General features: G+C 39.4%; 84 protein-coding genes and 1 tRNA gene. 61 read left to right on the top strand and 24 right to left on the bottom strand.

The window, feature by feature from the left end; translation table 11 throughout:
- Positions 1-38: 38 nt before the first annotated feature.
- The 3 genes from CXF74_RS01470 to mutY all read right to left on the bottom strand — a co-directional run bounded on the left by CXF74_RS01470 (position 39) and on the right by mutY (position 1,836).
- Positions 39-114: transfer RNA gene (locus CXF74_RS01470), tRNA-Phe, on the bottom strand.
- A 220-nt stretch (positions 115-334) separates the two neighbouring features.
- Complete coding sequence (locus tag CXF74_RS01465; protein ID WP_101080625.1) at positions 335-604, bottom strand: oxidative damage protection protein; 270 nt, start codon at positions 602-604, stop codon at positions 335-337.
- 173 nt (positions 605-777) lie between these two features.
- Positions 778-1,836, bottom strand: a complete 1,059-nt coding sequence (gene mutY / locus CXF74_RS01460) for an A/G-specific adenine glycosylase (RefSeq protein ID WP_101080624.1) — start codon at positions 1,834-1,836, stop codon at positions 778-780.
- A gap of 176 nt (positions 1,837-2,012) precedes the next feature.
- On the opposite strand from mutY, the gene trmB reads away from it, so the two are divergent.
- The 4 genes from trmB to CXF74_RS01440 all read left to right on the top strand — a co-directional run bounded on the left by trmB (position 2,013) and on the right by CXF74_RS01440 (position 6,098).
- On the top strand, positions 2,013-2,756 hold the full coding sequence (trmB, locus tag CXF74_RS01455; protein ID WP_101080623.1) for a tRNA (guanosine(46)-N7)-methyltransferase TrmB: 744 nt from the start codon (positions 2,013-2,015) through the stop codon (positions 2,754-2,756).
- A gap of 123 nt (positions 2,757-2,879) precedes the next feature.
- On the top strand, positions 2,880-3,683 hold the full coding sequence (locus tag CXF74_RS01450; protein WP_101080622.1) for a phytanoyl-CoA dioxygenase family protein: 804 nt from the start codon (positions 2,880-2,882) through the stop codon (positions 3,681-3,683).
- A gap of 753 nt (positions 3,684-4,436) precedes the next feature.
- Positions 4,437-5,144 (top strand): hypothetical protein, encoded by a 708-nt coding sequence (locus CXF74_RS01445; RefSeq protein ID WP_101080621.1) that lies wholly within the window; start codon positions 4,437-4,439, stop codon positions 5,142-5,144.
- Positions 5,145-5,813: 669 nt separating this feature from the next.
- Positions 5,814-6,098, top strand: coding sequence for a hypothetical protein (locus CXF74_RS01440; protein WP_101080620.1), 285 nt, complete (start codon positions 5,814-5,816; stop codon positions 6,096-6,098).
- A 372-nt stretch (positions 6,099-6,470) separates the two neighbouring features.
- Here CXF74_RS01440 and CXF74_RS01435 read toward each other — a convergent pair whose 3' ends face one another.
- The 3 genes from CXF74_RS01435 to CXF74_RS01425 form a co-directional block, all read right to left on the bottom strand.
- Positions 6,471-7,130, bottom strand: coding sequence for a substrate-binding periplasmic protein (locus tag CXF74_RS01435; protein ID WP_232772405.1), 660 nt, complete (start codon positions 7,128-7,130; stop codon positions 6,471-6,473).
- 225 nt (positions 7,131-7,355) lie between these two features.
- Positions 7,356-8,114, bottom strand: a complete 759-nt coding sequence (locus CXF74_RS01430) for a substrate-binding periplasmic protein (RefSeq protein WP_101080618.1) — start codon at positions 8,112-8,114, stop codon at positions 7,356-7,358.
- A 191-nt stretch (positions 8,115-8,305) separates the two neighbouring features.
- A complete protein-coding gene (locus CXF74_RS01425; protein ID WP_101080617.1) occupies positions 8,306-8,683 on the bottom strand; it encodes a DUF3461 family protein in 378 nt (125 codons plus the stop codon).
- A gap of 423 nt (positions 8,684-9,106) precedes the next feature.
- Between CXF74_RS01425 and CXF74_RS01420 the strand changes: the two genes are divergently transcribed.
- Positions 9,107-9,715, top strand: coding sequence for a DUF5610 domain-containing protein (locus CXF74_RS01420; protein WP_101080616.1), 609 nt, complete (start codon positions 9,107-9,109; stop codon positions 9,713-9,715).
- A 3-nt stretch (positions 9,716-9,718) separates the two neighbouring features.
- On the opposite strand, the gene CXF74_RS01415 is transcribed toward CXF74_RS01420, so the two are convergent.
- Positions 9,719-10,378, bottom strand: a complete 660-nt coding sequence (locus tag CXF74_RS01415; RefSeq protein WP_101080615.1) for a hypothetical protein — start codon at positions 10,376-10,378, stop codon at positions 9,719-9,721.
- Positions 10,379-10,523: 145 nt separating this feature from the next.
- Between CXF74_RS01415 and CXF74_RS01410 the strand changes: the two genes are divergently transcribed.
- Positions 10,524-12,023, top strand: a complete 1,500-nt coding sequence (locus tag CXF74_RS01410; RefSeq protein WP_157822306.1) for an ABC transporter substrate-binding protein — start codon at positions 10,524-10,526, stop codon at positions 12,021-12,023.
- Between the two features lies 1 nt (position 12,024).
- Positions 12,025-13,617 (top strand): GGDEF domain-containing protein, encoded by a 1,593-nt coding sequence (locus CXF74_RS01405; RefSeq protein WP_101080613.1) that lies wholly within the window; start codon positions 12,025-12,027, stop codon positions 13,615-13,617.
- Positions 13,618-13,701: 84 nt separating this feature from the next.
- Here CXF74_RS01405 and CXF74_RS01400 read toward each other — a convergent pair whose 3' ends face one another.
- The gene (locus CXF74_RS01400) at positions 13,702-14,016 is read right to left on the bottom strand and encodes a hypothetical protein (protein WP_101080612.1); all 315 of its coding nucleotides are present in this window, start codon (positions 14,014-14,016) and stop codon (positions 13,702-13,704) included.
- 246 nt (positions 14,017-14,262) lie between these two features.
- On the bottom strand, positions 14,263-15,279 hold the full coding sequence (gene epmB / locus CXF74_RS01395) for an EF-P beta-lysylation protein EpmB (protein WP_101080611.1): 1,017 nt from the start codon (positions 15,277-15,279) through the stop codon (positions 14,263-14,265).
- A gap of 27 nt (positions 15,280-15,306) precedes the next feature.
- On the opposite strand from epmB, the gene efp reads away from it, so the two are divergent.
- From efp to CXF74_RS01360, 7 genes are all read left to right on the top strand, one after another.
- Complete coding sequence (gene efp / locus CXF74_RS01390) at positions 15,307-15,876, top strand: elongation factor P (protein ID WP_101080610.1); 570 nt, start codon at positions 15,307-15,309, stop codon at positions 15,874-15,876.
- Positions 15,877-16,206: 330 nt separating this feature from the next.
- On the top strand, positions 16,207-18,342 hold the full coding sequence (gene nosR, locus CXF74_RS01385; protein ID WP_101080609.1) for a transcriptional regulator NosR: 2,136 nt from the start codon (positions 16,207-16,209) through the stop codon (positions 18,340-18,342).
- Between the two features lie 245 nt (positions 18,343-18,587).
- Entirely contained in the window at positions 18,588-20,480 is a 1,893-nt protein-coding gene (gene nosZ, locus CXF74_RS01380) for a TAT-dependent nitrous-oxide reductase (protein ID WP_232772404.1), read from the top strand.
- 229 nt (positions 20,481-20,709) lie between these two features.
- Complete coding sequence (locus CXF74_RS01375) at positions 20,710-21,984, top strand: nitrous oxide reductase family maturation protein NosD (RefSeq protein WP_232772403.1); 1,275 nt, start codon at positions 20,710-20,712, stop codon at positions 21,982-21,984.
- Positions 21,981-22,886 carry an ABC transporter ATP-binding protein gene (locus tag CXF74_RS01370; RefSeq protein WP_101080606.1) on the top strand — a complete coding sequence of 302 codons (906 nt, stop codon included), beginning with the start codon at positions 21,981-21,983 and terminating at the stop codon, positions 22,884-22,886. Before CXF74_RS01375 ends, CXF74_RS01370 begins: the two co-directional genes overlap by 4 nt.
- Complete coding sequence (locus CXF74_RS01365) at positions 22,883-23,701, top strand: ABC transporter permease (RefSeq protein ID WP_101080605.1); 819 nt, start codon at positions 22,883-22,885, stop codon at positions 23,699-23,701. The genes CXF74_RS01370 and CXF74_RS01365 overlap by 4 nt, the downstream gene beginning before the upstream one ends.
- Before the next feature lie 9 nt (positions 23,702-23,710).
- The gene (locus tag CXF74_RS01360; RefSeq protein ID WP_101080604.1) at positions 23,711-24,199 is read left to right on the top strand and encodes a nitrous oxide reductase accessory protein NosL; all 489 of its coding nucleotides are present in this window, start codon (positions 23,711-23,713) and stop codon (positions 24,197-24,199) included.
- A gap of 162 nt (positions 24,200-24,361) precedes the next feature.
- On the opposite strand, the gene CXF74_RS01355 is transcribed toward CXF74_RS01360, so the two are convergent.
- The 5 genes from CXF74_RS01355 to frdA all read right to left on the bottom strand — a co-directional run bounded on the left by CXF74_RS01355 (position 24,362) and on the right by frdA (position 28,868).
- Entirely contained in the window at positions 24,362-25,138 is a 777-nt protein-coding gene (locus CXF74_RS01355; RefSeq protein WP_101080603.1) for a substrate-binding periplasmic protein, read from the bottom strand.
- Positions 25,139-25,390: 252 nt separating this feature from the next.
- The gene (frdD, locus tag CXF74_RS01350) at positions 25,391-25,768 is read right to left on the bottom strand and encodes a fumarate reductase subunit FrdD (protein WP_101080602.1); all 378 of its coding nucleotides are present in this window, start codon (positions 25,766-25,768) and stop codon (positions 25,391-25,393) included.
- 11 nt (positions 25,769-25,779) lie between these two features.
- A complete protein-coding gene (locus tag CXF74_RS01345; RefSeq protein WP_101080601.1) occupies positions 25,780-26,169 on the bottom strand; it encodes a fumarate reductase subunit C in 390 nt (129 codons plus the stop codon).
- A gap of 147 nt (positions 26,170-26,316) precedes the next feature.
- Entirely contained in the window at positions 26,317-27,069 is a 753-nt protein-coding gene (locus tag CXF74_RS01340) for a succinate dehydrogenase/fumarate reductase iron-sulfur subunit (protein WP_101080600.1), read from the bottom strand.
- The gene (frdA, locus tag CXF74_RS01335; protein WP_101080599.1) at positions 27,066-28,868 is read right to left on the bottom strand and encodes a fumarate reductase (quinol) flavoprotein subunit; all 1,803 of its coding nucleotides are present in this window, start codon (positions 28,866-28,868) and stop codon (positions 27,066-27,068) included. The genes CXF74_RS01340 and frdA overlap by 4 nt, the downstream gene beginning before the upstream one ends.
- Positions 28,869-29,033: 165 nt before the next feature.
- Here frdA and epmA point away from each other — a divergent pair, with 165 nt between their 5' ends.
- From epmA to CXF74_RS01320, 3 genes are read left to right on the top strand one after another with little or no spacing between them, the layout of a single operon-like run.
- Positions 29,034-30,014: an elongation factor P--(R)-beta-lysine ligase gene (gene epmA, locus CXF74_RS01330; protein ID WP_101080598.1), complete on the top strand. Its 981-nt coding sequence runs from the start codon at positions 29,034-29,036 to the stop codon at positions 30,012-30,014.
- Between the two features lies 1 nt (position 30,015).
- The gene (locus tag CXF74_RS01325; protein ID WP_101080597.1) at positions 30,016-30,240 is read left to right on the top strand and encodes a hypothetical protein; all 225 of its coding nucleotides are present in this window, start codon (positions 30,016-30,018) and stop codon (positions 30,238-30,240) included.
- 58 nt (positions 30,241-30,298) lie between these two features.
- On the top strand, positions 30,299-30,559 hold the full coding sequence (locus tag CXF74_RS01320) for a DUF4404 family protein (protein ID WP_101080596.1): 261 nt from the start codon (positions 30,299-30,301) through the stop codon (positions 30,557-30,559).
- 100 nt (positions 30,560-30,659) lie between these two features.
- On the opposite strand, the gene rpsT is transcribed toward CXF74_RS01320, so the two are convergent.
- A complete protein-coding gene (gene rpsT / locus CXF74_RS01315; RefSeq protein WP_101080595.1) occupies positions 30,660-30,920 on the bottom strand; it encodes a 30S ribosomal protein S20 in 261 nt (86 codons plus the stop codon).
- 280 nt (positions 30,921-31,200) lie between these two features.
- On the opposite strand from rpsT, the gene murJ reads away from it, so the two are divergent.
- The 12 genes from murJ (at position 31,201) to CXF74_RS01255 (ending at position 45,320) form a co-directional block, all read left to right on the top strand.
- Positions 31,201-32,757 carry a murein biosynthesis integral membrane protein MurJ gene (gene murJ, locus CXF74_RS01310; protein ID WP_101080594.1) on the top strand — a complete coding sequence of 519 codons (1,557 nt, stop codon included), beginning with the start codon at positions 31,201-31,203 and terminating at the stop codon, positions 32,755-32,757.
- Between the two features lie 162 nt (positions 32,758-32,919).
- Positions 32,920-33,855 carry a bifunctional riboflavin kinase/FAD synthetase gene (gene ribF / locus CXF74_RS01305; RefSeq protein WP_101080593.1) on the top strand — a complete coding sequence of 312 codons (936 nt, stop codon included), beginning with the start codon at positions 32,920-32,922 and terminating at the stop codon, positions 33,853-33,855.
- A 53-nt stretch (positions 33,856-33,908) separates the two neighbouring features.
- The gene (gene ileS / locus CXF74_RS01300) at positions 33,909-36,743 is read left to right on the top strand and encodes an isoleucine--tRNA ligase (RefSeq protein ID WP_101080592.1); all 2,835 of its coding nucleotides are present in this window, start codon (positions 33,909-33,911) and stop codon (positions 36,741-36,743) included.
- A 79-nt stretch (positions 36,744-36,822) separates the two neighbouring features.
- On the top strand, positions 36,823-37,371 hold the full coding sequence (lspA, locus tag CXF74_RS01295; protein WP_101080591.1) for a signal peptidase II: 549 nt from the start codon (positions 36,823-36,825) through the stop codon (positions 37,369-37,371).
- The gene (gene fkpB / locus CXF74_RS01290; protein WP_101080590.1) at positions 37,371-37,814 is read left to right on the top strand and encodes an FKBP-type peptidyl-prolyl cis-trans isomerase; all 444 of its coding nucleotides are present in this window, start codon (positions 37,371-37,373) and stop codon (positions 37,812-37,814) included. The genes lspA and fkpB overlap by 1 nt, the downstream gene beginning before the upstream one ends.
- Before the next feature lie 9 nt (positions 37,815-37,823).
- Complete coding sequence (gene ispH / locus CXF74_RS01285) at positions 37,824-38,768, top strand: 4-hydroxy-3-methylbut-2-enyl diphosphate reductase (protein WP_101080589.1); 945 nt, start codon at positions 37,824-37,826, stop codon at positions 38,766-38,768.
- A gap of 188 nt (positions 38,769-38,956) precedes the next feature.
- On the top strand, positions 38,957-39,571 hold the full coding sequence (pilV, locus tag CXF74_RS01280) for a type IV pilus modification protein PilV (protein ID WP_157822305.1): 615 nt from the start codon (positions 38,957-38,959) through the stop codon (positions 39,569-39,571).
- Positions 39,568-40,581, top strand: coding sequence for a PilW family protein (locus CXF74_RS01275; protein WP_101080587.1), 1,014 nt, complete (start codon positions 39,568-39,570; stop codon positions 40,579-40,581). The genes pilV and CXF74_RS01275 overlap by 4 nt, the downstream gene beginning before the upstream one ends.
- A complete protein-coding gene (locus CXF74_RS01270) occupies positions 40,574-41,017 on the top strand; it encodes a hypothetical protein (RefSeq protein WP_101080586.1) in 444 nt (147 codons plus the stop codon). The genes CXF74_RS01275 and CXF74_RS01270 overlap by 8 nt, the downstream gene beginning before the upstream one ends.
- 65 nt (positions 41,018-41,082) lie before the next feature.
- The gene (locus tag CXF74_RS01265; protein WP_101080585.1) at positions 41,083-44,502 is read left to right on the top strand and encodes a pilus assembly protein; all 3,420 of its coding nucleotides are present in this window, start codon (positions 41,083-41,085) and stop codon (positions 44,500-44,502) included.
- 91 nt (positions 44,503-44,593) lie between these two features.
- Complete coding sequence (locus CXF74_RS01260) at positions 44,594-45,007, top strand: type IV pilin protein (protein WP_101080584.1); 414 nt, start codon at positions 44,594-44,596, stop codon at positions 45,005-45,007.
- 10 nt (positions 45,008-45,017) lie between these two features.
- Positions 45,018-45,320: a TapY2 family type IVa secretion system protein gene (locus CXF74_RS01255; protein WP_101080583.1), complete on the top strand. Its 303-nt coding sequence runs from the start codon at positions 45,018-45,020 to the stop codon at positions 45,318-45,320.
- A gap of 148 nt (positions 45,321-45,468) precedes the next feature.
- Here the strand turns inward: CXF74_RS01255 and CXF74_RS01250 are convergent, their stop codons facing one another.
- Positions 45,469-45,969, bottom strand: coding sequence for a GspH/FimT family pseudopilin (locus CXF74_RS01250; protein WP_101080628.1), 501 nt, complete (start codon positions 45,967-45,969; stop codon positions 45,469-45,471).
- Positions 45,970-46,089: 120 nt separating this feature from the next.
- Between CXF74_RS01250 and glnB the strand changes: the two genes are divergently transcribed.
- Positions 46,090-46,428 (top strand): nitrogen regulatory protein P-II, encoded by a 339-nt coding sequence (glnB, locus tag CXF74_RS01245; RefSeq protein ID WP_022941662.1) that lies wholly within the window; start codon positions 46,090-46,092, stop codon positions 46,426-46,428.
- 82 nt (positions 46,429-46,510) lie between these two features.
- Here the strand turns inward: glnB and CXF74_RS01240 are convergent, their stop codons facing one another.
- Positions 46,511-47,302, bottom strand: coding sequence for an outer membrane protein assembly factor BamD (locus CXF74_RS01240; protein ID WP_101080582.1), 792 nt, complete (start codon positions 47,300-47,302; stop codon positions 46,511-46,513).
- Positions 47,303-47,505: 203 nt separating this feature from the next.
- Between CXF74_RS01240 and rluD the strand changes: the two genes are divergently transcribed.
- From rluD to CXF74_RS01215, 5 genes are all read left to right on the top strand, one after another.
- The gene (rluD, locus tag CXF74_RS01235) at positions 47,506-48,474 is read left to right on the top strand and encodes a 23S rRNA pseudouridine(1911/1915/1917) synthase RluD (protein ID WP_101080581.1); all 969 of its coding nucleotides are present in this window, start codon (positions 47,506-47,508) and stop codon (positions 48,472-48,474) included.
- Between the two features lie 94 nt (positions 48,475-48,568).
- Positions 48,569-49,324 (top strand): peptidoglycan editing factor PgeF, encoded by a 756-nt coding sequence (pgeF, locus tag CXF74_RS01230; RefSeq protein ID WP_101080580.1) that lies wholly within the window; start codon positions 48,569-48,571, stop codon positions 49,322-49,324.
- A 59-nt stretch (positions 49,325-49,383) separates the two neighbouring features.
- Complete coding sequence (clpB, locus tag CXF74_RS01225; protein WP_101080579.1) at positions 49,384-51,957, top strand: ATP-dependent chaperone ClpB; 2,574 nt, start codon at positions 49,384-49,386, stop codon at positions 51,955-51,957.
- Positions 51,947-53,158: a methyltransferase gene (locus CXF74_RS01220; RefSeq protein ID WP_157822304.1), complete on the top strand. Its 1,212-nt coding sequence runs from the start codon at positions 51,947-51,949 to the stop codon at positions 53,156-53,158. The genes clpB and CXF74_RS01220 overlap by 11 nt, the downstream gene beginning before the upstream one ends.
- A complete protein-coding gene (locus CXF74_RS01215; RefSeq protein WP_101080577.1) occupies positions 53,151-54,002 on the top strand; it encodes a hypothetical protein in 852 nt (283 codons plus the stop codon). The genes CXF74_RS01220 and CXF74_RS01215 overlap by 8 nt, the downstream gene beginning before the upstream one ends.
- A 165-nt stretch (positions 54,003-54,167) precedes the next feature.
- On the opposite strand, the gene CXF74_RS01210 is transcribed toward CXF74_RS01215, so the two are convergent.
- On the bottom strand, positions 54,168-55,763 hold the full coding sequence (locus tag CXF74_RS01210; RefSeq protein ID WP_101080576.1) for an ABC-F family ATPase: 1,596 nt from the start codon (positions 55,761-55,763) through the stop codon (positions 54,168-54,170).
- A gap of 160 nt (positions 55,764-55,923) precedes the next feature.
- On the opposite strand from CXF74_RS01210, the gene CXF74_RS01205 reads away from it, so the two are divergent.
- The 10 genes from CXF74_RS01205 (at position 55,924) to CXF74_RS01160 (ending at position 64,542) form a co-directional block, all read left to right on the top strand.
- Complete coding sequence (locus tag CXF74_RS01205; RefSeq protein WP_101080575.1) at positions 55,924-57,207, top strand: DEAD/DEAH box helicase; 1,284 nt, start codon at positions 55,924-55,926, stop codon at positions 57,205-57,207.
- A 136-nt stretch (positions 57,208-57,343) separates the two neighbouring features.
- Positions 57,344-57,817: an NYN domain-containing protein gene (locus tag CXF74_RS01200; RefSeq protein WP_101080574.1), complete on the top strand. Its 474-nt coding sequence runs from the start codon at positions 57,344-57,346 to the stop codon at positions 57,815-57,817.
- A gap of 39 nt (positions 57,818-57,856) precedes the next feature.
- Entirely contained in the window at positions 57,857-58,324 is a 468-nt protein-coding gene (locus tag CXF74_RS01195; RefSeq protein WP_198552743.1) for an FKBP-type peptidyl-prolyl cis-trans isomerase, read from the top strand.
- 457 nt (positions 58,325-58,781) lie between these two features.
- On the top strand, positions 58,782-59,570 hold the full coding sequence (locus CXF74_RS01190) for a hypothetical protein (protein ID WP_101080572.1): 789 nt from the start codon (positions 58,782-58,784) through the stop codon (positions 59,568-59,570).
- The gene (locus CXF74_RS01185; RefSeq protein ID WP_101080571.1) at positions 59,557-60,489 is read left to right on the top strand and encodes a DUF7305 domain-containing protein; all 933 of its coding nucleotides are present in this window, start codon (positions 59,557-59,559) and stop codon (positions 60,487-60,489) included. The genes CXF74_RS01190 and CXF74_RS01185 overlap by 14 nt, the downstream gene beginning before the upstream one ends.
- 449 nt (positions 60,490-60,938) lie before the next feature.
- Positions 60,939-61,343 (top strand): type IV pilin protein, encoded by a 405-nt coding sequence (locus tag CXF74_RS01180; protein WP_101080570.1) that lies wholly within the window; start codon positions 60,939-60,941, stop codon positions 61,341-61,343.
- Positions 61,344-61,390: 47 nt separating this feature from the next.
- A complete protein-coding gene (locus CXF74_RS01175) occupies positions 61,391-61,804 on the top strand; it encodes a GspH/FimT family pseudopilin (protein WP_101080569.1) in 414 nt (137 codons plus the stop codon).
- A complete protein-coding gene (locus CXF74_RS01170) occupies positions 61,801-62,226 on the top strand; it encodes a type IV pilus modification PilV family protein (protein WP_101080568.1) in 426 nt (141 codons plus the stop codon). The genes CXF74_RS01175 and CXF74_RS01170 overlap by 4 nt, the downstream gene beginning before the upstream one ends.
- Complete coding sequence (locus CXF74_RS01165; protein ID WP_101080567.1) at positions 62,223-62,822, top strand: PilW family protein; 600 nt, start codon at positions 62,223-62,225, stop codon at positions 62,820-62,822. The genes CXF74_RS01170 and CXF74_RS01165 overlap by 4 nt, the downstream gene beginning before the upstream one ends.
- Before the next feature lie 10 nt (positions 62,823-62,832).
- Entirely contained in the window at positions 62,833-64,542 is a 1,710-nt protein-coding gene (locus tag CXF74_RS01160; protein ID WP_101080566.1) for a pilus assembly PilX family protein, read from the top strand.
- A gap of 61 nt (positions 64,543-64,603) precedes the next feature.
- On the opposite strand, the gene CXF74_RS01155 is transcribed toward CXF74_RS01160, so the two are convergent.
- The 4 genes from CXF74_RS01155 to queG all read right to left on the bottom strand — a co-directional run bounded on the left by CXF74_RS01155 (position 64,604) and on the right by queG (position 67,891).
- On the bottom strand, positions 64,604-65,509 hold the full coding sequence (locus CXF74_RS01155) for a LysR family transcriptional regulator (protein ID WP_101080565.1): 906 nt from the start codon (positions 65,507-65,509) through the stop codon (positions 64,604-64,606).
- Between the two features lie 182 nt (positions 65,510-65,691).
- Positions 65,692-66,078, bottom strand: coding sequence for a DUF2750 domain-containing protein (locus tag CXF74_RS01150; RefSeq protein WP_101080564.1), 387 nt, complete (start codon positions 66,076-66,078; stop codon positions 65,692-65,694).
- 50 nt (positions 66,079-66,128) lie between these two features.
- A complete protein-coding gene (locus tag CXF74_RS01145) occupies positions 66,129-66,458 on the bottom strand; it encodes an antibiotic biosynthesis monooxygenase family protein (RefSeq protein ID WP_101080563.1) in 330 nt (109 codons plus the stop codon).
- Positions 66,459-66,724: 266 nt separating this feature from the next.
- Positions 66,725-67,891 (bottom strand): tRNA epoxyqueuosine(34) reductase QueG, encoded by a 1,167-nt coding sequence (gene queG, locus CXF74_RS01140; RefSeq protein WP_101080562.1) that lies wholly within the window; start codon positions 67,889-67,891, stop codon positions 66,725-66,727.
- Positions 67,892-67,969: 78 nt separating this feature from the next.
- On the opposite strand from queG, the gene CXF74_RS01135 reads away from it, so the two are divergent.
- From CXF74_RS01135 to CXF74_RS01070, 10 genes are all read left to right on the top strand, one after another.
- Positions 67,970-69,472 carry an NAD(P)H-hydrate dehydratase gene (locus CXF74_RS01135; RefSeq protein WP_101080561.1) on the top strand — a complete coding sequence of 501 codons (1,503 nt, stop codon included), beginning with the start codon at positions 67,970-67,972 and terminating at the stop codon, positions 69,470-69,472.
- Complete coding sequence (tsaE, locus tag CXF74_RS01130) at positions 69,472-69,942, top strand: tRNA (adenosine(37)-N6)-threonylcarbamoyltransferase complex ATPase subunit type 1 TsaE (protein WP_101080560.1); 471 nt, start codon at positions 69,472-69,474, stop codon at positions 69,940-69,942. Before CXF74_RS01135 ends, tsaE begins: the two co-directional genes overlap by 1 nt.
- Positions 69,939-72,578 (top strand): LysM peptidoglycan-binding domain-containing protein, encoded by a 2,640-nt coding sequence (locus CXF74_RS22965; RefSeq protein WP_332870261.1) that lies wholly within the window; start codon positions 69,939-69,941, stop codon positions 72,576-72,578. The genes tsaE and CXF74_RS22965 overlap by 4 nt, the downstream gene beginning before the upstream one ends.
- A gap of 20 nt (positions 72,579-72,598) precedes the next feature.
- The gene (gene mutL / locus CXF74_RS01100; protein ID WP_101080559.1) at positions 72,599-74,569 is read left to right on the top strand and encodes a DNA mismatch repair endonuclease MutL; all 1,971 of its coding nucleotides are present in this window, start codon (positions 72,599-72,601) and stop codon (positions 74,567-74,569) included.
- Entirely contained in the window at positions 74,562-75,485 is a 924-nt protein-coding gene (gene miaA, locus CXF74_RS01095; protein ID WP_101080558.1) for a tRNA (adenosine(37)-N6)-dimethylallyltransferase MiaA, read from the top strand. The genes mutL and miaA overlap by 8 nt, the downstream gene beginning before the upstream one ends.
- A 143-nt stretch (positions 75,486-75,628) precedes the next feature.
- Positions 75,629-75,859, top strand: coding sequence for an RNA chaperone Hfq (hfq, locus tag CXF74_RS01090; RefSeq protein WP_101080557.1), 231 nt, complete (start codon positions 75,629-75,631; stop codon positions 75,857-75,859).
- Between the two features lie 131 nt (positions 75,860-75,990).
- Positions 75,991-77,283: a ribosome rescue GTPase HflX gene (gene hflX / locus CXF74_RS01085; RefSeq protein WP_101080556.1), complete on the top strand. Its 1,293-nt coding sequence runs from the start codon at positions 75,991-75,993 to the stop codon at positions 77,281-77,283.
- Between the two features lie 99 nt (positions 77,284-77,382).
- On the top strand, positions 77,383-78,561 hold the full coding sequence (gene hflK, locus CXF74_RS01080; RefSeq protein ID WP_101080626.1) for an FtsH protease activity modulator HflK: 1,179 nt from the start codon (positions 77,383-77,385) through the stop codon (positions 78,559-78,561).
- A 2-nt stretch (positions 78,562-78,563) separates the two neighbouring features.
- Positions 78,564-79,430 (top strand): protease modulator HflC, encoded by an 867-nt coding sequence (hflC, locus tag CXF74_RS01075; RefSeq protein WP_101080555.1) that lies wholly within the window; start codon positions 78,564-78,566, stop codon positions 79,428-79,430.
- A gap of 150 nt (positions 79,431-79,580) precedes the next feature.
- Entirely contained in the window at positions 79,581-80,894 is a 1,314-nt protein-coding gene (locus tag CXF74_RS01070; protein WP_101080554.1) for an adenylosuccinate synthase, read from the top strand.
- A gap of 335 nt (positions 80,895-81,229) precedes the next feature.
- On the opposite strand, the gene ispB is transcribed toward CXF74_RS01070, so the two are convergent.
- Positions 81,230-82,201: an octaprenyl diphosphate synthase gene (gene ispB / locus CXF74_RS01065; RefSeq protein WP_101080553.1), complete on the bottom strand. Its 972-nt coding sequence runs from the start codon at positions 82,199-82,201 to the stop codon at positions 81,230-81,232.
- A 344-nt stretch (positions 82,202-82,545) separates the two neighbouring features.
- On the opposite strand from ispB, the gene rplU reads away from it, so the two are divergent.
- The 4 genes from rplU (at position 82,546) to CXF74_RS01045 (ending at position 85,639) form a co-directional block, all read left to right on the top strand.
- Entirely contained in the window at positions 82,546-82,857 is a 312-nt protein-coding gene (gene rplU, locus CXF74_RS01060; RefSeq protein ID WP_101080552.1) for a 50S ribosomal protein L21, read from the top strand.
- Between the two features lie 16 nt (positions 82,858-82,873).
- Positions 82,874-83,131, top strand: a complete 258-nt coding sequence (gene rpmA, locus CXF74_RS01055) for a 50S ribosomal protein L27 (RefSeq protein ID WP_101080551.1) — start codon at positions 82,874-82,876, stop codon at positions 83,129-83,131.
- Between the two features lie 155 nt (positions 83,132-83,286).
- The gene (gene cgtA, locus CXF74_RS01050; protein WP_101080550.1) at positions 83,287-84,462 is read left to right on the top strand and encodes an Obg family GTPase CgtA; all 1,176 of its coding nucleotides are present in this window, start codon (positions 83,287-83,289) and stop codon (positions 84,460-84,462) included.
- A gap of 82 nt (positions 84,463-84,544) precedes the next feature.
- A complete protein-coding gene (locus CXF74_RS01045; protein WP_101080549.1) occupies positions 84,545-85,639 on the top strand; it encodes a mechanosensitive ion channel family protein in 1,095 nt (364 codons plus the stop codon).
- On the opposite strand, the gene barA is transcribed toward CXF74_RS01045, so the two are convergent.
- Positions 85,636-88,413: a two-component sensor histidine kinase BarA gene (barA, locus tag CXF74_RS01040; protein WP_101080548.1), complete on the bottom strand. Its 2,778-nt coding sequence runs from the start codon at positions 88,411-88,413 to the stop codon at positions 85,636-85,638. The two genes, CXF74_RS01045 and barA, sit on opposite strands and share 4 nt — an antisense overlap.
- A 111-nt stretch (positions 88,414-88,524) precedes the next feature.
- On the opposite strand from barA, the gene rlmD reads away from it, so the two are divergent.
- Together rlmD and relA are read left to right on the top strand one after the other, a co-directional pair.
- Positions 88,525-89,859, top strand: coding sequence for a 23S rRNA (uracil(1939)-C(5))-methyltransferase RlmD (rlmD, locus tag CXF74_RS01035; protein ID WP_101080547.1), 1,335 nt, complete (start codon positions 88,525-88,527; stop codon positions 89,857-89,859).
- Positions 89,860-90,038: 179 nt separating this feature from the next.
- The gene (relA, locus tag CXF74_RS01030) at positions 90,039-92,252 is read left to right on the top strand and encodes a GTP diphosphokinase (RefSeq protein WP_101080546.1); all 2,214 of its coding nucleotides are present in this window, start codon (positions 90,039-90,041) and stop codon (positions 92,250-92,252) included.
- Positions 92,253-92,392: the final 140 nt, after the last annotated feature.

Below are 92,392 nucleotides of genomic sequence, written 5' to 3'. Positions count from 1 at the left end.
ACCTCACTTATCAAGATGTTTTTCAATAAGTTAAAATATGGTGCTTCGTCTCGGAATTGAACCAAGGACACGAGGATTTTCAATCCTCTGCTCTACCGACTGAGCTAACGAAGCATTTTTGTTTCTTTCAACTCTGTCTATTTTAAGCGACTGAGCTAATGAAGCAAACTGTTCTTAATAATATTAACATCTAATGTTTTGATGTTATGTTTGGGAACGAGGCGTATTAAATAGATTTTCGATTCCATCGTCAACCTATTTCTACGCTTTTATTCTGTTTTTATAGTGTTTGCTTGTGCAATGAACATTTGTTGCTTTATTTGTGAGCACAAGCCTACTTTTCTTTTGTGTAACCTTCTATTTCGATATCTTTATTTTCAAAAAGGTAACCGACCATTGCTTCTTGAATAAGCGTACGATCTTCTTCTTTCATTAAATTTAATTTCTTTTCATTGATATACATAGTCTGTTTTTTCTGCCATTCAGCCCATGCTTCTTGGCAGATGTTATCAAATATACGTTTGCCTATCTCACCAGGGATAAGTTGGAAAGCCAGACCGGGTGCTTCTTTTTTTAAATAACTACAAAATACTGTGCGTGACATATTTAATCCTTAAATAATTACTCAGTTCATCGCGATGTAAGCTTATTTTTTCGTTGAAAAATGCTCATTTAAACCACTAAACTGCGTTTTTTTGCCTTGAACTAAACCTACATCGCTTAGCTCTGAGCATTTATTGTTTAACGCTATTTTAGAATAAATAGCGCTAATTCGTTTTAATTTAATATTTTATTAACAGTGCTTAAAATCTTTTTAGTGGCAGCTGCCAACCCAATCTTTTGTGGATGTTGTAAGTTATACCAAAGCGCGCCAGAATCTTCCATCACTTGTGAAGCATCTTGCTGTTTAACTTCAATTAATATTGGGGTGATATCAAAGTGGTAATGGCTAAAAGTATGACGGAAAGTATTGAGTTCCGTTTTTTTATATTCACCTATATTCTGATTTTCTAAGTGCGATTCAGCGGCTTCAATATCTTCAAATTCAGGGAAACACCATAAGCCACCCCATATGCCTACAGGGGGGCGCTGTTTTAAGTGAATCGCTTTACCGTCTTCACAAAACACCAACATAACCGCGCTTTTAACGGGAATTTTTTTCTTCGCTTTAGGTGTTGGGTAGCTTGTCATGGTATTACTTTTCAAGCCTAAACAATCGTCGCTTACTGGGCATTCACCACACTTAGGTTTACTGCGCGTACAAAGCATCGCGCCCATATCCATCATGGCTTGATTGAATATATTGGCTTGTTTAGCAGGTGTTAAAGACTCGGCGAGTTCCCATAATTGGTTTTCAACACGTTTTTCACCTGTCCAACCTTCGATGGTTTGATGGCGAGTCAGTACACGTTTTACATTGCCGTCTAAAATGGCAAAGTTCTTACCCAGCGTGAGCGATAAAATAGCCCCTGCTGTTGAGCGTCCCACACCTGATAGTGCGATAACATCATCAAATTCTTCGGGAAACTTGCCATTAAATTGATCACGTATTGTTTGTGCCGCTTTATGTAAATTGCGTGCTCTTGCGTAATAACCTAATCCAGTCCAATGATGTAATACCTCATCAATGGGCGCATTTGCAAGGTAATCAAGCGTCGGAAATGAGCGCATGAACTTATTGAAATAGGGGATAACCGTGGCAACTTGTGTTTGTTGCAACATGACTTCACTGACCCATGTTCTATAAAGGGTTTTATCCATCTGCCATGGTAGGGTTTTACGCCCATGTATAGCGTGCCATTCGATGATGCGTTGGTTAAAGTTATTCTCTTGCACAAGATACTCTTTGGTTAAGTTTGATAGCGGCAGTCTAACAGAATTAGACTAAAAATTAGCATTACAAAAACTAGGTGGTTATCGTCTGGAAATCACTTTGTTTTGTATTTTGAAGTTACATGGTGATAAGGATATAATGCACGAATATTAAGTCAGAACCACTTTAAGGTAACAAAATGACAGACCAAGAAACACCACAAACAGACGAAAATGAAGTTGCTAATACAGAGCCAAAAGAAGAAAAAAGATATATGCGTAAAGTGCGCTCTTTTGTAAAACGTGAAGGGCGTATGACTAATCGTCAGCAAACTGCAACGGATACATTATGGGCAACTATGGGTATTACTTACAGCAATGAGATGATTGATTTTGCTGCCGTTTTTGGTAACGATAATCCAGTGGTTTTAGAAGTTGGTTTTGGCATGGGTAAGTCTCTGATTGAAATGGCACTTAACGCACCAGAGAAAAACTTTGTAGGTATCGAAGTGCATGGTCCAGGTGTTGGTGCTTGTTTAGCGGACGCTGGTGATGCGGGTGTGACAAATTTACGTGTGTTGAATCATGATGCTGTTGAAGTCTTAGAATTTATGATTCCTGAGAAAAGCCTGTCTACATTCCAACTATATTTCCCAGATCCTTGGCATAAAGCGCGTCATAACAAACGTCGCATTGTAAACGAAACGTTTATTGAAAATATGCGCCATAAATTAGTGATTGGTGGTTTAGTACATATGGCAACCGATTGGGAACCCTACGCAGTGCATATGTTAGAAGTGATGAATGATGCGACTAACTTTAAAAACACAGCTGAAACTGATTACGCGCCTCGTCCAGATTGGCGCCCACTGACTAAATTTGAAAACCGTGGTCAACGTTTAGGCCATGGCGTTTGGGATTTGTTGTTTACGCGCACTTGCTAAAGTCGCGTTAAAAACAAAATCTAACAAGTTCAAAGGCGAGCATTACAAACGTAATGCTCGCCTTTTGTTTTACTGCTCGTTAGTAATAAATAGCATTATGAAATATAGAGTTATAAAGAGGTCATCGTGGTTAACAGCAGTCAGTTAAAACAACGTTATGAGCAACAAGGTTACTTTGTTCTTAGAGATTATTTTAGTGCCGCTGAAATGGCTTCACTAAGAGAGGTAATACTTACTTTTCATGAGGCGTGGAAAAAAGATAATGCAGACTTCTATGAAAAAGAGGAAGCGTTTAACTCCTCATTAATCACGGGTAGCGAATATTTAGCCGCCGATGAACGCTTAACACTGTTTAACTTTTTAAGTTGCCCCGCAGTGATGGATATCGTTAATAGCGTTATTCCTACTTCTCCGACGTTTATGAACACTCAACTCTTTTTTAACCCCGTTGATGGACAGCAGAAAGATTTTTGGCATCGTGATTGCCAATATGACTTTGACTTAGAAGATCAGAAACGAATTATTCAAGAAACACAGGTTACTCATCTGCGCATTCCCATATTTGATGAATTAGGCATGGAGTTAATTCCTGGTACACATCAACGCTGGGACAACGAAGAAGAGCTTAATGTGCGTGAAGAACTGAATGGTAAAGAAGCGCACGATGAACTTGCTGGTACTGTAAAAATCCCCTTAGCTGCTGGTGATGTTTTAGTATTTTCTGCAGATATGATCCACCGTGGTTTATACGGCATGGATCGTTTAGCCTTAGATATGTTGGTCTTTGACCCATCAGGCGATTACGTAGATTATATTGACGATGATTGTTTACCTGATACTGCGATGTTGAAGGAAATCAAAGACCCAAGCATTTATTTAAACAGCATGCGCTTAAAAGCACAGGCTTTGGCTGACCGCTGCCTATAAACCTCAATCCTCGTCATTCCCGAGTTGTTTTATCGGGAATCTTATATCAGTTATCTTGAAAAATTTACAGTTCGTCTACGCTCGTTGTGATTGGTTTTGATATTAGTTGCAGAGGTTTCGTCTTTCGGCGAGTAGCGAATTAGTAACCTTCTTTGTATGGACAAAGAAACGGATGTAAAAGGTTGTTAAGCTTTATAGCTTGCTGTTCGTCTACGCTCATTGTGGTTATTTTTAATCTTACTTAGCAGTGGTTTCGACTTTCGTCGAGTAGAAAATGAGTAACCGAAACGCAGTTTTGCAGTACGAAGTAGCAAGCTTCTTTGTACGGATAAAGAAAACAGAACCAAAAGAAATCCGCCCATATCGTTTTCTAATCTTGTCCAATAAATCACTTCTGATCGCACCAGCTCAAACAGCACGTCCCTGTGCTGTCTTGAGCTTACAGCCGACGTCCTGTCGGTTGTTGCTGAAGTGATTAATTTCCCAAGGAAAACTCAAACGGGAATCTGTGCAGCCACCTTTTTCGCTCTGTAGGCGTGATCACCTGCCAAGGAAACCACTAACAGAATATGTGTAGCCTCAATGTTTTTCTTTAATAAAAAACAATAAATTCACTGTACTTTATTTGTCCAATCTTTCCTGTATCATGTTGATAAAAATAAAATAATCATTAACAAATATGCAGGGGCATTTATCAAGCAGGTACACGGATAAATTCAGCTTGTTTTTACTGTTATGTAACAGGAGGTAGTTATGAGTCAAGAAGGTTACGAAGCATTCAAAAAGATTCTAGATTCCAAAGGGATGGCATTTAAAAATCGTATTAAATCTCATAGTTTTACTCTAAATATATTTACAGGTAATGCGAGTGAACTTAATGAAGGTTTAGCGATAATTGAAAATCCTGATGTTGGCGTCAAGTTGATGTCGCAACAGCATAAACAAGAAGGCTTGCAAGCTCATCGCGAAATAAATCGACTATTTCATAATTATCTTGCCGCGGCTAAAACCTTGATCGATCATACGAGAGTTTTTATCGAAGATCATTATTCGGATTCAGTAGTTGAAAGTCGCTATAAAGATAAAATATTAAATGAGTTTGCACATGACTTTCTCGCTCGCTTTGTTCAAGATTTAAGAAATTTCATGTTACATAATGGCTTACCCCATAATGAGATGACAATTTCGTATGTGAAAGGGGTTCCATCAGTAGAAAGTTCTATAAATTTAGATACCGAAAAACTAAAAGAGTGGAGTCGTTGGACAAAACCAAGCAAAGAGTTTCTTAATCAACAAAGTAAAAAATTAAGCTTGAGTGACCTAATTGAACCGTATTCAGAGAAGGTTGTAGGTTTGCATAACTGGTTGCTCAACGAGTTGAACTCATACCATGAAAAAGACCTCAAAGAACTACATGAGCTTCAATTAGCTCTTGATCGCTTGGATAAAAACGTTACTTAATAAGCGCTCAAGAGGGATTTGAAGATCTGGACACAGAAACTTTTTTTGACTGAACTTTCAGGTGCCATGTTCGCTTGGAAGTGCACCGCATGAGTAAACCTTATGGGGGAAGGTTTGTCTTTTGCTATTTTAACTACTCAAAATGGCTGCACAGATTCCCGTTTAAGTTTTCCTTGGGAAAGCTATCACTTCAGCAACGCCTGACAGGACGTCAGGTGTAGACTCAAGACAGCACACGGATGTGCTGTTTGAGTCGGTGCGATCAGAAGTGATGGATTGCACGAGATTAGAAAACGTCACGGGCTGCTTTTCCTTTGGTTACTTTCCTTTGGCAGTTCAAAGGAAAGTAACTCGCTCAAAAGGCGAAAGCTGCACAAAGTAAGCTAAACCACTGACTCGATGAGCGTAGACGAACTAGTGACCATCAACTTAACCTATCCATCAACTTAACCTATCCATCAACTTAACCTATCCATCAACTTATTCTACCCATCAGCTTTTCCTTTAACACTGCAATTTCTAAAATTCATAAACAACTGATCCCTATCAACTTCCTTACTTAATGTTTTGATTTAAATATTAATATTTGAGATAGTTGTGACTCAACGGGAGTCAAGCAGGCCAAACTGGCTGAAATAGATTCCTCAATTAAAATAAAAGGAATTTGTAATGGCTAACTACCAATTTTTTAAGCATCAAGAGAATAAATCACTGGTTCATTTAGACGTTGATTCGGACTCTTTTTATAATGAAAAACAGCAGTTATTAACGCAAGGGTTTCATACCCATGGTGATACGATTCAAGCTGCAACAACCGAAGAAGCCTATTCAAGAGCAAGAAATATAATGATGGAATCAGTGGAACAATATGGCATGGCTCATACCGGTGGTGGTCTGTTTTATTTCTTACAAGGTATTTACGAGCTGATCACAGGCAAAAAGAAAAAGAGTTAATACCGACTTAACCAAGCCACGTTGTTCGGATAAACCTAGGCGAAATATAGACGAAACCTCTTTTCTAATCTGTTGTGGCTAATATGACTCAGTCACAACACACTTTAAAATTAAACCTGCTGTAAGCTGGCGAGTCTATCTTTAGAAGCTGTTTTTTAAATTTTTGGCTACAACTGAAGTAAACGTTAGAGTCGTAAATAATGATTTACCAATGAATCAAAGCAACAGAAGGTCGTTATGAATGTATTTTTGATTATGCACTTCAAGGTCAATATTTACGGATGATGTAGCTGGTGTTTAAGGCTGGATGGTGCATTTTTTATTATTTAATGTTCAGCACACTCATTGTTATGCCCTTTGAATGTTTTGGGGTTAAAAACCGTGTTTTTTCCAAATTGCTTCAATCTCACCTGATTTTTTCAGTTCCTGCAGTTTAAGATTAAAGGCTTTATTTAATTCAAAAAAATCGGCTGTTTTTTTAGACCATAAAATATGCAACGTCTGTTGTGAAATAACTAACGGCAGCATGGTGAGCAATGCTTTATCCTCTGAAAACTGCTCATTTAGCAAAGCCTGTCCAACGCGTTTATCGGCCGCTACATAATCGACTCGACGCGCGATTAATCGTTTGAAGCAGTGATCTAGAGTATTGGATTTAACTTTAGAAAATAAACGATTACCAGTAAATGCATCGCTGTAATAATACCCATTTATGATGCAAATGCGACTGCCCTCAAAAGCATTGAGATTGGCTGTTTGTTTATAACTATCTTGATGGCCAAATAAAATGGTTTCGCTGATGGTAATCGCATCTGAATACCAAAAATACAGGTCTCTTTCAGTGTTGCTATAAGCCCCTAAAATAGCATCATAATTCCCTTTTTTTGTATGTTCTAGGGCTCGATTCCAAGGGACAAATGATACATTTAGTTGATAATCTAATTGGTTCAATACCAGGCGAGTAATCTCAGTGATAGGCCCTTGATTTTGCATGCCTTGAGCATAATATGGCTTCCACTGATCAGTGGCCATATTAATCTCTTTATCAGCATTAGAATGGCTTAAGCTGGTGAAGAATAGAAAGGGGATAATATAAGTAAGCTTCATGGGTATTATCTCAATAACTTGGTTTTACTATAGTAGATTACTAATGTTTTTTGTAAAAAAGAAGAGTCTGAACAGATCAACAATGACTGTTTTCCCCTTATTCTATCTACACAGTATAGAGGGGAATACTCTAAAAAGAGTTTTCTGTTGTTAGTCTTTTAGGTATTTATCCATTATCTGAGCAATTATTTTATCTTGTTTAAGGTTTCTGAGTATTTGATCATAGTTATCCATCACTCTCTGCTTGTCCGGATGGTTTGATGCGATAGGAAAAACATTATAATAGCTTTTAGACTTTAAAGGTTTAACGAGATAGCTTAGTTTTTCTGTGTATCCCTGTTGTTTTGCTTCATATAACGCACTAGTAGTATTAAGGGGGGCTGCATCAATGCGTTTTGCTAATAATTTTTTCATCTGAAGATGGTTTTGTGAGACAAGATCAAAAGTAAGGTCTGCATTAAGGAACTCAGGAGGATAATAAATGCCTTTGGTTATTCCTATTTTCAAGCCTTTTAAATCTGCAAAATTCTCGTAATTTATAGTGCCTTCATTTTCTTTAAGAATAAAAAAATTCCAATTTATATCCACATAAGATTCATTCGGGTAAATAAGATATTCCATGCGTGATTTTTTCTTTGAAAAAAGCAATACCATGTCAGCTTTACCTGATTTGGCTTCCTGAATTATCCGCGCAGCTGATTTAATTAATTTGATTTTATACTTAATATTAAGGCGTTTCATCACCTGAGCGATAACATCGGCATCAATCCCTTTAATGACACCGTTATCAAGGTACTTGTGTGGTGCTTGCGGATTCGCAATAATAATAAATTCTCGTGCGCTTACGTTAAGGGGCTGTAGAAGCAATAGCATGAAAAAAACGAAACTTAATGGTGTTAAAGTCTTCATGGTTGTTCCTTCCTAAGTCTGTTAATGAAAATGGTTTATTTTATACTGCTAATCTAGCAATAATCCACTCTAAGGCATTAAATTATATGAAGTAAAGTAAAGTGATTTTATTTTTAACTAATAAAAAGAGAGGAGACTAAATTGTCTCCTCTCTTTTTTGTTGCAAATTATGGTGTTTTTTCGTGTGCCGATTAAAGTCGTGAAATTTTGGCTTCCATTTCTTTTATTTTATCGTTAACCACTCTTTCAAGGTGTTTTAAATCATCTAATAATTGCTCTTTGACTTCTTTCTCTGTGTTTTTACTAATTGCTAGCGCATCTAACTCTTTAATGATGTTACGCAGTGTCGGGTTTATTTCCGATAAATTAGTAAAACTATCACCTTGATAACCGCCGCTGACTCTTTTTTGCTGACGTTGGAATTTAAACTTAGTGCTACGTGCAAGCAACTCACGACCGGTCTTTTTAAAATAGATCTTTAAAATATCTCGTTCACCTTCCTGACGCAGACTATAGCGCTTTATATCTTCAACATTACGAATACCGATACTGTTTAAATGTGTTTGCATGAGCTCTCCTGTGGGCGGTCTTAATCAAAATTAAATTTATCTTAAATAGGTTTAGTTTCTTTTACTGCTAAATTCAATTTAAACATATTGTTAGACGTTAGAGTGTGTTGGTTGTAGTGTTTTTTAGGGGAAGTGTTAATTATTTCGTAAAGAATTTTTAGTTTTTATAGATTTATGATTGCCGTTAAATAACTATTTTTCTTTGGGTGATACAAAGGGGGGATGAGCTATTAAAAGTAGGGAAATCGCTTATTCTTGTGGCTAATCAATGCTCTGGCGTATGGCTTAAGCTTTTATTCTGATTCAATGTACAGCACTTTATAGGGCACCAACTATGCTTAGCCATGAAAGACTCTAAAACAGCTAAAGTGATAACACAATGTGCCGATAAATTGATATGAAGTTGTATTTAAGGAGACCGTTATGAACAGTAATATTTCATCTGCTAAACCTTTTAGCCAAGATGTACGTAAACTCGCGACTGAGAGTGATAAAAAAGAGTCTGCGCCGATGGGCGAGCAAGTCTCTGAACTTGCACACAATAAAAAAGCAAACAGCATACAAGCGCCGATTTCTGTTACTAATAAAAAATTATTAAACGCCTCTATTTTAGAGTCTGCTTTAAAATTTCAGGGAAGTGTTGCGAGTCAGCCACAAGCATTGTTATTAAAGACCGCGCTAGAAGGCATTAATGAGGCATTAAAAGTACTCGGTGTGGAAAAAACGGTTGAGCAAAGTAGCAAAGAGGGCATTGATGTCAGCCCTGAAGCAACGGCGGATCGTATTGTTTCTTTTAGCACCAACTTTTTCCCGCTTTATTTAAAACAACATCCTGAGATGGATGAGCAAGCTGCGTTAACTAAGTTTGTTGATGTAATTAGCGGTGGTATCAACCAAGGTTTTAGCGAAGCTAAAGAGGTACTCACTGGGTTAAATGTACTGGAAGGTGATATTGCTTCAAATATTGAAAAGACCTATGAGTTAGTACAGCAAGGTTTAAGCAATTTTATCGATAAATATAAACCCGCTTAAACGTTACTGAGTAAGTAATAACGTATTCAACTCTCTGCTTATTGCGCCAATTTTATCGGCATGTTTTTTGTGTAAATAGCTGTAGGCGCTTAATACTAAAAGGGGCTGTTGGTAGCACCTTTTTAATTTTGCCCCGGTAAGTTGCATTAACGAAGGTGCAATATCTTCAGGGAAAACGGTATAACTCAGTGGTGTTTTCATTAATGATTCGATAGCCCGGGTGACTGAGTCCTGCTCGATAAAACCGGCTAATGATGATGCGTATAAATCATCAAAATAGGCGATGCCTGTCACGCCAACCGGCGTATATTCTGTTAACGTCTGGAAATCAGGACACTCTTTTTTTTGTGGTACATAGACAAACAGTGCTGAGCTATTGAGTTTGATAGGGATCATTGATAAGTTATCGTATTGGCGCATGGTGTAGCTGTAGCGGTATAACTCACCATCTAACTGACCAAGATTACTTTTAGTTAACGTATTCGCAGTGTCGAATTCTACAAAGTTGACTTGGAAGCCTGCATTGGTAATGGCGACTTCTAATAAATGCTGATAATCAACATTGAGTAACTTTAAATTGTTGCTGGTGGCTATTTGTAATACGTTTGCCACAGAATAACTGGAGAATAAAAGTAGCAATAAAACTTTTAAAAAATAACGCATACCTTACTCCTCATGCGGGACTGTTTTAAAGATAGCTTAGTTTTATTGAACATATAAAATTTTATTCTGGAAAATAAAACGAAAAATAATGCTATGGACTACAATCAGTTAAGTCATTCGTTATTATTTATGGGAGCACTTTTTTTTGCCAATTTCTCTGTTAATTTCTCATCTTGTTATTGCTCTGTGGGTTATCTCTTTGGGGGCCATTTCGACGCCACTTATGGCACAAGACAATTCCGTGTTACGCCTTGCGATGACACTTGAACCACCTGTTTTAGATCCTACAATTAATGCATCCACTTCTATTCAAAAAATCACTTATCAAAATATATTTGAAGGATTAACACAAATAAATAACCTCAACCAAGTACAGCCGGGTTTGGCCAAGGCTTGGGAAATTGATGACACTGGGTTAATTTATACTTTTCATATACGTAAAAATGTGTTTTTCCATGATAGAACGTTACTGAAGGCGACAATTATAAAGTCTTCACTTGAGCGAATGATATCGCTTAATGGCGCTAATCCGATTAAAGAGAAATTTACCAATGTGCAGAGCATTACTGTGATTAGCCAGCATGTTTTACGTATTAAACTCAAATGGTCGGATGGTGATTTCTTATATAACTTAGGTCTCGGTAACGCCATTATTCAATCGCCTAAATCTTGGGATAATAATAGCCATCAGCCAATTGGTACGGGTCCTTATCGGTTTGTTGAATGGAAGCAGGGTGATTATATTAAGCTAGTGGCTAATCATCATTATTGGGGAGCGCTGGCGAAGATTAAAGAGATTAAAATTGTCTTTACGCAAACACGTTCACAGGTAGTGAGTTACTTAGCTGATGGTTTGTTAGATGGTTATTCTAGTATGACAGAGGTTGGTTTTTTAGATTCGTTATTTGCTATTCGCCAAGATTACGTCCTAAAAATGGGTAATACCAGCGGTGAAATCATTGTTGCAATGAATCACGCGAATGAAATGTTAGCCTCTAAAGAGTTTCGCCGAGGCATTACACTGGCTATCAATAAAAAAGTGATTGCCGCAACGCCCAATTTTATTACCGGTGCTGAAATCGGTAGTCACTACTCTCCCGGTGATAGTGATTATTTAGACTTAACTCAGGCTTACCCTTTTAACCTTGTTGATGCCAAGCAACTGATTCAAAAGTCGGGCGTCGCTATTAAGCCGCTTACTTTGTTAGCACCTCCTCCTGCCTATGCACAGTTCATTGGCCTACATGTCCAGGAGATGCTAAAAAAGGTCGGCTTAACCGTTAAAATTGAACAGGTAAGTTGGCAAGAGTGGTTAACACGTGTTTATCAAGATAAAGATTATGATTTAACGGTGATTGCACACACAGAGCCACATGATTTAGATATTTATGCGCGTGATAAATATTATTTTAATTATGAAAATGATGAGTTTAAAAAGATAATTAACCAATTAAACCGAACGCACGATCAAAGCCAGCGCAGTGTGTTATTAAAAGAAGCACAGCAAAAATTAAGTGATGACGCGGTGAATATTTATCTCTTCATGTTACCTAAGGTAGGCGTTTGGCATAAAGCGTTACGTGGTTACTGGCTAAATGAACCTATCCCTGCGATGATTTTTTCACAAATGTATTGGCAAGAATAAAATGAAAGCAAAGTTAAAAGACAGGTTAAGTGTCAAAGTGGTTTTATTAACACTGGTTATGGCAAGCATGACATTACTCTCTTCTGTGGTGGGTATTGCCTCGTTGGCGGAGTTTAAATATGAGTACCAACAAGTAAAGGATGATAACTTTGCTCAGTTATTAAAGATGACTGAATTAAAGGCGCAAACCTATGACATTATCCACTTGTCTACTGAGATGTTACTGTCTAAAAGTCTCAATGAATTACAGTGGGATAGATTGGAAGTTTCAGATAAAAAGCTCTGGATTGATAAACTTTTTAATCAATTAACAGGGCACACTAATGACCATCAAGAACTGTTGATTTTAAAGCTGCGTTTATATTCCCATCTGCAAGAAATCGCGACGGCGATGACTGAAAAATTCACCATTTCAGAACGTTTTTTTATGCTTTATGCTAAGGCCGAATCGTTAAAGGCACACAGTTTAAAACGCAACGACATTGAGTTCTACATTATATTAGACAGGGCTATTTCGCACTTTAATCCCATTGTTAATAAAGAATCCTTCCCTACTAAAGAAGTCAATCTTGATGACTTAGAAAACTATATTAGTAAAGTCTCAAAGAAAATTGATAAGGCCGAATTAAAACAGCTTAAAGAGGTGTTTTTAGGAGAACAATCTCTTTCTGTTAGTTACCAAAATTACATTTATCAAGCCACTCGTATTGAAGAATTACGTTTAAATAATGAAGAGTTCTCTAATATTTTTGTTTCATTTCTTGGCACTAATGTCTCTTATATTCAAGATCGCTTCATGGAAAAGTTAACACTATTAGAAAGTAAATTACTAAAGCGCAAACAACGTTTATATCTAGTCGTATTTAGCTGTTTGTTAGTGACGCTATTATTATTGCTTATTCAGCTTGATTTTATTCGTCGTATTGAACTCATTCGTAAGGTGATTACCGCCGGTGATAGTGACCGCCGATTAGGCTTTCCTATTAAAGGAAAAGATGAAATTAGTCGAATGGCATTGTCGGTAAAAGATTATATCGAGCGTCTGGTAGACAAAGAGAAGGAGGTGTTAGCCATTAATGCGCAATTAGAGTACCTTGCGACACGTGATAGTTTAACCGGTATTTATAACCGCCGTTATTTTGAAACTCATATGGAGCAAGAAAACGTACGTTACCTACGTTATAAAGTGTCTTATTGTGTGGCCATGATAGATTTGGATTTCTTTAAACAAGTAAACGATAACTATGGTCATGATGGAGGCGACAAAGTACTTGTTGAGTTTACTTGTCGTGTTTTAGAGATCATTCGTGAGAGTGATGTTTTTGCTCGTTTTGGAGGTGAAGAGTTCGTTTTGTTAATGCCTAATACGATTGAAAAAAATGCGTTGTTATTATTACAAAGAATTAAGTTTGCCGCTGAAGATACTGTTTATCTATATGCTGATCAAGCAATCTCTTTTACGGTGAGTATTGGACTTGCAGAAGTACAGTCTTCACAGGATGATGATGCTTTTAAACTTGTTGCTTTAGCGGATAAAGCGCTCTATGAAGCCAAAAAATCAGGGCGTAACAGAGTTTGTGTATATCGTGCTTAGTGTTGTTTTTTAGAGAGGGTGTTCAGGTTGGGGCATTCATGTTAGGAGGCTGTAAGTAATATTTTATTTACAGCCTTAAATTTTTTATTTTAAGTTTGTTTTCAGTGACGTTAACATCTTAAATAACAATTCAATTTTAACCACGATATTAGGCAGTAGTTTTTTGTAGTGGTCTTCATCATCGGTCTGAATTGCTTGTAAATCTGCCGCTAATTCTTCCACGTACGGTAAAAAAGTATCAGAATGATTTTTGAATGCGCTATCAGCTGCAAAAATCTGTGCAAAACTGGCTTTTTTCTGTTCGCGAAGCTCTGCAAGTTGCTTATCAGCATCCACCGCTTTATGGTAAATAATCTTAACGTTTTCCTGCAACTGTATTAATACGCTTTCTTTGCTCATGTTTTATCCTAATTATTTGTATTTTATTTGTAACTATTCAGGGCGTCGCTATTTAAGGTCTGTTCAAGGTAAAGCTTCAGTTATCTGACGATAACCGTGTTAAAAAATGCTCATTTAAACGACTAAACTGCGCTTTTTCGCCTTGAACTAAGCATAAATAGCTTAGTCCTGAGCAGTTACTGTTTATTTTAGTATGAAAAGTACACGTTTTAGCAGGGTGCTGAGTAGTTACTCTTATTTTATTTATTATAGTGAATTTATCAGTGTTTTACTCTTTTCACCCGCAATTTCTCGGCTTAATTTAGGCACTAAATAACCCGGTAATTCCGCGGTTATCTGCTTCATTAATAATTGCGCCTTTTCTGTCGCTAAATCAAAATGCTGAGCACCTTGTACTTTGTCTAATAAAAACAAGTAATAAGGTAAAATATTAACCTCTGAAAGCGACTCGCTGAGGGCAACTAATGCCTCGCTGGTATCATTGATGCCTTTTAATAATACGCTTTGGTTTAACAGCTGAATGCCCGCTTGATATAGTTTTTTGACTGCGTCAGAGAAAGCGTCATCAATCTCATTGGCATGGTTGATATGTAAAACAAAAATAACTTTTAAACGACTATTTTTTAATAGTTGGCATAACTCATCGGTAATGCGTTGGGGGATAACAACAGGCAAGCGTGTATGAATACGTAATCGTTTTAGTTGAGGTAATTGGTCAAGTTCAGTAACGATATATTGCAAAAACTCATCTTTACTCATCAATGGATCCCCACCGCTTAAAATGACTTCGTTCACTTCAGGGTGCAACTTTAGATAATTTAATACCTCAACAAATTGTTGTTTATTGAGGTTATTATCTTGGTAGGGAAAATGGCGACGAAAACAATAGCGACAATTAATCGCACAGCCGGTTTTTAAAATGAGTAAAACACGGCTTTTATATTTGTGTAATAAACCCTGAATACCATTTTGATGTTCCCCCAATGGATCAAGACTGAAACCATCAACAATACGTTCTTCATTTTCTATCGGTAAGACTTGTTGTAATAACGGATCATTAATATCCCCTTTTTTCATTTTTCTGACAAAGGGCAAGGGCACCAACATTGGGAAGCTTTTGCGTGCCTGGTCGCTTAAATCAGCACTTTCTGGTGCGATATCCAATAATTGCAAAAGTTGCAGCGGATTTTTTACTGCATTCGCCAGTTCTTTTTGCCAAGAGGGCGTCGCATCGGTATTATTCACGGTAATTATTTTTGTCATTTTAAATTATTTTATAAAGAGGTTGTTATGGCTACATATAGTACCAGTGAATTCAAAGGTGGACTAAAATTCATGCTCGATAAAGAGCCTTGTGCGATTATCGACAATGAATTAGTTAAACCAGGTAAAGGTCAGGCATTTAACCGCGTTAAATTCCGTAAGCTGTTATCAGGTAAAGTAGTAGAGAAAACATTTAAGTCAGGCGAGTCTGTTGAAGCGGCTGATGTAATGGATATCGAACTTTCTTACCTTTATAACGATGGTGAGTTTTTCCACTTTATGAATAACGACACATTTGAACAAGTCGCTGCCGATGAGAAAGCGGTTGGTGATATGAAGAAATGGTTAGTAGAACAAGATACTTGTACGATTACGTTATGGAATGAAAACCCAATCGTAGTAACGCCACCAAACTTCGTTGAAATCGAAGTAACAGATACTGATCCAGGTCTTAAAGGTGATACTGCTGGTACGGGTGGTAAACCTGCAACACTAGCAACAGGCGCGTTGATTCGTGTTCCACTATTTATCCAAATTGGTGAAGTAGTAAAAGTTGATACACGTAACGCTGAATATGTTGGCCGTGTAAAAAAATAACAATCTATTATTGTTATTGATGAGCCCAGTTTAGCTGGGTTTTTTTATGTCTGTTGTTATTTGATATTCCAATTTTAATCATTCCAAAGCACATATGAGTAATAACTAGCGATCGAGTACAACGCAGATATTATTTATTTTAACCTGCAAGATAGAACAGATAGTCATGAGGGTTTAGATAGTCCTTTATAGGTAATTATTAATTTCTCACCTCGCAGTTTAGCTGCATAAAAATAACAAAACAGTTTCAATTGATTTACATCAATTCGTATTCACATGGATAACCTACGCTTAAGGTCAACTATCATGGTTAAATAATGGAGCCGTGCGATGAGTTTATCCAGATTCAAAAAAGTAACTAATAGCACCTTACTATTATTTATTGCAATACTGTTTGGAATAACGTCATTTTCTAGTTATGCACTGTTTGTTAGTCCCCCAAAAGACCCTATTCCTTTTATCAAAAGCGCTTTTCCTGAGTTAACCCAAATATCAAAAAAAAAGGGTGACCCTTTACTGTGGACGATTTATAAACAGCAACAGGTCTTAGGTTATGCTTTTGAGACCAATGATCTTGCCAAGATCCCTGCATACTCCGGTGAGCCGGTTAATATGCTGGTGGTCATTGACCCACACGCAAATTATATTACAGCGAAGGTATTAGAGCACCATGAACCTATTATTCTGGCGGGTATTCCTGAGCAAAAGTTATTTGATTTTATTAACCAATATGCGGGTTTATCGATAAATGATCGCATTAAAGTAGGTGGTAGAAACAGCGAAGGTTATCTGCCTATTGATGGTTTATCAGGGGCGACAGTGACGGTCATGGTCATGAATGCGGGTATAACTAAAGCGGCTAATAAAGCGGCGCTTGCGCTAGGTTTAATCGAGAAAAAATCATTAGTTATTCAACCCATTTCTACCATTAAAACGTTAGCCTTTGAAAAAAGATCCTGGTCAGAGTTAACCGGTGATGGCTCAATACGTAAGCTGACTATTAGTAATGAAACCGTGCAAAAGACCTTTGAGGGAACTGAGGCTGAAAATGTGGATCGTGTTACTGACAGTCATGCGCATCAAATGTTTGCAGAGATCTATTACACCTTAGTTGATATCCCTAATATAGGTAAAAACCTGTTTAGTGAGTCTGATTATATTTGGTTAAATAAAGGCTTAAAAACGGGAGAACATCTTATTGCCCTATTTGGCAATGGTTACTCTTTTAAAGGTTCTGGCTATGTACGAGGTGGTATTTTTGATCGTATCCAGCTACGCCAAGGTACGAGTGAGATAACTTTTCGTGATTTAGAGCATAACCGTGTGATGGACCTTTTTATAGAGGGAGCACCGCGGTTTAAAGAGATGTCGGTGTTTAAAATATCCGATTTTCATCAATTCGATCCCGGTGCTGATTGGCAATTAGAATTGTTAGTACGCAGACAAACAGGGCCTGTTGATAGCTTGTTTAGCCGTTTTAAAGCCGATTATCACATGCCTGAAAAATATGTAGATACTCCCGCTGCTATTTATCCTGCCCCTGAGCTTAGTTTAACGGAGCAGGTCTGGTTAGAGCATCAAGTGAAAGTGGTGATATTAATTGCACTCATTTTACTGTTAATTCTTATTCTATTTTTCCAAGATATTTTAGTGCGTCACCCTGTTTTTATGCATAACTTACGTCATGGTTTTTTAGCGGTAACAGTGGTGCTCATTGGTTGGAGTTGGGGTGGACAGCTTTCTATTGTTAACGTATTTACCTTTTTACATGCATTAATGGCTGATTTTTCATGGGATCTGTTTTTATTAGATCCTATTATTTTTATTCTTTGGAGTGCGGCCGCTGTCACTATGCTGATGTGGGGCAGGGCTGTCTATTGTGGTTGGTTATGTCCCTTTGGTGCATTGCAGGAATTATTAAATCAATTTGCGCGTTATATAAAAATCCCTCAAGTAGAGTTGCCTTGGGCTGTACATGAACGTTTATGGGCGATTAAATATCTTATCTTGTTAGCACTGTTTGCACTCTCACTAGATTCTCTTGCAGTAGCAGAGCAGTTTGCTGAAATTGAGCCTTTTAAAACTACCTTCCTATTAAAGTTTGATCGCCAGTGGCCATTTGTCACTTGGGCGGTGTTGTTATTAGTGGTTAATTTGTTTAACCGTAAAACATTTTGTCGTTACCTTTGCCCGCTAGGTGCTGCGCTTTCTATCTCCAATAGCTTCCGATTATTTGATTGGTTAAAGCGTCGCCCTGAATGTGGAAGCCCTTGTAAAACCTGTGCTAAAGAGTGTGAAATCCAAGCGATTAATCCCGATGGCGTGATTAATATGCGTGAGTGTCACTACTGCCTTGATTGCCAAATTACTTATTACAACGAGGTGAAGTGCCCCCCTCTGAAAAAGCTAGCCTACAAAAAACGTAAAAAGGCCACTGAAGAGGGGATTGAATTCCGAGAACTATAGTTCTTTAGCTCGATTTTTATTATTAAATAATATCGAGTAAATGCTTAGGGCTAAGCCATTTATGCTTAATTCAAGGCGGAAAAGCGCAGCTTAAATACTGCGTACATTCTGTAATACGCCCTTCGGGCCATCCTACGGATGTTCAAATTCATTCAGATGAGTTTGTGAATATTTTCCAACGCTGAAGTAAGTTGAAATGGCAACGATCTAAGTAATTACATTTAAACAACAGGATGGAGATAAATATGAGTGATAAAAACACAGATTTAACACCAGAAAGTGAATTAGAAAATGCTGACCGACGTAAATTTTTTGGTAAAAGTGCAGCCATTGGTGTAGCCGCTGCAGCGGTGCCGATGACGGCCGCTATGTTTGCTACCATGGCCAAAGCACAGGCCTCTGAAATTGCAGAAAACAAAGCATTTGTTCATCCTGGTGAGTTAGATGAATATTATGGTTTCTGGAGTGGTGGACACTCGGGAGAAGTGCGTATTATGGGCATTCCATCGATGCGTGAATTGATGCGTATTCCCGTCTTTAATAGCGACTCGGCCACCGGTTGGGGATTTACCGATGAGAGTAAACGTATTAAAGGGGAGAGCGTTGATATTATGATGGGTGACTCTCATCATCCGCATATGAGTATGACTGATGGTCATTACAACGGTAAATATGTTTTTATTAATGATAAGGCTAATAGCCGTGTCGCCCGTATCCGCTGTGATGTCATGAAATGTGACAAGATGATCACCATCCCTAACGTGCAAGCGATTCATGGTTTACGTGTACAAAAAGTGCCGTTTACAAAATATGTTATCTGTAACGGTGAGTTCGAAGCGCCGATTGTGAATGATGGTTCGACCATGCGTGATGTCAGTACTTATCGCTCTCTGTTTAACGTTATTGATGCAGAGAAAATGGAAGTTGCTTTCCAAGTCATCGTTGATGGTAACTTAGATAATACCGATGCGGATTATGATGGTAAGTACTTTGCTTCAACCTGTTATAACTCTGAAATGGGCATGACGTTAGGTGAGATGATCTCTGCCGAGCGTGATCACGTAGTGGTATTTAATCTTGCGCGTTGTGAGGCCGCATTAAAAGCCGGTAATTTTAAAACCTATAACGGTAATAGTGTTCCTGTCTTAGATGGCTTAAAAGGGTCTGAACTGACGCGTTATATTCCTGTACCTAAATCACCCCATGGTTTAAATACCTCATCTGACGGTAAATACTTTGTTGCTAACGGTAAGTTATCTCCTACGGTTTCAATTATCGCTATCGACAAGTTAGACTCACTATTTGCCGATAAAATTAAAGGTCGCGATGCTATTGTTGCAGAGCCTGAGCTTGGTTTGGGCCCACTACATACTGCCTTTGATAACAAAGGTAACGCTTATACAACGCTGTTCTTAGATAGCCAAATTGCTAAGTGGAACGTGCAAGATGCGATTGATGCGCACAACGGTAAAAAAGTGAACTACATCCGTCAAAAATTAGATGTGCATTACCAACCTGGTCATAACCATACTTCACAGGGTGAAACACGTGATGCTGATGGTAAGTGGTTAGTCTCTTTGTGTAAATTCTCTAAAGACCGATTTTTACCCGTCGGCCCCTTACATCCAGAAAATGATCAGCTAATTGATATCTCGGGTGATGAGATGAAACTGGTACATGATGGGCCCGCATTTGCTGAACCGCATGATTGTATTATTGTACATCGTAGTCGAGTGAAACCAGACAAGCTATGGACGCGTGATGACTCTATCTTTGCTGAAACACTCGCAATAGCAAAAAAAGATGGCGTTGATACCATGATGGATAACAAAGTTATTCGAGATGGAAATAAAGTGCGTGTTTATATGACCTCGGTTGCGCCTATGTTTGGTACCTCTGAGTTTACGGTGAAGCTAGGTGATGAAGTTACTGTGATTGTGACTAACCTAGATATGGTTGAGGATGTAACGCATGGCTTCTGTATGACTAATCATGGTGTGCAGATGGAGATTGGTCCACAAGCGACAGCATCAATTACCTTTAAGGCCAACAAACCAGGCGTACATTGGTATTACTGTAACTGGTTCTGTCATGCCCTACATATGGAGATGCGTGGACGTATGTTTGTAGAGGCTTAGCTATAAGTATTTAGGTCGTCGCCATTGAAGCCTACTTCATCGTTGAATAATGCTCACAAATTCATCGGGAATGAATTTGAACATCCGTAGGATGGCCCGCAGGGCGTAGCACAGGATGTGCGCAGTATTTATTAAACTGCGCTTTTTCGCCTTGAATTAGGCCTAAATGGCTTAGCCCTAAACACTTGCGGTATTTTTATTTGAAAATTACAACAGGGGCTAAATACATTTGAAACAGATTTTACTGGTTAGTTTTTTACTCTTTTCCTCTTTTATTCATGCCACATTAATTGAAGTCACCAGCACAGATGATTTACAGCAAGCGCTTGATAGCACTATTAATGGTGATACGGTTTTACTCGATGCCGGGAGTTATCAAGGTAACTTTGTTATTAAAAATGCCATCACTTTAACGACTAAAGAAGGTGCCGTTATTGATGCGCTTGGTAAAGGTCATGCGCTACAAATCATGGCCTCGGATACCAGCATAAAAAACTTAACCATTATCAACTGGGGATCTGATCTCACTGAACAAGATTCAGGGATCTACTCTGAGTCACGTAATCAAAATATAACCATTGAGAATAACCGTTTAGAAGGGGATGGTTTTGGTATTTGGGTGCAACGTGCAAAGCATATTTTAATAAAGAATAACCATATCAAAGGCAACCTCACGCTACGCTCGGCGGATAGAGGTAATGGCATTCAGCTTTCCAGTGTACAAAATGCATTGGTGATTAATAACAGCGTGACGCAAACGCGAGATGGCTTGTATATCATTGCCAGTCAAGAGAGTGAGCTACGTGGTAACACCCTATATAATCTACGTTATGGCGTACATTATATGTATTCACATCATAATAAAGTACTTAATAACCGCGCTTATAATACCCGTGCAGGTTATGCATTAATGAGTTCTAAATATCTCACTGTAAAAGGCAATGAAAGCCGAGATAGTGAAGATTACGGCATGTTAATGAATTTTATTACCCACTCGACTATTAGCAATAACCGCATTAAAAATGTATGGACTAAACCTGAGAACAAAGTCCCTGGACGTGAAGGAAAAGGGCTGTTCATTTATAACTCAGGTTATAACACCATTAGTTATAACCGCATTGAGCAAGCTGAAATTGGCATTCATCTCACCGCGGGCTCTGAAAATGGCAATATTTTTGGCAATAGCTTTATTAATAATCCCGTGCAGGTGAAGTATGTTTCTAATCGTCGCCAAGAATGGAGCCAAGAGGGTATTGGTAACTACTGGAGTAACTATTTAGGTTGGGATCTTGATGGCAATGGTACGGGTGATACACCTTTTGAACCCAATGATGCGATTGATAAGTTGGTCTGGCAATACCCTGAAGCAAAAGTGTTATTAGATAGCCCCGCAATTTTATTGCTGCGCTGGGTACAAAATCAATTCCCACTATTAAAACCGGGAGGGGTGAAAGATAGCTTTCCATTAATTAAGCAACCCGACCTAGAAGGTGATCAAACATGAAAAATAAGATCCTCACGTTAACATCGGTTGCTAAACAATATGGGCAACTTGATGCATTAAAGGATATCAACTTAGTACTGGAAGAGGGAGAGGTGTTAGGGTTATTTGGTCATAATGGCGCGGGTAAAACCACCATGATGAAACTTATTTTAGGTATTCTTAAAGTAAATTCAGGATCTGTTTCTGTTTTTGGCTTAGATCCGAATCATAAAAAGGCTTGGGCAAGTCGTAAAAAGATAGGTTACTTACCAGAGAATGTTAGCTTTTATGATCAGTTAACCGGGCTACAAGTATTAACTTATTTTGCGCGCTTAAAATCGGTGCCTAAAAAACAGATTATAGAGCTACTTGAAACGGTGGGCTTAAGTGAGGCGCAACATCGTGCTGTAAAAACCTATTCCAAAGGCATGCGCCAACGTTTAGGGTTAGCACAAGCTTTTTTGGGTGAACCTAAGTTACTGTTATTAGATGAGCCCACGGTTGGGCTTGATCCGGTGGCAACCAAGGATTTTTATCATAGTGTGGATCAACTCAAAAGTAGCGGTGCGAGCATCATTTTATGTTCTCATGTATTGCCTGGTGTCGAGCAACATATTGATAATGCGATGATTTTAAATCAAGGTCAGATAGCTGCGTCGGGCAGTTTAAGACAACTTCGCGCGCAAGCAAAACTGTCTGTTTCAATTACTACGCAGGGTATTAATGGAACCTTAAAAGAGGTTAAATCGCTTGCTAGTTTTATGGTGGCGAGTAATCAATTACTGGTACCAGAGTCTGAAAAAGTAAATGTTATTAGGCAGTTAATGATGTTTGATAATATCAGTGATATTAGCGTTGAAAGTGCAAGTTTAGAGAAAATTTACCATCATTACCTGCATGACTCAAAAGGAGAATCATTATGAATCCGATTCAAGCGGTTGCTTTAAAAGAGTTTCAAGATGGGTTAAGAAATCGTTGGTTACTGTCAATCACTATTGTATTTTCTGTGCTTGCTATTGGCCTAAGTTATTACGGAAGCCTTGCATCAGGGCAACTTGGCAGCCCTTCTTTATCAACCACGATTGCCAGCTTGTCGAGTTTATCGGTATTTATCATCCCTTTGATTGCTCTATTACTATGTTACGACAGTTTTGTGGGCGAGCAAGAGTCAGGCACGCTGCTATTGCTATTAACCTATCCGATTAGCCGTGGGCAACTGTTGCTTGGCAAGTTTATTGGGCAAGGCTGCATTATCTCGTTAGCCACTTTATTAGGCTTTGGTAGCGCGGCAGTATTGATCGCTTTAAATGGCAATGTCGCTGAGGTGTTCTCTGCATTTTCGCTGTTTATTGTTAGCTCTTCACTGCTCGGTCTTAGTTTTATTGCACTTGCTTATATTATCAGTCTGGTTGCCAGTGAAAAATCCAAAGCAGCGGGCATTGCACTATTATTGTGGCTATTTTTTGTACTGCTATTTGATCTGGTATTGCTGGGTTTATTAGTGGGTATTGAAGACGGTTTAACGCAGCAAGGGCTAGTGCAAGTGATGATGTTTAATCCAGCCGATCTATTTCGTTTGATTAACCTTTCTGCTCTGCAGGCAAGTGATGTAAATGGCGTTTTATCGGTAGCGATTAATAGTGAGTTTAATTCATTGACGCTATTAATTATTATGCTCGCTTGGATAATTATACCACTGGGTATTGCGCAGTTAATTTTTAGTAAAAAATCAATTTAGGAATATAAAATGAATCATTTAAAACTATTTACTGTTGTCAGTTTTTTACTATTTACTATTGGTTGTAATGATACAAAGTCAGAACAACAAATGTTAAAACAAGCGGTTGCAATTGAAAGTAGCGATGAGTGCCACTTGTGCGGCATGCTGATCTCAAATTTTGCTGGCCCTAAGGGCGAAATTGCAGAAAAACGCAGTGAGCAGGTTAATAAATTCTGTTCAACACGTGATATGTTTGCTTATTACCTACAGCCTGAAAACAAGCGTAATGTAACCCAACTGTTTGTGCATGATATGAGTAAAATGCCTTGGGATGAACTCAACGATGGTCATTTTATTGATGCTAAAAGCGCTTGGTTTGTTACCGGATCAAGTAAAAAGGGGGCAATGGGGCTGACCTTGGCAAGTTTTGGGCAAAAAGAGCATGCTGATGCCTTTAAAAAAGAGTTTGGTGGTCAAGTGTATAGCTTTGGTGAGATAACGATAGATAGGCTTTAATTATTGCAGCTAAGGCTTTCGCTTTGATTTCTGCATACAACTTCAGTTTTTTTTGGGGGGGGAGATAATAAGAAAAGGCGCAAATAAAGCAAACAAGTATGTGCTGTACAAAAAAGTAATCATTTGAATTATGATGATATGGGCCCAGTTTATCTGGGCTTTTTAATGCGTGTGACTATGTAGTTGGATTATATTGTTAGTGATAGTTACCTGATGAGTGATTTTTAAGGCATCTATTTGTACTTTGTAATCAATCAAGAATTGATTAAATAATACAATAAGTTGGGGATGTTTCATCGAAGATAAACTTCTTCCTCCCATCACGTAGGGCTGTGTCTCATCAAATACTAACGAGCTGTTCTTTTGGTCTAAATGCGCGATTCGATGCTCACCAATGGCAATATTAAAATAAGCGCCATCCACTCTTTCTTCTTGCACTAACTCCAATAAACGCTGGTAATCTGTTGTATATACAAATTTTAGTTTGCCTTGTTGTTGCTTGATTGAATAAATTTGTAGTGGAGTGAAGCCTTTGATAATACTAATGCTTTTTAACTGTGAAAGAGGCTTTCCTTTATTTTCTTTTTTTACAATCAAACCATCTCGATATTCGACAACGGCGTGGCTATAATAAATTTTTTCATCTTTTTTTAACTTCGGTGCCCAGCTGGCGTTACCTGGATATTTAAAATCAAAGCTGCCAATTAAAAATTCTGAATATAAGCGTTTAATCGGGAGTGGTCTGTATTCAAATTTTATCCCCTGTGACGTGGCAAAGAAATCTAATAATTCACGATTAAAACCGCTGTAATAGTCATTTTTATATTCAGAATAGGGATAATACTCGGAAAAGTTTTGCACGCCGATAACATACGTTTTTTCTGCAAACGCATTGCTCGTTGTTATCAGGAAAAAGATAAAATAGATTAATTTAATCATCGGGTTAAATTTAGGTTCTCTCTGTGAGTAAATAAAATCGTCATCGATTCATTCACTCAAAAAATGATGAAGTGATAGAAGTTTTCTGCGTAAGGTATAACCTGAAAGAGATAATTGATGGTCGATGAGGCAAAGGAATTGCGATCATTATCTTAATGTAAATATCTTAATGTAAATATCGTAATGTAAATCTTGAAATGGGTAATGAAAATAAATACGCTAACTTTGCAAAATAAAGTTAGCGTATTGGGTTTACAGTATCTGCAGTAAGAGTGTAAAAACAAAGACACTGACAGCAAAGGCAAAACCATAGCTAAGTACCTGTTGCCAATCGCGTCCACGTTTTATCCCTAAATCATGTAAGGCGTGAAAAATGCGGTGCAAAGTATGCCACAGCGGTAATGCCACTAATACCAGTACGATTGACGCGCCATACCAAGTGGTGGCGAAACTGTGAATCGTTTGGTAATTAAAGTTACCTTTATCGATAATGCCTAAGGGAATTAACAAGCCAGTAATTAATATCATCACTGGGGTTAAAAAAGCAGTCAACATACCGCCGGCACCAAACAGGCCCCAAAAAACAGGTTCATGGGATCGAGTATAGGTTTTTTCTTTATTTTCTAGCATAACAATCCCCTCTATAAAATAATAACTAATAAACAAAAAAGAGTAATGCCTACAAAGCCTGCGTAGTGGCCAGAGACAATGATTTTGTCATCGAGGCGTTTTCCTTTTATCCACAGATCAACGGCTTTAGGTGCAAGTGAGAACCAAGTAATAGTATGGTAAAGCGCAAAGGCGAGAGCAATGCTATGCAAAAATATCGAAAAAGGATTTTGCAATGCTTGCATCCAGGCATTAAAAGCGACTTCACCTTGGCTTAGTCGTAATATTCCCCAGGCCAATATCAAGCTATAGAGTGTGATAAAAACACTGCTTCCTTCTCGAAGCATGTATTTAGTGTAAAAGAGCTGTTTCATCCACCAGTCATTGGGTAATTCACGAGTATAAGGTTTGCGTTTACTCATTTTCTTGTTCCTTTTTTCTATAATATTTTTCGTTAATGATTATTGTGCTAAGCCGTATTGGTTAAGTACAAGGAAAAAGCGCGCAATTTAAACTCTTAAATGAGCACTTTTGACGCCGTAATTGGTCTATACGGCGACGCATAATCATTATTCAGGTTTAAACATGCCTATGAGGTAATCTTTACTGCTTTCAACTTTTAATAGTTGAATCGCAGCTGCGGGATCAACGCCTTTAGGGCATACAACTGAGCAGTAACCAACAAAGGTACAGCCCCAAACACCTTCTTCTTGGCTGACTATTTTCATGCGTTCAGCGCTGCCTGCATCACGACTATCACGGTTATAACGTGCAATTAATGCCAGTGCCGCTGGACCTGTAAATTTAGTATCGAGGCCATATTGCGGGCAGGCTGCGTAACAAAGTCCACAGTTAATACACATTGAAAACTGTTTATATTTTTCCATCTGCTCTGGTGTTTGTTGGTAGGCACCATCAGATAAGCATTTTGTTTTACCCTCTTCATTTTTTACAGGGATGATATAGGGTTTTATCTCTTCTAATTTTTTAATGAAATCATCCATCACTACCACTAAATCTCGTTCAATCGGGAAGTTAGCGAGTGGCTCCAAGGTGATTTTTTTAGGATGATAGTCACGTAAGAAGGCTTTGCAGCCTAGTTTAGGTACGCCATTAACCATCAAGCCACAACTGCCACAAATCGCCATACGACAAGACCAACGAAAGCTAATCGTGCTGTCTAAATGATCCTTGATATATTGCAGCGCTTCTAAAATCGACATATCGGCGTTATAGGGGATCTCAAAGACCTGTGTAAAAGGTTCATCATCTAGCTCTGGTCGATAACGCAGAATATCTATCTCAATAATTTTCTGACTCATGACTTATCCTCCTGAACGGGCTCTTCTTTAACCGTTGCCTCTATGTCTCCGGCTGCACCATAAGCGCGAACTCCGGGCTGACTTTTGGTAATGGTGACATCGCTATAATCTATTTTTGGAGATTTATCGGCCTGATAATAGGCCAGTGAATGCTTCAGATAGTTTTCATCATCACGTAGTTCAAAACCATCAATACGTTGGTGTGAACCACGAGATTCTTTACGTGAAATCGCACTGTGTGCCATCGCTTCAGCAGTATCTAATAAATAACCTAGTTCGATGGCGTATAAGAACTCAGTATTAAATACGCTAGATTTATCTTCTATTTTAATGTCTTTATAACGAATTTTAAGCTCAGCTAATTTATCGATGGTTTTTTGCATAGATTCTTGAGTGCGGTAGATACCGACGCCTTCTTCCATGCTATCACCCATCTCTTGGCGAATGTCTGCCATCTTCTCTGTGCCCTGGCTATGCAAAAGCGTTTCGGTTCTTTTAATAATGGCTTCCGCTTGTTTTTTAAGAGGTGCTATTTTTTCATGTTTGATTGCTTTTGCATGTTCAGCTGCTTGCTGCCCAGCAAGTTGACCAAATACGGCTAATTCAGTTAATGAATTTGACCCTAAACGGTTAGCGCCATGTAAGCCGACTGATGCACATTCACCGATCGCATATAAACCGGCGAGAGAGGTCGCCGTTTTAGCATCGGTTTCGATGCCACCCATTGTATAATGTACCGTTGGGCGAACCGGGATGGGATCGTAGACAGGATCAACACCGACATAGGCTTTGGCTAATTCGCGGATGAAGGGCAGGCGCTCATTGATTTTTGCTTCGCCTAAATGGCGTAAGTCTAAATGGATATAATCGCCACGTTCACCTTCAAAGACATTACCTTTTTGCTGTTCTTGCCAGAAGCATTGGCTGATTTTGTCGCGTGGTCCTAGCTCCATATATTTGTTTTTGGTTTCTCCAACGGGCACTTCAGGTCCTAAACCGTAATCTTGTAAATAACGGTGACCATTTTTATTCACTAAAATACCGCCTTCGCCACGGCAACCTTCAGTCATTAAAATACCACTGCCAGGTAATCCTGTTGGATGATATTGCACAAATTCCATATCACGCAGGGCAACACCATGACGATAGGCGAGTGACATACCATCACCAGTGACAATGCCACCATTGGTGTTATAGCTATAAACACGGCCAGCACCACCGGTTGCCATGATCACTGACTTTGCTTGGATGAGTTTGGCTTCACCTTCGGCAATATCTAAAATAACCACACCCTGAATTTTATTTTCTTTAACAATTAAGTCTAAACAAAAATGTTCGTCAAAACGGGTGATTTTAGGGTGTTGAAGTGAGGTTTGGAAAAGGGTATGTAAAATATGAAAGCCACTTTTATCGGCAGCAAACCAAGTGCGTTCTATTTTCATGCCACCAAACGCGCGTACATTAATAGAGCCATCGGGTTTGCGGCTCCAAGGACATCCCCAATGTTCTAATTGAGTCAGTTGTTTAGCTGCATTTTCAACAAAATATTCAACAACATCCTGCTCACACAACCAATCTCCACCCGATACGGTGTCGTTAAAGTGGTTCTCTAATGAGTCATGATCTTGAGCAACACCAGCCGCGCCTCCTTCTGCCGCAACCGTATGGCTACGCATAGGATAAACTTTAGAGATAAGCGCGATATCAAGTTCGGGATGATTTTCTGCTATCTCTATTGCAGCCCGTAAACCAGAACCACCGGCGCCAATAATGGCCACATCTGTTTTGATTATTTGCACGCTTATTACCTCTTTTTAGTATTGATAAACATCGAGTGTAACAAGGCTTTTTTTAAAATCCGTGAGGATAGTAAGGTTTTTAATAATGAAGAATTTTATTCGAGTTTTCCTTACCCTCAATCAATAATTTGTTAAACTCTGGCGCATAAAAATAGAGGAAAAAGTATGAACTGGTTACCGAATGCTGATCTATCACTGTTAAAAAAACGGGCTGTGATCATACAGACAATAAGATCATTTTTTATCGAGCGGGAGTTATTAGAAGTTGAAACACCGAGCTTGAGCCAAGCAGGTGTAACAGACCAGCACCTATTCTGTTTTAAAACTCACTTTATTGGTCCTGAGATATCAGATGTAAAACCTGATGTTTTAGGTGTGCCGTTATACCTGCAGACTTCCCCTGAATTTCATATGAAACGGTTATTATCAGCGGGCAGTGGTTCTATATTTCAAATATCTAAAGCGTTTAGAAATGAAGAATCAGGGCGATATCATAATCCGGAATTTACGTTATTGGAGTGGTATCAAGTTGGTTTTGATCATTTTCAATTAATGGATGAGATGGAAGAACTGTTGCGTCTTGTACTTAATTGCGGACAAGCCAAGCGTCTTACTTATCAGCAAGCGTTTATGCTGGTCTTAAATGTTGATCCTTTATCTGCCTCCCTTGAGGTGTTAAAAACAGCTGGGAGTCATCTTAACTTGGGTGATGTTTTAGATAATGAAGCGGATTACGATACCGTATTACAGCTTCTTTTCTGTGTGGCGATTGAGCCTGTTATCGCTAATGACTCGCCTTGTTTTGTTTATGACTTCCCCGCTTCACAAGCCGCGCTTGCAAGAATAAGTCCTGTTGATCAACGTGTTGCAGAACGTTTTGAGGTTTATTATAAGGGCATAGAGCTGGCGAATGGGTTTCACGAACTCAGCGACAGTGAAGAGCAGCTTTCGCGTTTCAAAAAAGATAACCGCTTACGCAAAGAAAATGGTTTATTAGAGATGCCAATTGACACTCGTTTTGTTGAATCATTAAAAATCCTACCAGATTGCGCAGGCGTAGCGTTAGGTATTGACCGTTTAATCATGCTAGCAACAGAGCAGGACCATATCGATAATGTGGTTAGTTTTACTATCAAAGGAGCATAACATGACCAAATTATGGTTAACCGATAAAGCCTATTCAATGTGGGCTTATTTGATTCGCATCGGTTACTGGCTGGTGGCTATTTATCTTTCTTCACTTTACCTGCAACATTATGAGCAAGAGAGCTGGTTTAAAATCGGCTTGATGGTTATCAGCTTAATCTTTGTTGTTGGTTTTTTGGGATTAGGGCGCTATTTAGATCACTTTTTCAAAATTAAGAAAAAATAACTAAGCGTTTGCGAGCTACACTTTGAATGTTAATTAATCATTATTATTCGAGGTGTTTATGCCAATTACGAAAGTTAAATCAGAGTTTAAAAAACTCTCCGATATTCTTAATAACGATATTATTGCCGACGAATGTACTGCTGGTGAATTACGTTTAGTCCATGACCAATTACAAGAAGCTATTTTGTCGCGTGATCCTGCGCAATTAATCCGAGATAAAAAATTAACTCAACAATTAATCGTGTTTGAAGAAAGTAATCCGATTGTGGGTAAAGCGATTAAAGATTTTATGAGTGCACTTTCTGGGATGGGAATTTAACTGGAACAGTAGATACAAAAAAACCGACAGAGAGTCGGTTTTTTTCTTATAGCTTATAAAACAATTTTAATACATTTGGCTTACAAGTAAGCCTGTTGAATTAAAGTGCTTTAATTTTAGCAGAAAGACGGCTTTTCTTACGAGCAACCATATTTTTGTTAATTAAGCCTTTAGTAGCGAACTTGTCTAGAGCTGATTGTAATGTAACAAATTCAGCTGCAGCAACTTCTTTATTACCAGCTTCGATAGCAACAACAACTTTCTTGATGAAAGTACGCATCATTGTACGACGGCTAGCGTTATGTTTACGGCGTTTTTCAGATTGAATAGCGCGTTTTTTAGCAGACTTGATATTAGCCAAGACCTTAACTCCTAAATTCTGTGTAACAAGTGATAATCAAAGGTCGTGGAATATGCCTTGTTACATCTACATTGTCAAATGATTTTTACTAACCTCTGAAAGAACTACAATGAGTTCTGCCTGGAGATTAAACTTGCGCGCATTTTATACTCAACGCTCTGTAGATGCAAATTTACCTTGCATTAAATCCTACTCTTTTTTGTTTAATTTCCCGCTCTTATTTATGTTGCCCCTTTTTAGCTATAAACTGGCCTTCAAAATTTAGCTGGGAACTTCGCTTGTGAGCAAAAAATTATTAAAGTCTGGGATGATAGTAAGTGCAATGACACTGATCTCTCGTGTATTAGGATTAGTGCGCGATATTGTGATCGCAAACTTAATGGGGGCGGGTGCTGCGGCGGATCTTTTCTTCTTTGCCAATAAAATTCCTAACTTTCTACGACGCCTGTTTGCCGAAGGTGCTTTTGCACAGGCATTTGTACCGGTGTTAACCGAATACGACCAAACTAAATCGCGTGATGAGGTCAAACAATTGATCGCCGCGGTTTCTGGGACATTAGGCACCATTGTCACGGTGATCACCATTTTGGGCGTATTAGGCTCGGGTGTTATTACCGCCATGTTTGGTTTTGGTTGGTTTTTAGAGTGGTTTAACGGCGGGGCTGAGGCTTATAAATTTGAGCTCGCGTCGGATATGTTAAAAATCACTTTCCCTTATCTTTGGTTTATTACCTTTACCGCACTTTCTGGGGCCATTTTAAATACCCTGGGTAAATTTGCTATCGCGGCTTTTACGCCGGTATTTTTAAATATCGCCATTATTAGTTGTGCACTGTTTTTATCACCGCAATTAGCACAGCCTGAGTTTGGTTTAGCGATTGGTGTTTTGCTAGGTGGCGCGATTCAGTTTTTATTCCAAATTCCATTTATGGCCAAAGAGGGCATGTTGGTTAAACCTAAATGGGATTGGCATCATGAAGGCGTGGTTAAAATTCGCACCTTAATGATTCCAGCACTGTTTGGTGTATCGGTAAGCCAAATTAATTTATTACTCGATACCTTCATTGCCAGTTTTTTACAAACGGGCTCTATTAGCTGGTTGTATTACTCGGATCGATTATTAGAGTTTCCGCTAGGTTTATTTGGCATCGCGATTGCGACCGTTATTCTACCGAGCTTGTCTTCGTCACACGTGACTAAATCAGAAGATCACTTTGCTAAAACCATTGATTGGGGAATACGCATGGTGTGCATGTTAGGTTTTCCTGCCATGTTAGGCTTAATCGTACTGGCAGAACCCATGTTACGTGTGCTGTTTATGCGTGGTGAATTTGATATGCAAGACGTCAGCATGGCCTCGATGAGTTTGTTTGCTTATGGTTCGGGGTTATTAAGTTTTATGATGGTTAAAGTGCTTGCCCCTGGTTATTACGCGCGCCAAGACATTAAAACGCCGGTGAAGTTTGGCATTATTGCCATGGTCAGCAATATGGTGCTTAATATTATTTTTGCTGTTCCTTTTGGTTATGTGGGGCTAGCGATTGCAACGTCAATTTCTGCAACCTTAAATGCCGGTATGCTGTGGTTCGGTTTATATAAACAGGGCGTTTATCAGAAACAAAATGAAACGCTGGGTGTGCTAATACGCATTGTGATCTCAGGATTATTGATGGCTGCAACTATGTTCTATTTAAGTCCTTCACTAGATGAATGGGCTGCATTCTCATTGTTTGAATCGGCTTACAAATTGTTTGCTTTGATTGCTATAGGCATCACCAGTTATTTTGCCTGTGCCGCGATTATTGGCTTACGCGTGCGCCATTTTAAAATTTCCTAGTAAGAGCTGTTTTTCACTTTGCTCAGAGGGCTTCTTTGGGCAATCGCTGATTATCCTCGAAACGAGTAGAGTAATGCTTAAAATCGTAAAAATGAGTGCTGATAAGTTGTGCAGACTGCGTTATAATCGCCCTCTTTTGTTAGAACAATTTAAGTAAACTTCATGGAATTAGTACGTGGCATTCATAATCTTAAGCAACAGCATAAAGGCTGTGTATTAAGTATTGGTAATTTTGATGGCATTCATTTGGGCCACAAAGCAGTATTATCGCGATTATTAGCAGAATCTAAACGCCTTAATGTACCAGCGACAGTGATGACTTTTGAACCTCAGCCAGAAGAGCTTTTTTTAGGCAACAATGCCCCTGCTCGGCTAAGTCGTTTACGTGATAAATTTGTTCAACTTGAAAAATTAACATTAGACCGTTTATTGTGTGTGTCCTTTACGCGACAATTTGCCAACATTAGCGCACAAGCGTTTATTGAAGAGTTACTGATCAATAAACTCAATGTGAAGTATTTAGTGGTCGGTGATGATTTCCATTTTGGTTATCAGCGTAAAGGTGATTTTCAGCTGCTTAAACAAGCGGGTGAAAAGTACGGTTTTGAAGTGATTGATACTCAAAGCCTCGTACAACAAGCACAACGCATTAGTAGTACACGTATTCGTGATGCTTTAGCACAAGGCGAATTGGCTGAAGCAGCTACTATGCTGGGGCGAAAATACAGTATTGCAGGGCGTGTTAGTCATGGTCGAAAGTTAGGCCGAACGATTGGCGTGCCCACTGCAAATCTATTATTAAAACGCCGTGTTTCGCCTGTATCGGGTGTATTTGTTGTTAGCGTGTTAGGCATTAACGATAAAACTTACCAAGGTGTGGCAAATATTGGTACTCGCCCAACGGTTCAAGGCGAAAGACAGCAGCTAGAAGTGCACATTTTTAACTTCGAGGGGGATCTCTACGGGAATCAACTTGAAGTGATATTAGAAAAAAAATTACGCAACGAAGTAAAGTTTGATTCGTTTGTTGAATTAAAAGTACAAATAGAAAAAGATATTCAAGACGCGAAGTCATGGCATGAAAACAATCAGTTATAAATAACGACCTCTAACTAATTATTAATTAAATCGTAAGATGGAATACAAAACCGATGAGTGAATATAAAAGTACATTAAACCTACCTAAAACAGGTTTCCCGATGCGCGCAAATTTAGCAAATCGTGAACCAAACATGTTGAAAAACTGGTACAGCAACGATCTTTACGGAAAGATTCGTGCCGCTAAAAAAGGTAAAAAAACATTTATTTTGCATGATGGCCCTCCTTATGCAAATGGTGATATTCATATCGGTCACTCGGTAAATAAAATCCTTAAAGATATTATTATTAAATCTAAAACGCTTTCTGATTTTGATGCGCCTTATATTCCAGGTTGGGATTGTCATGGTTTACCAATCGAGCTTCAAGTTGAGAAAAAACACGGTAAGCCAGGTAAAAAAATCGATGCAGCTACGTTCCGCGTTAAATGTCGTGAATATGCAGCGCGTCAAGTTGCCGGTCAGTCTAAAGACTTTCAACGTTTAGGTGTGCTTGGCGATTGGGCCAACCCGTACTTAACAATGAATTTTGAAACTGAAGCAAACATCGTACGTGCTTTAGCTAAAATCATTAAAAATGATCACCTACACAAAGGTTCAAAACCTGTTCATTGGTGTACTGATTGTGGTTCTGCACTAGCAGAAGCTGAAGTTGAATATGAAGATAAAATTTCAGCTGCCATTGATGTTGCTTTTGTTGCTGTTGATAGTGATGCTGTTATTGCATGTTTCAACTCTGAGTCTGATGATTTAGGCCACGGTGATGTTTGTACGGTTATCTGGACAACAACACCTTGGACACTACCTGCTAACCGCGCGGTTGCATTAGCTGCTAAAGTTGAATACTCATTAGTGCAAGCGGGCGAACGTCGTCTGATTCTAGCTACTGATTTAGTGGATAGCGCAATGTTACGTTACGGTATCGAAGATGCTAAAACATTAGCGATTTGTACGGGACTTGATTTAGAGAAACAGTTATTTAATCACCCATTCTTAGACTTACAAGTACCAACAATTGTTGCAGATCACGTGACGATTGATGCAGGTACAGGTTGTGTTCATACAGCACCTGGCCACGGTCAAGACGATTACTCTGTGGGTCTTAAATACGATTTAGAAGTAGCAAACCCAGTTGCTGATAACGGTGTATTCCGTGACGATACTGAGTTCTTTGCTGGTTTACATGTATTTAAAGCAAACGATAAAGTACTTGAAGTATTAACTGAGCGTAATGCATTAATTCATCACGTTAATATTAATCACAGCTACCCACATTGCTGGAGACACAAAACACCGATTATCTTCCGTGCTACGCCACAATGGTTTATCTCAATGGATCAAAAAGGTCTACGTGATAGCGCGTTGTCTGAAATCAAAGACGTTAAGTGGATCCCAAGCTGGGGCGAGCAACGTATTGAAAAAATGTTAGATAACCGTCCAGATTGGTGTGTTTCTCGTCAACGTACATGGGGCGTGCCAATTACCCTGTTTGTACATAAAGAAACAGATGAACTTCATCCAAACAGCATTGAAATGATGGAACTGATTGCCCTTAAAATTGAAAAAGAGGGTATTCAAGCTTGGTGGGATTTAGATGCTGAATCACTATTAGGTTTTGAATCTGAAGAATACCGTAAAGTAACTGATACTTTAGATGTTTGGTTTGACTCAGGTACAACTCATGCTGCTGTTGTGGGTGTGCGTGACGAATATAAAGCGGAAGATGGCACGACGGCTGAGATTGATCTTTACCTTGAAGGTTCAGATCAACATCGTGGTTGGTTCCAATCTTCATTAACAACAAGTGTTGCGATTACTGGCAAAGCCCCTTACAAAGAAGTATTAACTCACGGTTTCGTGGTTGATGCACACGGTAAGAAAATGTCTAAATCTGTGGGTAACGTTATGTCACCTCAGAAAGTAATGAACGATTTAGGCGCTGATGTATTACGTCTATGGGTTGCTTCAACAGATTACACTGGCGAAATTACTGTTTCTGATGAAATCTTAAATCGTAGTGCTGATAGTTACCGTCGTATCCGTAATACTGCGCGTTTCTTACTGTCTAACCTAAATGGTTTTGATCCAAAAACTGATATGGTAGCAAGTGATGAAATGGTGGCTTTAGACCGTTGGATTGTTGCAAAAGCGGACGCACTTCAAGCTGAAATTATTACGGCTTACAATGACTATAACTTGCATGCAGTACACCAGAAGCTAACACATTTCTGTTCAATTGAACTAGGTAGCTTCTACTTAGATATCATTAAAGACAGACAGTACACGGCTAAATCAGAGGGTGTTGCACGTCGTAGCTGTCAAACAGCAATGTACCATTTATCTGAAGCTCTAGTACGCTGGATGGCGCCAATCTTAAGCTTCACGGCTGATGAAATTTGGGGACGCCTACCGGGTGAACGTGATGAATTTGTATTTACCGGTGTTTGGTATGATGGTTTGTTTAGCCTAAGCGACAACGAAGCATTATCAAATGACGCATGGGATCAACTGATTGCAGTACGTGCAGAAGTAAATAAAACATTAGAACTAGCACGTAAAGACAGTGTTATTGGTGGTGGTTTAGAAGCTGAAGTGACATTGTATGCTGATGATAACGTTAAAAACCTATTAAATGGTTTAGCGGATGAATTACGTTTTGTATTAATCACGTCTAAAGCAACGGTTAAAGCATTAGCTGAAGCACCAGAAACAGCACACAAAACAGATGTTGCTGGTTTAGTGGTTGCGGTTGAGAAAAGTGTTCATGCGAAGTGTGATCGTTGTTGGCATCATAACGAAACAGTCGGTAGCGATGAAACACACCTTCTACTGTGTATTCGTTGTATTACTAATATTGAAGGTGAAGGCGAGTCTCGCCAGTTTGCTTAAGTTAAGTAAACGCCTGCATTAGTTTGAAAAACGCCTTTATATTAAGGCGTTTTTTTTAGCTTCTAATAAGAGAAATTTAATGACAGAAATAATAGAAAAGTCAGGATTACGTTGGTTATGGTTAACCGTGATCATGCTCGTTCTTGATCAAGCGACAAAGTATTGGACAATACAATCATTAGATTTGTATGAATCTTATGAAGTATTATCGTTTTTCAATTTCACTTATGCACGTAACTACGGTGCTGCTTTTAGTTTCTTAGGTGATGCAGGTGGTTGGCAAAAGTACTTATTCACTGCTATTGCGTTTGCCGTTTCTGCTTATTTACTCTATTCGTTGAAAAAGAATAGTATCCATAAACGCTGGGAAAATATTGCTTTCACATTAGTATTATCAGGCGCTATTGGTAATGTAATGGATCGTTTGATGTTTGGTTACGTGGTAGATTTTTTAGATTTTGATTTAGGCTTTTATCGTTGGCCGACTTTTAATGTGGCTGATATCGCTATTTTTATTGGCGCAGCTATGATTATTTTAGACTCTCTTATTCACCCGGAAAAAGTCCACCCGGAAAAAGCTGACTCTGAAACCAAAAAAACAGAAACCATTGAAAAGGAAGACAGGTAATGACAACTGCTACAAATACAATTAAGAGTGACAGTGAAGTGATGATGCACTTCTCTATTCGTTTAGCTGATGGTTCTGCGGTTGATAGCAGTAAAGTGGATGATAAACCGGCTAAATTTGTAATGGGTGATAATAGCTTAACGCCTAATTTTGAAAAGTGTTTATTAGGCTTAACGGAAGGGCAATCTGAAACCTTCACACTGGCTCCTGAAGATGCATTTGGTCTACCTAATCCTGATAATATTCACCATTTAGAGCTGAGTAAATTCAGTAATGATGTGCCTGCAGAAGTGGGTACTATTATTACTTTTACACAACCAGATGGCAGTGAATTACCGGGCGTTATTCGTGAAGTCATTGCTGACAGTGTGACGGTTGATTTTAATCACCCACTGGCAGGGCAAACATTAACGTTTGATGTTGATGTGCTTGAAGTTCTCTAGGAGTTAATCATGGAAATTATTTTAGCTAATCCACGCGGTTTTTGTGCGGGTGTTCATCGTGCTATCTCAATAGTAGAACGCGCATTAGATCTTTTCCCATCACCTATTTATGTACGTCATGAAGTAGTGCATAACCAATATGTCGTTGATGGTCTAAAAGCACGTGGTGCGGTATTTGTTGAAGAGCTTGATGAAGTGCCAGACGACAACATTGTTATTTTTAGTGCGCATGGTGTTGCACAATCAGTGCGTAATGAAGCAAAGCGTCGTGAATTAAAAGTGTTTGATGCAACGTGTCCGTTAGTCACTAAAGTACATATGGAAGTCACACGTGCGAGTCGCCGTGCTCAAGAATGTATTTTAATTGGTCATGAGGGTCACCCTGAAGTTGTTGGCACAATGGGCCAATATGATAATGAACAAGGTGGCATATATTTAGTTGAATCACCTGAAGATGTACTTACATTACAGGTTAAGAACCCTAAAAACCTTTGTTACAGTTCACAAACTACTTTGTCTGTTGATGATACTTCTAACATTATCAATGCATTACGTGAAAAGTATCCAGAGATTGAAGGGCCTCGTAAAGATGACATTTGTTATGCGACCCAAAATCGTCAGGATTCAGTGAAGGATCTCGCACAAATAACCGATCTTGTTTTAGTCGTGGGTTCGACTAACTCTTCAAACTCAAACCGCCTGCGTGAAAAAGCAAGCTGTGAGGGGGTGAATGCTTATCTTATTGATACTGCTTTAGATATTGATTGCGATTGGTTTAAAGGTGTTAATAAAGTGGGTGTGACTGCCGGGGCTTCTGCGCCAGAAGTATTAGTCAAAGCGGTCATTGATAAGCTAAAAACATTAGGTGGTACGCTGGTTGTTGAAAATCCAGGTGTTGAAGAGAACACGGTTTTTGAAGTACCTGCGGAATTGCGTATAAAAATGGTCGATTAATAGTAACTCATTGAAAAAGCGCCTACTTATTATTTGCATAAGTAGGCGCTTTTTTTTACCTGTTATTTACGCATAGGAGATTAGCTAGTCTTTATGTTAGTTTTGTCTTTTGTTGATTTCTAATATTTAACTCGAACTATACTTATTGGTTGAAAGCCTTTTTTAGCAAGGTAGCAATGGATTGGTATATGCAAAAAAATAGCGTTAATTTCAAATTAAAGCATAGAGGTTTTAGTCTGATCGAAATAATGATCAGCGGCTTCATTCTTGCGCTTGGTCTGCTTGGACTTGCTGGGATGCAGTCAACTGCGGTCAAATCTAGCATCGAAATAGAACAACGAACACTCGCTAATTCCCTTATTGCAGATATAACCGAGCGTATGCAGCTAAACCGTTTATGGTTGCTTGATGCTGATAATAATTATGCAATTGTCAGCCTGACTAATGCAACGCTTTCTGCCCCAAGTTGTATCGATTCTGACGGTACGTTTGATAATTGCAGTGGCGTCGATATCAGAAATAATGACCTCTATGAATGGAAACAAAAATTTTTAGGTGCTGAAATTAATAACAGTACTGCCGGTGAAAATGGACTTATTGAAGCGGATGCTTGTATTGCTGTAAGCCCTATTTCAGGCTCCGATGGTGAATTGGTCGAAATAGTGATTAGTTGGTTTTCTACTGTTAAAAGTAAAGACTCTGCTCATGCTTCAGCTTCCACAGATTTAACGGCCACCTGCGGTGATTCTTCAAGGCACCGTCGTCAATTAAGCATCGAAACCTACATTAGTAAATCATCATGAGCATCTCACGTTTTGCCTCATCCCTCACCAGCCCTAATAAACAAACGGGTTTTTCACTCGTTGAATTGATGATTGCTATCATGCTTTCACTCTTTTTAACGGCAGGTTTATTAGCGGTATTTGTCTCCAGTCAGCGCGCTACAAATCAAGCGTTAGGTAGCGGAGAGCGCCAAGAAAATGCAACCTTTGCTTTGCAACTACTTGCTAAAGACCTCAAGCAAGCTAACTTTTTTGCGCAAGCCACCGGAGAGAATAAAAGTCTCTGGGATTTGAATGGTGCAACCATTGCAAACAGCGATGATTGTTTAGATGACATATCAAGTGGGTCTTTCCCTAGCGCAAATAAATTTCGACCTCTTTGGGCTTCTTCGATTCCAGCCACTGTCGGCAGTTTAAAGATGAAGTGTATTGATGACGGAGACAGTGAAACCAGTTTAATGGTTAACACTGATTATATTTCTATTAAACGAGTACGCGGATTTCAGCAAGAGAGCAACTACAGTGCGAATCGCTTTTATCTAGATATCAATACCAGCGCGCTTACTGTTTATCAAGGCGATGCGGGTGCATTAACCAGTAGTGCAGTGAAGCCTGTTTGGGAATATATACACCATGTTTATTACCTCGATGAATTCGAAGGAGTAAACCGCTTACGCCGATTAACTTTACGTGAAAGTGAGATGGTGCGTGAAGAGGTGTTAGTTGAAGGCGTAGAAAGCATGCAATTTATGTTTGCTTTAGATGCTTTGATTGCCAATGACCGAGACGGCTCTATGCATTCATTAGTGGGTACTTCTCAAGTAACGGCGAATGACTGGGATAGTGGCAGAGTGATCGGCATTAAAATTTTCTTATTAATTAAGTCACTAGAAAAAACAGTGGGTTATACAAACTCCAATACATATCAACTGGGGGATTATTCATTCCCTGTGGCCAACGATAATTATAAAAGAGAGCTGGTTTCAACCGTGCTTCTTTTTCAAAACAGCGTGGTATTAGTAAATGATTAGTTTGCATAAACAAAAGGGCATTGCGCTTTTTATTGCCATGATGATTCTTCCTTTGTTATTAGTCTTAGGGGTATTAGTCATGAGTAATACTTTTCTCGGGTTAAAAATGATCGATGCGCGTGTTATGCAGGGAGAATCAAATATCTTCTTAAATAGCGCCGCTGCAGAAATAATGCATCGCTCAGGCAGTGCTCAGTCATTTGCAAGCGCAACAGATAGCACTGTCTTTAGCTATGGAGAGGTTACAACGAGCTCCATTGATTTAAACGGCGAGATTAATTGTAAGCGTCGTATGCAAGCAAGCAGTAATAATTTTAAGTGTAAATATTTACAGGTTAATTTTGAGCATCGTTTTGGACGGACGCAAACAGGTGGCGCTAAATGGGCACTTAATGCGATGAGTGTTGGCATTGAGCAACCTATTATTGCGGATTAGTTTGTAATCACCTTATTAAAATGAATTTTATTAGCGTATTGCCAGCGTGGCAAATGGAGAAAGTTATGTTTATTAAACGATTATTAGCATCTTTATTATGTGCATATTGTGTTTTGTTAAGTGCAGATGATACTGAGCTTTTTGTTGCAGATTTGAGTGCACAAAATGGTATTCGACCACAGGTGCTTATTATTTTTGATACCTCTGGCAGTATGCGTAGTTCAGAGGAAGTGGTGCTTGAACCTTATGATCCTGCGCGAGATTATGGTGCTGGTAGTGACGCTAATAAAATATATTGGACACGATCAGGTGGTGATACGCCTGATGAAGATAGTGGCAATTATTTTTCTATTAGCAAAAACAATTGTCAGGCTTCAGTCTCGTTACTTAGTTCTACTGGTTTATATAATGGTAACGTTAGACGCTGGGTACCAAACAGATGGAAAAGCTCTCGTTCGCGCTGGAAAACATTGTCTGGGAATAATGGTGATATTTTTGAATGTAAGGAAGACATGTCAAATGCAGATGCAAGTAACCCTGCAACACCAAGTGATCAAGGTTTTCCAAAAGATGGACGTTCGGGTCCTTACATCTCGACGGTAAATAATGTTTTCTCTGGCAGTGATGCTGTGACGCTTTTTTCTGCTAATTATATTTATTGGCATAACACAGTAGGCACGACCAGCAAAAGCCGATTAGTGATCGCTAAAGAAGCGATTGCCAGCTTGATTGAAAGTACCCCTTCTGTTGATTTTGGTTTACAGGTATTTAACCGCAACAGTGGTGACGGATCTAGCGATAAAAATGGCGGGCGCATTGTTGATAAAGTGATGAGCCGTAATTCAACACAGGCACAAGCGTTAATTGCTCAAGTGAATGGTTTAAATGCGGACGGTTGGACGCCACTTTGTGAAAGTATGTATGAGGCGTATCGCTATTATGCAGGCAAGGGCGTTTATTATGGAAATGATGATGGCGACTCTTCACCGGGAAGAGATACCACTGCTGAATTTGAAGGCGTTTACCGCACACCATTTAAAGCCTGTCAGGAACGTGCTTATATTATATTAATGACCGATGGCGCGCCGACGAATGATGGCAATGCTAATTCGATTATCAGTACATTAACAGGCAATGGCAGTATTGAAGGCAGTTATATGCCAACCATTGCAGAATGGATGAACAGTTCTGATATTGATGGTGATGCAACTAATGGTGATCAGCATATTAATACTTACACTATCGGTTTTGGACAAAGTGCTGTTGATGCCGCTGGCCGATTATTAGGTGAAACTGCAATAAGAGGGGGAGGCGAATACTACCCTGCTACCAGCTCTACTGCGTTACAAAAAGCGTTTCAGGCAACTATCTTAGATATTTTAAATAGCTCTTCAAGCCTGTCTTCCCCTGCGATTGCGAACAATAACTTTGATAGAACACGTAGTTTAGATTCTGTTTATTATTCGATGTTTATGCCAAGTAACTTACCCGTATGGCAAGGTAATATAAAAAAATTAACCATGAATGCTGCCGGTATTTTAGTGGACCGATTAGGTGTCTCGGCAATTAATGCCGATGGTAATATTAAGGACTCAGCTTCAACCTATTGGGGAGGTGTTGAAGATGGTAATGCCGTTTCGGAAGGTGGGGTTGCTTCGATGTTAGGTGATGTTACCACACGTAAAGTGCTCAGTAATATTCATGCGACCATACTCAAAGAGCCTAATATTGCTAATCTTAAATCCTTTTACTCGATTGCTTCTGAAGCTGACTTAGAAGCTGAATTAGGTCTAGAAGCCTCTTCATTGAGTGATTCATTAAACTGGCTAAAAGGGTTAGATGTTGATGACCAAAATGGTAATAGTGCAGTAACGGATTATCGCAGTGATATCTTTGGTGATCCGCTACATTCCAAACCGCTTGCGATTACTTACAGTGAAAATGGCAATAATGTGGTCCGCTTGCTAGTCGGAACCAACGCCGGTTTCCTACATATGTTTACAGACAATGGCGATACGGTGACTGAGAATTGGGCATTTATTCCTGAAGAGTTACTTAATTTTGGATTATCTGTACGAGATGCTGAACCATCAAGTAACCACCAATATGGTATCGATTTATCTCCCATTGCAATTAAAGTTATTGAAAGCGATGGAAGCGTGAGCCAAATAATTGCAATTGTTGGCATGCGTCGTGGTGGCGGTAGTTATTACGCGATTGATATTACCGATCCAAATACGCCTAAGTTAGCTTGGAAAATTGACGCGAGCTCTGATGGTTTCTCTGAGTTAGCACAAACATGGTCTATGCCAAGTGTTGGATTATTTTCTTATCAAGCGGGCAGTGTTGAAACGGTAGGCCCTGGCATTGTTTTTGGTGGCGGATACGATACTAATAAAGATACGTGTATTCCCTCTTCTAGTGAAACTTGTAACGATGTTACTGGCAGAGGTGTTTACATTGTTAATGCACTGACTGGCGGTAAAATTTGGTCTACCGATGGTGCTAGTTGTGCTGCTGATGATATCCATTGTATGCGCGACAGTATCCCAAGCCAAGTAGGCTTATTGGATGGTAACAGTGATGGTTATATCGACCGTTTATATACAGGTGATACAGGCGGTAATATTTGGCGAATGGATTTAGCGGGGACAGATACCAGTAAGTGGTCAACGATAAAAGTGGCCGGGTTAGCCAGTGATTCAAATACAGAAGATAGACGTTTTTTTACTACACCCGTTATTGTACGTACCTATAAAAACAATGTAGCAAAAAGCGAGCAAGGTGTGTTCTCCTACGCAAAAATCCCCTATGACGGTATTTTAATTGGCTCCGGTGATCGCGCTCATCCTGCCTCGAGTACCGATGTAAACGATTATTACTTTTCACTGCAGGATTATGCGATTTCCCCTACGTTATTTGGTGCGACAGGCTTTCCGGTTAAACCTACACCAAGCGCCATTACTGACCTTTATAGTATCGAAGGGGATCCCGTTGGTAATTATAGTGGCTCACAAGTGCTGGATGTTTATGCCAATATGAGTGCTTTCAAAGGATGGAAATACGCATTTACAGGGATAGGTGAAAAATCATTGGGGCAAGGTGTTGTCTTAGAAGGTACCGCATACTTTACCTCTTTTGTGCCTAATTCGACGGTTAATATTGGCTGTGGAGTAGGAGACTTAGGTTTAGGTTGGTTATATGCCATCGATTTACATTCGGGAGAAAGTCGCTTCAAAAATGATAATGGAGAAGCGGTTGCTAAAGTCGATATCGGCTCCCGTGTACCAGATTCATTAGTAATTCATGCTGGAGTAGACGATCAAGAAAAAAGCATTATTCGTTTATTAGGCGTCGGCCAAGGTGATAAGCAGGTTATTTACAATGAAGAGACTGAGCAAGAAGAGGTTGTTTATAAAGGCACGGTAGATACTAATACCGACATGATGCCACGCCGAATATACAGCTATTTTAAAGAGAATTAAGTTGCTTGATAAGTGAGGTTTTCACCTCACTTTTTCTGTCTCGGCAGTTTGAACGATGAAAATATATTATAAAAATAAAAAGAGAATAAAAATGAAAAAAAGTGGATTTACCCTAGTGGAGTTACTGGTCACCATAACTATTATTGCAATATTAAGCTCGGTTGCTTATCCAAGTTATGTTAGTTATGTGCAAAAAACACGTCGTACCGAGGCGCAGTCCGCATTAGTTGATCTCGCCAATAAGCAAGAAATGTATTATTTAGATCATCATGTTTATGCTTCAAATTTAGATTCTGATTTAGGTATGGGAGCCAACCCGTTTATTACTGACAATGGCTATTATTCGCTGGCCACAAGTTCAGCTGAATCAACGGCTATTGGCTTTACGCTCACAGCGACTGCCATTTCATCACAACTCGCAGATAGTGACTGTGCCACGTTATCTATTAGCCACGATCATGAAAAAAAAGCAACGAATGCTAACAGCACAAATTGCTGGAAATAAGGAAAGTAAAATGAAAACAATATTATTGTTAATAGCGGGAATTGCATTTTCATCTGGCGCACTTGCTCAGGAAGATAAACGACAACACTTGAAGTGTCATTTACAACTAGAAGATGAAAGTCGTATTGTGCACCATTTTGTTCATACTGAAAAAGAGAGCAAAGAGTTTATAGATACACTTACTGAGCGTTCCGTCTTTATGGCTGATGGTGTTACGAAAAGAAAAATTATCGCGGTTTATGAGTGTGTTGATATTAAAGATCGTTTTAAAAATAAAGACGCGGTAGCGTTAGAAAAAAACACTCCTTTTTAGTTCAATACCCTGAATTCTGGTTAATAAGCGCTTATGCAGAATTCAGGTTCTTTATTTTAGGTTCTTTATTTTAGGTTATTTATAACGTGGGTTGTAATTTAGGGGAAGTCGTTAATTGTTAAGAGCAAGGGATTAGGACTCTACGCGCTTAATTACAATCAGTAAAAGTGCCACCTGCTACTATTTTTGCTCTGCCACTATAAGCGATTGAAACACCAATGCGTTTCGCCCCTGTGCAGTATCTAAATGTCGCTGAACTACCCGTAATATGACCATCTGGTGTGAAAGTGACACTATTAGTAGGGAAAGCCAGCGTATCATTACTATTAAACTTATCACCACTTTTTAATAACACTTCCCCACTGTCATAACTGCCATCTCTATCGCTATCAATAAATACGTCAATCCCCGAAATCCAATTATTAGTACATACATTGCTTTCAAGCGGGCAAACAGTGACATAATTTAAGTAACTAACAGATTGGCTACGTGCAAAGAGTAGGTTATTTTGAATACTGCTTCCTACCGAGGTTAAACGGTTACTTTGTATTAAGGTTTGAAACCCTGGAATACCAATCGTTATTAGTAATGTACTAATAATTAATACAATAATAAGTTCAAGAAGTGTAAAGCCGCGCACAGCGTGCATATCAAAACCCTAATAGCTGAGTGTAATCTATGAGTGTAATCTTGTTTTTAAGTTTCTGCCTGTATATTTGTCGCAATTAGTATTAAAGTAGAAACAATTAATTAATCAAAAGAGAGTGTTATGAAAAAAATTGAAGCGATAATTAAACCCTTTAAAATGGATGATGTCCGTGAAGCGCTCGCTGATATCGATATCAATGGTATGACGGTCTCTGAAGTAAAAGGGTTTGGGCGCCAAAAAGGCCACACAGAACTTTACCGTGGTGCGGAATACATGGTTGATTTCTTGCCTAAAGTAAAAATTGAATTAGTGGTAAAAGATGAAGATGTAGAACGTTGCATTGAAGCGATTATGAGTACGGCGCAAACGGGTAAAATTGGCGATGGTAAAATCTTTGTTATGCCAGTAGAGCGTGTTATTCGTATTCGTACGGGTGAAGAAGATGATGAAGCAGTATAGAAGATAAGCTGTTAGTGGTTAGCTATCAGCTGTCAGTTAAAAGCAGTTTGCTGATAGCTGAAAGCTGAAAGCTCATTAATCCCTACCAATCAAAAAACGTCCAGCGTTCACTACGCTTAACAACTCGACTCTTTGGATAGTTAAGTTTTAATACTGCCAGTGCATTCTCTTTTGGCTCTACTAAACCAAGTTCATCATAAGCTGTAATCATAATGATAAGAGCATCTTCAACAGATTCAGTATCAGGGTAGTTATTAAGTACTAACTTACTACGGTTGATCGCTGCAACATAAGCTTCGCGTTTTATATACCACTTTCCAATAGCGATTTCATAACGCGCTAAACGATCCTTAATAAAGACCATTCTAAGTTGTGCATCAACAGCATATTGGCTCTTTGGATAGAACTTTATAAGATGTTTAAAATCTTTAAATGCTTGCAATGAGTGGCTAGGGTCACGATTATAGCGGTCAATACCAAACATATTTTGGAAAAATTGCTGATCTGTTGCCATGTGGGTTAAACCACGTAAGTAATAAAGATAATCAAGATCCGGATGTGCAGGATTAAGGCGCATAAAGCGATCAATGTTAGCTAATGCTAACGCGGTCTCATCACGCTTATAATAAGCATAAATAAGGTCAACCTGTACTTGGTCTGAATGTGGTCCAAAAGGATAGCGACTATCTAAAGCTTCTAATATTTCAGTCGCTTTTTCGTAGTTTGCTGATTCCAACGCTTGTTGAGCATCGCTGTAAAGTTCAACTGGCGGTTTGTCATCTACTTTCGGTTTTTCATTTTTTTTAGAAGAACAGCCAACAGTAAAAAAAATAATGAAAACAGAGGTGCTTATTAGTCTGAGGATCTTTTTCATAAGTGTTATAATGCCTATAATGCCTAAAATGCCTTTCTGAAAATCGGATTGATAGAAGCACAGTATCTGCTATCAGCTAAAAAAAGAAAAGTTAAAAAAGACAAAATGTGACAAGATTGCACTACAATGCGCAAATCAACGTTTATTAACCGCTATTAGCGCCAGACTTAGTCGTGCTAAAAAGAGAAAGAAGAGAATTAAATATGAGTCAAGAGTTACACTTAACCGCAGAAGTGACCGAAGAACAACTGGGTTTTCGCTTAGATAAAGCATTGGCATCATTATTCCCTGATTATTCTCGTACGCGTATTAAAGAATGGGTTTTAGAGGGAATGGTACAAATTGATGGCGAAGTGGTTAATATCCCTCGCGAAAAAGTTTATACCCATCAAGCTGTCGAAGTGAATGCGTTCTTAGAAGACGAAGTGGTATTTAAAGCACAGAATATTGATCTTGATATTATTTTTGAAGATGAACATATTCTAGTTATTAATAAACCTGCTGGTTTAGTCGTTCATCCTGGTGCTGGTAACCCGGATGGTACGGTATTAAATGCACTTTTATACCGTTACCCTGAAATCGCAGAAGTACCGCGTGCGGGTATCGTGCATCGATTAGATAAAGACACAACCGGTTTAATGGTTATTGCTAAAACTGTTCCTGCTCAAACGCATTTAGTAACAAGCTTACAAGCTCGCGAAATTACACGTGAGTATGATGCAATCGCAATGGGAATTTTCACAGCGGGTGGCCGTGTTGAAGCGCCAATTGGCCGTGATAAAGCAAACCGTATTAAAATGGCTGTGGCAACAGTGGGTGGTAAACATGCTGTTACTCATTACCGCGTTGCAGAGAAATACCGTGCACATACACGTTTACGTTTACGCCTAGAAACAGGTCGTACTCACCAAATTCGTGTTCACATGGCACATCTCGGCCATGTATTAGCAGGTGACCCTGTTTACGGTGGCCGTCCTCGTCCGCCAAAAGGTGCATCTGAAGAGCTAAAAATTGAGCTACGTTCATTTAAACGCCAAGCTCTGCATGCAACTATGTTACGTTTAGATCACCCAATTACTGGTGAACTAATGGAATGGCATGCTCCAGTACCTGCTGATATGCAAAAGCTAGCTGCGTTATTACGTGCTGATGCTATCTTTTACGAGCAGTAAAAATAAGTTAACTTCTGATCTACACTTATGATCTGCACTGCTAATGTGCAGATCATCTTCATACTCCCAGTCCATTCGACCCTCGGGAAAATCAATGCTTGAATTAATCTCACCCAATTGGTCCGCCCCAAGTCATATCAAAGCCTTTTCAACAACACGTATTAATGGTGTAAGCACCAACGTTTATCAAGGTTTAAACCTCGGATTACATGTTGAAGATAAAGAGTCAGTTGTTTTACAAAATCGCGCTCTATTATTAGCAAACCTTTCGTTAGAAACCCCTTTTTGTTGGTTGAATCAAACTCATAGCACTTTGCTGTTAAAAATTAATAAACAAAGTAAACAAGCGACAGAAGCTGATGCCTCGTGGACAGATCTTAAAGATCAAGTTTGTGTTGTGATGACAGCTGATTGTTTACCGCTATTAATTACCGATAAACAGGGAAGCTTTGTAAGTGCGATTCATGCCGGATGGCGCGGTTTGTGTGATGGAATTATTGAAAAAACAATCGCTACTATTTGTAGAGAGTCAAAGGTTTCAAGTTCAGAGTTATTAGTCTGGCTTGGTCCGTGCATTGGTAAAACGGCATTTGAAGTTGGCGCTGAAGTACGTGATGAATTCATTCAACATGATACTAAAGCTGTTGATGCTTTTAGTGTGCACAAAGATCGTTATTTAGCTGACTTACAAGCACTTGCTCGTTTACGTATAGCGCCTTTTAAGGTTGCGGAAATAAGCGCGAGTCCACATTGCACCTTTTCTGAGGCGGATCTTTTTTATTCCTATCGTCGAGATGGAAAGACTGGGCGTATGGCGACACTAATTTATATTAAAGAGCCCAAAATTTAACACCCAACCTTGAAATTTAACCCTTTTTCCCACATCTTTATCCTATCAAGGAGGCGATTATGCGCTTAGATAAACTCACCAGTAAATTCCAATTAGCAATTTCAGATGCGCAGTCTCTCGCGTTAGGCCGTGATCATCAATATATCGAAGCGACACATCTTATGTTGGCCTTGCTCAATCAAGATGGGGGTTCTATCCGTCCTATTTTGGCGGATCTTGAGATCGATATTAATCTGTTACGTTCACAGCTCTCTACTGAATTAGATCGTATTGCACCGGTTTCTGGTATCGGTGGAGATATTCAGCTCTCAGCGCCTGTCGGTATTCTGTTTAATCTCTGCGATAAATTTGCGCAAAAAAATAAAGATAAATTTATCTCTTCAGAGCTGTTTTTACTGGCTGCTTGTGAAGAAAAAGGTGTGTTGGGTGGTATTTTAACGGGTCTGGGTTTAAGCAAAGAAAAAGTAAATAAATCAATTAACAAAATCAGAGATGGGCAAAATGTCGATGACCAAAATAGTGATGGGCAAGAACAAGCGTTAGCCAAGTTTACTATCGATCTGACTGAGCGTGCTGAGCAGGGAAAGCTAGACCCTGTGATTGGTCGTGATGATGAAGTAAGACGCATGATTCAAGTATTACAGCGTCGTACTAAAAATAATCCAGTTATTATTGGTGAACCAGGCGTAGGCAAAACAGCGATTGTTGAGGGCCTTGCGCAGCGTATTATTAATGGTGAAGTCCCTGAAGGTTTAAAAAATAAACGTGTTTTATCACTCGATATGGGGTCACTTATTGCGGGTGCTAAATACCGTGGTGAGTTTGAAGAACGTTTAAAGTCAGTACTTTCTGAACTAGCAAAAGAAGAAGGACAAGTGATTCTCTTTATTGATGAATTGCATACTATGGTTGGCGCGGGTAAAACCGATGGCGCAATGGACGCAAGCAATATGCTCAAACCCGCACTTGCCCGTGGTGAGCTACATTGTGTTGGCGCAACAACGCTTGATGAATATCGCCAATATATTGAAAAAGATGCGGCCCTCGAACGTCGTTTTCAAAAAGTCCAAGTTGATGAACCGAGCGTTGAAGATACCATTGCGATTTTACGCGGCTTAAAAGAACGTTACGAATTACACCATAGAGTCGAAATCACTGATCCAGCTATTGTTGCTGCTGCCACTTTGTCACACCGTTATATCTCCGACCGACAATTACCCGATAAAGCGATCGATTTAATCGATGAAGCCGCTTCAAGCATTCGTTTACAGATGGATTCAAAACCTGAAAGCTTAGACAAACTAGGGCGAAAAATAATTCAACTGACGGTTGAGCAAAAAGCCCTTAAAAATGAAACGGATGACGCCACGGTTAAACGCCTTCAAGATATCGAAAGGGCCTTAAAAACCAAAGGTAAAGAATACAAATTATTAGATGAGATTTGGAAAGCAGAGAAAGCCGCACTTTCTGGCACACAAAACATCAAAAAAGCATTAGAACAAACCCGATTAGATTTGGAAATAGCCAGTCGAGCATCTGATTTAACACGCATGTCTGAGCTGCAATATGGAAAAATTCCAGAGTTGGAAAAACAACTCGACTTAGCTGCACAAGCTGAAATGCAAGAAATGACGTTACTTAAACATTGTGTGACTGAAAATGAAATTGCAGAAATATTAGCGCGCTGGACGGGGATTCCTGTTGATAAAATGCTGCAAAGTGATCGCGACAAATTACTTAAAATGGAAAAGCACCTGCACAGCCGAGTGATTGGTCAACATGAAGCGATCGCCGCTGTCTCTAATGCGATTCGTCGTAGCCGTGCTGGCCTCAGTGACCCTGATAGACCTATTGGTTCATTCTTGTTTTTAGGGCCAACAGGGGTTGGTAAAACAGAATCTTGTAAGGCGTTAGCTAATTTCCTCTTTGATAGTGAAGATAATATGGTACGTATCGACATGTCGGAGTTTATGGAAAAGCATTCTGTTGCGCGTTTAGTAGGGGCGCCACCGGGTTATGTTGGTTATGAAGAGGGTGGTTATTTAACTGAAGCGGTTCGCCGTAAACCTTATTCTGTTATTTTATTAGATGAAATTGAAAAAGCGCATCCTGATGTCTTTAATATTTTATTACAGGTGTTGGATGATGGTCGTTTAACTGATGGGCAAGGGCGTACTGTCGATTTCCGTAATACGGTGATCATTATGACTTCGAATATTGGTTCCGACATTATTCATGAGCAATTTGATACTGCCAGTTATGATGAGATAAAAAGCCAACTGTTTACTTTATTACGTTCACAGTTTAAGCCTGAGTTTTTAAACCGCATCGATGAAACCGTTGTATTTCATCCCTTGGGTCAGAAACATATCAAATCGATTGCGACGATTCAGTTACATAAATTACAAAAGCGCCTTAAAGATCAAGATTACTTGCTGACCTTTAATGACCAATCTATCGAATTGTTAGTGGGAGCGGGTTACGATCCTGCCTACGGAGCAAGACCGCTTAAACGTGCCATTCAGCAGTTATTAGAAAACCAACTTGCTGAGCAAATCATTTCAGAAAAACTGATTAAGGGTAAAAAAATATTAGTTGATGTTGCAGATGGAAAGATACACTTTGTACAATAAAACCTTTTTGCAACTGGATAACTATCTAACGAGTTTACAAGTTTATTGGCAGTTTGAAGCGTTCCATTACAGTGATTATCCCTGGGCTGAAACAAATATTGCCTTGAGTGAATTTTTAGATGCACTTTCAGACCTGCAGCTACAACATTATCAGCAATATCCTGACCTGTTATATGCACACATAAAAGGTTTTATAAATCAGCTACGCCCTTTTGATGATGCGCTTTTTATGATCAAAGCGCTGCCTGCACTGGAATCAGATGCCCCTTTTTGGTTAAAAGCAGGTATTAAAGGGCGAAAGTGGTCACAAATATCAGCCTTTGCGCAACAGGTGAATTCGCCATATCCCATTGTTGAATGGTGCGCGGGAAAAGGGCATTTAGGTCGCCTGATCTGCTGGCAAAAACAGTTAGCAGTGACGTCAGTAGAATGGCAACAAACACTCTGTGATTTGGGCACTGCTGAAGCTAAAAAAATGCAATTGCCACAAACATTTCAACAAACAGATGTGTTAACAGGTGAGGCGGACAATTATATAAACCCTGCATGTCATGCCGTTGCTTTGCATGCCTGCGGGGACCTGCATTTACACCTTATAAAACAAGCTAAAAAAAATAAACCCGCTCAGTTAAGCATTAGTCCCTGTTGTTATCATTTAACCACACAAACGATTTATCAGCCTTGCTCTTTATTAGGTCAAACATCAGCGTTAAAAATTAATAAACAGCTATTGAAACTTGCGGTGAGCAAGCAAGTGGTGTCGGGTAAAAGGCAATCTGATTTAAGCCAGCAAGAAGTCCTGTGGCGCTTAGCGTTTGATGAATTACAAAAACACGCCTTAAAAACGAAAAATTACTGTCCTCTACCCAGCTTTCCTAAAGCACTTTTATCCGGTCAATTTGAAACCTTTGTCTTATGGGCGATGGAAAATAAATCATTAACATTTGTTGTGCCTAACTCACTGGATATTTTTTTACAGCAAGCTAAAAAGCGCCTTAAAAAAGTGCGCTGTATGGAGTTGATAAGCCAATTTTTTGTACGCCCATTAGAGTTGTGGTTAGTTTACGACAGGGCATTAGCGTTACAAGATTCGGGTTATCAGGTTAACATCGCTTCATTTTGTGATGAACAGGTAACGCCACGTAATCTTTTGATACAGGCGCAATTAATAGCGAAAATAGAGGGTAATAACGATGATTGATGCAATCTGTAATATGGAAGATCAGGGCAATAAAGTATTTTCAATCTTTGAATTTAAAGCCTTGCCTGAATCTGAAATAGACCGTTTACGTTATTCGTTATTATGTCCTGTTTGTAAGCAGAAAGCCTACTTTAGAAAAGCCTCTCGAGATGGAAAACAGGCCTGTTTTGGCAGTCGTTATCACGAGTTTGATTGTGAAGAATTTAATCCATCACCACGAAAGTCTGAAGAAGAAAAGCAAATTTCTGAGGTAGAAGCATTAATCATGGAAGCTGATTCTCTGCAAATAGATTTCAGCTCAGCGGTGATCAAGAAGCATCGTAATAAAAGCGCTGAACAAAGTCATGCACATAAGAGCGAAGACAAGAAAAGTACGTCAGTTAACGATGCGCTATTAATTAAAGAAAACGAAATAACTATTAAGAAACAAGGTTTAAAGAAACTATTAGTGAGTTTATTACGTGGTAGTTCGCTTGCTAACTCTGATTTATGGATTTACACCAGTGAAAAGCATAAATGGCGCGCTAAGAACTTATTTGTAAATGTTAATGACGCCAAACCAACAGATAACGGCGCACCAAGAATGTATTGGGGCACGATTGCAGATGCTGATAAAACGCTAAATTGGTTAAACCCTGCAGAAGAAAGAAGTGTTTCGATTCCAATCAGTAAATATCAACAAGATTTTTTAACACGTTTCGATATTAATGAAGCGCGTGATTTAGAAGGGGCTGGTTTTATACTGTTTGCAAAGTGTGTTGAAAGTAAGGATAAAAAACGTAAATTTTTACAGTTATGGGGAAATGATGTTCAGTACTTTTATATCTCAAAAGCGGAGGATTAAGAGAAGCTTTCAGCTTTCAGCTATCAGCTAGTCCCCTGATTCCACGATGCTTAAGGTTTTTTGTTTTGAAGTTACTGAACGCTGACAGCTAAAAGCTGATGGCTTCTTTTCCACCCACAAAAAAGGCGCTAAAAAGCGCCTTAATCACAAAGTAATAATAGAGGTTTAACCCTCGACAACACCTTGGCTTGCTAAGTATTCAGCGTAAGTGCCGCGGAAATCAATAACTTTATCTTCTTTGATTTCAATAACTCGCGTAGCTAGTGATGATACAAATTCACGGTCATGAGAAACAAACAGTAACGTACCTTCGTAATTCTCTAAAGCTAAGTTTAATGACTCAATAGATTCCATATCCAAGTGATTGGTTGGCTCATCCATTAATAGAATATTTGGCGCATCCATCATTAACTTACCAAACAACATACGACCTTGCTCACCACCAGAGATGATTTTTACTGATTTACCAATGTCGTTTGAACCAAACAATAAACGACCTAATGTTCCACGAACAGATTGTTCGTCATCACCCGGTTTCATCCATTGCGCCATCCAATCCATTAGCGTTTGATCTTTCTCAAATGCGTAGGCGTGATCCTGTGCGTAATAACCTAAGTTTGAATTCTCAGACCATTTAAACATACCTGAATCTACTTCAATTTGACCCATTAACGTACGTAATAAAGAGGTTTTACCTACACCATTTTGGCCGATAATCGCAACACGCTCGCCAACTTCAACCATTAGGCTTAAGTCTTTAAACAATGTTTTATCAAAGCTCTTAGTCACATTTTCCATTTCTAGTGCGTTACGGAAAAGTTTCTTCTCTTGCTTGAAGACGATGTAAGGATTAACACGGCTTGATGCTTTAACTTCTGCTAATTCAATTTTATCCATTTGCTTAGCACGAGAGGTTGCTTGTTTTGCTTTCGATGCATTTGCAGAGAAACGACTTACGAAGTCTGCTAGCTCAGATAACTGTGCTTTTTTCTTTGCGTTTTCACTTAATAGACGTTCACGTGTTTGCGTTGCCGCTGTCATGTACTCGTCGTAGTTACCTGGGAAAAGACGAAGCTCGCCGTAATCGATATCAGCCATATGCGAACAAACAGAGTTTAAGAAATGACGGTCATGCGAGATGATAACCATCGTACATTGACGCGCTTTTAACTCTGTTTCTAACCAACGGATAGTATCGATGTCCAAGTTATTGGTTGGCTCATCAAGTAACATGATATCTGGGTTTGAGAAAAGAACCTGTGCAAGTAATACACGTAGTTTCCAACCTGGTGCAACTTCTGACATTAAGCCGTAATGTTGGTCAAGCGGAATACCAACGCTTAGTAAGATTTCTCCGGCGCGAGAATCGGCAGTGTAACCATCCATCTCAGCAAACTCACTTTCAAGATCGCCAACATGCATACCTTCTGCTTCAGTCATTTCTGGTAATGAATAGATGCGGTTACGCTCATTCATTACAGCCCACATCTCTTTGTGGCCCATTAATACTGTATCGAGTACTGTGAACTCTTCAAAAGCAAACTGGTCTTGGTGTAGCTTAGCAATACGTTCGTTAGGATCGCGTGTAACATTACCTGCGCTTGGCTCAAGATCACCGGTTAGGATCTTCATGAACGTTGACTTACCACAACCGTTAGCACCGATTAAACCGTAACGGTTACCAGTACCAAATTTAACAGAGATATTTTCAAAAAGTGGTTTTGCACCAAACTGCATGGTGATGTTATTTGTACTAAGCAAGGCAATCTTCCTAAGATAAGGTGAATAATAAAAGTGGCGCCATTATACCGATCAAATTGATTATTTATAGAGCAATGGTGATTTAAATCACATCTGCCTATAACTTTACTGTAAGCTACGCGATTATTTGATTTACCCCCTATATAAAAGAGATTAATTTATGAGTTTTGACTCCCTTGGTTTACCTGAAGAGCTATTACGTGCGGTTAAAGAACAAGGCTATACAGAACCTTCACCGATACAAGCGCAAGCTATCCCTGTTATTTTAGAAGGGAAAGATATAATGGCGGCTGCCCAAACGGGTACAGGTAAAACAGCGGGTTTCACACTACCTTTATTAGCTAATTTAATGAATGGTGAGCGTGCTAAAGCAAATCAAGTACGTGTATTAATTTTAACGCCAACACGTGAGCTTGCTGCTCAAATACATGAAAGTGTTAAAAACTACGGTAAAAACTTACCACTAAGAAGTGCTGTCGTATTTGGTGGTGTTAAAATTAACCCACAAATGCAACTACTTCGCCAAGGTGTAGATGTGCTTGTTGCAACACCGGGTCGTTTATTAGATTTGTATCAGCAAAATGCAGTACGTTTCAAACAATTAGAAGTATTAGTATTAGATGAAGCTGACAGAATGCTAGATATGGGCTTTATTCACGATATCAAACGTATTATCAAGTTCTTACCGACAGAGCGTCAAAACTTACTTTTCTCTGCTACTTTTTCTCCTGATATTCGTAAATTGGCTAAAGGGTTAGTTAATAATCCAGTTGAAATTTCAGTAAGTCCACGTAATACAACGGCTGAAAGTGTGACTCAGTTTGTTTATGAAGTGGATAAAACTAAAAAATCGCCTTTATTAACCACGTTAATTAAAGAGAATGATTGGAAACAAGTATTAGTTTTCTCGAAAACTAAACACGGTGCTAACCGTTTAACAAAACAGCTTGAAGCTCGTGGCATTCGCGCTGCCGCTATTCATGGTAATAAGAGCCAAGGCGCACGTACTAAAGCGTTAGCTGCCTTTAAAGACGGCCAAGTAAATGTATTGGTTGCAACAGATATCGCTGCACGTGGTATTGATATCGACCAACTACCTCAAGTAGTTAACTTCGATTTACCGCATGTAAGTGAAGATTATGTTCACCGTATCGGTCGTACTGGTCGTGCTGGTAATGTAGGTGAAGCTGTTTCATTAGTTTGTGCAGAAGAGTTTAAACTGCTTAAAGACATTGAGAAGTTAATCAAAAAAGTGATTCCGCGTAAAACCGTTGCTGGTTTTGAACCGGGTACACCATTACCACCTTCTGGTTTAGACGCACCTAGCAAACCTAACAAGCCTAAAAATGCAAGAACAGGACATCGCGATGGCCAACGCTCTGGTGCTGGCACGGGTAGTAGTCAAAAACAGCGTGGTACACGTAATAATTTTGTGAGTGAATAAGTAGCCTTAGCTCACTAATTTGAGAATGAAATCAATTAAGCCCCAAATAATGACCTTATTTGGGGCTTTTTCATTTTTGAATATGGCATCATCTCGACCTCTTAAAAATCGCGAGCCGTAAAAAGTAGACTTCTAAATGAAAAAAATTGCCATATTCGCAGATGTACAAAATATTTATTACACCTCCCGCCAAGCCTATGGCAAACAGTTTAACTATCGTAAAGTATGGCAACTCATCAAAGCACAAGGGCAAATAACCCATGCCTTTGCTTATGCGATCGATAAAGGCGATAGCCAGCAACAAAAATTCCAGGATGTATTGAAACACATCGGCTTTGATGTGAAATTAAAACCTTATATTCAACGCAGTGATGGCAGTGCAAAGGGCGATTGGGATGTGGGGATCACCATAGACATTATGGAAGTTTCCCCGCAGGTCGATATCATCGTTTTATTGTCAGGTGATGGTGACTTTGCTATTTTATTGGATAAAGTAAAAGACTCTTTTTTGGTAGAAACCCAAGCTTATGGCGTGCCTAAGTTGACTGCAAAAGCGTTAATTAATAGTTGTACGACGTTTCATCCTATCGACAGTGAGTTACTACTTTAGTAAAGTAACTTTTTAATCTCATTCATTTAAGGTATTAACTTGAAAATTGTTCTAATTGCACTGTTATTAATCGCGTTATTTTTTATTTTCCAAACCTTTGTGGCTAATAAAAATGCACCACAAAACATCCAGATAGGGACTGATTTTTTAGCTGGGAACGCTTTAAAAGAAGGCATGCAAACAACAGAGTCTGGTTTGCAATACCAAGTATTAACGAAAGGTGAGGGGCAAGTTCACCCTACAGCCAACAGTAAAGTAACCGTGCATTATCACGGCACATTAATTGACGGTACTGTTTTTGACAGTTCTGTTGATCGTAACAAAACGATTTCTTTTAAACTGAACCAAGTGATTTCGGGCTGGACTGAAGGTGTGCAGTTAATGGTTGAAGGGGATAAGTATCGTTTCTACATTCCAAGCAATCTCGCATACGGAAAGCGTAGCGCCGGAAGCATTCCAGCAGGTTCAATGCTTATCTTTGATATTGAGTTATTCGATATTCAATAATTTCATTTTATGCCATTACTCTAATTAGAATCACCCTCTTGCTAATGCTGGAGGGTAGGGAATCCATCTCAAGTTAGCCACTTTATTAGCATGCCCCTTATTTTTGACTCTATCCCCATAATTAGTCTACTTACTTTCCCATATTTCCATCAATGCTTCCATAACTTAATTTAGACACAAAGCAAACAAATAGTTTGTTTTGTGAGCTAAATGTGAATCCGTTGATAATTAGAGTACATTTAACTTTAATTTTACAAAGCGAGCTTTACGTTAAATAATATTACTGTAATCTACCTTTAGAACCAGTTTGCTTTAAAAGGATTTTAGAGTGAACATTGCAAGGAATGCATCTTTTTTTTAATAAAAACTATCACTTATTTTTAGTGACACTGGTTATCTCTTTGACGCGTTTGTATCGTGTCAAAGTATTGTGTCAGCTGAAATTAAGGATGTTATTGTGTTAATCAAAGGAAAACAGCAAGGGTTTGTACTCATATCAGTACTGCTTATCACTTCTATCTCTACTTTTTTTGCTTTTTCTGCCATTGATGAAAACCGATTGCAAGAATGTATTGCCGGCAACCAAATCAAAGAACTTAATGCTCGCTCTGAAGCTGAAAAAGGCATTTTTGCAAGTTATTCATATACCCAAGCAAAACAAGCTTTAACGCCTCCCACACCTATTGCAGATATTATTTTAGCTTTAGACGGGAAAACCGTACCAGGCGAATATACACTAACTGCAAAAGTAGGGGCGACAGCTAATTCCTTGCTTATTACTAGCAAAGGTATTCATCAAGGTGCTGTTGCTTATCTCAAAGCTGAAATAGAAGTCGGTGTTACGAGTAGTGGGGGAGAATACGATGCTGCTATTGTTAGCTGCGAGGGTGTTGTAATGGGGGCTGGTGGTGTGGTCGATAGCTTCGATTCTAGAAAGGGCTCTTATGAGAAGCAGTTTAAGGATAAATATGGGAAAGATTATTCTTTACCAACACAGAATGCCCCGGCAACCCCTGACGAATATGTAAATGCAAATGCAAATGCAAATGTATCAACGACATATGATGCAATTCAAGGGGCTAAAGGTGATATTAGTCAAACGGGTAAAGCGCCCATTTACGGTAATGTTAATGCAACAGGTAACTATACGGGTAATGGATCTAAGGTCGTAGGGGATATTAAAACAAATGGGAACGTAGGTTTTACTACTAAAGAGGCTATCCCTACTGGAAGTGGTTTCCGGTGACATTCACTCTGGAGGAGATTTAAATGCGAATTTTAACCCCGTTAAGCAAAATGCATTTGTTGCTGGAGATGCTTCTAATACGATTAATATTGACGGCAGTGTAAATCATAAAGGTACTATATCAGGCGATTATAACGAAGCATTATCTAAGCATGACCCAACAGTAAAAAGTAATAATGTAAAAACAGAAGCGTGTGATAAGAAAGGCCTTGCCATTGAAAGTCAAAATTATGGTGACTTTGTAAGCAATGGACACTTCAAACCTACTTCTTGGCAAACTCAAGATACTCCTTTTAAATTCACTGCTAATAAAGCGGATTGCTTTAATTCTGGGTATGTAGAAAACGATCCAACTAAGCCTTTAATGAAACAGTATCCTGCTTCTGAAATTGAACTATTAGGCGAAACCCGTTCGGCACATGTATATGATAATTTTCATTTAAATTCTCGAGATATTACTATTTCAGGAGATGTTTTTATTGTTGTTAAAAATAACTTTACAATGGACGGTGGAGGCTCTCAAATTACCATTGAAAATGGGGGAAGTTTAACGATGGTTGTTGCTGGAAAAACCAAAACAATTTCTGACGCAGAGATCATTGAAATTCCTAATTCAAATGGTACGGTTACTTCTACAAATAAATCCCCTATGACCTTAATATCAGCTCAAAAGACGACAGGAAATGACGTTGCAGTTGATCTTCAAGGAAGAAACATGAATATGACCGTTGACGCACCGTTGGGTAAAGTCTCAATGAATGCAGGTGGATCATTCAAAGGAGCGATTCTTGGAAAGTCTGTAGAGGTTTCTGGTTCTGGTAGTATTCATTATGATGAAAAATTAGGCTCTGGGACTCCTGTCTCCGGTAGTGGTAATGAAGGGGTGAAATTCGCTTCGGTTTATTACTATTATCCCTAATTAGAGACAACTGCCTGCTAAGTTAATAGTCAATCTCCTATGCTGACAGGTAAATAATCTATACTGTTTATGGTTATTTACCCGTATTATTGTAAATACTTCTTATTTTATATCTCCCTTCAAAGAACATGACTCTATCATTCGTAATGGAAGTATTGCTTTTAAAGGCTTGATTGTCGCTACCTAGAATAAATATATTTTATTGGAGGTTGTGTGTAAAAGTGCTTTTCTATTATTCTTTTAAATAATAGATGAAATACCATTTTTGAACTTGTATTTGCTGTATTATTGCACTACTAATATTTTATGCTAAGTGAAAATCAAAAGAGATCTATGCTGGCAATGAATAGAAGCTCAGACTGCTGAATAACAAGGGCCTGTAAAAGTTTACTTTTAGAGTTTAAATTAATGGAATAATGGAATAATGGAATAATGGAATTGTTTATATTATGGAAAATAAAGGTTTTACACTTATAGAATTACTGATCGTTATAGCAATCATCGGTATTTTAGTGGCTATCGCATTACCCTCATATCAGGCACATGTGCGCAAAGCTAATCGTATTGATGTGCAGCTTGCCATGACTAAAATGTCACTAGTTGCAGAGCGCCAATATGCCCGTCAAGGTGATTACCCGGCAGATGCCGCCGCGACAGGTGTTGAGCTAGTCGATACTTATAATACGACATTTGTTCCTACTGTCGCCACTAATCTAGCGCCTGCTAGTTTTATTATTACAGCGACTCCTAGCGGGGGCCAAGGTTCTGATATCTGTGGCGTCATGACTCTCATCCAAACAGGAAAAACCACTGCGACTAAAGGCGGTTCTGATGTTTCTGATCAGTGTTGGTAAACGTATGCTAACTTCAGACTTAAAAAAAACAATTAGGTTTTACTCTAATCGAGCTTTTAGTTGTGCTCGCGATTATCGGCATCCTTAGTTCAGTTGGCGTGCCTAGTTATAATAAATTTGTAGAGCAAGGGCGATTTTCTCAAGCGACAAATGATCTTTATAATGCATATCGATTTGCCCGTTCAGAAGCAATAAAAACCTCATCCCCAATGACATTAAAACCAAAAACAGTAAGCGACTGGTCTGACGGTTGGGAGGTTGTAAATAGTGGTAATGATATATTACTAGAAGTAAAAAAACCGCACGCATCGATTGAAGTCAGTGGTGCTGAAATTACTGTATTTGGACGAGGATCTATCAATATAGCAGGATTCACTTTTTTAACTGTTTCTTCAGCATCACGTACATCAAGTATTTGTGTGTTAGAAAGTGGTCAAAGTAAAAAAGGGGCTTGCATATGATCAAGAAAGAACAAGGATTTACTCTTTTTGAAGTACTTATCTCAATGTTCATTGCGGGTGTTGCTGTATTAGGGTTAGTAATGTTAGAACTCAATATTTTACGCTCTTCACAATCCAGTTTTAATTATACGATAGCAACAATAGAAGCCAATACGTTGGTCGATAAAGTATGGCAGAATTTATGTGATATTGATGGAACGGATACACCAACTGCTACTATATATAAAGATGTTTACGATGCTTGGAAAGCTGATTTAACGGCCGGCTTATCCGGAGCAACGAGCACGGGTATTACTACGGACGTTCAATTAGAAGATAAAGTGATTGTCGAGTGGAATGATAAAAACTTCGATACAGACGCTGCAAACGATCAAGTGATTCTAAATGTTACCTATCCCGACTTTGCGGGGAAATGTAAATGAACCCATTAAAACAAGCTGGTTTTTCACTGGTTGAATTAATGATTGCAATGACAATAAGTTTAACGCTTATTCTCGCTTGTACATCGGTATACAGCTCATTACAGAGCAGTATTGATAGGTCTCAGAAGTTATCTAATGCGCAAGAGTCTTTACGGGGCGCGCATTATTTACTTGCCCGCTCAATACGCCAAGGTGAAGGGCTAAGCATTGACGTGATCAGTGGTAAACAACAAATAGTGATTACTTACGGTGCGGAGGCTGACGAGAACCTTTTTTATGGATGCTTAGGTGAACAACAAATGTCGGGAGCCATCAATACTTTTAAGATCTCAAATGACCACCTTTATTGCGAAACAAAAGCAAGTGCGGGTGCGCCGACTACACCGAGTAAGTTAGTCGCATTGGATGTGCTTTCAATTTCTGCTTCATTAGCAACAGGTACTAAAAAAGGCATTGATATCAATTTAAAAGTTGCTGGAATGCCAACAGGGGGTGCCGATACGATGGGTGTCACCGGTTTTACTTTTAGTCTTGCAATGCGTCAACGAATATTAATTGATGCTGGCGTCAGTGGCGGTAGCAACACCAGTTTATAAGGATATAACAGTGAAAAAATCACAAAATGGATTTGTATTAATTTCAGTTTTATTAATTACTACCGTTTCGACTCTTTATACTTTTTCAGAAATAAAAGGTAATCAATTACAAGAGCGTATTGGTGGTAATCAACAGAAAGAGATGAATGCGCGTGCGATGGCTGAAAAAGGAGTGTTTAAAGCATTCGAATATATTGAAACTGAAAATATACCAGGGGCAAGTAGCGCAATACTAACCTCTGCAATAAACAATGGCTTTTTGAACGCTCCCCAAATGACGGTGTATAGCGCCAGTGTGGATACAAACAATATTTTTACTTTTATCAGTAAAGGTGAAAATTACGATTCAGTTGCATATTTCAAAGCAAAAATTCACATGAAAGGCCCGCAGACTATTACTGAGTTTCCTGATGCAATTGTAGGTTGTGAAGGAATAAATATTGAAGGTGCGCTTGTTGATAGTTATAACGGAGTTGGAAACCTTGGACCTTATACTTCAGGAAGTACAGCTAACAATGCAGATATAGCGACGATTTCAGATACAAGTGAAATTAATATTGGCAATGGAACCGTCCAGGGAAGTGTGACCTCAAATGGCTCTGTCGATGCATCTTCTGGCACATCCAATATAACAGGTGATGTATCTGCTCAAACCAATATTAAATTGAAAGATGGTTTCTCTGGTAATACGCATGCTGGTGGCGATACCACTATTGAGAATTTCACTATAAATGGAGGCTTAAATACCTATAATGACCTCAAGTATTATGGAACGCGTGCAATTGACGGGCAAGTTACTCATGGGGGCTTGTTACAAGTGGGTAATGAAAATAACCCTTATCAAGATTCAACGGCTACATTAGGAGCAGGAACCTCTCATGTGAAAAATGGAAAGCCTCAAAAGATGAAAGGAGATTGTGATACAAAAGGTATTGTAAAGGTTATAGATGATATGAAGACTGGTACACCTACTGGTGCAAACATGTCTACAATGGTTAAAGATGATGGGACAGCCTTAAGCACCCTCACTTTTTCTGATGACATTAATGTTGGTACAAATGCTCATTTATCATCGGGTAGCGGAAGCTTTACTGAAGTCCAAACAGTACCCATGGACTTATCTACATTAGGTTTTCGAGATACGCAAACAGCGCAAGCAGTATATGTTTTTGATTCATTAGAGCTGGTCAACCAAGATATTGAAATATCAGGGGATGTCGTTTTTTTAGTTAAAGGTGATATTGAACTAGGCAATGGTGGGACGGGGTTCAAGTTTAAAACAGGGGAAGAAACGACTAGTTCGTTAACAATTATTACCGATAGTAAAATAACAATCGGTGCAGCTGCCGCAGTATTTCCCAATTCAGCAAAACTTAATGATACTGGTAATGCACCATTAAGTGTATATTCATCTTTTCAAAGCGTTGGTTTGGTAGATGATGCATATAACTCAGGTTTCTCTGATGCACGACAAAATGTTGACTCTGCATTTCTTGTGACTGGCGCCGCTAATATGTACGTGAACATCCATGCTCCTTTAGGTTATGTTCAAGCACGGGCATCGGGTGAGATTTATGGTGCAATGCGAGGCAAAGCCGTTGATGTAATTGGTGATATCGGTATTCATTACGATGAAAAATTAGGAAGTGCTAAATCGGAAACTCTGATTGGAACTGAAACTACGTTCATGCTATCTAGTTACTACCACTACCCATTATAAAAATTAAAAGAGAAGTTTAGGCAATATCACTTTACTTCTCTTTTATAGAGACATTATCAAATCAACAATAAATATTCCCTTTCTGCGCAATCAACATCTCCCTGACACTCTGCAGTGCCTTACCTCGATTCACCGTTTTCCAGGCTAAATACAAGGGTACGGGTTGATGCTCTGGAATGAGTTTCAGTTCAATAAATTGACCACTATCAAGATACTTCTGAATGCGTGAGCGGGGTAAAAAACCGCAACCTATGCCCTGTAATTGTGCGCGTAATTTATATTCCACACTGGGTACGTAAAAGTAGTTGTCTTTACTGATCACTGAATGGGTTTGTGTGATCCATTGTTTTGCGGTGTCGTGCGCCACTACAGCGCGGTATTGTTCAATAATGTCATGGGAAATTGGCTGTGCTTTCTTAGCCAATGGGTGTTCAGGAGTGACTGCGAAGACAGGGTCGAAAAAGCAAAGCGGTACTGTTTGTATACCTTTTTGCTTAGGTATATCACCGGAAGCGCCAACAATCATATCCACTCTATCGTCAACTAAGGCTTCCCATGCGCCATTCATTATCTCTTCACTGATATCCATTTCAACCGTGGGGTGTTCATCTAAAAAGGCTTTGAATACTGAAAAAATACTATCGCAGTGTAAAATTGAACTGATCGCAATATTAAGTTTGGGTTCCCAACCATTAGCGATTGTTTGTGTTTTATCAGCAAGGCGCTGTACGGCTTCTAAAATCAAGCGACCTTCAATTAATAGGTTTTTACCCGCTGGAGTTAGCACTGCACGACGACCTTGTTTTTGAAAAATAGTCACTTGTAACTGATCTTCTAATTTTTGCACAATGTAAGAGAGTGCAGAGGGAACTTTGTTAAGTTGCTCAGCGGCGGCGGCGTAACTACCACGTTTATCAATCGCATCTAATACATTGATTGCTTCAAGGGTGATCCCATTGTTTTTCATTATGGCCTTATTATTTTCACTAAAATGAGTAGATTAACTTAATTTAACGGTATAAAAAAATTAAGCAATATGATGTGCTGTTTATCAGAATCGAGAAGATGTTTTTTATTAAGCAGAGGCGCGTTGGGAAAGCTACGCTAATGAAAGTATCATTAGCGTAGTTAGTATTATTAACGAATAAATTATTTTCGTTTTTGCTGTTTTAGTTCAAAATCAAACTCATCTGGGAAGAAGATTAACCCTTCGCTATTTTGATCAGGGAAAATAACTAATGCTAATTCATCATCTTCAAGACCATGTGTCCAACGAGAGTGCCATTTTTCGAGTGAGATAGGTTCTGCTTTACAGTGCGACCATTCCTCGGTTGCCCAAGAGATTGCAAACTCTTCATTTGGCCAAACCGGTACACAATCTTCATCTTCACTATTTAACATGACACAGCCGTGTTCATCGACTAATAACCAAATCTCTTGGTTTTTAACCACCTCTTTAAGTAGGTAGTTATAACGTTTTTGCGCGTCTAAATTTTGAATATCTTTAACTTGTTGCTCAGTAAGTGCTGTACTCATTATCTTTCCTACTTGAAGTTTATAACCACTAGCGTACCGCTCATGGCCGATTAAGGCAATAACTGTGGTTGTGATGTTTCACTCGCAAGCAGGTGATCAAGAATAGGCACCATAATAATGGGCTCATAAGTTCTGTTAATCGCAGTGATCATCTTAATACGTGCTTGCTCATGTTTATCTTGGCAATTCTGCGCATTTTTATAGTGTTCTTCGCTAATCCATTGGCTATAGGAGATCCACTGATTATCGTGGCTTTTATGTAAGCGTGATCCTAATGCACCATATTTTTCAATATTACGGTGAATAATCTCAGACCAGCCCTCTTTAAAAGCTTGCTCACACTGTGGTTTGATATCCCAACGGAAAAGTACTGTGATCATAAATCCTCCTGCTAGCTGTAAATCAGACTTTAAGCTTTAGAGACAATAGCTTATCTGTCAAGGTGAGTTACCTATATATTCGTAAACGTAACATGTTTTATATAAATGATGAGGTGTTTATTCGCTGAGATGGGATCTACTTCAAAAGCGATTTCACAACAAAGACGCGAAGAAAAATAAAGGTGATTCATTATTCTGTTTTCTTCGTGCTCTCTGTGTGATTTAGAGGCTTCTAGTAAGGTATTTAGTTAAACAGGTGAGTAACCTTAAGCGTCTCTTGGTAACCCTTTTTCAATCGCTTTAATCAAACGATTGTTCAATCTATCGGTAACAATAGGGATTTGCATTGTATGTTGTTCTAATGCCCAATCGATATGCTCATTTAATAAATCAGAATCGCTTTCTAATCGTTTGTTGTTAAGTGATTCTACAACAGCTGGGCTTGAAGGTGCGTTACCTAACGCGACCGCAATATTACGCAACCAACGTTCATAACCGATTCGACGAATTGGTGAGCCTTCGGTATTACTTAAAAACTGCGCTTCAGTCCAAGAAAACAGATCCAGTAACGGTTGTTTTTCAAGTTGATGGCGTGCTTGGTAGTCTTGCTCTTGTGTGGTATTTGCAAAGCGATTCCACGGGCAGATAAGTTGGCAATCATCACAACCATAAATTCGATTACCAATCGCTTTACGAAATTCAACCGGAATAGCGCCTTGTAATTCGATGGTTAAATAAGAGATACAGCGTCGACCATCAACCACATAAGGTGCCACAATGGCCTGCGTCGGGCATATCTTGATACAAGCAACACATTGTCCGCATTTTTCTTCAACCGGTTTATCAACGGGTAATGGCAGGTCTATCATTAACTCACCGATAAAAAACCATGAGCCATTTTTAGCATCAATTAATAGTGAGTGCTTACCTGTCCAGCCAAGGCCTGCCTTTTCAGCTAGAGGACGCTCTAAAACAGGAGCGCTATCCACAAAAGGGCGATAACCCAACTTGCCGACTTGCTCCTCAATTTTTTGACCGAGTTGTTTTAAGCGTTTACGTATCACTTTATGGTAATCACGACCCAGTGCATAACGACTAATATACGCGTTGTCTTTATTTTTAAGCGTACGTGCAAATTGGGCGTTGTCTGGCAGGTAATCCATGCGCACTGAAATAACGCGTAATGTGCCTGGATGAAGTTCAGCAGGGCGCGCGCGTTTCATGCCATGCTTTTCCATATAATCCATTTCACCGTGATATTTATTGTCTAACCACTGTTGTAATTTAGCTTCATGTTGCTTGAGATCGATATCTGAGATACCCACTTGCTGAAAACCTAGCGCTTTTCCCCAGAGCTTGATATTTTCAGATAACTGAATTAAATCGATGTCCTGATGATTAAATGTTTCATCGGGCGTAATTTTCTCAACCATTATTTTCTCTTTCTTACAATTATGTGTAATACCAATTGGAGTGCTACTTATTCTTATTGGCATAAATAGGACAAGAATATGTTTTCTGACCAGATAAAAATCAAATGCAGTTTACCACACTCTTTATATCGTGCTCAGCAGATAAAAGACTTTGCAGGGCTAGCGGCTGAACAAGCAAGTACCAGTTTATACGGGTTAATGAACCGTGCCGGTCAAGCCTGTTATGACGTTTTTAAGTCTCATTTTCCTGAGGCTAAAAATGTATTGGTACTAACAGGAGAGGGCAGTAACGGCGGTGATGGTTATATATTTGCCGCCATAGCAAAAGAGTCTGGCTTGCAGGTACAGCTTTGCCAAGTGGGGGATGCGAGTGAATTAACCGGTGATGCCGCTGAAGCGCGTAATGCGTGGCGCGTTGAGCAGGGAATTATCGATGGCATCGAACAAGCTGACTTTGATAAAGCGGATGTTATTGTTGATGCTTTGTTAGGCACTGGATTATTAGGCACGGTACGTGCGGAGTATCAGCGTTTAATTCATAAAATGAATCAAACAGGCAAACCCATATTAAGTGTGGATATTCCATCGGGTTTAAATCCAGATACTGGTGCCATTAAAGAGGTTGCCGTAAACGCACAGGTTACTGTGTGTTTTGTTGGTTTAAAACAAGGTTTGTTTACCGGTCGTTCTGCGGAATATTGTGGTGAAATCTACTTTTCATGCTTAGGTGTCGAAAAGGAATTTAAGGCTTTATGTCAAAGTACGGTATCACGTGTCACGTATTCGGATGTTAGCCATTATTTACAACCTCGTTCGCGTACTAGCCATAAAGGTTTCTTTGGTAAAACATTGGTTATCGGTGGCAATGTTGGTATGCCCGGTGCTGCTCGATTAGCTTCAGAGGCTGCGCTACGTTGTGGTTCTGGTCTAGTGAAAGTATTAACCTTGCCTGAGAACTTATTAACGGTGCTTTCTGGTCGACCTGAGTTAATGGGCGAAGGTGTCGATATTGAACGCTTTGATGGTGGCGCCATTCGTGATTGGGCGACTGTGCTGACTATCGGGCCGGGTCTGGGCACTGACTTATGGGGGAAGACATTGCTTGATTATGTGTTAGCTAGCGAATTACCCACGGTGGTTGACGCCGATGCGTTAAATTTATTAGTGGATAATCCAACATGGAAAGATAATTGGATTTTAACGCCACATCCAGGCGAAGCCGCGACACTATTAGGCTGTTCGATTAATCAAATAGAGAACGATCGTTTCAGTGCAGTGCGTAATCTGCAACGTAGTTTTGGTGGTGTTGTGGTCTTGAAAGGCGCGGGTACGCTGATTTGTGATGGTAAACAGGTCTACGTAAAAAATGTTGGAAACCCCGGAATGGCAAGTGGTGGCATGGGGGATATACTTTCTGGTATCATTGCTGGATTATTAGCACAGGGTTTAGATTCGCTACAAGCCTCTATTTTAGGGGTATCTATCCATGGTTTGGCCGCTGACGCTGCTGCTAAGTCCGATGAGCGAGGCCTACTCGCCAGTGATCTTTTTCCATATATCAGGAAGTTAGTTAACCCATAATGACTAAAACGTTAATAGAAAACTTTACAGAAAAATTAATCGACGCGGATCAAACCGTTGCTTTTGGTGGTCGTTTAAGTGCCGCTTGTGACAAAGCAACGTGTATTTATTTACACGGCAACTTAGGCGCAGGAAAAACCACATTAACACGTGGTTTTATTCAAGGCTTAGGTCATGTGGGTAATGTTAAAAGCCCAACCTATACGCTTGTTGAACCTTATGAATTAGCGACGTGGAATGTTTATCATTTTGATTTATATCGTTTAGGTGATCCCGAAGAACTAGAGTTCATGGGTATTCGTGACTATTTTTCTGACAACAGCCACTGTTTAGTTGAATGGCCTGAACGTGGTGAAGGCGTTTTACCCTTAGCGGATATTGATTTAACCTTACGTTATGATGGCGAAGAGCGTGTCATTGAATTGCAAGCAAACACAGAAACAGGCAAACAAGTTTTACAAAAATTATGAAATTAAGTCGCGATATTTTTATTAACATATTTTTCATCATCACGTTTTGGGTATTAGCGGTTAGCACTGTGCAAGCCAATCAACTCAAAAGTGTGCGTGCGTGGCCTTCTCCTGATAATACCCGCGTTGTATTAGATCTCAGTAGTAAACCTAATTACGAGATCCATTATCTGAAAAAACCGAACCGTCTAGTGATTGATATTAAATCGACTAAGAGTTCGGTTAATTTAAAAAAATTGTCGCATCAAGGCCCATTGGTTAAAAACCTACGCGAAAGTGCGAGTAATAATAAAAGCACTTTCCGCTTAGTAGTCGACTTGAAACAAGCCAGTAAAGCTAAAATATTTACCCTGCCACCAGCAAAACCTTACGGTCATCGTTTGGTGATCGACTTACCCCATAAAGCGCCAGCTAAAAGGCCAAAGAGCAAACAACCTCAAGCCATTGTGCAATCGGGCGTGGCGGGCCGAGATGTCATTATTGCTATCGATGCCGGACATGGTGGTGAAGACCCTGGGGCATTAGGTAAGTTTAGTTACGAAAAAAACATCACCTTACAAATCGCTAAACGCCTACAAAGACGTGTTAATCAACAACCGGGTATGCGTGGTTTTTTAATTCGTACTGGCGATTATTACGTTAATCTCAATAAACGCTCTGAATTAGCCTTCAAAGGAAAAGCAGACTTTTTAGTCTCGATTCACGCCGATGGATTTACCTCAAGCCAACCAAGTGGTGCGTCGGTATGGATACTTTCTGATCGCCGTGCAAACTCTGAAATGGGTCGCCGTATAGAGCGCCACGAAGTGCATTCTGAGTTACTCGGTGGTAAAGGTGAGTCAAGTGATAGCGCAAGCAGTGTGCCATTTTTGAATAAAGTGTTTTTTGATATGTCTAAAGCCAATTCGATGCAAGTAGGCTCGGATGTTGGTAATTTAGTGGTAAAAGAATTAAAACAGATAACCAAATTACATAAAAAGAAACCAGTGGGTGCCAGCTTAGCGGTACTTAAATCACCTTATATCCCTTCAATTTTGGTTGAAGCGGGTTTTATTACCAATCACCGTGAAGAGCGTTTACTCAATCAAGCGGAATATCAGAACAAGGTAGCAACAGCCGTCTTTAAAGGGATTTATAGACACTTTAGAGAATCGCCACCTCATGACTCGTTATTTGCGCAAAAAAAACGTGTTATCAAACATACGGTGCGTAGTGGCGAGTCGTTGTCTATTCTGGCCTCGCGTTATAGCGTCAGTAGCAGTGAGTTAAAATCACATAACCGCTTAAAATCAAAGAATCTGCGTATTGGTCAGGTATTAAAAATCCCGTCTAACTATCTGCTTGTTGTGAAACGAGATGCAAAACCGGTTGTGCCGGTTCAAACATCAGTATTAAGCCAAGCTAAAGTGCACAAAGTGAAAAGTGGAGAGTCGCTTTCAGTTATTGCTAAGCGTTATGGTTCAACAACAACCGCGCTTAAAAAATACAATAATTTACGTTCTACGTCTTTAGCCGTTGGGCAAAAAATAAAAATCCCGCAGCAGGGTGTTAGACAAACCGTTACCACTAAAGCCACTGTGTATAAAGTCCGTGCAGGCGACTCGTTGTCGATGATTGCTAAGCATCACGGAAAAAGTACCAGTGAACTTAAACGTTATAACAAGTTACGTTCAACGTCATTATCGGTTGGCCAGAAAATAAAGATTCCGGGTAGCACTTATCAAGTGACTCAGAGCGCAGTTAAAGCGCCCGCTAAGGTTATTAAACCGACAGTACATAAAGTGAAAAGTGGTGAGTCGTTATCTGTGATTGCTAAGCGTTACGGTAAAACAACCTCTGAGCTAAAAAGTTATAATAAGTTACGTTCAACATCGCTAGCGGTTGGCCAGAAGATAAAGATTCCGGGAAGCGGTTCTCAAGTGGCTCAACGTTCAGTTAAAGCGCCTGCTAAGGTCATCAAACCGACAGTACATAAAGTGAAAAGTGGCGAGTCATTGTCTGTGATTGCTAAGCGTTATGGCAAAACAACCAGTGAGCTAAAACGTTATAACAAATTACGTTCAACATCGTTAGCGGTTGGCCAGAAGATAAAAATTCCGGGTAGCGGTGCTCAAGTGGCGCAGCGTGCAGTTAAAGCGCCTGCTAAGGTCGCCAAAGCAACGACTCATAAAGTGAAAAGTGGCGAGTCATTGTCAGTGATTGCCAAGCGTTATGGCAAAACCACTAATGAGTTAAAAACGTATAACAAGTTACGCTCAACATCACTTTCAATCGGTCAAAAAATTAAAATACCGGGTAGTGGTTATGTGGCTAAAACACAAAACAAATCAAACCGAGCAAGGGTTCATAAAGTGCGTAGTGGCGAGTCACTATCGGTGATTGCTGCACGTTATAACACCAGCTCTTCGGTATTAAAGAAACATAACAACTTACGTTCTACGACACTGTCAGTGGGTCAGAAAATTAAAATCCCCGCTGGAGCGAGTAAATTAACAACGCATAAAGTGCGTAGTGGTGAGTCATTATCTGTGATTGCTAAGCGTTATGGCACTACGGCGTCACAAATTAAATCAATGAATAAACTGCGTTCAAGTTCGCTGGCCATTGGACAGCTACTGACTATCCCTACGACTTAAATTTTCTGGATCCCACACACATGGCTATTCAAATTTTACCCGCTCGTCTTGCTAACCAAATTGCAGCGGGCGAGGTAGTCGAGCGTCCCGCTTCGGTGGTCAAAGAGTTAATCGAAAATAGCTTAGATGCGGGTGCAACACGTATTGAGATTGATATCGAAAAGGGTGGTGCGAAATGTATTCGTATCAAAGATAACGGCTCAGGGGTATGCAAAGACCAATTAACCTTAGCGCTAAGTCGCCATGCCACCAGTAAAATTAGCCATCTTGATGATTTAGAAGCGATTGTCAGCCTAGGGTTTCGTGGTGAAGCGCTGGCTAGTATCAGCTCAGTTTCTCGTTTAACTTTTACTTCCAAACCTAGCGATCAAGAACAAGCTTGGCAAGCGGTTGCCGAAGGGCGAGATATGCAGGTTAATATCCAACCTGCTGCACATCCACAGGGCACGACGGTTGAAGTATTAGACTTGTTTTTTAATACCCCCGCACGACGTCGTTTTTTAAAAACAGAAAAAACAGAATTCCAACATATTGACGAATTGATTCGTCGCATTGCCTTAAGCTCTTTTGAAATCGGTTTTGTGTTAAAACACAATGGTAAAGTGATTCGCCAATATCGAGCAGCACAGACGGCAACACAAATAGATAAACGCTTAGCCGCTATTTGTAGTGAGAGCTTTGTGAAAAGTGCACTTGCCTTTGAAAGCGAAGGTTTTGAAGATGAAAAGTCGCCACTAAAAATATCAGGTTGGATCTCCGACAGGCTTTCACCGCGCCTTTTAGGTGATGTGCAATTTTGTTATATTAATGGGCGCATGATCCGCGATAAATTGGTTAATCATGCCATTAAGCAAGCCTATGCACGATTATTACCTGACGGACAATTCCCCGGTTATGTTATCTATATTAATTGCCCTGCGGATCAGGTTGATGTCAATGTGCATCCATCAAAGCATGAAGTACGTTTTCATCAGGCGCGTTGGGTACATGACTATATCGTGAGTACGTTAGCGACAACGCTCAACAGCGAAAGTGCAAACGAGGCGCATCAACGCGCAGAGCATGGTTATCAACCCGCAATGCTTTCTTTGCCTGAAGCTAATACCAATGCCCATATCCATACGAATACCAACATTCCTATCAATGAAAATAGTCCGACAGACTTTACGCAACCTATCAATACCGTCACTGAGTCTGGGCCTTCTATCAATCAGCACATGGGAAATCATGCTGGGAGTAGTAGCAACAGTGGTACTGGCAGTAATAGTGGGGCTGGTGCGAGTCGACAACCGGCTTATCGACCGAGTTATCAGGCTGCACCATTAGACGATAAACAAGTGAATGCGTATTGTGATTTTGTCAGTGAAGCGCATCAGCCTTTAGCTGCCTCAGCTATAAATACACAACAAGCGCATTTTGAGGTGATTAATTTAATTAAAAATAAATACGCATTAATCAAATTGACCTCGCAAAAAGAGCTGATATTAGTCTCATTAAGTGCCACCTCTCGTTACCTTGAACAACAACAGTTAATGGATGCTTGGCAATATGGCGAAGTAATATCACAGCCTTTATTATTGCCTGTGCGTATTGAGGTTGATGAGTTTACTTTACAGATTAGCGAACGCTTCAGCATGTTATTTACACGTTTTGGTTTTAGCTTTAAAAAGCAGGGCAGCAAGCTCATTATTAGTAAAGTCCCTGCACTGCTTCGTCAGGCGCCTATCGCAAAAGTATTGCCACTTTTGTTTGGTTATCTGCGCGATCTTAATGCCAATAGTAGTACCAGCACAGAGACGGAAATGAGTGAACAACAAGTCAGTCATTTTTGTTCTTTTATGGTGAAACAATTAAATAAAGACAAGCTTTTCGACATAAGCGAAATAAAACCTTTATTAGTCTCATTTTCAGAGGCATCCTTGCTCGCGCAAGAGTCGCTCTATATCAGACCCGACTTATCACTTTTATTACAAGGTTTTTCAGATGAATAATTTCCCAACGGTTCTTTTTTTAATGGGGCCAACGGCATCAGGGAAAACAGATCTGGCTATTCGTTTAGCCACTGAATGCAACTGTGAAATTATCAGTGTGGATTCAGCGCTGATTTATAAACAAATGGATATTGGTACAGCAAAACCAACGATTGAAGAACTGGACAAAGCACCACATGCTTTAGTCAATATTATCGACCCGTTAGCCGCCTATTCAGCCGGTGACTTTCGTGATGATGCCATCCGTTTAATGCATGAAATTATCGGCCGTGGAAAAACGCCCATCTTAGTCGGTGGCACTATGCTTTATTACAAAGCATTAGTGGATGGTTTATCGCCATTACCCAGTGCAAATCCCGCTATTCGCGAAGCCCTTGAAAAAGAGGCATCGGAATTTGGTTGGCAACATATGCACGACCAACTAGCAGAGATAGATCCTGTTTCAGCAAAACGTATTCATGTTAATGACCCACAGCGTTTATCACGTGCGCTTGAGGTTTACCGAATTTCAGGTCAAAGCATGACGCAATTAACTGAGGTGAAAAGTGATCCATTACCTTTTAATTTCAAACAATTTGCCATCGCACCGAGTGACAAAAAGGTGTTACATGAACGTATCGAACGCCGTTTTAACCTGATGTTAGCGGCGGGTTTTGAACAAGAAGTTGAACGTTTACGTGCACGTGGTGACTTACATTTAGATTTACCGTCAATGCGTTGTGTGGGTTATCGACAAATGTGGGAATATCTCGACGGTAAAATGGACCATGAAGAGATGATATTTCGTGGTGTTGTTGCAACAAGGCAACTTGCAAAGCGTCAAATGACTTGGCTTCGTGGCTGGAAAACGGAGATCACTTGGCTTGAAAGTAGCGACGAAAGTAATTTTGATAAATGTAAATCCGAGTTAGGTTAGGTTACCGTCTTTTACTCACTATCTACCGATTGGGTCAGAAAGTGTTACTGATCAAAAATTTAACATTCAAATCGGTTTTTATTTAATCATTGTTTATACTGGTTTCACTAAAAATTAATAATAAAAATAATTAGGGAATGACGATGGCTAAAGGACAATCATTACAAGACCCATTCTTGAATACATTACGTAAAGAGCGTATTCCGGTGGCAATTTATTTAGTAAATGGCATTAAACTTCAGGGACAAATTGAATCATTTGATCAGTTTGTTATTTTACTGAAAAATACAGTCAGTCAGATGGTCTACAAACATGCTATTTCGACGGTTGTGCCTGCGCGTTCAGTGCCAACTATTCCACATGTTGAACAGTAAAATAAATAATTAGATAAACTTCTGGCTTGCCTTCTGATATATATCGGAGCAAGCCATTTTTTTAGCCCAAATTAAATCCTCTATGGTAGGATGATTGCTCACTATTTTTCATTTTTTGGAGCGTTATATAATTGTTTGATCGTTATGAAGCCGGTGAACAGGCTGTTTTAGTTCATATCACTTTTTCTGATGACGAAAAGAAAGAAGACCTCGACGAACTTAAATTATTAGTAAGTTCAGCAGGCGTTGCAACCATCGGTGTTGTAACGGGTCCGCGTAAAGTCCCTAGTGCACGTTATTTTGTAGGATCGGGTAAAGCACAAGAAGTTGCCGATACCGTACAAACATTAGGTGCTAATGTTGTCATCTTTAATCACTCACTCACTCCTGCTCAACAACGTAATTTAGAAGCGCTTTGCCAATGTTTAGTGCTTGATAGAACGGCGCTTATTTTAGATATTTTTGCACAACGCGCACGTACCTACGAAGGTAAATTACAGGTTGAATTGGCACAGTTACGATTCATGTCAACACGCCTTATTCGTGGCTGGACTCATCTTGATAAACAAAAAGGTGGTGTCGGCATGCGTGGTCCTGGTGAAACACAGCTGGAATCCGATAGACGTTTATTAAGCGCAAGAATTACTGCGATTAAAGGACGTTTAGCAAAAGTTGCCAAACAACGTGATCAAGGCCGTCGTGCGCGTCAACGTGCAGAAGTACCAACGGTTTCATTAGTCGGTTATACCAATGCCGGAAAATCAACGATATTCAATCAGATAACCAATGCGGGCGTCTATGCTGCCGATCAGCTTTTTGCCACATTAGACCCCACATTACGCCAGATTGACGTTGAAGATGTGGGTAACTGTATTCTTGCAGATACGGTAGGTTTTGTTCGTCATCTTCCGCATGACTTGGTGGCTGCATTTAAAGCGACATTACAAGAAACACGTGAAGCGACTTTGCTATTACACGTAGTGGATTGCTCAGATGAAAACTACCGTGAAAATATTGATGCCGTGCAAATCGTCTTAACGGATATTGACGCCGGTGATGTGCCCCAGTTAACGATTATGAATAAAATTGATGCACTGGATGATGTGTCTCCACATATTGATTTTGATGAACAGGGAAAACCAACACGTGTTTGGTTGTCTGCGCAAACCGGTGAGGGCGTGCCATTATTGTTTGAAGCATTAACGGCGCATCTCTCTGGTCAAATACGTGCGTTACAGATGGCATTGCCCCCAGCACAAGGGAAATTGCGCGCTGCGTTTTATACATTAAACTGTATTGAAAACGAAAGTTACGCTGAAAATGGAGATTGTTTGTTAGATATTCGCATCAATAATGTCGACTTATCACGCTTACGAAAACAGTTTGACGGTGCGCTTGAAGCCTGTATTGTACAAAATAAATAATAACATAATATGTCATAGTAGCTTTATTCTTGTTAAGATCATTGCTACATTAATATTTCTAATTTAATCACTTAAATATCGAGGGCTAAAATGGCTTGGATGGCTTGGAATGAACCGGGTAAAGATGGTAAAAAAGATCAAGACCCGTGGCAAAATGGCGATAAAAAGAAAAATGAACAGGGACCACCTGATCTAGATGTTGTGTTTCAAAAACTCGCTGACTTGTTCGGTGGATTATTTGGTAAAAAACCTTCATCAGGCAGTGGTAACAATAAGAGCGGTGGCGGTAAATTTGTTGTGATTGCTGTTGTTGCCTTGTTATTTGTCGTTTGGTTTGTCAGTGGCTGGTACACAGTGAAAGAATCAGATCGTGGTGTTGTACTACGTTTTGGCGCTTACCATAGTCAAGTTGAACCTGGATTACATTGGAATCCAAAGTTTATTGATAACATCATTCCGATCAACGTTGAAGCGTTCCGTACTATGCCAACAACGGGTTTCATGCTGACTGAAGATGAAAACATTGTGACCGTAGCAATGGAAGTTCAATACCGTATCGTTGCCCCTGAAAAGTATCTATTTAGCGTAACTAACGCTGACAACAGCTTGTTACAAGCATTAGATAGCTCATTACGTTTTGTTGTTGGTCATTCAAGTATGGATGATGTATTAACAACGGGTCGTGAAGTGGTACGCCAAGATACATGGGAAATGGTTGATAAAATCATTGCTCCTTATGATTTAGGTATTGAAATTGTAGATGTAAATTTACAACAAACACGTCCGCCAGAGCAGGTTAAAGAAGCCTTTGATGATGCAATCGCAGCACAAGAAGATGAAGAACGTTTTGTACGTGAAGCGGAAGCTTATGAACGTGAGAAAGAGCCAATTGCACGTGGTCAGGTAAAACGTATCGAGCAACAAGCACAAGCTTATAGCGAAGGTGTTGTTTTAAAAGCGCAGGGTGAAGTCGCACGTTTCAATAATTTATTACCTGAATATCAAGCATTCCCAGAAGTGACACGCCAACGTATTTATATCGAAACAATGGAGTCGATATTGGTTAATAGCTCTAAAGTGCTAATTGATAATAAAGCAGGTGGTAACTTAACGTTTTTACCACTAGACAAACTAATGAGTAAAGGTACAACACCAAAAGCGGCTTATTCAACTGAAATTGAGACGCGTTCTCGTGCAGATGAGAAAGCAGATAAAGATGAGCGTTCGTCGACGAGTGATAGATTTTCTCGTAGTAGCCGCAGTAGCGGGAGAGAGTAATTATGAATAAATTATTAATTTTACCAGTCTTACTATTTTTAGCGTTTATCAGTAGTGCCTTTGTTGTATCTGAAGGGCAAAGCGGTATCGTGATGCAGTTTAGTAAAGTAAAACGTGATGCAGAAGGTAAACCCGTTGTTTACCCAGCTGGATTACATTTTAAAGTCCCTATGATCGATTCTGTTCGTATCATGGATACACGTATTCAGACACTTGATGATCAAGCAGATCGTTTTGTTACTTCTGAGAAAAAAGATTTAATCATCGATTCTTACGTGAAGTGGCAGATTGAGGATTTAGCGGTTTATTACCTAGCAACAGGTGGTAATAAAATGCAAGCTGAAGCATTACTAAAACGTAAAATAAATAATGGTCTGCGTAACGAAATTGGTTCGCATACGATTAAAGAGATCGTTTCCGGCAAACGTGGTGAAGTGATGGAAACAGCACTTAAACGCATGGCACGTTCATCTGAACTGGGTATCAAAGTGGTTGATGTTCGCATCAAAAAAATCAACTTACCCGATGAAGTCAGTAACAGTGTTTACAAGCGTATGCGTGCTGAACGTCAAGCGGTAGCAAGGGAGCATCGTTCGCAAGGCCAAGAAAAATCTGAAGTGATTCGTGCAAATATAGATCGCAAGGTATCGATTATGCTAGCACAAGCAAATAAAAGCTCTTTAGAGGTCCGTGGTGAAGGAGATGCACAGTCTTCTAAGATATATGCGGACTCATATTCACAAGATACTGACTTTTTTGCCTTCTTACGTAGTATGAAAGCATACGAAAAAAGCTTTTCTGGTAAAGATGATGTAATGGTATTAAGTCCTGACTCTGAGTTCTTTAAGTTTATGAATTCTAAAGGTTAATATTTGTTTTGCGGTGAAAAGGGCGAACTATTCGCCCTTTTTTTTCGCCTGAAATTTAAACTAAAGCTCATTTAATGATTAAAGAGATTGATCAAGGTAATTAATGTTTGCTAAAATCCCCGCTTAATTCGCTAGAGATATGTGATTCTGATGGGAAAAAACGTAGTAATTCTTGGCACTCAATGGGGTGACGAAGGTAAAGGTAAGGTTGTAGACCTACTTACAGACAAAGCGCAATGGGTAGTTCGTTATCAAGGCGGACACAATGCAGGTCATACACTTGTAATTGATGGAGAGAAAACTGTTCTTCACCTAATTCCATCAGGCATCCTACGTGAAAACGTAAAATGTGTTATCGGTAATGGCGTAGTATTAGCACCTGATGCTTTGTTCAAAGAAATGAACATGCTAACTGATAAAGGTATTCCAGCTAAAGAACGTTTGTTCATTAGTGAAGGCTGTCCACTGATTCTGCCTTACCATGTTGCATTAGACATCGCGCGCGAAAAAGCCCGTGGTAATAAAGCAATTGGTACAACAGGTCGTGGTATCGGTCCAGCGTACGAAGATAAAGTTTCTCGCCGTGGTTTACGTATTGATGATTTATTCAATATGGATACATTTGCAGTGAAACTAAAAGAAGTCATGGAATACCATAACTTCCAATTAGTGAACTATTACAAAGTAGACGCAGTAAGTTATGACGATGTGCTTGCACAGATGATCGAAATGGCACCGCTTCTACTGACAATGATCATTGACGTAACTGATGAATTAGATAAAGCCCGCTTACGTGGTGAAAATATCTTGTTTGAAGGCGCTCAAGGTACATTGCTTGATATTGATCACGGTACATACCCTTATGTAACGTCTTCAAATACAACTGCTGGTGGCGTTGCTACGGGTAGTGGTTTTGGTCCTACACACCTTGACTATGTGCTTGGTATTGTAAAAGCTTACACAACACGTGTTGGTTCGGGTCCTTTCCCAACTGAGCTTTATGATGGCGTTGATAAATTAGATCCAGCTGGTCACCATTTAGGGACTGTTGGTCATGAATTTGGTGCAACGACAGGTCGTTTACGCCGTACTGGTTGGTTTGATGCTGTTGCAATTAAACGTGCCGTACAACTAAACAGTATTACTGGTTTTTGCTTAACTAAACTTGACGTTCTTGACGGTTTAGAAGAGATTAAAATCTGTACTGGCTACACTATGCCTAACGGTAAAGTTGTTGACGTACCACCTATGTCTGCAGACGGCTATGAAGTTGCTGTTCCAGTGTATGAAACAATGCCTGGTTGGAGCGAAATCTCATACGGTGTGACATCTTACGATGCATTACCTGAGAATGCTAAAGCTTACATCAAACGTTTAGAAGCGTTAACAGGTATACCAATGGATATTATTTCTACTGGTCCTGATCGTAACGAAACAATGATTCAAGTTAATCCGTTTAACTAATTATTGATTGTTACTAAAAACCGCATCGCCTCGGCCATGCGGTTTTTTTATACCTAAAATTCAGGTGTAAAGAGTCTGATGCTATTTACCTACCCTGATAAATGTAAATTAAGGCGCTTCAGCGAACTTGATTTGTAGTTCATTGGCATGACCCTCCCATTAAGCGCAGTGTAAGGCAGAATAAGGGCTTTGTTATTAACTTTGTGAAAGAGTGGCTTAAGGTGTCTTTTATCTTTACAGGATGCTGAGGTTAGTAATATAGGCGGTGGAAGTGCAAGGAGGGGGATTGTGTTGACTGAAAGCTGACAGCGAAAAACTGACAGCTTTCTTTTAATTTAGTTTTTTCGGTCAGCTGCTAAATGCGCAAGGCTGATCAACGCTTGTTTATATTCGCTCTCTGGTAAAATAGAGATGGCTTCAATCGCTTTGTCTGCTTCTTCAAGCGCACGCTGTTTTGTATATTCTAATGCGTTAGTCTCATGCAGTGCTTGCATGATTTCATCAAAGTGCTCCATGCCGTTGGCTTTTTCAATCGCTTCACGAATAAGCGCAACTTGTTTTTCTGTGCCGTGCTGTATTGCATAGAGTAAAGGTAATGTTGGTTTGCCTTCTGCTAAATCATCGCCGGTATTTTTACCCATTTCAGCAGCATCTGAGCTGTAATCCATCACGTCATCGGTCAGCTGGAAAGCGGTGCCGAGATATTTGCCGTAATCAAGTAATGCCGTTTCGATAGTTTCAGGCTGTTCGCCTAATACTGCAACCAATTGTGTCGCCGCTTCAAATAGCTTCGCTGTTTTAAAGTAGATAACATCCATATAACTTTTTTCAGTGGTATCTGGGTCGTTACAGTTCATTAACTGTAAAACCTCACCTTCTGCGATAATGTTAGTTGCATTAGAAAGGATATTCATCACTTTCAAGTTTTGCAGGTCCGTCATCATTTGGAATGAGCGTGTATATAAAAAGTCGCCGACTAATACACTGGCTGCATTACCAAACAAAGCATTGGCCGTTTTTTCACCGCGACGTAGGTCTGATTCATCAACCACATCATCATGTAATAACGTAGCAGTATGGATAAACTCGATAATAGCAGCCAGTTTGGTGGTTTTTTCATTATGTAAATCAAGCGCTTTAGCGGCTAAAATAGTAATTAATGGGCGAATACGTTTACCACCGCTATTAACAATATAAAAACCTAGTTGATTGACCAGTGCAACATCGGATGTTAATTGAGCTTGGATTAATGCATTAACCTGTGACATTTCACCGTTTGATAATTGCTGAATCTGTTTAATATCCATGAAGTAACTGTTCCGAATTAAGCGCAAAAAAATAGGTGCTTATTATTGCCCTTTATGAGGCTTATCTCAACTCTGTTGTGAGAAAATATAAGAACTAATTTGGTTTCTGTTTTTATTGATAAGATTTGTTGTAACTGACTGAAAGTTAAGTGTATTTTGTGTTTTTGTGTTTTATTGTTTTAAGTGCCAAATAGAAGCTAAAAATATTTGTATTTATTTTGCCATATAACATTGCCAAGTGATATCAATTGCCGTAGACTCCGCAACCATTGTGATTAATAAGTGTGCTCTTGATGCTGGTTCCTAAGATGAACAGCACGAGACGCCTGAACGGAGTAATAAACATGTACGCTGTTATCCAGAGTGGTGGCAAGCAACACCGTGTTGCTGTTGAACAAACTCTTCGTTTGGAAAAACTAGATGTAGAAGCTGGCGCAACTGTTGAATTTGATAAAGTTCTTCTAGTAGCAAACGCAGACGACATCAAAGTTGGTGTTCCATACGTAGACGGAAGTAAAGTAACTGCTGAAGTAGTTGCACACGGCCGTGATAAAAAAGTTAAAATCGTTAAGTTTCGTCGTCGTAAACATTCTCGTACAACAGCTGGTCACCGCCAGTGGTTTACAGAAGTTAAAATCGTTGCGATCAACGCTTAATTAGGAGTTATTAAAAATGGCACATAAAAAAGCTGGTGGTTCTACTAATAACGGACGCGATTCAGAAAGTAAACGCTTAGGTGTTAAACGTTTTGGTGGCGAATCTGTATTAGCTGGTAACATCCTTGTACGTCAACGTGGTACTAAATTCCACGCTGGTACAAATGTTGGTCTTGGTAAAGATCACACTCTTTTTGCGAAACAAACTGGTACAGTTAAATTCGAAAAGAAAGGTAAACCACTACGTTCATTCGTGAGCATCGTTGCTGAATAATTCAGTTTCGGAATAAAATTCTAAAGCCTCGCTTATGCGGGGCTTTTTTTTTACTTATCTATCTCTATTACCCATAAAAATGTGATCTATGTTTAATAGAAATAGGTATAATCAGTGCACAAAAAATGTTGTGCATGTTTTTCTTGGAGATTGTAATGAAGTTTGTTGATGAAGCAAAAATTAAGATTGACGCTGGAGATGGTGGCAATGGCTGTGTCGGCTTTCGTACAGAAAAATACATCCCACGTGGTGGCCCTAATGGCGGCGACGGTGGTGATGGTGGTGATGTTTACCTACAAGCTAATGAAAATTTAAATACGCTTGTTGATTTCCGTTTTGTACGTTTTTATGCGGCAGAGCGTGGTGAAAATGGTCAGACTCGTGACTGTACAGGTTCTCGTGGTGAAGATTTAGTTATTCCAGTACCAGTTGGTACACGTGCTCGTGATGAAGATACGGGTGAAGTGATTGGTGATTTGACTAAAGATGGTCAAAAGTTACTAGTCGCTAAAGGTGGTTTCCACGGTTTAGGTAACGCACGTTTTAAAACAAGTACTAACCGTGCTCCTCGGCAGAAGACTGATGGTACAACGGGTGAAGTTCGTAACTTACAATTAGAGCTATTGTTGTTAGCCGATGTAGGTATGTTAGGGTTACCAAATGCAGGTAAATCTACGTTTATACGCAGTGTTTCTGCCGCTAAACCAAAAGTAGCTGATTATCCATTTACGACACTTATACCAAACTTAGGTGTTGTAAGTATGGGACATGGACGCAGTTTTGTTATTGCTGATATTCCTGGATTAATCGAAGGCGCTTCTGAAGGTGCTGGTTTAGGAACGCGCTTCTTACGTCACTTAGAGCGTTGTCGTGTATTGCTACATATGGTTGATTTATTACCAGCAGACGGTACTGATCCTGCAGATAATGCTGAAATCATCTTAGAAGAGCTAAGAAAACATAGCCCTAAATTAGCAAGTAAACAGCGTTGGTTAATCTTCAATAAAACAGATCTACTGTTACCTGAAGAAGCTGAAGTTGTTATGCAATCAGTTATCGAGCGTCTTGAATGGGACGGTCCTGTTTATAAAGTTGCAGCTATCTCGAAAACAGGTACTCAGCGAGTTTGTCAGAATGTTGCTGATCATCTTGAAGATATGCCAAAAGAATTCACAGCTGAAGAAGAACGTCAGCAAGTTGAATTCCAATGGGATGATTACCATGAGTCTGCTATCGATGAAGTTAACGAAAACTTTGTTGAAGAAGATGAAGAAGATGACGATTGGGATGAAGATGAAGAAACAATGGAAGTGATTTACGTTAGAGATTAAGACGTTAACCACACTATTGTATTCATAAAAAAACCTCGCTTTGATACTATCAAAGCGAGGTTTTTTACTTTTAGGAATAAAAATGATCGGACAAGCTGAATTATATTTACAGCAATTATTAATCGCACTTAATATTGGTAATTGGGTGGGTAACTTTGCCATGGTACTTGCTATCACACTGCTATTGCAGCTGATGTGGCGTGCTTTCACTAAAAAAACACATCGTATTATTGAGCGTACAGTAAACCAATGGGATGACATTGTCTGGTTCGCCGTATGGCGTCCTGTTAATTGGTTGATTGTTTTAATGGGCGGATCAATGGCGTTACGTGTTGTTGCTGCTAGCGAAGACTTACTGATTTCAAATTACCTGCCACTCATTCAGAAAATATCGATATTGTTATTAGTCGGTTGGGCATTTTTACGTTTAGTGAGTAAAGCAGAGTCCACCTTTGTTGCTCATGACGATAAAGACACTACAACGGTGACGGCAATGGCTAAATTAGCCAAGCTATCATTGGTCGTGGTGGTTATCTTATCGGTTGTACAAACCCTAGGGGTGAGTGTTTCAGGTGTGTTAGCGTTTGGTGGTATGGGCGGATTAGTGGTTGGTATGGCAGCCAAAGATCTGTTATCTAACCTGTTTGGTGCATTGATGGTGTACATGGATAAACCCTTTAAAGTAGGGGATTGGATCCGCAGTCCAGATAAGTCAATTGAGGGGACTGTTGAAGATATCGGCTGGCGTGTAACGCGTATTCGCACTTTTGATAAACGCCCAATATATGTGCCTAATAGTCTGTTTACTCAAATTGTCGTGGAAAATCCTTCACGTATGAGCAACCGACGTATTAAAGAAAATTTTGGTTTGCGTTACAGTGATATTCACCAGATTAATAAAATTATTAATGAAGTGCGCGAGATGTTAAGTAATCATCCTGAAATTGATACCAGGCAGACTTTGATTGTTAATTTTGACCTGTTTAATAACTCGTCTTTAGACTTCTTTATTTATACTTTTACTAAAACGACGAACTGGGTTAAATATCATAATATTAAGCAAGATGTGTTACTGAAAGTGGCTGAGATTGTTGCTAAGAATAATGCTGAATTTGCTTTCCCAACCAGACAGTTACATTTTGATGCAACTGCCTTGCAAGGTAGATCAGATAGTTAGCTAAGATACGGTTGCGCATCTTGCTCGACGTTATCAAGCTCATCTAATAGTTCTAATAGCTCAGGCTCTAACAAGTCTGGGCTAATACCTTGTTTTAGTTCTTGTTCAATTACTCCCGCTATTTTCTTCAACTTAGGTACACCACTGTAACTACAGCCTCCATGAAACTTATGAATGATCTGTGCAAAATGCACATTATCAATTTTACCATCAATGGCTTTGTTGGCACTCTCTTTTATCTCTGCAAAATCGTTGATCAGCATAGCCAGCATCTCTTTTGCGAGATCTTCTTTTCCTGCTGATTGTTTTAGTGCTAATTGCCAATCAAAGGAAAGGAGTGTGTTAACCATTGCGACAGTTAATGTGTTTTGCTCATTGCTCTGTTTTTCTAATATCTTAGCGTCAGGTGTCCAGCGGTTAATTATTTGCTGTAGTGCTAACTCATCAATGGGTTTGGCTAAGCAATCGTCCATGCCTTGCTGTAAGAACTGCTCTTTTTCACCGGGTAATACATGGGCTGTGACGGCGATAATCGGTGTTTCATGATTAGTTTTACCGTCTTTAATACGCAGACAAGCACTAATACCATCTAATATTGGCATCTGAATATCCATAAAGATCAGATCAAACTTTTGCAGGGCAGATTGGTCGACGGCTATCTGGCCATTGACGCAGGTTGTAACATGGTTAACCCTGTCTGTTAGCATGGCTTGGATAAGTTTCAAGTTAGCCGGATTGTCATCTACCGCCATCACGTTAATATCTTTACGTACTAAAGAGGGCAGGTTCTTAGGTAAGACAATTTCTTGGCTGGCTAGCTGATCAGCAACGAGTGCGTTTGCTAACTGTTTATGGTTTATCGGCTTACTTAAACAATGTGTTGCACCCATTGTTTGGATCATCTCAAACACACTAGGATCACTTGAGTTGATTAACACCACAATATTATTAGTGAAGCTTTTGGCTTTTTGAATATGACTGAGCAGTGGTTGTAAGTTCTCACATTGACTATGGCCTATTACGATACTGTCATACTGTTTGTTAAGGTTACGCTTTAACTGATGTTCTGTTTCTGCCAAAGTAAGGGTGGTTTGCCACAGGTTAAGTAGCTGTGAACAGGCGCGAGAGGCAAATTCATTACTCTCGTAAACTAAGATGGTTTGCTCTTTTAGCTGTGTGAGCGGCAGTCTTTCTAATGGGCTATGGCTATTCTTTTCAATTTCAATGGTGAACCAGAACGTAGATCCTTGGTTCGGCGCTGAAACAAGATCAATACTACCTTGCATCTCAGTGACTAGTTTTTGAGTAATAACCAACCCTAAACCCGTACCGCCATATTTTCTTGTTACGCTGGTATCTGCTTGACCAAAGGCTTTAAATAGCTGTTTTTGCTGCTTCTCAGAGATACCAATGCCGGTATCAGAAATCATTATTTTAAGCGTGACATTACCATCGACATCATTTTCTTGCTCGATACGCTGAATCTGTACCTCGATGTTGCCCTCTTGAGTAAACTTGATAGCGTTGCCAATCAAGTTAGTCAGAATCTGTTGCAGACGCATGGCATCACCCAACACATCGTAGGGTACTTCAGAGTCAATCATCATGCTTAACTCTAGTTTTTTCTCGTGGGCACTTGGCGCCAATAAATGCATGGTTTCATCAATACATTCGCGCAGGTCAAAGGGGATATGTTCGAGTGTGAGCTTACCGGCTTCTAGTTTTGAAAAGTCCAAAATATCATTGATGATGTTTAATAGGTTACCCGCAGAACGCTCGATGGTTTGCAGGTAATCGACTTGGTTAATGGTCATTTGGGTTTTGAGTAACTGCCTTGCAAAACCAATCACCCCATTTAGTGGCGTACGTAATTCGTGACTCATGTTAGCCAAAAACTCTGATTTTACTGAGGCTGCCTGTTGCGCATCTTTTCGGGTAATATCCAGTTCAATATTTTGTACTTCCATCAGATCCAGTGTTTCACGTAGTTCACTGGTTGCTTGGTCAATATTGTCTTGCATCTCTTCGTGATGGGTCGACATGGCCAGCCCCATCTGGTTAATACCGTCTTGTAATGAGGCTATTTCACCTGTGTATTCGCCTTCAACACGCGAGTTTAGACGCCCCAAACTGATCTTTTCTACCACTGATGCCATTTCTGAAATAGGCGCGGTAATACGTTTTGCTTGCCTTAAGGCAATAAATAAACTGCCCATGATGCCAATTAACACCACAATGATTGAGAAAGCCGCATCACGGAAAAGTAATAAATCTACCTGTGTGCGGGTAACTTCTAAGGAGACATAACCCATTACTTTTCTGGGTTGGTCAAAGGTAAGTTGATATTCTAAAAAATTTGACTCATCAATAATGGGCGTTTGAATAACAATACTGTCAGCATGGTGTATTACTTGGGTTATTTCTGGGATGCTTTGTCCCTGTTCTATTTTTAATAACTTGAAATTACGATGCCAGTTACTGGTGACGAACATTTTGTTTTGCGCATCAAAGACCGCAATACTTTTAATCATTTCACTGTTTTTTCGATGGGTTGCCCCCAAAATACGCCTTAAAATAGTCCGCGTTTCATCCTGCATTCCGTATTCACTGGTAATCGCGAGTGGCTCAGTAATATTGATAGCACGGTTAATGAGGAAGTCATTGGCTTGCATATAACGGTGAATCGTAAAATAAGTCGCCAGTAATCCACCAATTAGTATCGTTGGTAAAATAGTGTAGGTGATGACTTGTGCGCGCAGACCATATTTTGTCATAGTTTATTTTCTAATTTTTAGTCGAGGAAATGAATGCATTTATGCTGATTTGTGTGACAATACAATCAGTAAAGCTATGATGGCATAGCTTCTCTTACCTGTGAATTACTTATGGCTCAGTTCTTTAAAGCATCACCCAAAAATAGTATAAAAAGTCACATTTTAAAAAATGTATTAGTGGAAAAATTAGATCATCAAGGTCGCGGTATTGCTTTTTTCCAAAACAAGCCTCTTTTTGTGGAAGGTGCCTTAATTGGTGAAGAGCTTGATGTGCAGGTGACAGAAAGTAAAAAACGTTATAGCAAAGGTAAAATAACTAAAATAAAACAAGCGAGTGAATATAGAGTTTCACCGAGCTGTCCGCATTATGAACAATGTGGTGGTTGTCATCTTCAGCATACTTCTGCCGATAACCAAGTCACGATTAAAGCCTCTGGTTTGATGGATCTGTTTGCTCGTTTTGCCAAGAAAGTACCGAGCCAGCTTGCGCCAGCGATTACATCAGATGAATGGGGTTATCGACGTAGTGCGCGTTTAGGTGTGCAGTACGATAGAAAAACTAAAAAAGTAGCAATGGGGTTTCGTCGTGCGTTAAGTAATGACCTGATTGAGCAACAGGTGTGCCCTGTTTTAAAAGCGCCATTAGCAGCGCTAATTGTGCCTTTAAAAGCATTATTAAATTCATTAAAGAGTAAAGCTGATTTAGGCCACGTTGAAATGATTTGGGCCGATCAGGGGGCAATCGTATTATTGCGCCACTTAAAAGCATTACCTGCGAGTGATGTGCAATTAATTAAACAGTTTTCTGAAAAGCATACACTTAACTTTTTTAGTCAGCCTTCTAAAACACAGCTTGACTGTTTAAGTGGCGTCAGTGAGTTAACCTATCAGTTACCTGATTGGCAATGTAACCTTAATTTTAGTGCGACTGATTTTTTACAGGTCAACGAAGGTGTTAACCAAAAAATGGTTAAGCAGGCATTGAACTGGTTAGCTTTAACAAAACAAGACAAAGTATTAGATTTGTTTTGTGGATTAGGTAATTTTACCCTGCCGATTGCTAAGCAAGTTGCGTCAGTGGTAGGTGTGGAAGGTGTGCAAAAAATGGTTGATAGAGCGACACAAAACGCACTATCAAATGAGATAACTAATGCCACTTTTTTCCAAGCCGATTTAAGTGCAGAAAACCTGACTAAACAGCCTTGGGCTAATGAGTCTTTTACTAAAGTATTGTTAGACCCTGCACGTGCGGGCGCCTTTGAGTCGATTCCTTTTATTATATCGCTTAAACCGTCACACATTGTCTATGTATCATGTGATCCGGTTACTCTAGCGCGCGATAGTCAGCTATTGTTAGACAAAGGCTATAAATTGGATAAACTAGGTTTATTGGATATGTTTCCACAAACTGGGCATATGGAATCAATGGCACTGTTTATAAAATAAATGTTTAGGCTATCGCTATATAAGTCTATTTCTTAGTTGGAAAGTACACATTTAGAGTAATAAATTGTGCTTTTTTGCCTTGAAGTAAACATAAATGGTTTATCCCTGCGCATTTATTTTTGATATGAAGTATTTTGTTCACTAAGTATTAGTTTTGTAAATATATTTGGGAGTTTTTGATGGTTTCAGTTCGTGATACACATTTTTTTCAAACGGCACAGAAAGATCCAACCAAGTGGGTAACCACCTTGGACTTAAGCAAGAAAGATCAAAAAAGCCTATTAGAAAACTATGAAAAGGTAATCATGCTCTGTGCACAACCAGATCAATTACCATTGTTAGAGCTAGGCACTGAGATGGTCGAAATCTTAGTGACGCTTAATATGGATATGGACACCTTAAACGCGGCACTTATTTTTCCGTTGTTAGACCATCAAATCCTCACTCAAGAACAAGTTGATGAGATGTGGGTTAAACGCATCGCTAAGTTAGTGAAAGGTGCGATGGATATGGAAGGTATTCGCGCATTACAAAATAAAGGCTCGACTAAAATAGCCGCTTCACAGGTTGATAACCTGCGTCATATGTTACTGGCGATGGTTGAAGATGTACGTGCTGTGGTGATTAAACTTGCGGAACGTATCTGTTATCTTCGCCAAGTCAAAGTCGCTGATGAAGAAACCAAAGTATTAGTTGCACGTGAAATCTCCTCTATTTACGCACCGTTAGCCAATCGTTTGGGTATTGGCCAATTAAAATGGGAATTGGAAGATCTCTCTTTTCGTTATCTTGAGCCTGAAATTTATAAAAAATTAGCCAAGCAACTGGCAGAAAAACGTATCGATCGTGAAAACTATATTCAAGACTTTGTGGATAAAGTTCAACATTCATTGGTGGAAATGAATGTAACGGGTAATGCTTACGGGCGACCTAAACACATTTATAGTATCTATCGAAAAATGCAGAAGAAAGAGCTCGAATTTGAGCAACTTTTTGATGTGCGCGCGGTGCGTGTGGTGGTTGAAAAATTGCAAGATTGTTATGCTGCTTTAGGCGCGATTCATACTATGTGGCACCACATTCCTAGTGAATTTGATGACTATATTGCTAATCCTAAACCTAATGGCTATCAGTCTATTCATACGGTTGTATTGGGTGATGAAGGTAAAGCGATTGAAGTACAAATTCGCACACAGCAGATGCATGATGATGCTGAGCTAGGTGTCGCTGCCCATTGGAAATACAAAGAAGGCAGTGCCGGTGGTAAGTCTGCCGGTGGTTACGAAGAAAAAATAGCATGGTTACGTAAATTACTGGCTTGGCAGGAAGATTTAACCGATAGCGAGAATTTAGTTGATGAATTAAGAAGCCAAGTCTTTGATGATAGAGTTTATGTCTTTACGCCTAAAGGTGAGGTCATCGACTTACCGGCTGGCTCCACGCCGTTAGACTTTGCTTATTATATTCATAGCCAAGTAGGGCATCGTTGTATCGGCGCGAAAATCGCTAATCATATTGTGCCATTTACCTATCAGCTAAAAACCGGTGATCAGGTTGAAATCCTCACTCAAAAAGAATCTAACCCAAGCCGTGATTGGTTAAACCCAAGCCTCGGTTACATCAATGCCCCACGTGCGCGTCATAAAGTAGCAACCTGGTTTAGGCTGCAAGATCGCGATAAAAACATTCATGCTGGGCGTGAATTGCTTGAAGTTGAATTACATAAAATAAAACTTAAATTAACCGATGTATCACCGGCTATCAAACGCTTTAATGTGGGTAGTGATGATGATATTTTTGCCGGTGTAGGTAATGGTGATTTACGTTTAAACCAATTGGTGCATTTTTTAGATGCGCATCATCATCAGCAAACCCTTGAAGAGCAAGATTTAGCTGCACTTGAAGCATTAGAAAAGCGTAAACAAAGCTTTATGCCTAAACCAAGTGGTAGCAGCATTATCATCGATGGTGTGGGTAATTTGATGCATAGCGTGGCACGTTGTTGCCAGCCTGTACCTGGTGAGTATATCGAAGGTTATATCACGCAAGGGCGAGGTATTTCTGTTCATCGTAAGCATTGTGAACAATTGGCTGATCTGCGTGATGCACACCCTGAACGTATTATTGAAGCAAGTTGGGGCGAGTCACATTCATCGGGTTATTCATTAACATTACGCCTTGAATCATTGGATCGTAGCGGTTTATTAAAAGATATTACTACTTTGTTATCGAACGAAAAAGTGAATGTACTTGGGGTGAATAGTATGACGAACCTTAAGCATCAATCGGCGATTATTGATATGAGCTTAGAAGTTTATAATAGTGATGATATTGGAAAATTAATTACTAAGTTAAAGCAGTTAAAAGATGTTTCTGGGGTAAGACGTTTATAGTGATGTAGATAAATAGAGGCAGAGTAACAAGCTCCGCCTCTTCGTAAGTCATGTTTACAACCGATGGTTACAACTTCACGTGCCTTAATTTTGTTTCATGAGAGCACCTCGCCTATAAATAGTATTAATAATCTTAAACC

The sequence above is a fragment of the Psychromonas sp. Urea-02u-13 genome, assembly GCF_002835995.1.
In the GTDB taxonomy this organism is placed as follows: Bacteria; Pseudomonadota; Gammaproteobacteria; order Enterobacterales; family Psychromonadaceae; genus Psychromonas.
This window is presented reverse-complemented; position numbering and strand designations above follow the sequence as displayed.

Bases quoted from the DNA above. Each gene is read 5' to 3' on its own strand.
- CXF74_RS01465 (WP_101080625.1), bottom strand. From the start codon at position 604: ATGTCACGCACAGTATTTTGTAGTTATTTAAAAAAAGAAGCACCCGGT.
- trmB (WP_101080623.1), top strand. From the start codon at position 2,013: ATGACAGACCAAGAAACACCACAAACAGACGAAAATGAAGTTGCTAAT.
- CXF74_RS01445 (WP_101080621.1), top strand. From the start codon at position 4,437: ATGAGTCAAGAAGGTTACGAAGCATTCAAAAAGATTCTAGATTCCAAA.
- CXF74_RS01440 (WP_101080620.1), top strand. From the start codon at position 5,814: ATGGCTAACTACCAATTTTTTAAGCATCAAGAGAATAAATCACTGGTT.
- CXF74_RS01435 (WP_232772405.1), bottom strand. From the start codon at position 7,130: ATGGCCACTGATCAGTGGAAGCCATATTATGCTCAAGGCATGCAAAAT.
- CXF74_RS01430 (WP_101080618.1), bottom strand. From the start codon at position 8,114: ATGAAGACTTTAACACCATTAAGTTTCGTTTTTTTCATGCTATTGCTT.
- CXF74_RS01425 (WP_101080617.1), bottom strand. From the start codon at position 8,683: ATGCAAACACATTTAAACAGTATCGGTATTCGTAATGTTGAAGATATA.
- CXF74_RS01420 (WP_101080616.1), top strand. From the start codon at position 9,107: ATGAACAGTAATATTTCATCTGCTAAACCTTTTAGCCAAGATGTACGT.
- CXF74_RS01415 (WP_101080615.1), bottom strand. From the start codon at position 10,378: ATGCGTTATTTTTTAAAAGTTTTATTGCTACTTTTATTCTCCAGTTAT.
- CXF74_RS01405 (WP_101080613.1), top strand. From the start codon at position 12,025: ATGAAAGCAAAGTTAAAAGACAGGTTAAGTGTCAAAGTGGTTTTATTA.
- CXF74_RS01400 (WP_101080612.1), bottom strand. From the start codon at position 14,016: ATGAGCAAAGAAAGCGTATTAATACAGTTGCAGGAAAACGTTAAGATT.
- epmB (WP_101080611.1), bottom strand. From the start codon at position 15,279: ATGACAAAAATAATTACCGTGAATAATACCGATGCGACGCCCTCTTGG.
- efp (WP_101080610.1), top strand. From the start codon at position 15,307: ATGGCTACATATAGTACCAGTGAATTCAAAGGTGGACTAAAATTCATG.
- nosR (WP_101080609.1), top strand. From the start codon at position 16,207: ATGAGTTTATCCAGATTCAAAAAAGTAACTAATAGCACCTTACTATTA.
- nosZ (WP_232772404.1), top strand. From the start codon at position 18,588: ATGAGTGATAAAAACACAGATTTAACACCAGAAAGTGAATTAGAAAAT.
- CXF74_RS01370 (WP_101080606.1), top strand. From the start codon at position 21,981: ATGAAAAATAAGATCCTCACGTTAACATCGGTTGCTAAACAATATGGG.
- CXF74_RS01365 (WP_101080605.1), top strand. From the start codon at position 22,883: ATGAATCCGATTCAAGCGGTTGCTTTAAAAGAGTTTCAAGATGGGTTA.
- CXF74_RS01360 (WP_101080604.1), top strand. From the start codon at position 23,711: ATGAATCATTTAAAACTATTTACTGTTGTCAGTTTTTTACTATTTACT.
- CXF74_RS01355 (WP_101080603.1), bottom strand. From the start codon at position 25,138: ATGATTAAATTAATCTATTTTATCTTTTTCCTGATAACAACGAGCAAT.
- frdD (WP_101080602.1), bottom strand. From the start codon at position 25,768: ATGCTAGAAAATAAAGAAAAAACCTATACTCGATCCCATGAACCTGTT.
- CXF74_RS01345 (WP_101080601.1), bottom strand. From the start codon at position 26,169: ATGAGTAAACGCAAACCTTATACTCGTGAATTACCCAATGACTGGTGG.
- CXF74_RS01340 (WP_101080600.1), bottom strand. From the start codon at position 27,069: ATGAGTCAGAAAATTATTGAGATAGATATTCTGCGTTATCGACCAGAG.
- epmA (WP_101080598.1), top strand. From the start codon at position 29,034: ATGAACTGGTTACCGAATGCTGATCTATCACTGTTAAAAAAACGGGCT.
- CXF74_RS01325 (WP_101080597.1), top strand. From the start codon at position 30,016: ATGACCAAATTATGGTTAACCGATAAAGCCTATTCAATGTGGGCTTAT.
- CXF74_RS01320 (WP_101080596.1), top strand. From the start codon at position 30,299: ATGCCAATTACGAAAGTTAAATCAGAGTTTAAAAAACTCTCCGATATT.
- ribF (WP_101080593.1), top strand. From the start codon at position 32,920: ATGGAATTAGTACGTGGCATTCATAATCTTAAGCAACAGCATAAAGGC.
- ileS (WP_101080592.1), top strand. From the start codon at position 33,909: ATGAGTGAATATAAAAGTACATTAAACCTACCTAAAACAGGTTTCCCG.
- lspA (WP_101080591.1), top strand. From the start codon at position 36,823: ATGACAGAAATAATAGAAAAGTCAGGATTACGTTGGTTATGGTTAACC.
- fkpB (WP_101080590.1), top strand. From the start codon at position 37,371: ATGACAACTGCTACAAATACAATTAAGAGTGACAGTGAAGTGATGATG.
- ispH (WP_101080589.1), top strand. From the start codon at position 37,824: ATGGAAATTATTTTAGCTAATCCACGCGGTTTTTGTGCGGGTGTTCAT.
- pilV (WP_157822305.1), top strand. From the start codon at position 38,957: ATGCAAAAAAATAGCGTTAATTTCAAATTAAAGCATAGAGGTTTTAGT.
- CXF74_RS01275 (WP_101080587.1), top strand. From the start codon at position 39,568: ATGAGCATCTCACGTTTTGCCTCATCCCTCACCAGCCCTAATAAACAA.
- CXF74_RS01270 (WP_101080586.1), top strand. From the start codon at position 40,574: ATGATTAGTTTGCATAAACAAAAGGGCATTGCGCTTTTTATTGCCATG.
- CXF74_RS01265 (WP_101080585.1), top strand. From the start codon at position 41,083: ATGTTTATTAAACGATTATTAGCATCTTTATTATGTGCATATTGTGTT.
- CXF74_RS01260 (WP_101080584.1), top strand. From the start codon at position 44,594: ATGAAAAAAAGTGGATTTACCCTAGTGGAGTTACTGGTCACCATAACT.
- CXF74_RS01255 (WP_101080583.1), top strand. From the start codon at position 45,018: ATGAAAACAATATTATTGTTAATAGCGGGAATTGCATTTTCATCTGGC.
- CXF74_RS01250 (WP_101080628.1), bottom strand. From the start codon at position 45,969: ATGCACGCTGTGCGCGGCTTTACACTTCTTGAACTTATTATTGTATTA.
- glnB (WP_022941662.1), top strand. From the start codon at position 46,090: ATGAAAAAAATTGAAGCGATAATTAAACCCTTTAAAATGGATGATGTC.
- CXF74_RS01240 (WP_101080582.1), bottom strand. From the start codon at position 47,302: ATGAAAAAGATCCTCAGACTAATAAGCACCTCTGTTTTCATTATTTTT.
- rluD (WP_101080581.1), top strand. From the start codon at position 47,506: ATGAGTCAAGAGTTACACTTAACCGCAGAAGTGACCGAAGAACAACTG.
- pgeF (WP_101080580.1), top strand. From the start codon at position 48,569: ATGCTTGAATTAATCTCACCCAATTGGTCCGCCCCAAGTCATATCAAA.
- clpB (WP_101080579.1), top strand. From the start codon at position 49,384: ATGCGCTTAGATAAACTCACCAGTAAATTCCAATTAGCAATTTCAGAT.
- CXF74_RS01215 (WP_101080577.1), top strand. From the start codon at position 53,151: ATGATTGATGCAATCTGTAATATGGAAGATCAGGGCAATAAAGTATTT.
- CXF74_RS01205 (WP_101080575.1), top strand. From the start codon at position 55,924: ATGAGTTTTGACTCCCTTGGTTTACCTGAAGAGCTATTACGTGCGGTT.
- CXF74_RS01200 (WP_101080574.1), top strand. From the start codon at position 57,344: ATGAAAAAAATTGCCATATTCGCAGATGTACAAAATATTTATTACACC.
- CXF74_RS01180 (WP_101080570.1), top strand. From the start codon at position 60,939: ATGGAAAATAAAGGTTTTACACTTATAGAATTACTGATCGTTATAGCA.
- CXF74_RS01170 (WP_101080568.1), top strand. From the start codon at position 61,801: ATGATCAAGAAAGAACAAGGATTTACTCTTTTTGAAGTACTTATCTCA.
- CXF74_RS01165 (WP_101080567.1), top strand. From the start codon at position 62,223: ATGAACCCATTAAAACAAGCTGGTTTTTCACTGGTTGAATTAATGATT.
- CXF74_RS01155 (WP_101080565.1), bottom strand. From the start codon at position 65,509: ATGAAAAACAATGGGATCACCCTTGAAGCAATCAATGTATTAGATGCG.
- CXF74_RS01150 (WP_101080564.1), bottom strand. From the start codon at position 66,078: ATGAGTACAGCACTTACTGAGCAACAAGTTAAAGATATTCAAAATTTA.
- CXF74_RS01145 (WP_101080563.1), bottom strand. From the start codon at position 66,458: ATGATCACAGTACTTTTCCGTTGGGATATCAAACCACAGTGTGAGCAA.
- queG (WP_101080562.1), bottom strand. From the start codon at position 67,891: ATGGTTGAGAAAATTACGCCCGATGAAACATTTAATCATCAGGACATC.
- CXF74_RS01135 (WP_101080561.1), top strand. From the start codon at position 67,970: ATGTTTTCTGACCAGATAAAAATCAAATGCAGTTTACCACACTCTTTA.
- tsaE (WP_101080560.1), top strand. From the start codon at position 69,472: ATGACTAAAACGTTAATAGAAAACTTTACAGAAAAATTAATCGACGCG.
- CXF74_RS22965 (WP_332870261.1), top strand. From the start codon at position 69,939: ATGAAATTAAGTCGCGATATTTTTATTAACATATTTTTCATCATCACG.
- mutL (WP_101080559.1), top strand. From the start codon at position 72,599: ATGGCTATTCAAATTTTACCCGCTCGTCTTGCTAACCAAATTGCAGCG.
- miaA (WP_101080558.1), top strand. From the start codon at position 74,562: ATGAATAATTTCCCAACGGTTCTTTTTTTAATGGGGCCAACGGCATCA.
- hfq (WP_101080557.1), top strand. From the start codon at position 75,629: ATGGCTAAAGGACAATCATTACAAGACCCATTCTTGAATACATTACGT.
- hflK (WP_101080626.1), top strand. From the start codon at position 77,383: ATGGCTTGGAATGAACCGGGTAAAGATGGTAAAAAAGATCAAGACCCG.
- hflC (WP_101080555.1), top strand. From the start codon at position 78,564: ATGAATAAATTATTAATTTTACCAGTCTTACTATTTTTAGCGTTTATC.
- CXF74_RS01070 (WP_101080554.1), top strand. From the start codon at position 79,581: ATGGGAAAAAACGTAGTAATTCTTGGCACTCAATGGGGTGACGAAGGT.
- ispB (WP_101080553.1), bottom strand. From the start codon at position 82,201: ATGGATATTAAACAGATTCAGCAATTATCAAACGGTGAAATGTCACAG.
- rplU (WP_101080552.1), top strand. From the start codon at position 82,546: ATGTACGCTGTTATCCAGAGTGGTGGCAAGCAACACCGTGTTGCTGTT.
- rpmA (WP_101080551.1), top strand. From the start codon at position 82,874: ATGGCACATAAAAAAGCTGGTGGTTCTACTAATAACGGACGCGATTCA.
- cgtA (WP_101080550.1), top strand. From the start codon at position 83,287: ATGAAGTTTGTTGATGAAGCAAAAATTAAGATTGACGCTGGAGATGGT.
- CXF74_RS01045 (WP_101080549.1), top strand. From the start codon at position 84,545: ATGATCGGACAAGCTGAATTATATTTACAGCAATTATTAATCGCACTT.
- barA (WP_101080548.1), bottom strand. From the start codon at position 88,413: ATGACAAAATATGGTCTGCGCGCACAAGTCATCACCTACACTATTTTA.
- rlmD (WP_101080547.1), top strand. From the start codon at position 88,525: ATGGCTCAGTTCTTTAAAGCATCACCCAAAAATAGTATAAAAAGTCAC.
- relA (WP_101080546.1), top strand. From the start codon at position 90,039: ATGGTTTCAGTTCGTGATACACATTTTTTTCAAACGGCACAGAAAGAT.